Below are 88,207 nucleotides of genomic sequence, written 5' to 3'. Positions count from 1 at the left end.
GCGAATTGACTTCGCAAATGTTTTGCACCAACTATGTTGGTGACCCTACACATTTGTTAATATCGAAACGATATTCAGTTTTCAATGATCTACTTATTTGAAGAAGTTCATCCCTCAAACAACTTAAATTATATTACATGGTTTCACGTTGAAAGTCAACTACAAACATTTAATTTACAAAATTAAATTTCTGATTGCTCTTTTGCAAAAACCAACTTTATTAATATACCTGATACCAGGCAAAAGGTCAACAAAAAAACAGACACAAATTAATGTGTCTGTCTCTTTTAGTTTGTAGATGATACCGTTTCTGGAATTGTCTGTGGCGTTCCACCTAATTCAGGGGCATTTGTCACATATTCCGTGTATTTATCATCATGTTTCTTATAAACAGAAGTTGGCTTCTTGCGTTGCTTTTCAGCCAAAGATGAAAGGGTATCTTGTTTCTTGTAAGAGTAATCCTTTGCATCATCCTTCTTATAACCTGGTAACTTATGGAAACGTAACAAGTCTCCAGTCTGCACATCGTCAGAATACTCAAGACTCTTATCGACATAATCTTGATCGTGATCAATGATCGACTTAGCTCGAGGATCCTCGCTTGGCTTAATTTCAGTTCCAGACTTTGTGACGTAATAGTTTCCACCATACTTCACATAATCCTTAGAAACAAAGTTTCCATTACGGAACGGCACTACCTGACGGTTACCCTTTGAGGCTAATAAATCTTGTCCAAACTGAATATTATTTGAAGTTGAGATACCTAACAAGTGCAACAAAGTTGGCATCACATCGATTTCTCCACCATACGTATGCTTAATACCACCTTCACCTTGCAAAGCTGGTGAATGGATAATAAATGGCACCTTTTGCCAATTTGCCAAGTCATATGGTGTAACGTTCTTCTTACCTGTCAATTGTGCAATTGCCTTTGGATGATTTTCTGAAATACCATAGTGATCACCATACATCACAATCACAGTATTCTTATACAAACCAGACTTCTTTAGATATTGCTCAAACTCACCAAATGATTGGTCAAGATAGCGAGCAGTTTGTACATAACCATCAACTGTCTTATCGCCAGTATCAGTCTTTGGAATTGAAATGTTTTGCTTGTCCAAATCATAAGGATAGTGGTTCGTAACAGTAATAATCTTTGAATAGAATGGTTGTGGTAATTGATCTAAGTACTTTGCTGAGTCACGTAAGAAGATTTTATCCTTCATACCGTAACCAATGTTGTAACTATCCTTATCACTATCAGGGAAAAATGGCTTACTAAAGAAATAATCATATCCCCAATTCTTGTATGTGTTATCTCGATTCCAGAAACTTCCAACATCACCATGGAAGGCAGCCGTTGTATAGCCACGTTGATCAAGCATATCTGGAACTGCTTGGTACGTATTTGTAGAACCATAGTTAACCATGGCAGCTCCAGAAGCAGTTCCATATAATCCATTTTCTAACATATTTTCAGCATCGGCCGTCTTTCCTTGCCCAACCTGATTGTAGAAATTATCAAATGATAGTGAATCTTTACTATGATAGAAACGGTTAATATTCGGCGTAACCTCTTGTCCATTGACTTTGTAGTCAATCAAGAATTGTTGGAATGACTCCAAATGGAACATGATGACGTTCTTGCCCTTCAACTTACCGTAGTATTGCGCATTAGGCATGGTCTTATTGTCATCAACAAAGCTTTTAACTTTCTTCAAGTCTTGAGCATTCGCTTGTTTCTTCTCTTCAGCCGTTTTATGCGTCTTATAAATATTATAAACAGCATATTCATTAAGCCCAAGATACTTCACAATATAATTATTATCAAAGGTACGCGTTAATAAGCCTGAACGATCATTTTCTGCCAAACCATAATCAACAAGCATCAAAGCTGCTCCTAAGAGCGTCACCAAAGCTGCAATGCGCTTTCGAACTGCCTTTTTATCAATTTTGATACACTTAAACGCAATCAATAGCGTTAGCACAATGATGTCGGCAAAAGCTAAGAAATCCGAACCTTGAATAATACCACCTAAGGCCTTACCAAGATTATTTCCGGCAGAGCCACCAGATGACATAATATTAAGCGACAAAAAGTCTGTAAATTCGCGATAATACAAAATGTTCGCAAAGAGCCAAATGGACTGAATCAAATTGACAAATAACATTGTCCAATATGTCGCCCGGCCTCTGAAATACAATCCGATACTTAGCAAGATGATTGCGGTTGGGATTGGATTTAAGATTAACAAAAACTCCTGCATGGGTCCTTTTGCGCCAAGACTAAAATCATGCTGATACACAAAATAAGTCTTCAGCCAAACAAAAAAGACATTTAAGACGAAAAAGCCCATTGTCGTATTAAAAAGAAACGAGCTGCATTTTTTTACAGCATCATTTACACGTTGCATGTTTATATACCCCATTATATTTAATCAATCAGACTTACCATATACTTTCTATTTTAAGCCTAACTTAAGTACTATTTATCCCGCAGGCGCTGCGAAGTGGTCTTGATACTGAAAGCGAAAATTCCTGAGAACATACCGAAATAGTATGTAATTAAACGCCAAAGAATCATCGCAATTACCAATTGCGCGTGTGTTGGCAAGAACTGTGCAAACAAAACTGAGAAGCCAACTTCCGCTCCACCGGCTCCACCAGGAATTGGGAATAATGAAATCACCATCACAATTAAAACGGTGAGGGCCATAACTAGTGACACATTCACATGTTGCGCTCCTAAACCTAGCAAAATAAAGTAGGGGATTAAATAATAAACCAGTAATTGAACAAATGTCACTGCGATTGCCAAATAAACTGGCTTCAAATTTTTGCGCATCATTTCACTCTCTTGGTGAAAATTACTAATCTTTTCTTCCAAGATTGCTTGCCATTCGTTCGCCTTCTTTTCTGAAAACGGACGAACTAACTTAATCACAAAACGCACAATGGCATCGGTCGTTTTAGGCCAATACATGACCATTAACAAAACAACAATGACAACAAGATGAACCAAAAATCCTAAAATTAAAACAACTGTCCAACTGTGAATCGTATCCACTAAATATTCATACCCAATGACCAATGCCACCAAAAAGTTGATGACAATCATGCCTTGGTAAATAATAAATTTCATCGTCAGAATTGAGCCACCACGCCCCACATCGATACCAGACTGCGCTAAGGCAACTAATTGCATCGGCTGTCCCCCAGCCGAGAACGGAGTAATTCCATTACCAAGTTGTTCAACTAAGGGCACCCGCATTGCGTCACGCCAACTAATTTTTTCGTGAGCATCATCCACAAAGATTTTTACGACAACACCCTCGAGGGCTAAATAGGCCACCATTGCCAGTACGGCCATAATTAGCCAGCCCCATTTAGCATGTGCAATACTGCTTGCAAACTGGGCCCAACTAACATCACGAAACGACCACCAAAAAATGCATATCCCCACTATGAGCATTGCCACAAAGACTGCAAAATTTTTCTTTGACATTATTTCACCTCAGCTTGTTCGGTATAAAATTTTTCCCAAAGTTTAGCCACATTATCGGCAGAATAACGATCTGATGCCGCTAGAGCATCTTGTGAAAGTTTTTCTTTTAAAGCATCGTCTTCATTGATTTGTTCTAACTTAGTTTGCATTTCTTCCCGGTTCTTTGCAGGCAAATAATAACCTTCAATAATCGCTTTATACAAATCCAAATCACGTAACACAGTTGGTGTACCAGTGCTGAAGGCCTCCAACGCCGACATTGGGAACAACTCGGTATAGCTTGGTAGCAAGAACACATCTGCCACATTGTAATAGGCATTCATTTCACTTCGATCAACAATTCCTGGAAAGCTCAAATTTGCTGGTGGGTTATCAACCACTTTCTTCAAATCTTCATAACCAGCTGTCATAGCCCCAAATGAGAAACCGCCAGTCCAAACAAATTGCCATTGTGGATTTTGACGTGCTAATTCAATAAAGTCCCAAACACCTTTACGCTCTTGCACCTGACCAACACCTAAAATTACAAAAGCATCTTGATCAATCCCAAATTTTTCACGCCAAGCCCGCTTTTGATCGTTAGACATGGGATAAAAAGTATCTTTTGAAACAAAATTGGGAATATATGTTACTTTGTCCCGCTTCACACCTAAATCAACTAGCTTATCAATAAACGTCGGATTAACGACCACTAGATGATCCATCCGCTTATAAAAAGTCATGACGTACCAATAAAAAAGCCGTTTAATCGGCTTAGGTAACTTAATTGAATCTTCTAATGTTTCCGGCAAAAAATGGACGTAACCAATTTTACGTCCCCGGCCCGGCAAAAAAGTGCTCAAGAAAAACGTTGGATTGATAGTATGGTAATGACTAATATCCGTCTTGCTGTATTTATTAAACTTTAGTGGAAATTTTTCAGGAAACTTTTCTTCCAACAAATTTACTAATTCACGATAAGCTGATCCAACACCTTGACCGGGTACTGATTCAGCCGCAGAAAACATTGTTATCTTAATCATCTTGATCTCTCCTAAAAGGATGCAGGAATGAACGCACATAATTAGCGTTATTTTCCTCAGCTGCATCGTCATCTTCGTCATCATGATAGATTGAGAGCGCCTCTTTATAAAAATCCGCGATACGTTTGCCAAAGGTTACTTCATCAATTTCATGCAACAAACTTTCCCGGGCATCTGGTGTTCCCAAAGTAACGCCTGCTTTTTTTGCTTTTAAGTATTTGATGATTGGTTGGGCCATATCTTCTGGCCGATCAACTAAGCTACCAATACTTTCGTCACAAACAATACCATCCATATAATCACTCCGCATAGCAACCACTGGAGTCTCCGCAGTAATTGATTCAATAAATGTAATACCTTGTGTTTCTGAAACGGAAGCCGAGGCAAATACATCTCCTAAGCGGTAGTAACTATAGACTTCATCATGTTGAACTTCACCAACAAAGATAACACTCGCTTGAATGCCCAAATCAATTGCTTGTTGTTCAAGCGATTCTCGGGCCGGACCATCCCCAACAATGACAAATTTTGCATCAGGCACTTGTTCAAGAACTTGGGCAAACGCCGTTAGTACATCATCGATATTTTTTTCAAAGGCCACCCGGCCAATTGACACAACAATTGGATTTGATGGATCAATACCAAGTTTTTGATACAACTCTGAACTGTGATCTTCTGATGCATCATGGTGCGTTTTAACACCTGTTGGAATAATTGCAATAGGCGCCGTAATTTTATAATCTTCCAGCGTATCGTATGTTTGCTTAGATGGCGCAATAATTCCCGTCATCCCATGCAAGAAATAACGCGCAATTACTGCAACCCCACCAGGCTTAATTAACTTTCCATTTGCTAAATAGTGGAGATAATCTTCATAATTTGTATGAAATGTATGCACAATCGGGATATGCATTTGCCGAGCGACGAATTTACCAATCATGCCCAGCGAAAATTCAGTTTGTGTATGTACAATGTCTAGATTTAATTCTTTAGCAATTTGAAGCGCTTGGATACCACCTCGATATGTCATGCGGCGATCTTTAAACCACACAAAAGGAACACTTGAAAAGCGATAAATATGTGGTTCGACTGTCTCTTTGGTCACTTTAGGATCCGTTGAAGTAAAAATATAAACTTGATGCCCTTGAGCTTCAAGCTGTTCTTTAAGCGTTTTGATTGAAGTCGCGACACCTGAAACTTGCGGAAAGTAAGTATCCGTGAATAATCCAATATTCATACAAATCACCTTTCATAAAATTCATTAGTTGTTCTATTTTAACAGTAATTTTTAAAAACGTATAGACTTCTCAAAAAAAGGCGACAAATAAAAAAGGCGCTAGCCCAAAGGTCTATCGCCTAATCCGATTATGCTTGGTGTTGTTGACTCCATTGTTTGGGATCCAAGCGCCAGTCTGCTAATGCCTTCAATTCTGCTTCGCTCATAGCACCAGCTGCTTTTTCGACTTCTAACAAAGCTGAATAATTGGTCAACGACTCAAAAGGTGTATTGGCTGCTGCAAAGTTCTTATCAGCGTCTGGCAATTCATAAGAGAAAATTGCTAACACCCCTAAGACAGTGCTACCTTCTCGCCGAACTGCATCAACGGCACCTAGCACAGAACCCCCAGTCGAAATCAAATCATCAATCAAGACGACTTTGTCTTCCGGCTTTAAAGCACCTTCGATTTGCTTTCCAGCTCCATGATCCTTAGGCTTTGAACGCACATAAATCATTGGTAAATCAAGCATTTCAGCAACAAGTGCTGCATGTGGAATCCCTGCGGTAGCTACCCCACCAATGACGGTTGCATCTGGATATTTTTCACGAATTAAATCAGCCAAGCCTGATGCAATTAAGCGACGCACCTTGGGAAAACTAATCGTCTTACGATTATCAGTATAAATGGGACTCTTCAAACCAGACGCCCATGTAAAAGGCTCATTTGGTTGCAACTTCACAGCTTGAATATCAAGTAATGCTTGGGCTACTTCTTTTTTATAATCTGTCATCTTAAGCTCCTTGTGTAAATTCTTGAACAACTTGGCGGTAAGCTTGCACTGGCTCCGCTGCTTGCGTAATTGATCGTCCGACCACAATCCCATCGGCTGTCATTTGTCGTGCTCGCGCCGGTGTCACGACACGACTTTGATCACCGACTGCATCCCCTTGCAAGCGTATCCCTGGGGTAATTGAAAGAAATCCATCGCGGGTTGCGTTATGAATCATTTCTGATTCGAATGCAGATGAGATGGTTCCTGCCAAACCAGCTTCATCTGCCAATTTTGCAAGATGTGTCACTGACTCGGCCATGGTCGCCTGAACCAACTGAGTCGCTTGCATCGTCGCTTCTGAGAATGATGTCAACTGCGTAATTCCCAATAGTTTTGGCGCTGTGGCCCCAACTGCTTGTGCGCCTTGTTCAGCTCCACGTACCGCTGCTTGCATCATTTCAACCCCACCAGCAGTATGCACTGTCAAATAATCTAAATCAAGACGAGCTAAATTAGCGACAGCATGTTCAACCGTATTTGGAATATCGTAAAGTTTTAAGTCCAAGAAGACTGTAAAGCCGGCATCTTTCACGGCTTTCACGAATTCTGGACCTTCTCGGTAGAATAACTCCATCCCAATTTTCACAGCTGGACGTTCTTCAGCAGGAAACTGTTCTAAAAAGTCCCATGCGCGTTGCTTATCCGTAAAATCAAGGGCAATAAATACAGTTTGCATTTAAATCTCTCCATTCTTTTTCATTATGTATGCCGGCCCAGGCCGGCTTATTTTTACATGGCTTCAACATCGAACGAACGTGCTTCAAGCACACGCAACAATGCTGCCACAGTATCCAAATTCGTAAACAAAGGTACAGCATTTTCAATTGCCGCATTTCGAATCTTACGACCATCATTTTCGGCAACTTCGTCAGCTTGCGTTGTGTTAATTGCTAATTGCAATCGTCCATCGCGCAGTGCTGTCACTGCATTATTATCCGATTCTGAAATCTTATCAAGCACTTCCACACGCAATCCGTTGTCAGCAAAGAACTTTCCAGTTCCAGCAGTTGTAACCAACATAAAGCCTAGTTGATCAAAACGCTTAGCAAGGCCGAGTGCTTCGGTCTTATCGTTGTCAGCAACTGTGAAGAGTACTTTACCAAATTCTGGAATTTTGATATTAGCGGCTTCAAAGGCCTTATACAAAGCCTTTTCATACGTTGTATCTGATCCCATGACTTCGCCAGTTGATTTCATTTCTGGTCCAAGCAATGAATCAACCATTGGGAGTTTCGTGAATGAGAAAATTGGAGCTTTAACATGAACACCCTTTGTCTCTGGTACCACACCAGTTTCAAATCCCATATCGGCCAACTTTTCGCCTAACATCACTCGTGTTGCCAATTGGGCTAACTTCAAATCAGTAACCTTTGAAATAAATGGCACTGTTCGTGATGCCCGAGGGTTCACTTCAATCACATAGGCTTTGTTTTCATGAATAACAAATTGGACATTCATTAGACCAACTGTGTTTAAGGCCTTGGCCAATGCAATTGAGGCCTCTGCCATTTCATCTTTAACCTTTTGGCTCAAAGATTGTGATGGATAAACTGACATTGAATCTCCTGAGTGCACACCAGCGCGTTCAATATGTTCCATAATTCCAGGAATAACTACCGTCTCACCATCTGAAAGCACATCAACTTCAGCTTCTTGTCCCACTAGGTATGAGTCAATCAAAACCGGATGATCATTTGAAACTTGTACCGCACGTCCCATGTAATCAACTAATTCATCTGAATTAGCAACAATTTCCATCGCACGACCACCTAAAACGTATGATGGACGAACTAGCACTGGATACCCAATTTCTTCAGCGGCATTAATTGCCCCCTGCACTGTCGTCGCTGTTTTACCAACTGGTTGTGGTAATTGCAATTGCTTAATCACTTGGTCAAATTCTTCACGATCTTCTGCTCGATCCAAATCTTCAACACTAGTTCCTAAGATTTTTACGCCATGTTGTGCAAGCGGTGCTGCTAAATTGATTGCTGTTTGTCCACCAAATTGCACAACAACGCCCATTGGTTGTTCCAAATCGATTACGTTCATCACATCTTCTAAGGTTAGTGGTTCAAAATAAAGCTTGTCAGAAACTGAGAAATCAGTTGAAACTGTCTCAGGATTTGAATTCATAATAATCGCTTCATAGCCAGCTTGTTGAATGGCCTTAACTGCGTGAACAGTCGCATAGTCAAATTCAACCCCTTGACCAATCCGGATTGGACCAGAACCAAGCACTAACACACTCTCACGATCAGATTTTTCTGATTCATTCACTTGTTCATAAGTTGAATAGAAATATGGTGTTTGTGATTCGAATTCAGCAGCAACTGTATCAACCATCTTATAAACTGGATACAAACCATGTTGTTGACGATACTCTGTCACTTCATGCTCTGTCTTACCCCAGATTTCGGCAATCGTTTTATCAGCAAAGCCATTGCGCTTAGCTAATTCTAAGGTATCAACTTCGCCAACATTTGCTTGGAGGGCTTGTTCAATTTCAATGATGTGCAATAGCTTATCTAAGAAGAACAAGTCAATCTTTGTTCGATCATGAATTGTCTCAGGAGACACACCACGACGTAACAACTCAGCTATCATGAAGAGACGGTCATCACGAGCAGGCATTAATGCATCTAACAAATCAGCATCAGTTGTACCTTCAAAACGCATATCATTTAAACCAGTAACCCCAATTTCAAGAGAGCGAACCGCTTTATTCATTGCTTCTTCGATATTTCGCCCAATTGCCATGACTTCACCAGTTGCCTTCATTTGGGTTCCCAAGCGACGATCCGCTGAAACAAACTTATCAAATGGCCAACGTGGAATTTTTACAATCACATAATCCAATGCAGGCTCAAATTCAGCCATTGTGGTTCCGGTAACCGGATTAGTAATTTCATCTAAAGTCAAGCCAACTGCAATCTTTGCAGCCATCTTAGCAATTGGATAACCCGTGGCCTTAGAAGCTAAGGCTGAAGAACGTGAAACACGTGGGTTCACTTCAATGATGTAATACTTGTATGACGCTGGGTCCAAAGCCATTTGGATATTAACGCCACCTTCGATGTTTAAGGCCCGAATAATCTTCAAAGCTGCATCACGCATCATTTGGTATTCACGATCCGACAATGTTTGCACTGGTGCGACAACGATTGAGTCTCCAGTGTGGATACCAACGGGATCAAAATTTTCCATTGAAGCAACAATCAAAGCATTATCATCAGCATCACGCATAACTTCAAATTCAATTTCTTTAAATCCAGCAATAGAACGTTCAATCAAAACTTGAGTTACAGGTGAAAGTTCTAACCCATTTTCAGCAATTTCAACCAATTCATTATAATTATTGGCAATTCCACCACCAGTTCCACCAAGTGTGTAAGCTGGGCGTACAATCACTGGATATCCATGCTCATCGGCAAAAGCAACCGCTTCATCGACCGTTGTGGCAATCGTTGACTCTGGAACCGGTTCATCCAAACGATCCATCAACGCCTTGAATTCTTCACGATCTTCCGCTTCTTCAATGGCTGAAAGTTTCGTCCCTAATAGTTCAATGTTTAATTCATCTAAAATACCAGATTCAGACAACTCTTTAGCCATATTCAAACCAGTTTGCCCACCCAAAGTTGGCACGATTGCATCAGGACGTTCCTTACGCAAAATACGTTCCAAAAATTCTAATGTCAAAGGTTCGATATAAACTTCATCAGCAATTTCCTTGTCAGTCATGATCGTGGCTGGGTTTGAATTCACCAATACAACCTCATAACCTTCTTCTTTCAAAGACATTGCGGCTTGCGTTCCTGAATAGTCAAATTCGGCAGCTTGTCCAATCACAATTGGACCAGAACCAATTACTAAAATCTTATTAATATCTTGGCGTTTAGGCATGTGTCTGTTCCTCCTTGTGCTTAGCTGCCATGGCTAGAAATTCATCAAACAAATACTCAGCATCATGAGGACCTGGCGCGGCATCTGGATGGTACTGAACTGAGAAGGCTTGATGATTCTTCAAACGCAAGCCTTCAACTGATTCATCATTAATTTCATATTGCGTAATTTCTAAGTCAGTGCCTGGAATTGAATCACCATCCACCATGTAACCATGATTTTGGGATGTGAAATTCGTTTTTCCAGTTTGCAAGTCCTTAACTGCATGGTTAAAACCACGATGTCCGAACTTCATCTTCTTGGTCTTAGCACCATTAGCAAGTGCAAACAATTGATGTCCCAAGCAAATTCCCATCAATGGCAATTGTTCCTCTAACTCACGAATGACTTCTTGAATCCCTTCAACTGACTCTGGATCACCAGGCCCATTTGAAAGTAAAACGCCATCTGGTGCAGCATCAAGAATTGTTTTTGCGTCGACTGTAGCTGGGAACACCATTACATTCGCATTACGACGAGCCAAGGCACGCAAAATTGAATTTTTCAAACCAAAATCAATCATCGCAATTGTGACACCATCGGTTGGGTTAACGTACATATTTTTACTACCAACTTCAGCTACTTGGTTACTTGATAATGTCTGTGCCTTCAGATTGGCAACAGTATCTTCTGTCACCTCATCGACCAATGTTGCTTTCAAGACACCATAATCACGTAGTTCTTTAGTCAATGCGCGTGTATCAACACCAGTAATTCCTGGCAAATCATTACGTTCAGCCCACTCAGCAATTGACATTTGTGAACGCCAGTTTGAAGGACGTCGTGCAATTTCATGCGTCACAATCGCTGTAGCAGCGGGCTTAAATGATTCAAAATCATCACGGTTGATACCATAGTTACCCACTAGTGGATAAGTGAAAGTCAAAATTTGACCATGATATGACAAATCGGTAATTGACTCTTGATAACCAGTCATTCCCGTATTAAAAACTAATTCTCCGGTAACTGGCTTTGTTGAACCAAAACCCTCCCCGGTATAAACAGATCCATTTTCAAGAACTAGATAGCGTTTCATGTGTGCTCCTTTGATTATTCATTAACGACTGATGGTGCAGCTGTATATACAATTTCACCATCCATAAGCGTCATACTTGTTTGTCCGTAAATTGTGGCACCAATAAATGGTGAATTTACTCCCTTTGAAACAAATTCGTCGGCAGTAATGGTATGAGCATGGTCAATATCAAACAAAGCCAAATCGGCTTTTTGTCCGACCGCAACAGCTGTCGGCGCGTCCAAATTAAAGGCCTGTGCTGGATTTTTAACCATCCATTGTTCCAATTGCTCAACTGTGGCAATGCCCGAACGTACCAAATGGGTATAAAGTAATTGGAAGCTTGTTTCGATTCCTGTAATCCCAAAGGCCGCCCCCACAAATGAACGTTCCTTTTCTTCTACGGCATGTGGGGCATGGTCAGTTGCAACCATATCCAACGTCCCATCTAGCAAACCTGCTACAACCGCTGTTCGATCTTCAGATGTCCGAAGAGGTGGATTCATCTTAAATAATGCGTTATCTCCGTCGATATCATTTTCATCTAACAACAAGTGATGTGGTGATACTTCGGCTGTCACATCTACCCCTTGTTGTTTTGCAATACGTACCAATTCGACTGATTCTTTGGTTGAAATATGCGCAACATGATAATGCACGCCCGTTGCCTTGGCGATAACCAAATCACGTGCCAATTGTGCAGATTCACCTAATGGGTCCATCCCTGGTAATTCTAATTCTGCTGACCGCGCCCCCAAGTTCATGACACCACCATCAACCAAACTTTCATCTTCCACATGCGCTACTAATGGACGATTAACTTCTTTGGCAGCAGCCATAGCATCACGCATTGTTTTCGCACTTTGCACACCCTTACCATCATTTGTAAAAGCAATGGCTCCGGCTTGGGCAAGAGCCTGCATGTCGTCAACCGTCTCAGAAGTTAGGCCATCTGAAATTGCTGCATATTGTTCAACATTAATTACACCATTCGCTTGATTAAGCGCTTGGACTTGCTTAAAGGCTTCAACCGTACTTGGCACTGGATTTAAGTTTGGCATCGCTAAAACCGTTGTAAAGCCACCGCGCGCCGCCGCCTTTGATCCTGTTGCAATGGTCTCTTTATATTCGAAACCTGGTTCACGAAAATGCACATGCACATCAATTAAACCTGGCATCAATAGTTGACCGTGCGCATCAATTACCCGATCAGTTTTAACCATTAACTTAGGTGCCATTTCAGTAATTTTGCCATCACGGATAACAACATCCGTCTGTGTAAGTTCATTATCATGTTGAATAACTCGGGCATTCTTAATTTTTAAACTTGCCATTTGATATTTCCACCAATCTAGTTAATTTAACGACAATCCTTTAGGCATGCTTGATCTTACCGTTCTTGATTTGGCCAAAATAAAAAGGCCGGAAACGTAAGGTTTCCGGCCTTTGTTAATCGTCAAATTTTACATACGTAAACATCGATTAATTTCAAAACCAAACCCTTACTAGTCTCTCTGGACTATCTTTAAAAGGTATTTCATCGCTTAAATTAATATAACACTATTTTTACTTCTAGTAAACATTTAACGGTTTAATTTTAATTAGTAAAACATTTTACTAAACACTTAATTAACTGACTTTGTTTTCTACCAAAATTTGTTGGACCACTGCATCCATTTCTGGCGTCCGTGTCCACTCTTGATACTCTGGAATCGCGACTTCGGCTGGGATGTCAAAATTCTCGTTAACATATTTTTCATACTTTTGGACATTGGTTGAATGCGGAATATTCAATTTTAAAATTCGAACTTCTTGAATCATCCCCTGATCCGCTGCATATTCAGCTTGTCCGTTATGCAATAAGTTGCCAATTTCTTTATATTTTGTACCATCCAAGCGGGTTACTTCTTCGATGATATCTAAAGTTTGATATCCTGCTACTGACATTATTTTTCCTCACAACTCTATTAAAAAAACCGAGCCAAGACCCGGTTCATTTTTCTACACTTGATACTTCAACTTAATTAACACCAACAGTTTGTTCAACCACATCAACAATCCGTTGTGCAAATGATTGCGCTGATTCGTCAGTTGGTGCTTCAACCATCACCCGGAGCAAATCTTGTGTTCCAGAAGGGCGAACCAAAACGCGTCCATTTCCATTCATTTCATCTTCAACTTGCTTGATGATAGCTTGAATTTCTGGGTTCTCTAAAGCTGCCTTCTTATCTTGAACTTGTACATTGATCAAAACCTGTGGGTAACTCGTCATTTGAGCTGCCAATTCAGATAATGGCTTACCAGTTGCCTTCATAACATGTAGCAATTGAAGCGCTGTTAATAGACCATCTCCTGTGTTCGCCCAATCCAAGAATACAACGTGTCCTGATTGTTCACCACCTAGGTTATAACCTGACTTAACCATTTCTTCAACGACATACCGGTCACCGACATCTGTCTTAACCGGCTTCATATCATTGGCTTCCATTGCTTTATACATTCCGATATTTGACATCACAGTCGTAACAATTGTGTCTTGCTTCAAACGACCATTATCAGCGAGATACTTTCCCGTGATAAACATAATTTTGTCTCCGTCAACAATGTTTCCATTTTCATCCGCAGCAATTAAACGGTCTCCGTCACCATCAAAGGCCAAACCAACTTGGGCACCCTTTTCAACTGTAAATTTAGCAATCGCTTCCGGATGCGTTGAACCAACGCCTTCATTGATATTTAATCCATCAGGATTAGTTGCCATCGTGTCAAATGAAGCGCCCATATCAGCAAATAAGTTTGTAACCAAACCAGAAGTAGCACCGTTCGCAGCATCAATCGCAATGTGCATACCAGTTAAATCATCGGGAATTGTACTTTGCAAATATGATAGATACTTTCCACCACCTTCAGGGAAGTTAGAAACCGTTCCAAGCCCTTCAGCTGCTGGACGTGGCAGTTCATCAACTGGTGCATCTAATAATTGTTCGATTTCACCTTCTAATTCATCTGATAACTTAAAACCATCTGAACCAAAGAACTTAATACCGTTATCTTCAGCTGGATTATGTGATGCCGTAATTTGAATTCCAGCATCAGCCTTTTGTGCTTGCACTAAGTAAGCAACACCTGGTGTTGAAATCACACCAAGACGCAAAATTTCAATCCCAACTGATAGCAAACCTGCTACCAAAGCAGATTCAAGCATTTCACCTGAGATTCGTGTATCACGACCAACGATGACACGCGCTTGCCGGTTTTCAGCATGACGCGTTAAAACTGCACCGCCCATTCGTCCCAAGCGGAAAGCCAGTTCGGGAGTCAATTCTTTATTGGCAATGCCCCGCACGCCATCAGTTCCAAAATAATGTAAATCAACCATAATTACTTCTACTCCTTAGGTGTCACTTGAACTTCAACAGTCGTTGGTTTCACAGTGACATTTTTACCTGCATTTAGTTTAACTTTTAGGACCTGTTCGCTTTTGATATTCTTTAAATCAATGGGAACATCGATCGTTTTGACCTGGTCTACATCCTTCATTTTACCATAAACAGTGGCTTCATTGTTGTCCACGTTAATCCGGTATTGCTTAACATCACCATTCTTAGGCTTAACTTTGATTGGTACCTGACGGCTACCTTCACCGCTATGAACAGCTAATTGCACGGTTGTAACTTGTGGTGAAATTTTCACATTAACCGGTTTACCATTCGCATCTAGTGCTTGTAACGTCACATCTTGACGCAAATCACTCTTGGTATCACGTGGTACTTGCAAATTAGCAACCACACTCTGCACTGTATTCACAGCTTCAGCCGTCCCCATGACTTCAACATTCTCGACGGACGAGTTCGGCTTCCCAGCATGATAACCATCAGCAATCGCATTATGATCAAACTTAGTCTGCACTGAATAATTCGCCACTGCACGTTTGGCAATATTTACATTAATTGTGCTGGGGTTCAACTTATAAGTTAAATCTCCACTAATGCCGGATACCCGTAACTTTACTCTGTGATCACCCTCTGATAAATCCTTCAAATCAGCATAAACTTGGAAATTCTTAGTGTTTTTAGCAGAGGTCACTAAAGCAGATGATCCAGAAACAGTAATATCAACTTTTTCAGGGGCACCACTAACATAATAATTGTCAATATTGATGCCACTCAACTGCAATGGCACTGAGAAAGTGGCATTCTTTGTTGGCACTAAACCAATCGCGCGACCATCTAAACTACGTTCAGTCGATGAACGGTTTTGTGCGTTCCGCGTGATACGACTATCGTGTTGTTCATTAACATATGCAGCCAACAGGATTGCCAAGACTAAACTGATTAACAAATAACCTAATTTACTTAACTTATTATTCATCAATTAGTCCTCCTTCCCAGGCTTAACTGCATTCAAAAATCGAGTAACGATATTTTCATCAGTATTTTTAGGCTTAGGCAACAATTGACGCTCCAAGTACTTCATGTAATCTTCTCGTGAAAGATCTTGCATCAATTCAGCATTTCGCGTAATCGTTACGCCACCAGTCTCTTCAGATACAACGATTGTCAATGCATCTGTAATTTCAGAAATTCCAACAGCAGCTCGGTGCCGAGTTCCCAATTCCTTTGGAATCGTTGGATTATCTGAAAGTGGGAAATATGCAGCAGCTACGGCTAATCGCATATCCTTAATAATCACCGCCCCATCATGCAAAGGCGTATTCGGAATAAAGGATTGAATCAACAGCTGACTACTCATTTCAGCGTCAATTTTAATCCCCGTTTCCATATATTCTTCTAAACCTGTTTCCATTTCAATCGAAATCAAGGCCCCAATATGACGCTTTGACATATATTGAATGGCTTCATCCAAATCACTAATAAATTGCCGTTCATCTTGATCATTCTTGTGATTTTTAAAGAAAGCTGATCGTCCAAGGTGTTCCAACCCACGTCGAATTTCAGGTTGGAAAATCACAACTAAGGCAATCACACCCCAATTAATAATCTGATCGGTTAACCAAGAGATTGTACTTAAATCAAAGAACCAACTGACCAATTTAACGATCACAACGATGGCAACACCACGTAATAGTGTAATCGCCTTAGTTCCCCGAATTAGCATAAATAAACGGTAAATTAGCCACCAAACAATTAGCACATCAATGACTTGTGTTAATTTTATGTTCCCAATAAAGTCCAAAATTTGTGTCATAATTACCTCTACTCATGATCTTGTGCTAAAAAACTAGCTTCGTCTAAATTAATATCCTGACGAATCTTCAAAGCTATTTTATCATTGATAAAGCCCGCTTGATAGAGATGCTCTAAGGCCGTACGTTGCGCCGTATAACCTTTTAATGACAACTCTTGTTGCAAAGCATGGGGCGATTTTGAATTAACTGTTTTAACCCGCTTTTTTTGCTGATTAAGCAACGAATGGAACAATACCTTCATATGCTTGATTGCTGTTAATTCAGTGCGTCCGAGTTCATCACCATGCGCTTGTTGATAATCTTGCATTGCATCCAAACCAGCTTGGGCCAACGTCTTAGCAGATAAGGCGTATTCAGCGCGTAATTGGTCTGAGTCATTATGACTCAACCAAATGCGCAAAGCTCTAAGGCCACGTCGAATCAAATGTTCTAGATTAAAACGGCCCTTGCGTTTGGTCTGGCTCTGCAAGGTTTGACTTAAATCGTCTTCTACTCGATCCAGACGACGACTTTCACTGTCATAAACTAATTGACTGATTTGGTGTGTTTTTAATAATTCGTCTAAAGCCTTACGTTGCGCCATTAGCGCCATATCTCGAAAGCGCAATTCAGTTTGTAGAATTTTTTGTAGTTTATTGGCTTTAAGTGATTTCACTTGTAATCGTCGAATTTTAATGTAATAATTCGTCAAAATTTCATAAACAACGCTCGCGTTTGATTCTTTTAACTCACCTTCCAAATCATGCACGGCCGATTGCAACACATAAATGTGCGCGCGTGGTTCAGACATATATTTGGCCACATCAGGTTGATTAACTTTTGTCTTACCATTCTTACTTGAATTTGCAAACAATGGTAGAAAAATTACTGCTGCGAGCAACGACAACACAATCACCATCGCAGCGATAAATAACATCATACTCCGTGCTGGGAACGGTGCCCCAGAATTAACATACAAAGGTACCGATAACACTCCGGCCATCGTCACAGCACCACGAATCCCCGTTAATCCAGCCATTACCGCATTTTTAAATGATAGCGGCGTATCTTTGACGCGTCGACGTTCCCAAATTTGGTTTAAATATGACCAAACCACACGAATCGCAAACAATAAGAACCAAGTCAAAAAGGCATATAGCATTAAGGTCGTAAAGGGAACCAGATGTGTACCATCAAGATGGATATTAATTGCAACGGGTAATTCAACACCAAGCAAGATAAAGATAAAGCCATTCATCACGTAGCTAAAGACACGCCACGTAGTCTGATTTACTAAATAAAACTCGCCACCAGTCGGCCCAGTATCTTTAAGCTGCAAATTCTGAACAATCGCAGCAATAACAACGGCAATCACTCCCGATGCGTGCAAACTTTCTGCAGCAATATAAATTAAAAATGGCGTTAATATATTAGTTACCACACTCACAACTGCCGTTGTTGCCTGTTCTTTTAGCAACCATGCTTGGAGTCGATTCACCAGTGTGCCTAAGATGGCTCCTAACAGCGCGGCAACAATCGTCATGTAGAAAAAATCACCTGTGGCATGAATGAGTGAAAAAGTCCCTGACACCGTAGCAGCGATAGCAAATTTAAAAGCAACCAAACCACTGGCATCATTAATTAAACTTTCTCCTGCTACCAGATGCATCAGCGCTGGTGGTAGTTTCGTTTGTTGACTAATTGAAGCCACAGCCACTGGGTCAGTGGGCGACAAAATTGCAGCTACGGCGAACGCCACCGATAACGGCATGGCTGGTATCATTAAATAAATACCATAACCACCAATTAATGTCGTTAAAAATACCAGTAAAATGGCATTCCCAAAAATTGGGCCACGTAACTCCCACAGTTCCCTTTTAGGGAAGTTCCAAGCATCTGAATACAATAATGGTGCAACAAACAGCAACATAAACCAATGGTTGTCTAAATCAATTTTTACGCCAAAGGCCAAGGCTACAAACAACCCTAGGGCAATTTGAATTAAGCTAACTGGTACGCGAGGAATAAAATGCGAAATGACATTCGCAATCACGACTAATAATGCCAATCCGATTATCGTTTCTAAAATCAGCATTGCCGAAATCCCCCTTTTGTTTGTGCCATGTTAGTCTAAAATCCGTACTTCTGGTTCCAGTGCAATATCATATTGTGCCTTAACTTCATCTTGAACGTGATGAATTACAGCAACATAATCCGCCCCCGTAGCATCACCTTTATTCACAATAAAACCAGCATGTTTGGTTGAAACTTGGGCGCCTCCAATTTGGAACCCTTGTAAGCCAGAATCCATAATCAACTTCCCAGCAAAGTGCCCTTCAGGTCGTTTAAACACTGATCCACATGATGGATATTCTAACGGTTGCTTGCTAGCACGGCGCTCATTGAAGTCTTCCATCCGCGCATTAATTTGTGCAGGATCATCATTTTCCAAAGCAAAAGTAGCACTAATAATCACTTCACCGGTCGCTTGTACAGCTGAATGCCGATATCCAAAATCTAATTCTGCATTTGAATAATGCTTAAGCTCACCATCAGGTGTCAACACATCTGCGCCAACTAAACAATGATCAACTTGTCCACCATAGGCTCCCGCATTCATATATACAGCGCCTCCGACTGACCCTGGAATACCAGCTGCCCATTCTAGGCCACTCAAACCATGTTCGTAGGCAAATTGTGTAACATCAATAATAGCTGCCCCAGCTGCGGCAGTGACTGTTTTCGCATCTGTATCCACAGTAAGCTCTGTTAGTTCCGTTAAGAAAATCACTAAACCAGTTAACCCCTGATCAGAAATAATTAGATTAGATGCGTTTCCTAACACTGTTACCGGAATATCGGCTTGATGCGCGTAAGCGACCACTTCACGCAATTCATCATTATTTTTTGGCCAAAAAATCCAATCTGCCGGTCCACCAACCCGGGTATTGGTATAAGCTGATAACGCTTGATTTTGCTTAAACTCATAGCCTGGAAAGGCTTGAATAAAATTAGTTTCTTGCATAACTGAACCTTTCTAAATTACTTTCACTAAGGGCTTAATTTCTGATACCCCGAATTCATTTGCTTCACGCACAAGGATTTTGGCAGCGGCTACCGTATCATCCAACGCATTATGATGATGTTGTAATTGAATTTGTAGCGCATCAGCCACTGTATTTAATTTATGGTTAGGCAATTCTGGGTATAGTCGCCGTGATGTCTTAACCGTATCAAGTGATAAATAATGAGCTGGCTGCATACCATAATGTAATAGGCTTGCTTTTAAAACACTATTATCAAATGGTGCATTATGCGCAATCACTAATTGATCAGGCGTATAAAATTGCTGAACTTGTTGCCATACCGCCGGAAAATCTGGTGCATCAGCTACCATAGCAGGCGTAATCCCATGAATCCGGGTATTTCGAGCATCAAAATTAATATCCCAATCTGGTTTAATTAAACTATAAAATTCATCGACAACTTGATTATCGCGAACCACTGCAATCCCTAACGACACTGCACTGTGGCGCTTACTATTTGCCGTTTCAAAATCCATTGCAATAAAGTTCATCATTCACGATTCCTTCTTTAAATTCAATTGCATTTCAACCGTTTCGTACGGTGTTTCCTCAGGCCTTAGCACCTGACATTGCGCATCGGTCAACTCCTGAAAACCAAACTTTTCATAAATATGATAAGCAACCGCATTGCGTACTTGAACAGTTAACACCAATTGCGTCAGTTGACTATAGGTTTCGCCCCAATCTACCAAATCGGCTAATAACGCTTGTGCTAACCCATAGCCTTGATAATCTGCCAAAATAGCTAAGCCAATCTCAGCCATTCCAGGATAATCAACTAACTCTACCGCAGTTGCAATCCCATATAAATGATCTTGATTATCAGCCACCACTAACATCAAATTATTACGAGTTGCTTGCATCATTTCAATATTTTGGGCTTGGCTCAACTCATCAACTTTGGCCACATCTTGCGCAATGCAAAATGTATCGGATTCTTCTGATAAACGCTTTAATAATTCTAATATTCGTCCACTATCGGCACCAGTAGCCAGTCTAATTCCTAGTTCCATCATCAATTCCTAACTGGTCTAACACGTGCTGTGAATGAGGCCCGGTTGCTGAAAGCTCAATTTGTCTTTGTTGCTCTGTGGCATCCCCTGCAATTCGTGATAAATCAATCACTAACACATCATCAGGCAAATCATCTGTAATAAATTCTGACCACTCAACTAAGGCAACGCTATCTGGATTAAAGTATTCCGATAGCCCAAGATCTTCAGCACCACCTTCTTCACCTAGTCGATAGACGTCCAGATGATACAACATAAAAGCTGGGGTTTGATACTCACGAACTAGTGTAAATGTTGGACTCTTAACCGGGCGCTTAATGCCCAATTCCCGTGCAAAACCTTGCGTAAAAGTTGTTTTGCCCGCACCTAAATCACCATTGAGCAAAATTGTCGTTCCTGGGGTAATCACTCGTGCCAAAGCTTGGGCTAAATTTTGGGTCTCCTCGACCGAATTACTATTTATTATCATAACGTTAAGTATATCATTTTTTCGATAAATACAAAAAACTAGCGCCACCACCTAGTGATGCACTAGTTTCAAAATCAAATTAATCAAGCGCTTGTGCTGCTGTAATAATAGCAACCTTATAAACGTCTTCTTCATTGGCACCACGTGACAAGTCAGAAATTGGCTTAGCGAGTCCCTGCAAAACAGGTCCAATCGCTTCAAAGCCACCTAAACGTTGTGCAATCTTATAGCCGATATTTCCTGATTGCAAATCAGGGAAAACAAAGACGTTAGCACGCCCAGCGACTGGTGAATCAGGTGCCTTAGAGGCAGCCACTGAATCAACAAAAGCCGCATCAAATTGAAGTTCCCCATCAATCGCCAAATCTGGCGCAATTTCTTTAGCAGTTTGCGTTGCTTGAACAACCTTATCAACTTGTTCAGCTTTAGCAGAACCCTTAGTTGAAAAACTAAGCATCGCTACCTTAGGATCAATGCCAAATACCTTAGCTGTTTCAGCTGATTGAACAGCCACTTCGGCCATGGTTTGCGCATCTAAATCGATGTTAATCGCACAATCAGCGAATACATAACGTTCCTCACCGCGTTGCATGACAAATGCACCTGAAATTCGTGATGAGCCTGGCTTAGTCTTAATAATTTGTAGGGCTGGACGGACTGTATCACCCGTTGGATGTGTCGCCCCAGAAACCATCCCATCTGCTAGTCCCAAATAAACGAGCATCGTTCCAAAATAATTAACATCTTTAAGCCACTTAGCAGCAGTAATTGCATCGGTCTTACCGTTGCGGCGCTCAACTAAGGCATCAATCATTTCATCCCAAGAATCAGCATCATAGCTTTCAGGGTCAATGACACGAACTAGTTGTAAATCTACCCCGTTCTTTTGGGCAACCTCTTCGATGCTAGCTTGATCACCAAGCAAAATTGGCTCTACCAAAGCTTCTTGTGCTAGACGCGCAGCAGCACCTTGAATCCGTGGGTCATTACCTTCTGGAAAGACAATCCGCTTTCCTTGACCTTTAATTGACTGTGATAATTGTTCAAAAAGTTCCATCTTGGCCTCCAAAATGTGTTTCATCTCTTAATTCACTGATTCTATTATCTCACATTTACGATTAATTATGCCACTGCTTTTAAGATTGGTTGCCATTTACCCAATCAATTGGCTGACGACCGGCTGAAAGCAAAAACTGATTGGTTTGACTAAACGGCTTTGATCCAAAAAAGCCACGATAAGCAGACAAAGGACTAGGATGAGGTGCTTTTAAAATCAAATTATTTGGGCCTTGAATCAAGTTAGCTTTTTTCTGGGCTGGTTTACCCCAAAGCACAAACACAACTGCCTCTGATTTAGCAGCTACCAAACGAATCACTTCATCCGTAAAGGGCTCCCAAATTAGTCCGGCATGTCCATTAGATTGACCAGCCGGCACTGTCAAAACTGTGTTTAGCAGCAACACGCCTTGCTTCGCCCATGGATGTAAATCCCCATTTGCGGGATGGCCTTGCTGTAAATCATCTTGTAATTCTTGGTAAATATTTCGTAATGACGGTGGCAATGGAAAATCAGCTGGCACTGAAAAACTTAGGCCTTGTGCCTGACCAGGTTTGATGTAAGGATCTTGCCCGAGTAACACTACCTTAGTTTGCGCTAAACTCGTCTGCTCCAAGGCTGCAAAAACATGATCCCGAGATGGATAGACCGTTTCTTGTGCATAAACTTGGGTTAAAAAATTAGTAATTTGTTCAAAGTATTGATTAGGCAAAGCCCGTACTAAAGGTTCCGCCCAATCCGTATCAAAAAAGTCCGCCATTGCTAGTTCCAATCCTTCCAAAATTCCTTTTAATTACCTTTATCGTGCCGAATATCTTTATAATAGTCAAACTTAAGTTTGTAAATCATTTTTATACAAAAAAGGCTCCTTAAAGGAGCCCATTGTTAACGCTTCATCGCTCGTTGTAAATCGCGTTCTTGATCACGACGCTTGAGCGTTTCACGTTTGTCATAATTATGTTTTCCAGTTGCCACACCAATCAATACCTTCGCAAAACCGCGTTTAAGGTAAACTTTCAACGGTACAACTGTTTTACCCTTTTGAGAAACCTGAGCCTCAAGTTGGCGAATTTGTTGCTTGTGTAAGAGCAAGCGCCTTGACCGCAATGGTTCATGGTTAAATTGATTACCTTGTTCAAAAGGACTAATGTTAACATTCTCTAACCAAGCTTGTCCTTGACGCATTTGCACAAAGCCATCCGCAATGGTAATTTTACCAGCTCGAATTGATTTGATTTCGGTTCCCGTCAATTCAATGCCGGCTTCCATAGTCTCTTCAATATTGTAATCATGACGCGCTTTTCGATTAGTCGCTAAAGCATCATCTGTTACTTTTTTCTTCTTGGGCATCTTCATCCCTCCACTTTAGTAAAATTTACTTATGTTGAGAACGTTGGCCGCCTTGTCCCTGTCCACGCTTAGGTGCCCGATGGTCATTTGGCTTGGCGCCGTTTTGATGTTTTTGGCCTTGGCGCGCCCGATTATGTTGCGTATTTTTCTTATAATCTTTATTGCCACCCTTTTGGTTACCATGAGCCCCGCGGCGATCATCTGCGACCTTTATATCAGTCTTTGGTGCCGCTTCTGGGTCAACCAAAATAAAGTCAAGTGCGCTGTGTTCCTTATCAACCCGAATCAACTTCACACGAACTGGTTGACCAATTTGATAAATATGATGGAAACGTCGACCTATTAGGGCCATATGTGATTCATCATAAACATAATAATCATCCGTCAAATTAGATGTATGAATTAACCCTTCAACTGTGTTCTCAAGTGAAACGAACATACCAAACTTGAGTACACCATTAACAACGGCATCAAACTCTTGACCAACCTTGTCTTCCATGTACTCAGCCTTCTTCATGGCATCAGTATCACGTTCAGTATCAACCGCCCGACGTTCCCGAACAGACGTATCTTCGGCAATCACTGGTAAATCATCACGATACTTTGCTTGCGCATCTTCACCCAAACCAGCCTTTTCATACCACTTAATTAAACGGTGGACTGTTAAGTCTGGGTAACGCCGGATTGGAGATGTAAAGTGAGTATAGTAATCCGCACCAATTCCGAAGTGCCCCAATGGTTGATCAGAATACTTGGCTTGTTGCATTGAACGCAACATCATCGTTGAAACCATTTGTTCTTCGGGTTTACCGACAAAGTAACTATGAATTTGTTGGAAATCAGAAGGCTTAACGTGTTCAGGGTCGGCCTTAACTGGACATCCGAGCGCTTTAACAAAGTCAAAGAACTTCTCTACACGGTCCTTTTCAGGTGCTTCATGGACACGATATAAGAAAGGCACTTTGGCCAAATCATAATGCATCGCCACCGTTTCATTCGCTGCTAACATAAATGATTCAATCATTCGTTCTGATATACCACGTTCGCGTAATTCAATGTCTGTTGGCTTACCTTGAGCATCAACAATAATTTTAGCTTCAGGGGCATCAAATTCAATTGCACCACGCTCTTGCCGCTTTTCAGCCAATGCATTATGCAACAATTGCATATCTTCGAACATTGGAACTAATTCACGATAATTTTCACGTGTTTCTTCATCCCCGTCTAAAATTTCATTAACTGCTTTATAAGTCATCCGTGCATGTGAACGCATCACTGAGCGATGAAGCCGATGGTTAACGAGTTCACCCTTTGGTGTGAATTCCATTTCCGCTGACATAGCCAAACGTTCAACTCCTTCATTCAAAGAAGCAATCCCATTTGAAATATTACGTGGCAACATTGGAATCACCCGGTCAGTTAAGTAAACTGATGTACCACGCTTGTAAGCTTCTTGATCTAAAGGAGAACCTTCTGGAACATAATGCGACACATCCGCAATATGCACACCCAAATGGAAATTACCATTATCCATCCGCCAAACCGTCACCGCATCATCCAAGTCCTTTGACTCAATGGCATCGATAGTTACTAATGGTTGGTCTGTAATATCTTCACGGCCTTCACGTTCTTCGTCCAAAACATGATCTGGAATTGCTTCAGCTTGTTCCAAAACATCTTTAGGGAACACGTGTGGCACATCATGATTATAGACAATTTGTAAAATATCGACGCCTGGTTCGTCCTTATAACCAATCTTCTCAACAATGGTTCCCGTCATTTGCTTTGGCTTTTCAGGAGTTGGATATTGATCAATTGTTGCGACCACAACTTCGCCATCCGAAGCAGTTTGTCCACCTTCTTTGACCAAGAACTCGTATGTTGAAAACTTTTTATCTGTTAACACAATTTGACCAATATAGCCGGCATATTCTGAGCCAAGTTTGAATTCGCCAACCATTTGCTCACGCGCCCGGTTCATAATTTCAACAACTTGACCTTCAGGGCCACGGCTACCAGCCCCATCGCCCTTATTTAAGATTTTGACACGAACTTGGTCCCCTTGGAGCGCCAACATCGTGTTATCAGGGTTCACGAAGATATCATCTTCATTTTCGTCATAACGAATAAAACCAAAGCCACGTTCATTAGCTCTAAACTCGCCAATGCTACCTTCCTTTTGGGCATTATATTGGAATTCGCCTTGATCGTTCACACGAACTTTTTCATCGCGTTCAAGTGCTGCTAAAGCCTGTACGACTTTGGTAAACGCGTTATCGCCAGGTAAATGCAGTCCATCCGCCAAAGTTTGTGCGGAAAAAGCCTGGCTTGGATTTGCCTTTAAAAATCCATATAACTGGCTTTGTAAATTGTTTTCTGCCATCTAAAATCTCTCTTCTCTTTTAATCATTTTTGTCCATATTCGAATAAAGACCCCCCGCTACAAAACACGAGAGGTCTTTATGTTAATCGGTTTAGTGTGATGATAGGTAAACTAATGCCAAACCTAAAATAAACCAAATTGCACCCAAAATTCCAGTGATTCGTTGCATCACTGCTTCGAATCCACGTGCCTTTTGCGTTGCAAACAAATCACCTGCGCCACCAGATAGTGCTGATAAAGCATCTTGTTGCTTTGATGGTTGCATCAAAACCGCGATAATAATCAACAAACCAACAATAATCATTGCAATCAACAACATATTATACATACTTGGCGCCTCCGTTCTGAATTACTTTTATTTGATAAATATACTTTACTAGAATATCATAACTTACCTAATAACTCAAATTCGGGCCACAAAAAAAGATGATGGAAAAACGAATCCCCCATCACCTTTAATCTTATTGATTTAATTAGCCAACATAGTTGGTAACTGCTTCGCGAGCAGCCTTATCAATGTTGTAGAAGCTGTTAATTCCCTTGAATTGGGCAACATCTTCACCCAACAAATCTTCGATACGCATCAATTGGTTGTACTTAGCGATACGGTCAGTACGTGACATTGATCCAGTCTTGATTTGTCCAGCGTTGGTTGCAACAACCAAATCAGAAATTGTTGTGTCTTCAGTTTCACCTGAACGGTGTGAAACGATAGCTGTGTAACCAGCTTCCTTAGCCATTTCGATGGCGTCCATTGTTTCAGTCAAAGTACCAATTTGGTTAACCTTGATCAAAATAGCGTTGGCAGCACCCATCTCAATACCCTTCTTCAAGTATTGTGTGTTAGTTACGAAGAAGTCATCACCAACGATTTGGACACGGTTACCCAAACGGTTTGTCAACTTAACCCATGCATCCCATTCGTTTTCATCCAAAGGATCTTCAACAGAGATGATTGGGTACTTGTTAATCAAAGCTTCCAAGTAGTCGATGAATTCATCAGTTGTGTATTCCTTCTTGTCAGGTTCTCCTGCTAAGACATAAACACCACGATCTGCATCATAGAATTCTGATGAAGCAACGTCAAAGGCAATCGCAATATCCTTACCTGGCTTGTAACCAGCCTTTTCAATCGCCTTCAACAAGAATTCGAAAGGCTCTGAGTTTGACTTGAAGTCAGGAGCAAATCCACCTTCGTCACCAACAGCAGTTGAGTGACCAGCTTCCTTAAGCAAAGCTTGCAAAGCATGGAAAGTTTCTGATCCCATACGTACAGCTTCAGCAATTGACTTAGCCCCAACAGGCATAATCATAAATTCTTGGAAATCAACATCGTTGCTTGCGTGTGCACCACCATTAATAACGTTCATCATTGGTGTTGGCAAAACCTTCGCATTGAATCCACCAAGGTAGTTGTACAAAGGTGTTTCCAATTCATCAGCAGCAGCACGTGCAGCGGCAATTGAAACACCCAAGACAGCGTTAGCACCCAACTTACCCTTGTTTGGAGTACCATCCAAAGCAATCATAGCATTGTCCAAGGCAACTTGGTCAGTTACTTCCATGCCGCGTAGTTCGTTAGCAATGGTCTTGTTAACATTTTCCACAGCCTTCAAAGTTCCCTTACCACCGAAACGGTTCTTGTCACCGTCACGCAATTCAACGGCTTCGTGTTCACCAGTAGAAGCACCTGAAGGAACGATACCACGACCAAATCCACCTAGTTCAGTATAAACTTCAACTTCAACAGTAGGATTTCCACGTGAATCCAACACTTCGCGAGCGTAAATATCAGTAATTGCAGACATTGTTGTTCTCCTTGTTCTTAACGAAAATTAATTAGAACCCATTTAGTTCTGTACGTTTCTAATTGTAACATATATCACTAACTATGCACACGGCTTTTACTGGGGAACTATTTGGTTTTTTTAGCTTGATGCGCCAACTTGACCAATTCAATAAAATTATCCGGATCCAAAGCTGAATTACCAACCAAAACCCCATCAATATCTCTCTGACGCATGATGGCATATGCGTTTTCTGGCTTTACTGATCCACCATACAAAATCCGCAATTGTTCAGCAACCTTAGCGTCAAACATATCAGACACGGTCTCACGAATCATGTACAAATCTTTTTGAGCTTGTTCTGGTCCCATTGCCATACCACTACCAATCGCTTGAGTGGGTTCATATGCCAAGACGACTGACTGCATTTGATCTTTTGAGACCCCTTTTAGCGCCTCAATCACTTGGTTAACAATCCAATGCATATGCGCATTATTTGATTCCGTTTGAACGGTTTCATCTAGTGCAATAATCGGCTTCAACCCATTACGTAAAGCAGCTAAAGCTTTTAAATTCACCATTTCATCTGTTTCACGGAAATAATTGCGGCGTTCAGAATGGCCGATGATCACATATTGCACGCCCAAATTAGCCACAACTTTAGGACTAGTTTCTCCGGTATAGGCGCCCTCTTCTTTCCAGTAAACATTTTCAGCACCAATTTCGATGGTTGTATCCTCAGCTGCATCAACCATACTTTGCAACAATACATCCTGGCCAGCTAAAATCGGCTCTACATCCGGGTAACTTGCCACAGCTTTGGCAGCAGTTTGAATATATGCAATTGCTTCGTTGGGCTGTTTATTCATTTTCCAATTTGCCATGACAATTGGTCGCCGTTCCATATTTCCACCTCGTCGTTATTAATACCATTATTATAGCATTTTCAGCATCATTATTATGTACAAAAAAACTACCACGTCATCAGGCGGGTAGCTTTTTTAATTATTTTACTTCTGGTACTTCTTGCTTAACAAGCTTAACAACGTCTTCGCTTGTTTCTGCATCAATCGCCTTTTCAGCCAAACCTTCAAGATCCTTGGCATTCAAGTGGCTCATCAATGAACGTGTTGACAAGACAGACGTTGCTGACATTGAGAACTCGTCCAAGCCCATTCCCATCAAGATAGGAACCGCAATTGGGTCCCCTGCCATCTCACCACACATTGCGGCAATTTTACCGTACTTGTGTGCTGACTTAATGACAAAGTTAACCAAGCGCAAGATTGATGGATTGTATGGTTGATACAAGTATGACACCTTATCATTTCCACGATCAGCCGCCATTGAATAACCAATCAAGTCGTTGGTTCCGATTGAGAAGAAGTCAACTTCTTGTGCAAACTTATCAGCTAACACAGCTGCTGCTGGAACTTCAATCATAATACCAAGTTTGATATTATCACCAATCTTAACACCCTCATCAACCAACTTTTGCTTTTCTTCGTTGAAAATATCACGTGCAGCACGGAACTCATTCAAAGTGGCAACCATTGGGAACATAATCCAAAGGTTTCCGTATGCTGAAGCACGAATCAATGCACGAAGTTGTGTCCGGAAAATATCAGTCCGATCCAATGACAAACGCACAGCTCGGTACCCCAAGAAAGGATTCTCTTCTTCAGGTAATGGTAAGTATGGCAACTTCTTATCACCACCAATGTCCATTGTCCGAATTGTCACGTTTTCATCAGGTCCAACACCTTCAAGCACTTGCTTGTAGGCTTCGAATTGTTCTTCTTCAGATGGCAATTCTTGTGAATCCATGTAAAGGAACTCTGTCCGGTAAAGGCCAACACCTTCAGCACCGTTCTCAAGCACACCATCCAAGTCCTTAGGCGTTCCAATATTGGCTGCCAAAGTGAAGTGTTGTCCATCAGCTGAAAGTGTCTTTTCATCCTTCAACTTAGCCCACTCAGCTTTTTGGTCGGCATAATCATTCGCCTTTTGTTGGTAGGTGCTGATTTCATCATCACTAGGATTTTGAAGCACAACCCCATCAAGACCATCCAAGACCAACATATCACCATCCGCAATATCTGCTGTCGCTGTCTCAGTTCCAACGATTGCTGGAATTTCAAGCGTACGAGCCATAATTGCGGCATGGGCCGTCCGACCACCGATATCTGTGATAAAGCCCTTAACATACTTACGATCAAGTTGGGCCGTATCTGATGGTGTCATATCGTGAGCAACGATAATCACTTCTTCATCAATCAAGGCTGGGTTTGGCAAAGTCTTATTCAACAAATGACTCAAAACACGCTTTGTTACGTCACGAATGTCAGCAGCACGTTCTGCCATGTAGGCATTAGAATCTGCCATACCTTCAAACATCGTAATGTACATGTCTGACACTTGCTTCAAAGCAGTTTCAGCATTAACACTATCATTTTCAATGGCTTGTTCGATAGCTCCAGTAAATTCTGGATCAGCAAGCACCATGATGTGCGCGTTGAAAACTTCAGCCGCTTCTTCGCCCATTGTTTCAACGGCCTTATCGTGAATCTTTTCTAAATCTGCCTTTGACGCTGAAAAGGCCGCCTCAAGACGGCCTTTTTCAGCTTGAACATCATCAATTGTTCGTGTATCAAATGACAAATCAGGATCCTCTAGCTTATATGCTTTTGCAATGGCAACACCATTTGATGCTGCAATTCCCTTGATTTCCTTTGTCATGTCCATTTCCCTTTTTGAGTTCAACTAATTGGTTCTGTTAGGTGTACCGTTACCACTTTTGACTAAAAAATTACTTAGTCAAACCTTCAGCTTCCATTGTTTCTGAAATTGCATCAAGTGCAGCACTTGCATCGTCACCTTCGGCTGAAATTGTAACATCAGCACCTTGACCAACACCTAGTGACATAACACCCATGATTGACTTCAAGTTAACATCCTTACCTTGGTAAGAAAGTGTAATGTCTGAAGTGAACTTTGATGCAGTTTGAACCAACAAAGTTGCTGGACGTGCGTGGATACCTGCTTCGGCTACAATGTGAAATTCGCGTGATTCCATGATTAAATATCTCCTCTTAATTCAAATAATTACTTTTTTAGCTAAGCACCGTGGCTTTTACCCTAGCGCTTTACAAATTTTATTTTATCAGCTTGCAAACTCAATGGCAAGCGCTTACATAATAAAACTACATTTCTGATTCAGGACGCTTACGATACACCACTTCACCACCGTGATGTGCCTCCCCAACAATCGCATTTTGATATGGATAATCGCGCCATGTTTCAAAAAATTGTGGAAAATCTTTGGCTTGGAGCACAAATTCTTCTCGCTCACCTTGTCGCAATTCTTCTAAAATCTGATTATAATCAACTTCACTATTCGGCATGATCTTTCAAACTTTCATTGTATGCATAAGCGTTTTGTCCGGCAATTGCGGCATCACCAACAGCTGTCGTGATTTGTCGCAATTGCTTTTGACGTACATCACCAACGGCAAACAAGCCAGGTTGGCTAGTTTCCATTTGTTCGTTAGTCTTAATCCAGCCCAAATCATCAGTAACCCCTAAATCGGCTACTGCATCAGACACTGGCAATAAACCAATATAGATAAATACTCCAGCGGTCGCATGTTCAGTCGTTTCACCTGTTTGGGTATTTTTTAGCGTAACTGATTCGACCTTAGTACCGTCTCCGTTAATGCTTTCAACTTCGTTGTCCCAAATAAAATCAATATTATCAGTTGCAAAGGCTCGCTTTTGTAGAATTGGTTGTGCCTTCAATTGGTCATGCCGGTGAACCACCGTAACATGATCCACAATTCCAGCTAAGTAAACAGCTTCTTCGATGGCAGAATCTCCACCACCAACAACCACCACTTCTTGATTTTTAAAGAAAGCCCCATCACATACTGCACAGTATGAAACACCACGGCCAGCATAATCTAGCTCGCCTGGTGCGCCCAACTTCTTATACTCTGAACCAGTTGCGACAATCACTGAATTTGCTTGATAATCATTCATATCTGTAACGACATGCCATGTTTCATCAGCATTTCTCTCAATGTGCTGTACAGTACCAAATTGATATTCAGCGCCAAATTGAGTAGAAGAAGCATACATTTTTTCCGATAAATCAGCTCCCAAAATTGAATTATAACCAGGATAATTTTCAACTTCGGCCGTATTGTTCATCTGACCACCGTAAATACCACGGTCTAACATAACAACTGAAAGATTAGCACGTGAGGCATATGTTGCAGCCGTCATCCCACCAGGACCAGCCCCGATAATTACAACATCAAATTGTTCAGTCATTTACTTTCCTCCTCGTTCTAAGGTGTTTTCACTATCTTACCACTAAATCATAAACGCGCCTATGCTTACTAGCGGTTTATCTACTTACTAATTGTAAGACATATTTGTTGTTTTGACAAATAAAAAAAGCACCCTACGGTGCCTTTTTTATCTTAGTCTAATCCCTTAGCCAAGTCTTTAATATATGCTTTCAAAGCTGCCCCAGTTTGAGGGTGCTTCAAACCAAATTCAATGTTGGTTTCCAAGAAACCAATCTTTGACCCAACATCATAACGATTACCCTTAAATTCATGGGCATCAACTTTTTGACGTTGATTCAAACTATCAATCGCATCAGTCAATTGAATTTCGTTACCCTTACCAGGTTGTGTTTGCTCTAGTTCTTCAAAAATTTCAGGCGTTAGCAAATAACGTCCAATAATCGCAAGATCAGAAGGTGCTTCGTCTGGATTTGGCTTTTCAACGAAGTTTGAAACGCGGTACAAACCGTCTGAAACTTCCTTCTCAGGATTGATGACACCATATTCAGAAACATTTTCATGCGGTACCTTCATCACAGCTAATGTTGAATCGCCAGTTTCTTCATAACGATCAATTAGTTGCTTTGTCAAAGGCACTTCATCTTGCATTAGGTCATCACCCAACAATACGACGAATGGTTCATCACCAATAAATGCCTTACCAGTCAAGACCGCGTCACCAAGGCCACGTGGATGTGACTGACGAATGAAATACAAATTAATATCAGTCGTCTCTTCAACTAACTTAAGCAAGTCATCCTTACCCTTTTCGCGTAAGTTATTTTCTAATTCAGGATTTGAATCAAAATGATCTTCAATTGAACGCTTTGACTTTCCATCAACAATCAAGATTTCTTCGATACCAGAAGCCAAAGCCTCCTCGATGATAAACTGAATAGTTGGCTTATCAACAATTGGTAACATTTCCTTTGCTAATGCCTTAGTTGCTGGCAAAAAGCGTGTTCCTAACCCCGCCGCTGGAATAATGGCCTTACGTACTTTTTTCGTCATCACTTCTATTTCCCTTCTTGCTTTACTGGTCGACTCATCAAATCATGAATAGCCGCCTTAATATCCAACCCATCATATATTACATGATAAATTGCTTCTGTAATAGGTATTGTAACATTTTTTTGCTGTGCAATCTCGTATGCAACCTTAGTTGTTGAAATTCCTTCAATCACCATCCCCATGTTTTGGACGACTTCTTCTAAGGTTTTCCCTTCACCCAATTGCTTTCCTGCTCGGAAGTTTCGTGAATGAATCGAAGTTGCTGTAACAAACAAATCTCCAACCCCCGACAAGCCCATAAATGTTAAGGGGTTGGCTCCAAAGGCTTGTCCCAAACGACTAATTTCTGCCAAGCCACGTGTGAACAACGCCGCTTTGGCATTAGCATCATAACCCAAACCATCTAGAGCACCAGCAGCAATAGCAATCACATTTTTCAAAGCTGCTCCAACTTCTGCTCCGACCACATCTGAACCCGTATAAACACGGAAATCATCATTGGTAAAGGCTGCTTGCACTTTTTCCGCGACAGCCAAATTTTCACTGACAGCCGTAACTAAAGTTGGATCATGCTTAACCACGCCTTCCGCATGTGAAGGACCCGCAATCACTGCAAGGCCTTCTAGATATTGGTCTGGTACTTCTTCATCTAACATCTCAGAAACACGCTTATAGGTCCCTGGCTCCAGACCCTTAGTAGCACCAACCAAAATAATTTTTTGATTATCAAAATCGGCCAATGTTTCAGCCAATTGCTTAGCGACAATTCGCGTTGCCTGTGTTGGTACAACGCTCAACACGATTTGTGCATCCTTGACCGCATCTGCCATATCTCCAGTTGCGACAATGCCTTCTGGCAGTGGGTTATCACCTAAATATTTTTGGTTTAAATGGGTTGCATTAATTTCTTCAGCTTGCGCTGGCTTATGCGTCCATAGTGCTACTTCATGCTGATTATCAGCCGCCACTGTCGCAAGTGCGGTTCCCCATGAACCAGCCCCTAATACTGCAATTTTCATTGGTTTATTTCCCCATTCTTAATTGTTTTCATGTTCAGAATTTTCTTCAATCAGATGATTTAGATTATTATTAAAGGTTTCCGTTGCATCAAAGCCCATCTTCTTAGCTCGGAAATTCTTAGCTGCTGTTTCAATCAGCACGGCTAAGTTTCGACCAGTCTGAACAGGCAAGACAAAACGCGGTAAATCAACACCTTGAATCCGTGTTACTTCTTCGCCATTGCCCAAACGATCAACCTTTTGGTCATCTTGCCACTTGGCCAAATGTAGGTTAAAAGCAATTGTGGCATGTGAACGCACTGCTCCGGCTCCAAATAAATTCAAAACATCAATAATGCCGACACCACGTAGCTCCATTAAATTACGTAAGATAACAGGTGGTTCCCCCACTAAGCGTTCTTCATCTTGGGCATACACATCAACACGATCATCAGCAATCAAGCGGTGTCCCCGTTGAACTAATTCTAACGCTGTTTCGGACTTTCCAACCCCAGAATCACCAGTGATAAGCACCCCTAGCCCATAAATATCAACCAAAACACCATGAACTGATTGACGTTCAGCTAATTGACCACTCAAAAAGTAGGTCATATTCGACAAAATCTTTGAAGATGTTAATTCTGTTGACAAAACTGGAATTTTTTCTTCCTTGGCAACCTGCATAAATTCTGGAGGTAATTGTCGCCCTGTTGATACAACAAAAACTGGTGTCTCTGGTCGCATCATTTTACGGGCAACCATCATCAGTTCATCATGTGACATGCGTGAAGCAAATGATGTCTCCGTAATTCCCATCAACTGGATTCGCTCGGGTGCATAATAATTAAAATAGCCGGTCATTTCTAAACCGGGGCGAGAAATATCTTCAGTTACGATTGGGCGATCGAGATAATCGCCACCACTCACAACTTCTAGATGTGTATTGTTCAGCAAATCCTGAACAGTGATTTTTTTGCCCATTTTGTGTCCCTCAATTTGTGATCTAATTAGGTCGATTGAAATAATTTGAAATAATCACATTTACCAATGACATAATAATTGAAACTAACAGCGTCCAACCAAAGCCATAGAAATGAAAGCCACTGCCGATAATACTTGACGTCAACCAAAGCACGGCGGCATTCACCACAAATCCAAACAATCCAAACGTTAGAATCGTTAGTGGTAATGCCAACAATTGCAAAACTGGTCGCACCAAAGCATTCAGACAACCAAGAATCAAAGCCGCCAATAGCGCCGTCCAGACTGAGCTGACATACATCCCTTGTGGCAATAAACCAGCCAAGGCTAAAAATGTGACCGTATTAATCAACAAGCGTTGAAAAAAGCCGAATTCATGCATAGTATAAACTTTCATGCATAACCCTCCAGTTCTCTTTCTCTATTATACCAAGCTTTTATAACTAAGCAAAAAATATACTCTAGCTATACAAAAAACGCCGATCACATGATCGACGTTTTCCGTTTGGCAATGTTAGGAAAGACCTGTCCTAACGCAGGTGATGGTTACCCATCAGTCAACGTACACCAGTTATTACTAACCGTTAGTCATGTGCAGATCAACGCGTTCCACAACACGTATAATCACCTACCAGCAATGCGGCTGTTAACGTAGGCCGTTTGTAAAAATCTTCCAAATGAAGATTCTCTCGACTCATCGCATAAAATTATTGTATCACAAACCCATCCTAGAAACAAACAACATTTTTCAAGCTCATTTAAATTTTAAGTGAGCCCTGTTACTTTTCAAAAAAGATGTTATTATAGTTATTAATGATGTTTTATTAAATACAAATGAGACTTTTGTTAATCAAAAACTAAGCGAGGTCAGGCATATGAAAATTATTGGTAACACCTTGGAAAACATCCACAAATTCCGCCATGAGAACATCCGTGATAAGCGCTCCGGTTTACTTCCTACGAAAAAGGCATTAGTTAAAAATCCCTACGCTAGGTTGAGCTTACTATACTTAGACACCAACGACACTTACTATTTAGTAGATGCCTCAAGTGCGATTGCCAATTCTTTGCGTTACCAAGATGGTGCCGTTGAAATTAGCGCGTGGACCGCAACCGATATCGTCGGACTCAAACAAAGTTATGCCCAATCTGGTTTTGACAACTATTTTCAAATGCTAGTCCAAAATACAGCGGAAGCTTACGATAATGAAAAACACCAGGATCAATAATAAAAAAAGGCTTCGGTAAACTTACCGAAACCTTTTTTATTATTATCTAATTCGACATTTTAAATTCTAAGAAATAATCATTATAACGCTCTGTTAAGTTAGGACCTAAATTCTCGTAAGGTTCCAAACGATTAAGTGTTTTTTGGTCTGGGTACCAAGCTCGGTCTTGCGTGATATGCTTAGGCAAACGCGCTTTGGCTTGTTTATTAGGCGTTGCATATCCGACATATTCAGCATTTTTTGCAGCAATATCAGGCCGGCTCATGTAATTAATAAAAGCATACGCTGCCTGCTCATTTTTTACGGTTTTCGGAATCACCAAATTATCAAACCAAATATTTCCACCATCATTTGGTACAACATAATGCAAATGCTTATTTTGATCCAACATTTCGGCCGCATCTCCAGAATAATCTACTGCCAAAGCAGCTTCATTTTGGGCCATATACGTTTTAATTTCATCCGCAACAATTGCTTTCACATTTGGCATCAAAGTAATGAGCTTTCCCCGGGCTGCGGCCAGCGAAGGTTCATCAGTTGTATTAACTGATTTTCCCATCGAAGCTAATGTCATCCCCATGATATCTCGTGCTGAGTCGATTAGCATAATTTGTTGCTTATACTTTGGATTCCACAAATCATTCCAACTCTTTATCGACCCTGGTTTAACATACAAATCATTGTAAACAATCCCCAGCGTGCCCCAAAAATAAGGTACTGAATAACGATTATGTGGGTCGAATGGCTCATTTAAGAAGCGCTGATCATAGTTTTTAAAACCAGTTAACTTCTGGTGATCCAATGGTTTTAATAAATGCTCTTGGCGCATTTTTTGCACCATGTAATCTGAAGGCACCGCTAAATCATAGTGGGTCCCACCTTGCTTAATTTTGGTGTACATCGCTTCATTTGAATCAAAGGTTTCATAATCCACTTGATACCCAGTGTCTTTTTGAAAACTTTTAATGATACTTGGATCGATGTAATCCCCCCAATTATAGATGGTAAGTTTTTTTTGTTTACCAGCCGTCGGCTTAGCTGCTACTGACTGTTTTTCAAGATGCTCACACCATGTCTTAAAGCCAAAGAGTAATAACACTGCACATAAGATACTAAGGGTTAGTTTCATTAATTTTCGCATATCACTTCCCCCCCTTAGAACTTCCAACTTGCTTTTGCTTGATTTGGCGCATCGTTAACACATAATACACTAAGACCAACGCCAAAGAAATCAAAAACATCACTGTTGAGAGCGCATTAATTGACAAATCAATCCCTTGTCGTGCTCGCGAATAAATTTCAACAGACAAAGTTGAAAAGCCATTTCCAGTCACGAAAAAGGTTACCGCAAAATCATCTAATGAATATGTGATTGCCATGAAAAAACCAGCCAAGACGCCCGGCCAAATATAAGGCAAAACAACACGACTTAATACTTGACGTTGATTAGCACCCAAATCACGGGCTGCATCTACCAAGGCGGGATTCATTTCGTTCAAGCGTGGTAACACCATTAACACCACAATCGGAATTGAAAAAGCAATGTGCGCCAGCAAAACTGACATAAAGCCTAGTCGCAGACCGACAATTGTAAATAGAATCAAAAAACTAGCCCCGATAATGACATCCGGCGAAACAATTAAAATATTGTTCAACGAAAGCACCATATTTTTCAAGCCTTTATGTTTAAGGCCATGAATCCCAATCGCACCAAATGTTCCAACCAACGTTGCCACTAATGATGACAGCAAGGCAATAATAAATGTATTGGCTAGAATCTCAAGAATGCGGTAATCACTAAATAAATCTTGATAGTGCCGCAATGAAAAACCAGAGAAGTGATTCATATAATCACCCGCATTAAATGAATAAAACACCAAATATAAAATAGGTAAGTACATCAATAAAAAGACCACAGCTAGGTAGACGTAAGATAATTTAAAATGCTTCATCTCACTTACCTCCTTGCTTGCGATCGCGGGTTAGATACATCGTAATAACCATGGCGACAATTAGCACAATGCCAATTGTCGCCCCCATTCCCCAATTTTGGGTCACTAAGAAGTGCTCTTCAATGGCTGTTCCCAAAGTAATCACTCGGTTTCCACCAATCAAACGGGTAATCATGAATAATGACAACGTTGGAATAAATACTGCTTGAATTCCTGCTCGGACCCCATTCATCGACAATGGAATAACAACTTTGCGCATTGTTTGCGCTTGAGTGGCCCCCAAATCGCGCGCTGCGTTAATTAAACTTTGATCGATTTCCACCAATGAATTAAAAATTGGCATAATCATAAACGGAATTTCGATATAGGCGGCTACGGTAATAAAGGCCGTATTGGTAAACATCAATTGTTGTGGCCCAATGCCAATAAAAGTCAAAAAGTCATTAACCGTACCTTGCTTAGCAAACAAACCAATAAAGGCATACGCCTTTAGTAACAAATTTACCCAGGTTGGCAAAATAACCAACAACAGCCAAAATTGTGCATGCTTTAAGCGACTCATAATAAAAGCCATTGGATAACTAATGAGTAACGTAATCAAGGTGACCACAATGGCGAAAAAAACTGAATTGAATGTCATTCTTAAATACGTTCCAGATTCAAAGAAACTGCGATAATTTCCCAATGTAAATTGCCCATTAATGTTTTTAAATGACTCAAACAATAACAATAGCACCGGTAAAATGACAAACAAAATGATCCAAGCATAATAAAGTACCGTAAAGGCATTTGTATTTTGTTTACGCATCCTTTAACTCTCCTCATCGTATTGCTCTAAACGGGCGTCAAAGGCAGCTTCGCTCTCATTAAGCCGCATGATATGAATATCCTCAGGATCAAAATACATTCCATAACGCTTGCCAATTTCAGCTTGATTGGTCGCCTGAATTTGCCAATGGTTGTTATCATCATCATGCGCAGTAATTTCATAATAATCCCCACGGAAGGACTCTGTATCAATTGTCACAACCAGTTTACCCTCATCAATTGGAACCAAATCCAAGTCTTCTGGTCGCAAAACAACTTCTACTGGCTCATTTGGCCGCATCCCACCATCAACATTTTCAAAATCTTTGCCCGCAAAAGAAACCAAGTAGTCTTTACGCATCACGCCCGGAACAATATTTGACTCACCAATAAATTCGGCGACAAAATGATTAATCGGCTCATCATAAATATCTACCGGCGTGCCATTTTGCAAAATCTTGCCATCATTCATCACAAAAATCCAGTCAGACATCGCCAACGCTTCTTCTTGATCATGCGTCACAAAAACAAACGTAATCCCTAACCGTTGCTGAATGGCTCGAAGTTCATACTGCATTGTTTTACGTAGTTTATAATCTAAAGCTGATAAAGGCTCATCTAACAACAGTACTTCAGGTTCATTCGCCAAAGCACGCGCAATCGCCACACGTTGCTGTTGCCCTCCTGATAGCTCTGAAATTTCACGGTCTTCATAACCAGATAATTTAACTAAATCAAGCATTTCGGCTACTTTTGCTTTCATTTCAGTTTTACTTTTCCCTTTTAGAGCCATCCCAAAGGATACATTCTCCGCAACATTCATATTAGGAAATAGTGCGTAATTTTGGAAAACAGTATTAATTCGTCGACGCTCTGGAGGTACATCATTGATGCGTTCACCATTAAATAATATATCGCCACCTGTTGGTGTTAAAAAGCCCGCCATCAAACGTAAAATCGTGGTTTTCCCTGACCCAGATGACCCCAGTAACGTATAAAATTTACCTTGTTCGATTTCTAAATCAATCGACTTCAATACTTCAGTTTCCCCGTATTGCATTGCCACATTTTTAAATTCAATAATTGGTTGTGCCATGCTGCCCTACCCCTCGCTTTCTTTTCACGGATTAAATTATACAAAAAATAAAATGGGATAGATATGCTTAGCTGGTCCGTGAAATATAATTTTTAAAATTCCGAAACAATGGCACAATAAAACCCCTGCTAGCAGTTAAGCCAACAGGGGTTTTATTAAGAATTAGTAATTAATGATTAGTCTTCACTATCATTCCTACCGTACTTCTTGATGATCTCTTCTTGCACGTTCTTAGGAACAGCTTCGTAGTGATCGAATTGCATTTGGAAAGTACCACGACCTTGTGTTGATGAACGCAAAGTTGTAGCGTATCCAAACATTTCTGACAATGGAACCTTGGCGTGGATCATCATTGAGTTTCCACGTTGTTCTTGACCTTCAAGCATTCCACGACGGGCAGAAACGTGACCCATTACATCACCCAAATTGTCTTCAGGAACAGTAATATCAACACTCATGATAGGCTCCAAGATAACCGCACCAGCAGTCTTAGCAGCTTCACGCAAAGCTAATGAAGCAGCAATCTTAAAGGCAGCTTCAGATGAGTCGACATCGTGGTATGATCCGTCATACAACTTGGCCTTCAAGTCAACCAATGGGAATCCAGCAAGTGGACCATTGTTCATTGATTCGCGCAAACCAGCTTCAACAGAAGGAATGTATTCACGAGGAACAGCACCACCAACGATGGCATCTTCGAATTCGAATCCAGCACCCTCTTCGTTAGGTGAGAACTCAATCCAAACATCACCATATTGTCCCTTACCACCTGATTGACGCTTGAAGAATCCACGAGCGTTAACAGTCTTAGTAAAGGCTTCACGGTAAGCAACTTGTGGGGCACCAACATTAGCTTCAACACCGAATTCACGCTTCAAACGATCAACGATGATATCCAAGTGAAGCTCACCCATACCAGAAATCAAAGTGTCACCAGTCTCTTCGTTTGTTTCCGCACGGAATGACGGATCTTCTTCAGCCAACTTTTGCAAAGCATTTGACATCTTGTCTTGGTCAGCCTTAGTAGCAGGCTCGATAGCCAATTGGATAACTGGGTCAGGGAATTCCATTGATTCAAGAACCAAAGGACGGTCCGTTGAAGTCAATGAGTCACCAGTCGTAGTTGCCTTCAAACCAATAGCAGCGGCGATATCACCTGAGAATACTTCAGGGATTTCTGTACGGCTAGTTGCGTGCATTTGTAGCAAACGACCAACACGTTCACGCTTGTCGCGAGTTGTGTTCATAACGTATGAACCTGATTCCAAACTACCTGTGTAAACACGTAGGAAAGTCAAACGTCCAACGAATGGGTCAGTCATAACCTTAAAGGCCAAAGCGGCGAATGGATCGTCATCGTTGGCAACCAAGTCAACTTCTTCACCTGTTTCAGGATCAGTTGCAACATAAGGCTTAACTTCCAATGGTGATGGCAAGTAGTCAACAACACCGTCAAGAAGCATTTGAACACCTTTATCCTTATAAGCTGATCCAGCAAAGACAGGATAGAAGTCCAAATTCAAAGTGGCACGACGAATAGCAGCCTTCAAGTCATCGTTAGAGATTTCTTCTCCACCAAGGTACTTTTCCATGATGTCATCATCAACATCAGCGATGGCTTCAACTAATTCGTTGTACTTTTCTTCAACAAGGTCAGCATATTCGGCAGGGATTTCACGTGCTTCCCATTCTTCACCAAGTTCTGTAGTTGGGTACCAAGCTTCCTTAGTAATCAAGTCAATGATTCCTGCGAAGTCATCTTCGGCACCAATTGGCCATTGAACAGCCTTGGCATTAGCACCAAGACGCTCACCGATTGAGTCAACTGACATACCAAAGTCAGCACCCATCTTGTCCATCTTGTTAACGAAGACGATACGTGGAACGTTATAACTTTCAGCTTGACGCCAAACAGTTTCAGTTTGTGGTTCAACACCAGCAGCCCCGTCCAAAACAGCAACGGCACCGTCTAGCACACGCAATGAACGTTCAACTTCGATAGTGAAGTCCACGTGTCCTGGTGTGTCAATGATGTTAACACGGAATGGGTCGTTCTTATATTGGTCATGGAAACCATGCCAAACAGCTGTCGTAGCGGCAGATTGGATCGTGATTCCACGTTCCTTTTCTTGGTCCATGAAGTCCATTTGTGAAGCACCATCATGTGTTTCACCGATCTTATGAATCTTACCAGTATAGTACAAAATACGCTCAGTTGTAGTCGTCTTACCGGCATCGATGTGTGCCATGATTCCGATATTACGAGTACGGTTAAGTGGGAATTCACGCTTATTAGCCATGAGTACAAATATCTCCTTAAATTTAACAATGGTTATATAGTCTATATAACCTATCTGTTGTTCATTATACCGCAAAATACACAAAAATGGCTATAGCCTTTTAACGGGCTGTAGCCAAATTTGTTAATATTACCAACGGTAATGTGCAAAGGCACGGTTGGCTTCAGCCATCTTGTGCGTGTCTTCACGCTTTTTAACAGATGCACCAGTGTTGTTAGCAGCATCCATAATTTCCTTAGCTAGTCGTTCGTCCATTGTGTGTTCTCCACGTGAACGAGCGTATTGAACCAACCAACGAAGACCAAGCGTTACACGACGCTCAGGACGTACTTCGATTGGCACTTGGTAGTTTGATCCACCAATACGACGAGCTTTAACTTCCAAAACAGGCATGATGTTGTTCATAGCCTCTTCGAAAACTGACAATGGTTCTTCCCCAGTTTCTTGCTTGATGCGGTCAAAAGCATCGTACAAAATTGTTGAAGCAGTTCCACGCTTACCATCAATCATCAAACGGTTGATCAAACGTGATACAAGCTTTGAATTATAAATTGGATCAGGCAAAACTTCAGCCTGTTTAGTATAACTCTTACGTGGCATTATTTATGTCCTCCCCTTACTTCTTTGGACGCTTAGTTCCATACTTAGAACGTGATGTCATACGTCCTTCAACTCCGGCAGTGTCTAGAGCACCACGGATAATGTGGTAACGAACTCCAGGCAAGTCCTTAACACGGCCTCCACGAATCAAAACAACTGAGTGTTCTTGAAGATTGTGACCGATACCAGGAATATATGCAGTAACTTCAATCAAGTTTGATAGACGCACACGTGCATACTTACGCAAAGCTGAGTTAGGCTTCTTAGGTGTCATTGTACCAACACGGGTTGCAACCCCACGCTTTTGTGGAGAAGAAACACGAGTGGCCTTCTTTAGTTGTGAGTTATAACCGAAGTTCAAAGCTGGTGACTTTGACTTCGTGCTCTGTGACTTACGAGACTTACGAACCAATTGGTTAATAGTAGGCATGTCCTAGAGTCCCCTTTCAAAAATAATCTTTATAGTGTCTATAGTCCACATTACCAGGCGTGTCACTTAATGACACGAGGCAATGGTTTCAATGGTACTTTTCGTTTAAGAGTTCAGCACGTCACGTTGAACACGTAAACACCCTTGCTCACTTAAAGCACAATGAATAATATACCATCTCTACTCTCAGGATGCAAGAAGTTTTTAGATAAATAATCCCATTCTATAGGCATTCATTTTGCAAACAATACCGGGCGTATCATAATTGTAAAATCCCGCTAACTTACCGTCATTTCACCCAAAGGAGAGTACCTTATGTTGATTATTCATTTGATTTTTTCTTTAACTTTACTGTTGCTAGCCTGCCAAGATTTAAAAACAAAGACAATCAATGGCTACTATTTAATCCCAGTTTACTTTAGCTACATCCTTTTAAATCTGAAAACGTTTTGGTTAGCTAGCTTTTGTTATGGCTTATGGTTGATTTTTCATTATTTCTTAGCAAATACTTGGATTGGTGCTGGTGATATAGATATCCTCTTTTGTGGATTCTGTCTTACATCACCCATAAACTGGCTTATTTGGTTAAACATGGCATGCTACTTACAAATACTTATTCACTACCTACAGCATCGTCATGGCCCAACACCTTTCGTACCAAGCTTAACGCTTAGTTGGTTTGGTTTATTTTTTCTGGCATAAAAAAAGATTGCGTGACAATCACACAATCTTTTTTTATTATACCAATTCCAACAATTCAGCCTTCTTAGCTGAAGCAGGGAAATCGATCTTGTTTGCAGTCAAATATTCTTTGATTTCAGCAACAGTGTTCTTATCAGTTGGCTTTGGCATTTCTGACTTAGCAGCCTTTGGTGCCTTAGCATTGATAGTAACAGTCTTTTCAGTTGTTGCTGGTGTCTTTGAAGCAACATGCTTACCTTCTGAAGCCAAAGCCTTCTTAGCATCTTCAGCCAAAGCAGCAAAAGCTTCAGAATCAGAGATAGCTAAGTCAGCAAGCATCTTACGGTTAACAGTTGTACCCATCAATGACAAACCGTGCATGAAGTTTGAGTATGACAAACCGTTGATACGGGCTGCAGCGTTGATACGTGCAATCCATAGCTTACGGAAGTTACGCTTTGTTTGCTTACGATCACGGAACGCATAGTTCCAGCTCTTCCAAACACGTTCCTTGGCAACCTTATAATTGATATGACGTTGGCCACGGTAACCCTTGGCCAACTTGATCATCTTCTTACGACGCGCACGTGTAACAGTTCCACCTTTAACTCGCATGGATAATTCCTCCAGTATTTAATATAAATCAGTTTAGTTTCTATATTTAAGTGTTAAGTAGATTAACGACCCAACATGTGGACGTAGTTCTTAACAGTCGTGTTGTTCATCATTGATGTTCCACGCAATTGGCGACGTTGCTTCTTTGTCTTACCGTGGAAACGGTGTGATGTGAAAGCGTGAGCTCCCTTTAGGCCACCATTGGCAGTCTTCTTAAAACGCTTTGCTGAAGCGCGGTGTGTCTTAAACTTAGGCATAGTATTTTCCTCCAAACTGGTTTAGTTACTTAGTTTCCTTAGGTGCAAGCACCATAGACATGCTGCGCCCTTCCATCTTTGCTCTTGCTTCAACTTTGGCAATATCTTGTAAGTCTTCAGCAAGACGGTTCATTACTTCTCGTCCGATTTCCTTGTGCGTGATGGCACGCCCACGGAAACGAATTGAAACCTTAACTTTATTACCCTTTTCCAAAAACTTAACAGCAGCTTTTTTCTTAGTATTAAAGTCGTTGTCATCAATTGTTGGACTTAAACGAATCTCTTTTACGCTAACAGTTTTTTGATTTTTACGTTGTTCACGTTGCTTCTTTTGTGAATCAAACTTGAACTTTCCGTAATCCATAATCTTAGCAACTGGTGGCTTAGCATTTGCCTGCACCAATACTAAGTCAAGTTCAGCATCATCGGCCATCTTTTGTGCTTGGCTTGTTGGCATAACACCTTGATCACCATCATCGGTAATCAAGCGTACTTCTTGAGCACGGATACGGTCGTTAATCAAATCTTTTTGCTGTTGTGGTTGACGTGCGTTTGCTATGGTCTCTACCTCCAATAAAACTTGCTTGAAATAAATGTATAATAAAAGCGGTTCACCGTATTTGCATACGATGACCCGCCGTAAATTCAAACTAATAATTAGTTCTCACTGATTTACCCGTCAAGCTGACTCAACTAGGTGAACGGCGGGTCGCCGTTACTTTATTTCCTAACGATGTTTAATTATAGCCAATTACTTGTTTTCCGTCAAGGCTTTATTCAAAACCCCATTAATGAATTTACGTGACTCATCATCCGTAAATTCATGGGCGAGTTGCAAAGCTTCATCAATGGCAACTTTTGCTGGCACTGCATCTGTTTGCGCTTCATATAGCGCAAGCCGCATCAAACTTAAGTCAACCGGGTTTAGTCGATCAATCGTCCACCGATCAGTCAGATAGTTAGAAATTTGCAAATCCAACTTATTCTGATTTGCAACAACTTCATTGACTAAGTCGATGACATCTTGGGGTAGTTCCCCTGTCCATTCGATTTCAGGATCACCGGTTAGCACTTGGCGGACAATGTCCTCCACTTGTGCGTCAGGATTCATGGCCAAACCATATAAAGTTTGGAAGGCAACCTGCCGTGCTTGATGTCGATTTAATTTCGTCATAGCGTTAAGCATCCTCCGCTACATCTTTTTCACCAAACAAATTGTTTGGATCAAATTGTGAAGCAAACTTAGGTGAAATCATTCCTTCAACGTGTACATTCACTTCTGAAACCGCTAATTCAGTCATAGCTGCAATTTGCAATGTCACACGTTCTTGAATTTCAGCTGCAAGCTTGGGTACGTTGACGCCATAGTTTAAATAAACATAGACATCAATAATTAAACCATTTTCAGATTGAACGAGCTCAACACCTTTACCACGAACTTGACGACCAAATACTTCTTGGGCACGATCTGATAATGAACCACGCAAACTAGCAACACCTTCAACTTCTTGAGTTGCTAGAGCTGCAATGATGTCTAATACACGTACATTCACACGTGTGGCACCTTGTGTGTCAGCAGGTTGATCTAATAAAATTGTTTCTTCAGCCATGGATTTCCTCCTTAAACATAAAAGTGCCGGCCGGCGGCCGGTCGGCACGATTATATACTTGCATCTTTATTTACTGGTGGTTCAACCGCCCTAAATAAAAATTAAGCACGTGATGAATATGATCCACCATCATCAGTATTAATAATTAGCTTATCACCTGCGTTAACGAAATCAGGAACTGTCACAACAAGACCTGTTTCCATAGTTGCTGGCTTACCACCACCATTAGCAGTAGCACCCTTAATACCTGGTTGTGTTTCAGTAACAGTCAATTCAACTGTCTTTGGTACTTCAACGTCCAAGATTTCACCATCATACGTTGTAACACGTACGACCATGTTTTCAAGCAAGAACTTCAAAGCATCTTGAATCTTGTCATCAGGAATTGAAATTTGTTCATATGTTTCAGTATCCATGAAGACATGAGAATCACCTTCTGCATACAAATATTGCATATCTGCAGAGTTGATGTTTGCAGTTTCAAACTTATCTCCGGGACGGAAAGTCACTTCGTTCACTGCTCCTGTACGCAAGTTCTTCAACTTTGAACGCACAAACGCTGCACCCTTACCAGGCTTAACGTGTTGGAACTCCAACACGCGCCAGATTGACTGGTTATACAAGATTGTTAGACCAGTCTTTAAATCATTCATACCAATAGTTGCCATGATTGAATCTCCTAAAATTTTATCTTTCGATTAATATTACCATAACTAAGCGCCAGTTTAAACAAGCAAATTATCGCAAGGCGACAAAAAAGCCCGTCCGCAAACACGGAACGAGGCTTTTTGACATTTTTTATTACAAGCGTGAACGCAACTCAGCGGTCTTGTCTTCGTATCCTGGCTTACCAAGCAAAGCAAACATATTTGTCTTGTATGCTTCAACACCTGGTTGGTTAAATGGATTGATACCATTCAAGTAACCTGAGATACCAACAGCCAATTCAAAGAAGTAAATCATGTAGCCTAGCGCAAATTCGTTTTGTTGATCCAACTCAACGACCATGTTAGGCACACCGCCGTCAACGTGAGCTAACAAAGTACCATCTGAAGCAGTCTTGTTAACGTATGACATTGTTTCACCTTCAAGGTAGCCCAAGCCATCGTCAGCACCTGAAGCAGGAATTGTAACATCTGAAAGCGGTGTATCAACACGTACTAACGTCTCAAACAAGTTACGACGACCATCTTGGATGTATTGTCCAAATGAATGCAAGTCTGTTGAGAAGTTACCAGTAGCTGGGAAGATTCCCATGCCATCCTTACCTTCTGATTCACCTTGCAATTGCTTCCACCATTCACCAAATTGTTGCAATGTTGGTTCGTAGTTGACAAGCAATTCTGTTGTGTAACCCTTACGGTACAAAATGTTACGGTAAGCTGCATAGGCATACGCATCATTCTTTTTAACATCTGTATCAGTGTAGTCAGCACGGGCTTGGGCAGCACCAGCCATCAATTGATCAATATCATGACCAGCAGCGGCGATTGGCAACAAACCAACAGCTGTCAAAACTGAGAAACGACCACCAACACTGTCAGGCACAACAAATTCTTCGTAACCTTCTTCATCAGCAGTTTGCTTCAATGAACCCTTATGCGCATCAGTAGTAGCATAGATTCGCTTACGTGCTTCTTCCTTGCCATACTTCTTTTCTAGCAATTCCTTAAAGACACGGAAAGCAATGGCTGGTTCTGTCGTTGTTCCTGACTTTGAAATCACATTAATTGAGAAGTCACGGTCCCCAATTAACTTAATTAATGAGTTAACGTATTGTGGTGAAATTGAGTTTCCAGCAAAAACAATTTGTGGCATCTTACGTTGGTCAGCCGGATAAGCTGAATCAAAGTAATCATTCAAAAAGTCATTTGCTGCTCGGGCCCCCAAATATGATCCACCGATTCCGATAACAACCAAAACTTCTGAGTCACTTTGGATTTTCTTTGCAGCTTCCTTGATACGTGCAAATTCATCCTTATCGTAATCAACTGGCAAGTCTAACCAACCAAGGAAGTCAGAACCAGCACCAGTGCCTTGGTGCAATAACTCGTCGGCCTTATCAACCATTGGTTGAATCAAATCTAGTTCTTCATCATTTACAAATGAAGCTAACTTAGACGTATCAAAATTAAGTGTTGTCATAATAAGAAGTACCCCTTTATTTCTTTTGAATGGTATATACCGATTATAGCACGACTTGTTTTATATGAAAACGGTTTCTAATAAAAAAAACAAATTTTTTCAATAAAAAAAGTCCTTGTAAATTAACAAGGACTTTTAAATCATGCTTTATTAGCCGGCAAGTGAGCCAAGGTTGGCAATCACAACCGCACCTACTACGACAAGAACCGTTCCTAAGATGATGTACTTCATCTGATAAGGCGTCTTCTTTTCGTGCAAGATGTAAATACCACCGAATGTTCCAACGATGATACCCAATTGTGACAATGTCGTCGCAGTTGCTTGACCAATTTGTGGGTTAGCAGCTGAGATGAACATCGCAATGTTACCAATTCCCCAAATCAAACCAGTTAGGATATTACGGAAAGTAGCTGGCTTCCACATTGTCTTACCTTCGTGCATAACAAAGATAACAATTAGCAAAGCACCAATAACTTGACCGATTGATTGTGGTCCCACAATCGCAGTCATATAGTGCAAACCACTACCATCAGGCGCATTGTGCAATGAGTTTGAGATGTAACCCACCTTGTTCAACAAGTTAGGGAACACAAAGTACATCATGAAACCAAGTGATGAAATTGTAATCGCGATTAAGCCACCCTTAGGATCATGTTCAGGGTTAACATCCGCCTTAGCATTCTTATCAGGAAGTGATGTGAAAATTGCTCCAGCAACAACAGCTGCAATCGCAATCAAACCGTACAACCACATCTTACCCGTTGTCCATTCACCTAACACTGAAGCAGCCATCAAGGCGTTCAAGGCAATTTGACTAGCTGTTGAAAGTGGGTTACCGACTGAAACACCCAACTTCTTGAAGGCAACGAATTGTCCGGCAGTACCAACCGCCCAGAACAAACCAGAAACAAATCCAACTAACCAGATACGTGGGTTAAAGGCATAATCAGCTCCAGCAGCAGGAATAACATAGAACAACATTGTTGCAAGCCCGAAAATCAACGCTCCCAAAGTCATTCCGATTGTTCCTTGCGCCGCAGTACCACCCATCTTAGTTGTGACGATACCAACTGAGCCCCAAGCAAGCGCTGGGATCAATGCTACAAGCATTAACATAAATAATTTCTCCTTAAAATCTAATTTTATAATTGAACAAGATGTAATCTTATCACAAAGAGAAACCGCTTGCAAACGTTTACAGAAATTTTAATTTGAAATAGATTTAGACAAATTGATCAAAATTTGTAGTCCGAGGCGCCGGTTTTTGTTCCACTAAAATTTCGCCATTTCGAATTGAATAGCGCATATTAGCGCGTTCATTCAATGCGTCATACCAATTATCAGCATCAAACATCAATAAATTAGCAGGCTTCCCTTCAGCTATACCATATTCATCTTCAACTTGCATCACACGTGCTCCGTTATGGGTGATAAATCGGTATGAATTTAGAATTTCAGTATATCCCATCATTTGCGTGGCATGGAGGCCTAAGTGTAGAACATCCAACATATTTCCATTACCCATTGGATACCATGGATCTTTGATATCATCTTCCCCAAAGGCCACGTTCAAACCAGCCGCATCTAATTCCTTTACGCGAGTTAAGCCACGTCGCTTAGGATAAGTATCAAAACGCCCCCCCAGATACATATTGATTAATGGATTTGAAACAAAGTTTAAGTCCGCCATCTGCAATAGCCGCATTAACTTATAAACATAGGCATCATTATATGAACCCATTGCAGTCGTGTGTGAAGCCGTGACCTTTTCCTTTAGTCCAGTTTCGTATGCGACGGTGGCCAACGTTTCTAAGCCGCGTGAAGCCGGATCATCAATTTCATCACAATGAGCATCAATCATCAAACCGTACTTTTGTGCTAAATCACCCACGAAACGAATCGATTCAGCCCCATAGGCTTGTGTAAATTCATAATGCGGAATCGCTCCAAGCGCATCGACCCCCAACTTGGCGGCATTTTCCATTAAGGCCTTACCATTTGGAAACGACAAAATCCCCTCTTGAGGAAAAGCAACCAACTGCAAAGTCATCCAAGGGGCCACATCTTTTCGAACATCTAGCAAAGCGCGCAATGCCACTAAATCAGGATCAGTAACATCCACGTGTGAACGGACAAATTGTAGCCCATGGGATGCTTGTAACTTCAACGCCTCGGTTGCGCGTTGATAAACATCATCATAAGACAATTTTTGCTTCCGTTCGGACCAAATTCGAATCCCATCAAAAAGAGTCCCACTCTCGTTCCATTCCGGATCACCTGCCGTCATTGTTGAGTCCAAATGTACATGTGGATCAACAAATGGTGGGATTACCAAAGCCCCGTTACCTTCAATCACAGTATCATTGTCACTTGGTTGTATATCAGGCGCGATTTGCTTAATCCGTCCATCCTCAATCAAAATATCCTGTAAAGTTTCTGCGTTTTCAATTCTTACCGCTTTAATTAACATCATTTTCCTCACTTCACTAATTTAAATCCGACGTATTCATTACCACGATAGGTCCGCTTACCAAGTCGTCCTTTTGCTGTGAAAGGCTTCTTTTGCTTTGTCGTTGTCTCAAAAGTAATCGTCTTTCCCGCTAACAAGTCGGTAATTTCCTGTTCAGTAAAAGTATGTTCACCCCACGTTTTGGCAAAATGAACCGCTTCACCGTTAAAAGTTCCGGTCACTTGCGGAGCTTTGGGCTTTGCTTTTACCTTGCGCGTTTTAGGGGCCGCTCCTAACTTGGGTACTAACGCTTCTGCATTATGTTGCATCTGTGGCAGATCATGCTCAATCACTTGGGTGACTGATTGCAATAATTGCGACATAGGCATTTGAAAATTTCCAACCTCGTCCATCATGGCAAACAGTCGTCGGGTAATTTTTGGTGATGCAATCCAAGTATTTTCGACCATAATTGCTGAAACATCCCCAGTCTTTGTCGGAGTCAATTTCCCCTTACTTTCAGCCAACATCGCTTTGGCTCCTTGGCTCATTTCGGACAAGGTTGATACCCGAGTAGCACCGGTACCAACTTCTTGCTTTTCCAAATAAGCCATAATCCACTTGGTCGTCGGGGTTTGTGGCTTTGGATTGACACCTTCGGCCAAAAAAGGTTCAGCCATTGGGCCAAGGGGGCCAGCGATTCCAGTCTCTTCATCTTTTTGCGGATTAAAAATTGCTTTAAAATTCAATTGAATTGGTAAATTATAGCTTGTTTTAAAATCAGGATAATCAGCTAACTCAGCTGTCACATGATCATAAATATAATCTTCCGCTAACATCGCTAAGTAATTTTTGGCCAAGGTTCGATAAATTGCTTGTGCTCCAGGTCCAAACTTATCTAACTGTGCTAAATCATTGGGCACTTTAACCCCAGGACGATTTGCTCCGTGACTACCTTGATTTTTCACATGGGTCTTGCGCGGCTCCCGATGCGTTAACAAATGTGCATCAACTCCAACGACGGCCGCGATTTTATCAATCACTGGCAACAATTCATTAAATTGTTCTGGTGTGACATTCCGATCTTCGGTCCTCGGATATGACACATACTGTGCTTCATACATTTTTTGATAAGTACTCAACACTTGTTTTGATGATAAGCCTTGTGGTGCCAACAAAGCAGCCAAACCCGCCAAATCTAATAGTCGTGGTGGCGCCATCCGTTTAGTTGTGTGTTGTTCGTTAACAATCTGACTAGGCTGATAGCTCGCTAAATCTTGTTGCCCCAGCCCTTGCTGTTCAAAACGCCAAGGTACATCGGTTTGTTCCCGTGCCGGTTTACGCAAAAAAACATGTCCAGCTGGATCTTTAAATTTCACTTCATAAAACGTTTTGGGTACGTACGCTTTAATTTTTTGCCATTGTTCATAGATTTTCCAAATAATGACTGACTTTAAGCGCCCTTCGCGCGCCACAACCTTAAAGCCTTTTTCCTTCGCCAACGTTGTCGCAATTCGCGTTAATTGCATCGAGGCAAAATCCCAACGACTGCGACTTTCACCCTTTAAATATGGACCAAATTGCCATTTATCAGCAATTGGTTGCAGTTGTTTCAATGCTTTTTGAATTGATGGTGCAGTTTCATCCATAAAATTGGCTCGATAAACTGCACCACGCCACTTAATCGCATCCAGCGCTTCAAACGCAAGTAAATCCCCTTCACCAGAAGGGTCATTATCAGTCGCAATGACCACCCCATCATAGCCGTTCTGCAGTTCAGCCTTTATTTGATCCAACAGTTGCTTACTCGTTTGCCCCTTACCACGCTGCTTAACATAAGTCCGTTGCCAATTTAAATCACTTAATTGCCATGGCATATCCTTTAGTTTCCAAGATTTATACTGTTTGGCTAACTCTGGTGCTACCATGGCGTCAGGTTCTTTGAAATTCAACAAATGACCACGCAAATTCATAATACGATAGTCAAAATCAGCAAAATGTCCACTCGCACCATGCAAGGCTGTCGCAAAGTTTTTAGCCGCAGATGGCTTCTCGGTCAAAATCAAATATTTAGTCATGCGGCCACCTTAATCACGCAATCGCTCATAAATTGGTAGCAAAGCTGTAATGGTCTGCAAAAGCACATCATCTAATTTTGTCGTACCCATTAAAGTATCATCTCGCATCACATTTAACCCAACTGAAAATTCTGTATGCTTCTTAGCTGCATAGTTTTCAATTGTTTCGGTACTATTGGCCGCATTTAATGGCATCACTGGCTTTTCCATATGATTCGGACTAATAACAAAGTTGTCGGGTAGCCGACGTAGCTCCGGTTGAATCGCTGCTAGTCGCTCTGCCCACATGCTCGTTGCCGCAGCATCTTTCTTTAAGTTCTCCAAACAACTCAAATACAAATAAAGCCGATCATCCCAAAAGCCCAATTCAAAATGTGGCAACATCTTATAGCCACGCTTATTTGGGGCCAAAGCTACCCAGGTATTTTCAGGTGGATAGACTGTACGTCGTAAATGCTTGGCAACATGCGCATACCAAGTTTGTCCATCTTGTTCTAAAACCGGTAAAGCCTGCTGGGCAAAAGTCTCAAATTTAGGATCTAGCTCATTTCGAATCGCCGTCATCCTACCCTCGAGAGTTGGTTCATTGAACACGTCAAAGTCTTTTTCTTCAAACATCCTAACCCTCCGTCATGCTTGCAGTTTGTACTAAATCAACATCTAACGCCGCTGTTTGATCAAGCACTAATAAATTCACTGTTAACTTCGTCTGGTTTTGGTCAGACTGTCCTTGCTTACTCAATGGACCACCAACTTGCAGATGGCATCCTTTTTGGGAGATATCTAAAAAATTAACCTGTTGTTGGTCATCAACAAATAAACCACTCTCTTTTAATGCTTGGTTTAACCGCTGACGCAATTGCTCAATTTGATTCTTAGTCGTTTTAACATCTAAGTAATAATCTAATTGGATTTGGGGATGATTTAATTGTGACACATTCGTAATTGGTTCGTTTGCTAAAGTTGAATTAGGTACAACCTGTAAAGTGCCTGTGGCCGTGCGTAACTTGGTCGAACGGAAGGTAATGTCTTCAACCGTTCCTTGAATGGAAGGTGATTCAACCTTATCACCAATACCAAATGAACGTTCACCAATGATGACTACGCCCCCTAAGAAGTTGCGAATTTGATCTTGAGCTGCCATCGAAATTGCGACCCCAGTTAATCCAGCACCCGCTAAAATACCATTAACGTTAATGTGCCACACTGCCAAAATCACAATTAGCACACAGGCCCACATGACTACTTGCAAAATCGTCGTTAAGAAAGACCTGATAATGGCATTATTTTTAAAAATATTATCTTTTCCAACTTTACTAACACTCATCATAAGGGCCGGAATTAGATGATAAAGTGCCAATCCCACACTAATCGCTAGCGCACTCACTAATAACTCTGCCGCAAAAATAATAAACGGTTGCGGGGCACCTAAGTAACTCAATAATTCGATTCCGCCCCAGGTATAAATGGCCATACCAATTGGCTTCACTAGGTTCGTCAAAATTAATTTAACGTTTTCACTAAAATGTTGCACCTTTAATAGTAAGTGAATGACTAATTTCACCCCAAAATGCGCAATAATCCATAAACCCACTAGCACTGCTACCGTAATACCAACCGTTTGCCAATTGAAGGTATTTTCTAGCCATAAAATTAAATCTTTCGTTTTCATGTGTTTTTCCCCAGCATTTTCGTATTTGTCTTCTCAATTATAGTCAGGATAACCAAAGATTGCCAATTTTAATTGGCCGTGCTAAACTTTGAATCATTAAAGTTAAATCAAACGCCACCGGGCGTATTTGCAAAAATGTCATGATGATACCGTTAGGTCACAGAAGGTATCATAAGTTGGCATTTTTTTATTTGGAGGTTATATTTATGGCATGGTTTGAATTAATTGTCGCAGGATTATTTGAGGTCACTTGGGCCACTGCAATGAAGTTGAGTGATGGCTTTACGAAGTGGCCTTATGTCGCACTTACGATTGTGGGAATGGCTTTGAGCGTATTCTTCTTAGGAATTGCAAGTAAGAGCCTACCACTCAGCACTGCTTACCCTGTTTGGACAGGAATTGGCGCCATTGGCTCAATCATCGCTGGAGTCATTATCTTCGGCGACCGTCTCTCACCCATCACTTGGGTCTTCGTAGTCATGTTATTGATTAGTCTAATCGGTATTAACATCACCCACAGTCACTAACATCACGTTAAGGATTAACGCTGAAGCTTAAAGCTGAAAGGAGCTCCCTATGAATGAACAGAGCATTTTCGATGCGATTAAAGCTGATCCACAAAATGCCAGTTATACCGCTCTCGGTATTGATCCATTGTATTCAGTGCATCCCGAAGCAAAATTATTAATCGTTGGACAGGCCCCAGGGACACGAGCCGAAAAATCGGGCGTTTTCTGGGATGATCCGAGTGGTGATCGTTTACGCGACTGGATGGGCATTTCACGCGAAACATTCTACAATAGCCCCGAAATCGCAATTTTGCCTTTGGATTTTTATTTTCCTGGCAAAGGTAAAAGTGGTGACTTAGCGCCTCGAAAAGGCTTTGCTGATAAATGGCATCCCCAGTTATTAGAACAAATGCCACATTTGGAAACTACCTTATTAATTGGTAGTTATGCTCAAAAGTATTATCTAAAAGATCGACGGTACGCGAACCTAACCGAAACGGTACAGCATTACCAAGAATACTTACCACAATACTTTCCCTTGGTGCATCCGTCACCCCGTAACCAAATTTGGATGAAAAAGAATCCATGGTTTTCAAATGATGTCATTCCTGAGTTAAAAGAAATTGTGCATGCGTTAATTTAATAAAAAAGCTAGTGTCAGCCGACGCTAGCTTTTTTTATGATTCAGATAATAACTTATCTATTTCTTGATCAATTTTTTTAGGACTCGTAATAGGTGCGTAACGGTGTACTAACTCGCCATCACGGTTAATCAAAAACTTAGTATAATTCCACTTAATAGCACCATGGCCACTTAACGCCTTTAAATACTTTAAGACGGGCGTGGTCTCAGGGCCATTCACAGCAACACGCTGCGTCATCGGAAATGTCACCCCATAATGCAACTGACAATAATTTGCGGTTTGCGAATCAGTAGCTAATTCATTTTTAAACTGATTGGAAGGCAAACCAATCACAACCAGGCCCTTTGCGTGATATTTTTCATAAAGCGCTTCTAAATCATTTAATTGTCCTGCTAAACCACATTTACTAGCCGTGTTAACAATTAACAAGACCTTACCACGTAGCTTGTCTAAATCTAAAACTGAGCCATCTAATTCATTGAGTTGATAATCATAAATTGTTGCCACAGTACTACCTCCTGGCTAGCAAACTTTTATGTTGAGATGCACCTGCTAAATATAAGCATTTATCTTAAGTTTGTTTACCACTTGATTATACTGCTTGCCGTATAAAAATAAGCTTAAACGTTTAAAATGATTAACTCATTTATCAATTTTTTTAAAATTTAAAAGGATTAGTGCTTTAATACGAGCTTGAACATGTCCATTAATACCTCACGGTTAATCATAATCAGCATCAATAACAACACAGCTTCCAATAGCTCTAAATAGATAATCCCAAACTGGCTGAATAGTAACCCAATCATCATAAAAATAATAACATGATTAACGATAAAGCTAGCTTTATCTACCAAGATAGGCATAAACCGCTTGGTGTCAAACAACCGAACTACTAACACGATGAAAAATGAGATAGCGCCAGCCAATGAAGCTCCTTGTAACCCCCAGATAGGCACACAAAGGAAACCAAATAGAATGTTCGCTGCTGCCCCAACAATGGTCGTGAGCAACACCCCGGAGGTATTTTTGGCTGCTAAATAAGTTGTCCCTAAAAAACCAGATAAGCTTGAGTAGACCACGGCTAACATCAAGAATGGAATGTAACGCCAAGCCACATAAAATTCTGCAGACACTAAAATATGCATTAATGGTTTTAGAATAAACAAAATTCCGGCCACACAAATAAATTGAAATTTCATAAAGGCATTAAAAGTTTGCGAATAAAACTCCGACGCATCTTCACTTTCATATTCTTCAACCGCTGACATTTGCCAAGCTTGAAAGAAAATTTGGTTAACTACGTTCAACACAGTTGGAAGCTTGCTTGCTACTGCGTACAACCCATTCGCGGCTGCCCCAACATATAACAAAATAAAGTAGCGATCGGCTGAACTGTTGATCCACCAAGAAAAAGCATTGGGAATTAACGGAATGCTATACATTAATAGCTCTCTAATGAGGTGTTTATTCACATAACGGCGTTTAATACGTTGCCAAGCTTGCGTCGCCATTATTAAATAACCACAAACTAAAACATTTGACAAAAAAATTGACACTAAATAACCATCAACGCCTTGTCTCAATACCACCAATAACAAAATATTTGAAGCAGCCGTAATAAATGTCCCCAAAATTCCGGCCATCGCAAACACCTTCACTTTTCCAATCGCTCGAGAAAAATTGGATAAGAGACTCAAAAAAGCACCTGACACCATTAAAGCATAGATATATCCTGAATATTCAATATGGAAGTATGACAATAGCGGTATGATTAAAAGGCCAATTAATGAGCCGAGACAAGTCACTAATACCCCATTTGTAAATATTTGATTTGGATTTTCATCTCGATCCATCACAAAACGGAAAACAGCATCAAAAATACTCAAACTGACGATTGGCAAAAGCAAACTTACAGTCGTTGTAATTAAATCAACTGTCCCAAACTGGGTCCTCGACAAGACATACGTATAGAAGGGAACAAGTAAAAAGCTAATCAGTTTACTACCTAAACTTCCAATTGCAAATATTGCCGAATTCCCTAATAATTTTTTATATCTATTCATTTTCTCAGCCTCGGTACTCTAAACTTCACCTAGTAGAGCTTTTTTTAACCCTAGATAACTTTGTTCGTCAATCTTAGGCGCCGGCTCACCCATGTAATTTTCTAACTGGCTATAATGCTTCAGAATTCCAACTAGTTCTTCAAATGAATAATCATCAGCCAAATAAATATACTCAGTATCTTGTAACCAATCTTGATAAGAGGCTTTCACCTTATGATTTGAATTATCAAAGACAATTGCTGGGGTTCCAGTAATGTAAGCAAAAATCATACCATGCAAACGATCCGTAATCACTAGCTTGGCAGAACTAAATTCGGCCCATTTTTCATTTAAAAGTCGCGCCCGCATCTTATCAGATAGAATATGCACATTGTAATTAATGACCGTATCACTCTGCTTAATATTCAATATATGTTCCTGAAGGTAACCAATCAGAGCATCTTTTTCATTATTCTGAACAACTTCTTTGTCACTTCTTAACACAGTTAAAATTTGATTTCTATTAATATCTGTGCGCCTTTTATCTAAACTCATAACAATATCTGGCACAAGTTCAACACCATGTTTTAGATTAAAATTGTCTTGCATCTTTTTTTGAGAAAGGGTCTCTCTAGCAAGCATATATAAATTATGTGCACCTGAATATATTTTATTCGCAATTTCTTTTCGTTGGTTACCTTCTGAAGTCGCTGTAAAATTATACGACTGTGGAAACGAAATCATCCTATTTTCAACATTTCCAAAAGCCTCAACAATTTGTTCACGATCAATTTCATAATCCAACCATACATCACCCATATTGCCACCGCCATTGATTGCAATAATATCGTCAGAATTAATCTCTTCCTTTACTGCATTAATCGCAGATTTTTGCATTCCTTCAAAAATCTTCACAACTTCATAATCAGGCAATTCTTTTGAAATAAAATCAAGCTCAGCATATGTAATCGCTTGATCGCCTAAATTATTATGTGTAGGCACATCAAATAAATATACACGTGGTTTTGATGACGGCTTTAAATTAAAATGCTTTTTTTGAGAATTAAGCCCAATCTCTTGAACACGCCGATAATAGTTACTGGGTTTGAAATATTTACTAATCATCACTACCTCTACCTATCATTTTCTTTGCAAACTTAACGCATTTTGAATACAAATCATATATATTAAACTTAAATAATAAATATTCGAATTTATATTTATTACGTAAAACATGTAAATCATTTGCTAAAATATGCTGTGTTACGTATTCTTTTATACGTTTCTTTTCTAATTTTGGCAACTTGATTGCCATGTAATACGCTCCAACCAAATTTTTATGAACAAAATTTTGCTTATTTTCATCCGAAAAGGACAAATTTTCTTTTTTTTGAAATTCGTCAACCGCTCTAAGCATATCATCAATATTTTTTTGAGAATGTGTATTAGTTATAGAACCAGATCGATTTCGATAAAAATAACCCACATTATCAATTACCGTAATTTGACCAACCGCATTAACTAACTGATAGGTTGTCGCAATATCTTCATAGTTTCGATTCAACGGGAAAGTTATCTGATTATCGACATAAACAGATTTTTTAACAATATGATCCCATGCATAATTTTCATACTGCATGTTTCTAAAATCATTTAAGCGTTCTAACCATTCATCACTGCTAACACGCTCCACATGTTCAACATTTGCATTTGCTGGATCAAATTGAATATCTTGTGGTTGGTCAAAACGTTCATATCTAAATTGCAAAAAATCAATTTTATTTTCAGTAATTAAGTTAATTTCATTTTTTACGAGATACGGATCAATCAAATCGTCCCCATCAACAAACCACAAATATTCACCACGACTCAATATAATTCCATGATTTCGCACACCGCTCAAACCACTATTTTCCAAATGTAACACCTGAAAATTATCACTTTGACGCAATTGATCTAAAACTATTGGCGTATTGTCCTTTGAACCATCATCCAATAATAGAATTTCTACCTCAGGTAATTTCCGTACTTCCTCTAATTGTTTTAAAAGATCTTTTATCTCATGTTCAATATTATAAATTGCAACGATAATTGAAAGTTTAAATTTATAATTTTCAGACATACTCCCCCCTTATCCTCAAATCACTCACGTAGTCAAATTAACTACAAGTGGTTTTCAATGAGCTTCAAATAGCTATCGGACATCTTTTCAGCAGTAAAATACTGATCAAAGGATGCTTCAATCTTTGGTTTTAATTGAGTAATTGCCTCAGGATGTTGTTGCCAGTAACGCATACTGTCAGCCAATCCCGCTTCAGTCTCAAAAAATTGGACCGCCCCTTGTGGTAAGAACTCGCCAATAAAACGATGGGCTGGTATATCACTTAAAATCAAAGGCTTTCCAGCACTGATCGCTTCGAGCACACTTAACGGCATACCTTCACTCTCTGAAGCACTAATCAACATTTTAAAACTACTAAAAATACGTGACTTATCAGTCGTAAAGCCAGGGAAAGTAGCTGTTAGTCCTTCTGCTTGTTGTTCTACTTGTTTTCGATCTGGACCGTCACCCCAAAAAACAATGGGAGCACCCTCCACCTGGTGTTGCGCCTTAGCAATTGCTACCTGGTGTTTACGATGATTAAACGTGGCTACAACGCCAAACAAATTTTCAGGCTCGATGTCTGTCGTTTGAATTGGCTCAACACCGTTCAAGATTGTGGCCACTTTCTTTTTCCCAACAAATTTACGATGCAATTTTTCCAAAGCTGGATTTAAAGTCACCACAAAATCTAAGTGTCGAAAAGCCCACATTTGTAATAGTGCTAAAATCGTGCCTTTTAACTTACCGTATCCACTTAAATAATCTTCGAAAGGATTATTATGTGAGGTAGAAAGTTTAAAGACTTGACGCTTAGGCTTTAACCGGGTGTTTAATAGGTCCGCCTTAAGCGTATGCGAGAAGATAACATCAACCCGCTCATCTTCAATAAATTGCGTTAAAGCTTGCCTTTGTTGTGAACTGGTTTTGCCTGCTCTCGCATGAATCGGTAACACCTTGACGTCATCCGAAAATGCAAGTTTCTCACCATCAGTATCAAATAAATAACTCACCGTTACTGAATGATGCTTAATCATTTCATCTGCCAACGACCGAACAACAAATCCTGGGCCAGTTGGTTCCAGACTACTTAATAAAAACATGATATGCATAAATTTATGCGATCCCTTCAATCCTCGATTTTATTCTAAATAATGCTGGTAAACCTGTTTCATTGTCTGATCAACTGATTGTTTATCAAATTGCAATAACAACTCTTGATGTGCAGATAACTTCGGTACACGTCCTGTTTGATACGCTTCATTAATTGCCCGTGTAATCTGTTCAACATTCGTGGCATCCACCAATTGACCTAAATCTTCGTCCACCAAGTAGTCCGCCATTCCAGTTCCAGCAGATCCAATCACGTAATTACCATCAACTAAGGATTCTAAGCCAGCAAGACCAAGACCTTCACGTAATGAAGGAAACACGTTCAAGTTTGCTGCATAATGAATATCCGTTAAATCTGTTCGATAACCTAAAAATTGAACCTGATGTTCAATTTTTAATTGCCGAGCTAACTGTTGCAGCATATCAGCATTTGGGCCAATTCCTGCAATCAACAACTTCATTTTAGGGTTAGCTAAACGCGCTAACGCCTCCAAAACTACTTTTTGATTTTTATTATCATTTAACTCACCAATTGTGGTGAGAACATAATCATCCGGTGAAATCCCTAATTCAGCTCGCTTTTGCAAACCACGCGTCTGCTTTTCAGCATCCGAAACTTCTAAAGCATGCCGGACGTCAACGCCAACTCCTGAAATATGTTCAAAATGCTTCGCTTTAAAGTGTTTTTCGGCCAAAGTTGTATCTTTGGAATTGATCGTAATCAAAGTATCCGTCCAGTAACTAAAAAGTTTTTCAACGGGATAAAAGACCCAATTTTTGATTGGACCACCTTTAAAAAATTGAAATCCGTGTGCTGTATAAATCGCTGGAACATGTTGCTGGTGTGCAGAAATACGTCCAAGAATCCCCCCTAACGGTGAGTGTACGTGTACAAAAGCCCACTCTTCTGGATGAATTAAAATTTGGTTCAGTGCTTGAACTGCCGCCCGGTTATCATGATAGTTACCAATACCACGTTCAAAATGGACTTGATGTCTTACTACCCCTTGTTCATCAAGCCAGTTTTCCAATTTTTTAGTTTCATACTGATCCATTGATCCCGCATCAATAAAATCACTTGCCACGTGTACTTCCAAGCCCAAAGCTAGACATATTAAAATATTTCGATGGTTAAATTGCTGTAACATATTAGCTTTCGCGGTTATAAATAACGCTTTTTTCATCTAAATGCCCCCTCGCATTTATTACTTAATGCAACACATATGGGATGATATTTCCATTGTTTCGAGTTAATTGATACGTATATTGCACAAATGACATCCCGAACAAAGCAGCAAAAACAATTATTCTTGCCGGCACCTTTTGCACAACAAAGCGAGCTAATAATGCTGGTAACTCTGAAAAAATAACCACACCAAAAATCATAAAGTACACCATGCTTCTTTGTAGTAAGATAACATTTCCATTAACAATTCCAACAATCGTACCAATTAAAAAAAGAACACTAACTGATATTTGGAAATGTGTCATCTCTTGATTTGTATAATAAAATGCACAAAAATAGATTACTAAGATTAGGAAAAGTAAGATGTTAAAAATGATAATCATCCCACTACCCTGGCTAGCTTGATTCAAATTAGTATCTGCGCCTGATTCACTGCCAGAAGCATAAATATTAAAACCCGGTATAACCTTAATCAATACATTCGAAATCTGTATATATAATGCAGCCACAATCGCCGTTACAACTGAAAGAATCGTAACTCGCACTTTAGTCCATCTCACCTTAGCGACCAATAAATAGACTAAGCCCAATAACGCAGTGGAATGAAATCCTGTCCCTAATAGAATCATAACCAGATACCAAAATGTTCTCTTGTGCATCAGCAACAAGAAACCATTGATAACAAATCCCAACGCAATAAACTGACGTGCCGTGTTCAAACTTGGTAAATAAAAATTCAAACTAATTAAGAAAAAAGTAGCATATAACGGATTAACTGGTAACCAATAGACAAACAACCCCAATAACAAGGCAATCAGTAAGGAATTGGCCACCGTAATCGCATGCGGATCTTGACTAATTAAACGAATCACATCCGAGAAAATATCATAAAGTGGCGATTTTTCAGCGATAATTCTATCAGCCTGCATAAATAGCATTTCATAAGTATGGGTATCTGTACCCACAGTAGTTGCACGCAAAGCCGAAAACAGACCCAAAAAGGCAAAACTTAAGAAGACAAATAATTTTCGACTTTTAAACATTTGATTATTTGTTGCAAGATAAAACAACCCAATCACTGGGAAAAACATAAAATATATTGCCATCTTTGTCTCCTACCAACTAATTACGTGACTTTTTCATTTGACCAATCTGCTTGAAAGGTCTTGCTCCCAAGTATGACAGCCACCCTGCTAATAAAGTTTTCATCCGAATGTGACGATTAAAAATAAAGTGTGAACGATACTTCTGCATCAGTTGCCACAGCTTTTTTTCTTCTTGTTGATATGTTTGGTTGGGTACTGGCATCTGCAAATACAAACTAGAAACAGTACTAAAAGCCCTTGCATATGCATAGCTCAGAGCGTCTGGCCGATACTTTTTTACATATGCGATCATTTCTTCACTCAACTCTGCGCCATCCATTTTTTTTGGCATAAATTGACCAGCACTAATACTATTCTCACGAACCCGATAAGCATAATCTTGATTATCAATAAAGGCTACTTTGTCCGCATGATCAATCAACTTGGTCGTTGTTAAAAAGTCTTCATATAACTTTCCGAATGGATATTGGATATGTTCAAAGAGATTAAAATTATATAGCTTAGCCCAAGCACTTACTTCAAAGCGTTTCTGCGCTAAAATCGTTTTTAATGAATCATCGGCTGATTCAATAACTAGGTTTGACTCATTTTCCGGCCAAGTTACCTCATCAATGTGCTTATTTTCAGCTAAGTTGAAAAAACGTGCGACAACAATGTCTGCATTTGTCGCTTCTTTTGCCGCTATTAAATGGGCTAAATAATCCGGGGTAACTTCATCGTCCCCATCAATAAAATTAATCCATTTACTGGTAACAAATTGCATCCCGTAGTTGCGCGCATCTGCAAGGCCCCCATTAGCCTTATAGTGATAATGCACACGCGAATCATATGTTGCATATTTTTTCGCTAGTTCACCTGAAGCATCAGTTGAACCATCGTCAATCAATAGCAATTCAAAATCTGTATACGTTTGCTGCAAAATTGACTGAATTACTTTATCTATGTATTGTTCTACGTTATAGATCGGAACAACAATCGAAACATGTGCCATTCTAATTCCCCATACATCCTATTTTAACTAATTTTATTATCTTAGATTGCCACTTTTTCACGAAATAAGGTAGCCATTCGGCTCGCCTCTGCCATTAAAAAACACCCCACTCTTCTAATAGCAATACTATAGTTAACTATACCAAACCGCCTACACTTTGCCAAACGTTAATCTTTAATCTCTATACAAAAAAACAGCAGGAACCCCTAATAAATGGGCCTGCTGTTTTAATATTTTTCTTAGTTAAATCTTACCACCAACCGTTAGCTTGACGGAAGGCAACGGCATTTGAAACTGAACCGTAACGTGAGTTAGCGTAGTTAACCATACCTTGTGTTTGTTGAGCAACTGATCCAGTTCCCCAGCTTTCCTTAGTTTGGCCTAATCCACGGTATCCGTTAGCTGATACGGCGTTAGCATTTCCACCTGATTCAGGCATAACAACGGCTTGCCACAAAGCAGCTGATCCACCGTTAGCGATGAATTGGGCATAAGTTGACCCACCAGCGTTTGTTGCTTGCGCTGTATTAGTAGTAGTTGCTTGTTGTGCTGGCGCAGCTTGTTGTTGAACTGGTGCAGTAGTAGTTGTTTGCGCAGCTTGTTGCTTTGGCGCAGCAACTTGGGCTGTTTGTGTTGATGCAACTTGTTGTGTTGCTGCGGGAGCGGCAACAGCGGTGGTTGCTTGAGCTGAACCTTCAGTTTCGATTGTTTCACCAGCATAAATCATGTCTGGGTTTTCGATATTGTTAATTTCTGCCAACTTATCAGTAGTTGTGTTGTAGTTTTGTGCGATAGATGCAAGAGTATCACCTGACTTGATTGTTACTTGATCAGCAGATGCGATTCCAGTTGCACCCAAAAGCCCGGCAGCAGTTGCAGTTGTCATCAAAATAGCTTGTTTAATATTCATGTGATATATCTCCTCTATAAATGTACTTTTTAGAATGTTTATTTTTTATATTTATTAGGTTGCCTTAACAACAATGAATACTATACGGGAATCTAACCTCACTTACATATCAAGGCCATAACGCTTTATGACATTTTTTACAACGACGTAACTTTAAAACGTTTTAAAGCGCTCCTTCACCTGATATATAGCCTTTTTTCTTGTCATAAAAAAAGCGGATTTTTGTTTAAAAAATTTGAATATCGTATAAATTATTTTAAAATATGATATTTTTGCGTTTTATAAGCGCTTTCATTTCAAAAAACGACAAACGTTAAAGTGAACAAAGATATATTTAATTAACTTTCATATAACACTTTTGCCAAATGTGTTCAAAACTTATAAATTTACGTCTTAATTAACCAAAGTTATCCACAAACAGATCGTTAAAATCTCTGATTTTTTCCAATAAAGTAGAGAATTCTTGAAAATATAGACGAAACGCACGAGAATTGTTGCAAATTTACCTCACTTTTTTAAACAACGACACCAAAACTCTTGTTTCGATCGATTAGTCCCCTTTTATTTATCGCTACTCCAAAATGCAATAGGTCCCTTCGATGACTATTTCATCGTTTATATAGTAGAAAACGTGTTTCAAAAACAATAAAAAAACGCTGCCTTATTAGTGTAAGACAACGCTTTTCAGCAATTATTTAGTTATTTGAAGAAAGCTTGGAACAATTCAACATACATATCAATAAATTTGAGGTACATATCCTTTTCCACATATTCATTCGTTTGATGGGCAAGCGTTGGATCACCAGGTCCAAAGGTAACTGAATTGAACCCGGTTGGGTGTTGCTTTAAGAACTTTGAAGCATCTGTTCCACCTGGTACACCAATCATTGGAATATCCTTACCAAGATCTTTCTTCGTAATTTGCTTAATCAAATCAATAATCTTAGCATCTGGGTTACCATCAATGGCAATCACTTGCATCCCTACTTCATCGGAAATCTTTCCCTCAGCTTGCTTATTAAAGTCGGCAATCGTTTGGTCAATGATTTCAAGAACCTTATCATTATCAAATTCTGGAACTGTTCGAACATTCAACAATGCTTCTAACTTATCGGGAATCGTATTTGCTTGCGTACCACCCTTAATCACATCAACATTGTAAACCGCATGTCCCAAAACCTTATTTTCAGCAGTCTTATTGTAATCATCTAAGTTTTGCTTCAATTCTGACCAGAAATCAATAAACTGTTGAATGGCATTGATTCCCATTTTAGGCATTGAACTATGGGCAGCCTTACCTTCAGAGGTAAAGGTAATGTTTAGCTCACCTTTACTTGAGTAGGAATATAAGTAACCACTTGGTTCAGCAATCAACAAAGTATCGACATCATCCATATAACCTTGCTTTTCAAGCTCTTCTGAACCTTGCATCCCAACTTCTTCACCAGCCGTAGCAAGCAAACGGATGGTTCCATTCAATTCAACGTTGGCTTCCTTTAATTCAATCATGGCAATTGCGAGCGCCGCAAGACCACTCTTCATATCTGTTGCACCACGACCATACAACTTACCATCCTTGTCTGTTAGCTCAAATGGATCAGAATCCCAGGCATCTTTATCCACATCAACTGTGTCCATGTGTCCAGAAACTGCAAGCACAGGCTTTCCAGATCCAATCTCAGCTACCAAGTTAGCACGTGTATCGTCATCTGATAGTGGAATAATCTTTGATTCAATATCGTGTTGTTTCAATAAATCCTGTACATATTCAGCAACAGTTTTTTCGTTCCCATTAACTGAATCGATATGTACTAAATCTTGCAAGACCTTCATTTTTTCGTTTTGATCCATGATTATATCCTCCATATGTTCGACTAGATGTATATATTATAGCATATATTGGAATTGCATTATAATTCTGTGGTAAGGCTTTAATGAACTACCGTATTCTATTCCTCAATTGTCTCCGCTCTTTCTAAATTAATAAAAAGAGTAGCGAAATTCTCGCTACTCTTCAAAGCATCTATTCATCATGCGTTTTTGCATACTCCTGCATTTTATAAACTTGTTCTAAATGCATATTCTTTTTATCTGGAGTACCCCTGACGTAGTCTGAACCTACTGTATTAACCACATAGTAATTGACACAATCTAAATCGTCAAACCCGATTTTTAACCAATCAAAATAGTCAAAATTAATATTTACATCAACATCATCCGTTACAGTATAAGTAATTAACATATTTTGAAAAGAACGCATATCATTTTCTGAAAATAATTCCGACATAGAACGTACTTCACCAGATAATTGATCAAAATAATTGGCTAGGTCATTTGAGGCAAAGATATACTGCTCGTTAGCATCAATAAACCAAAATTCAGCTCTAGCAAATTCTCCTGAGACTTGTCCCCAAAAATAAAGCGTCTGATATTCATGACCTTGGGATGCCTTCGATGCAAGTTCATAAATGCTGTCAACATAATCAGTCAATTGTTCATTAAAGTCTTCTAACTCCGCCGGTAGTTGTTCAACCTGGTATTCGTCCTCATTATAGTCAGAACTTGATTCCACTTCACCATTCTCAGCAGCATTTGCTTGCTTAACTTGTTGCCACAATTGTAAATAATTCTGCTTTACCGCTGCAAAGTTGCGCTTTTTCATATCTGAATATGAAGCTCGCCCTAATTGATAAAATTTTGCAGCTAGTGGTTCCCCGTCTTCAATACGATCATCAGCACGCTCTACAAAGGCCTCGGCTTGATCATCTGAATAATCAAAAAATTCTACCAAGCCCACAGCAACCTCATCGTCACGCGAATCCTCATCGATTTCTAAATCATCTGCTAGAAAATCGATTAGCCCAATATAAAAAGCACCTAGGGCTATGCGTTCTTCATAACTATTTGCAAACGAATGCAATTTTAATTCATTCCGAATAGGCTTCCAAAGCTGTTGGTTGTTAATTTTTTCAAAGCGCGCTTCATCAAGATGCCATTGACTGTCACTATAGAACACAACAACGTCATCATATTCCATTAATTCATCCATCAAAGCTTGATAATCACTTTTTACAGGCTCATAATCACGAGCCTGCATTTTTTCAAGAGCTGCATATCCATGCTCGTATATCTTCATATTCATTGGAAAACGATCATCTGAGATATAATCATCAATGTTATCTGCAAATGACGTACTATACGAAAATGAATAGTCAAAATCTTCATACATATTCAGCCGTTCCCAAAACTCATTATATAGAATCTTGTAAGCGGCCCCTTCTTGATCTGCTAAATGTTGGAGCATGCCATAATAATAACCAGCTAATGCTTCTAGACCTTCAGTATCCAAATTGATTTCGTCCAATTTCATAATTTTAAAAATTGGCCGTAGAATAATCCGTTCATCCGCCTCCGCTAAAGCTTTCTTCTGTTTTCTTTTCTCAAACACCATATTCTACCTCCAGCCTTGCCGATTAAAATACCGGCTCTTTAACAATACATTTAAACTAACCGGTTCACCAACTAGTTCGTATAAATACCAAACCGACCATGTGGATATTCACCATGCCACGCCGTGTACAAATATCCATCTAACAAGATTGAGCATAATTCATCATAATAAGGATATTCTTTCAAATCAAAATACGCATCAGTTAAACAAATCATTGCAATCTCTGGAACAACTCGTTGAATCAATTCTTCAGCCAGATCAGGATGCTCATCGGTTAAAGTACCCATTCCAATAGTCAGTGCATTCCCAATTCGTTGCAAATAATCCGTATCTAATTCATCAACCAAGGCATTCCAAGATCCATCTGCCGCATCCATTACTGCACGTCTTTCATTTGTATCAAGGGTTTTAAAGTCAGGCATATCCCATTGCTCAATTAACTTTTGCAACTCAAACATATCAAAATGGGCATATTGGCTAAACCAATCATTATGAATAAATTCGTCTAACAAGTTTTGGTTGAGTTCAGGAACCGCCAAACTATCAGTTTCTTGATTAGACACGAATAATTTTTCGACTGACATATCAATTTTGTCATTATCGTCAGTGTCCTGTGTTGAGTTATCTGCTGTGGCTTTTAGATCTACAACCAGTTGCTTAAAATCCTGTAAGACGGCGTTCATTTGATCTTCTTCGAGATTCTCATACTGGTCATAACCATGATTATAAATATATTCAACTTGATTATTAGTAGTCTCAATAATTTTATTTGCTAAGTTTTCAGCATCTTCCTTTGAATAATCAAATACTTCAACCAAACGCGCTTTAAATTCGCTATTTTTAATGCCATCATTAATCATTTCATTATCGGCTAATGCAGATAATAAACCATAATAATAATTTGCTAAGACTTCCCGACCAAATTCATCAAATGACACCTGATCTAATTCCAATTCATTAAAGATTGGCATCAAAACTTTAAATTCATCCTGCATGGCAAATTTTTGTTGGTCAATTGATTCAGATGTTACTTCAGGCGTTTGTGTTTCATCAACCTGGATGTTTACGGGCTGTTTCTCTTCTTCCTGAACCCTTGGTACATCATCCGATTTGGTCTGTGTTCTTGGAAAAGCTTGTTTTGAATTTTCATTTGAAACAACAGTACTGCGATTAATCGAATCACTATCTGTGGCTGGCTCAATCCGTTGAGCAAAAGTCTTATCAGCATAGTCAAAATTCGAAGGTCGCGCCTCCTCATTGGCAAAATAATCATCTGAATAATCCTTCTCCGTCCAATCATATTCATCATCATAAACACTTGGGAAACAATGCATCACCAAGACTGACAAACGTACAACTGGTACAAATTTCAATAAAATCCACCATGGATTCAATCCAGCATCACGTAATCGCCGTACCCCAGCCGCTAAATTAGCCAACAAGTAAACAACATAACCTAAACCAAAAATAACGATGAAAACTACTGTGATAACTAAATCAGACTGATTTTCATCCTCAACTATATTTAAGGCAATCATTAACAATACAAATGTAACCACAGACGCAGCAAATAATACTAAGATAGCATTAACAATTGATCCTAACCAAAAGTCTTTTCGTCTGGTTCTGTCTGTATAATCAAACATCTTTTGCCAAAATTCAATAACCGCTTCCATACTAAACTCCATTTCCTAAACTATCGTGCATGTTTGCCTTCACGCGAATAAATCTTATCATATGTGCCTGCAATTTTTTCCATTTGCCGCGTCTCCATCCAAACTTGTGCTCGTTCATCTAACGTCATGTTTAAATACTCGAGTCCAACTGTCGTTGCAATATAATAATTCCTTTGTTCCTCATCATCATATCCACGCTCGTCCCAGTCAATATAATCAAAATCCGTATATGGCAAAACCGGATTTCCTTTTTCGAAGCGGATAATCATTTGATTAAATAACGGCGTACCATATGCTTCAAAAATTTCCTTTACTTTTGCAACTTGTCCTATTAATTGTGTACTTAAGGCCTGATCATCACTATCGATAATCTCTAAGTGGCCATCTGCACGATACCAAATAGAGATGTCTATGTACTCTGATGTCAATTTTTCAATCAGCCATACTTCTTGATACTCTCCAGCTGGATTCATTTTTTCCAAAATATCATAAATACCATAAGCATTGTCAACGAGAGATTCAACCAGGTTCTTCGCTTCACCGTCTTTATCATGGCTCTCCTTAACCACAAGATTCTCTGGCGTGTTTGTAACTTTGCGATCCCCATTGACGTTCAAAACAGTCTTGAAATCAGTTAGAGGAGATTTTTGATGAAATTTTTCATCAGAAGGACTCTCTTCAAGAGCATCATTTCGTCCTACATGCGTTTTATCTCCATCAAACTTCACTTTCGATTGAAAATTTTCACTTTGATAAGGCTTCCGCAATCGCGATACCTGTTGATTAGCATCACTAAGCTGATTGTTTTTTCGGGTTTCCTCTACTTTATTTACCTTGCTGGTATTTTTAGGAATGTCTGGGTCTGCTGTGAGGTTTACTTGTTGATTATCAGTTTTCTTTGTTGGGAAAAATAACATGATAAAAACAATAAGTTGCAAGATTGGAAATATCGTTAATAAAACCCACAGAGGATGAAATCCAGCATCACGTAATCGGCGCACTTTAAGCGCAAATGTAGGAATCACAAACATTAATGTGCAAGTCAGCCAGGAAAATATAAGCCAAATTACATAATAACCAGCGCTCCAAAAAAGTTCATTTGATCCATCAATTAAGTAAGGTAACACCCCACACAAAAAAGAAAGTATCAGATAAAGAATGACACTTAATATCGGTCGAATAATATAATAATTACCAATATAGCCAATCCAAAAAGGCGCTCGCTCCGTCTTATCTTCGAAATCAAACGCTTTGTTCCAATAGCTCCATAAAGCTTGCTTCCACATGACAACTCCCCATTTTCTTTTTCAGTCAACTTAGTTTATTAGGTCTGATAACCTGAAAGCAATAGTAAAATCCATATTCTAACCATCTTGTAAGATAGTTTATTCCATTAAATCTTATGTAATGATTCTTAACCCTGAATTGTGACACAAACAACTTCAAGAGATTGCTAGATCACCCAATATATTCGAAATCATAGTTCATTGAAAATCCATCTATCAATCAATTAAATAACAAAAATAAAACTGGTTAAGCTTTATTACGTTGCTCAACCAGTTTCAGGATATTAAAAAATAACGGCAACAATTGCACCAACAGCCATCCCTGATGGAACAGCAATCAACAATGCTTTTTTACCATCTACATTTTTTGACTTCTCTACTACTAACACGACCCCACTGGCCACTTTTGCAACTAAGGCAGGAATCATCGCTTTCTCCTTTAAATTAACATCTCGCATTAACTTTAATTGTACTTAATCAGTATTTGTATATATTGTCCCATATCAACAACTATAGACACAATCTTTATTTTTAATAAGGAACTATACCTTATTATCGATTCCTGTACTTTTATTCCCAACTATCATATCTAACGGCTTATTAAGCTCAACATTGCCTATGGCTCAGTTAAAAACGACCAAAAAAAAACGTCACTCTATAACAGAATGACGTTTTTATATTATGGAGCCGAGGGGAGTCGAACCCCTGTCCTAGCATCTTGCCACTAATACCTCTACGCTCATAGTCATGCGATTTAAAATTCGCAAGCTGCACGCCGCATCACAAGGCGATCAACTTGCTAGATTGATTATCCTTTTCCTGACATCCCCAATCGTAGAACATCAGGCGCAGATTGTTAAATTATAGAACCATCAGCTAACCGACAATCACAGTTAAAGATGATCACGCGTGCTGTTTTTTAGGCAGCGACTGCGTAGTTATTTGAATTTTTTGCAGTTAATTCATCTGAGTGGTTTTAAGGGACACAACCCCTAAGCGCCATACTAGCTCAAACAACACCAGTCGATTCCGTAACGACCCCGTTTAATATCATTCTATTATAGCAGACTTCGGATTTATTAGCATGTTTTGTTAAAATTGTTTGGATAAAAAGATTAAAAACGATTGTTATTTTAATTTAGTTCGTTTATAATCTTTTATTGGTTGCTAAAGCAACTACTAAATAACTAAAACACGAACATTAACGAGGTGTCTCATGCCAGAAGCAAATCTATTCGATTATGAAGATATTCAACTCATTCCCAAAAAATGTGTCTTAAAGAGCCGTAGTGAAGCAAACACTGAAATCACTTTCGGTCCTAAGACCTTTAAATTACCGGTCGTTCCCGCCAATATGCAAACAGTGATTAACGAACCTTTAGCAATTGCACTTGGGCAACAAGGTTATTTTTACGTGATGCACCGTTTTGAACCAGCAATGCGGGCCCAATTTATCCGAGATGCCCATGAAGCTGGTACTTTTGCTTCAATTTCTGTTGGTGTGAAGGATGATGAATATACTTTCATTGATGAATTAGCTGCTGAAGGATTAAATCCTGAATATGTCACAATTGATATCGCCCATGGCTACAGCGATTCTGTAATTGACATGATTCAATATTTGAAATCAAAATTGCCTGATACATTCGTCATTGCCGGTAATGTTGCTACTCCCGATGCCGTGCAAGCCCTTGAATCAGCTGGTGCTGATGCTACCAAAGTTGGCGTTGGTCCTGGAATGGCCTGCATCACAAAACTAAAGACTGGTTTTGGAACTGCTGGTTGGCAATTGGCCGCCATTCAACAATGTGCCGAAGTTGCTACTAAACCGATCGTCGCTGATGGTGGTATTCGTTACAACGGTGACATTGCCAAATCAATTGCTTTCGGGGCTAGCATGGTAATGATTGGCTCACTCTTCGCTGGACATGAAGAAGGTCCTGGGGATGTTATTGAAATGGATGGCGCTAAATATAAAACATACTTTGGCTCAGCCTCACAATTCCAAAAGGGTGAATATCGTAACGTTGAAGGTAAAAAATTAATGGTGCCACTTCGTGGTAGCATCTATGACACCCTTCGTGAAATGCAAGAAGACTTACAATCAGCCATCTCTTACGGTGGTGGCCGTGAATTGCACGATTTGACCAAGGTTGAATCAGTTATCGTTCGTAACACTGTGACGAACGGTGATAATCGTTAATAGCTAAAAAGGATAGAGCAATTGGCTCTATCCTTTTTTATTTAATATATTGTCCAATGGCATCTAAACGCCGACGCAAAGTCTTTCGGTGAACATTTAATCGTTCACTTCGTTTCTGTAACGTCATCTCTGGAAAATCTAAAACATGCTGAAAAATTGGCTGCAATGTTGGATCCAACTGATATTTAATTTGTTCCCATATTTGGGGATGATCATCCTCATAAACCATGTTTTCAATTTCATTCATATCAGCCCACCGATTCTGATGTCGCCAATCACATCGTTGCAAGTCTTTTAAACGCCATAGTAATAAGCGAAACAACTTATTGTTTTTATGTGCTTCTAATTCTGATGTCTCAAGTAAACGATGCCACACAAGCACCCATAGCTCTTGAAAATAATCATCATAGCGCGCATCACTGTACGTCACACCGCCTGCCTTCAAAACTCCACCAATCATTGGTTTAAATTCAATTAAGTCCAAGGAAAATTCCTCCATAGTGCACAAAAAAAGACCTCCAGCGCGAATGGAGGCCTTTTTAAATGCAGATGTCTCAAATAAAATTTTTTATCATTAACTCTACAACATTTTGAATATCTCTATTATAGCCCAATTCAGCTTTAAAAAAAATACCTGATCCATTTTAGCAAGCTTTTATCTTACGCCAAATCCACTGTGATTGTTGGATTGATTGTTTCAGTAATATATTCAGCCTTAATTTGAATAAATTTTGTGCACAAGGGCTCACCGTTACTATAAGCGAGGCAATTAAGCTTTGCCAATTGTCTTAGAGCATCACGCACATCATCACTTGGCAAACCTTCATTAACTTGTTGCAGTTTTAAACTAGCTGTCTTTTTCTGTTCATTCACCAGTGTAATTTTTAAATATGTCATTATTTTGCCTCCCACGCTACGTCTTTCTTAGTTGTCACAATTTGCTTGATCCTTGTCTCAGCCCCTAAGCGCACCCAAACATCACCTAATAACTTTAACTTTTCTAATGAAGTTTCTGGCAACACATAGATTTGTCGCACAATATCTTTACTACCATCTTCTTTACCACCAGTAAAAGTTACTTTAGTCACTGTTTTTGATTCATTCTGCTTTGCCCCAGCTACCTTCATTATCATGTACCATCCTTTTTAGTTTTTCGTACGCGTACACTCTATATACGGATTCCAAATGAAAAATGGGACAAAAAAAAGACACATCTACTTGGATGTGCCTTTTAATTAACTTTTATTTCGCATATTCTGTCGAACGTGACTCACGAATAACTGTTACCTTAATGTGTCCTGGGTAATCAAGTTCTTTTTCAATTTCTTGAGCAATATCATGTGACAAGACTGTTGCTTCCAAATCAGAAATAACTGCTGGTTCAACAATGACTCGCACCTCACGTCCAGCTTGAATGGCAAATGACTTTTCAACACCATTGAAACTGTTAGCAATATCTTCCAATTGCTTTAAGCGTTGTACGTAATTCTCAAGTGATTCAGAACGGGCTCCTGGACGTGCCGCAGAAATTGAATCTGCCGCAGCAACAAGTTCCGCAATCACACTTTCTGGTTCAACATCACCGTGATGTGAAGCAATTGCATTAATTACTTCGGGACGTTCGTGGTACTTCGTTGCGATTTCAACTCCCAACTCCACGTGTGAACCATCAACATCATGATCGACAGCTTTACCAATATCGTGTAGTAATCCTGCGCGCTTAGCAAGCGTAACATCTTCACCTAACTCAGCCGCCAACAGACCAGTTAGTTTTGCAACCTCAATTGAATGGACAAGAACGTTTTGACCGTAACTCGTACGATAATTTAGACGACCAACTGTTTTGACAAGGTCTGGATGCATATTGTGAAGACCAAGGTCGAAGACAGCCTGTTCCCCAACTTCACGAATATGTTCGTCCATTTCCTTACGTGACTTCTCGACCATCTCTTCAATCCGAGCAGGATGAATTCGGCCGTCAGCAATCAACTTCTCCAAAGCATTCTTAGCGATTTCACGACGAATTGGGTCGTAACCACTTAGTACAACTGCTTCTGGCGTATCATCAATAATCACATCAATTCCAGTCACTGTTTCAAGAGCACGGATATTACGACCTTCACGGCCAATAATCCGTCCCTTCATATCATCATTTGGTAAGTTAACCACTGACACTGTTGATTCAGCAACCATATCGGCCGCTGAACGCTGAATCGCATCAACCACCAAACTCTTGGCGCGCTTATCAGCTTCAGCAGATGCTTGGGCATCACTTTCCTTGATCATCACTGCCCGTTCGGCAGTCAAATCATCCTTAGTTTCTGCCAAGATTTGATTCTTAGCATCTTCACGAGAAAGTTGAGCAACTTCAACCAGCTTATCTTCACGAGCATCTAATAAATTATCTGCTCGCTGCATCTTATCATTAACGCTTTGACGTTGCTGATCCAGCTTCTTTTCTTTCTCTGAAATGACTTCTTCACGCTTTTGCAAAGAAGCGTCCTTACGATCCAATACAGATTCACGACTTACCAAACGATCTTCTTGACTCTTAACTTCAGACCGACGGTCTTGGAGTTCTGATTCAATGCGATCTTGGTAACGTTGGCTTTCATCACGAGCTTCAACTAATGCAGACTTTTTAGCTTGTTCTGCATCAACCTTAGCTTGATTCGTAATATCTGTTGCATTTTGGTGTGCTTGGTCCAAACGCTGATTGATTTTCTTATCAGCTAATTTATAACCAACGACAGCACCAATTACGATTGCGACAAGCGACACAAGCATTATTAAAATAATGTTCATCTCATATCTCCCGTCTATTTCACAGGAAGTCCTGATCATAGTTTATTATTGTGCATTGCGCACAACTATTATTCTAGACTTTTCCACAGCTTATGTCAATCTTAAGCAAGCGCGTAAAACACTGAAACTACCTGCTTTCATCGCAATTAAGCTTGATTAAATTTCACAATATAATGAGTCAACATTGTAAGTACCGTCCGGACAAACACAGCCAAAATCGGCACGAAAAGTAATAGCGAGTTTGACAAGTTGATAAAGACTTCTAAACCAGCTGCTAACAAAATGAAAATCAATAAAATGACTTGCCAAATCCAAAGTGTACGATGATCGATTTGACGTAATTTCTTAGACGTTTGGAAAATTTGCTGAATATCGCCTAACTTACCAATTACCAAATCTGTCTGAGGTGAATCATCAATAAAACTAACAATTACATCAGCAGTATAATCTTCTGGATACGCTTGATTGGTAATAAACATTGTTGACTTGTTATTGGCCCAATCTTGTTGCAGGGTTTCTTTATCATCAACCGCCAAGCCACCGTGCACCTCGCCTAAGCTTTGCATAGTTTCTTGCACGCGCATCAATGAACCTTTGGTATCGGCACTAGCAATATTAACTGTGAGCTTTTGTTTAGCGAAGAATTCATCTGTTTCCATTAATGAGCGAATCAGTGGGGCCCCAAATGATACCACACCAACAGCTTTACCTTGGCATACTAATAAACTGACTGAATTCCCTAAAGCAATCAAATCCTTTAACCATTGTCGATTATATTCATAATGGTGATGTAGAGCGTAACTAGCTGAAACTAACTCATACGTCTCTTCATTAATCGTACCACGCACACCCACCGAAGGAATTGTTTCCAAATCTTGTGCTTGAATTGGATAAACCCCATTTTGATGACTATAACTCAGCAAAGCTTCCGCATATAATCCCCAGGCTTCTTGCTCAAGCCCAGCCATAATCGCCAAAATATCTTGATCACTATAATCATCATCTAAGCTATCCACATTATAAACAGTCACGTGGCGACTTGTTAGCACCCCAGTCTTTTCCATCACAACATCTTGCAATTGTCCGACACGGTCCAAGGCTGCTGGATGATGGACTTTCACACGTGTTTCTTCTAATTGCTCAATCGCTTGCGCACGTTTACGAGCCGCAAAAATCAAAGGCCAACGCGGATCAATAATCAATAGCGATGCAGTCGCAACAGCTAATGCAATTTGCCAATCCCACATCATACCAAAGAAAATAAAGCCATAACTTGCAAATAATACACTTAACCATGATAGACGTCGAGTTGAGCGCACCATTGCCGCAGAAGCAGGCGCTTTATGTTCAGCCGTTTGCGCCCAATTCATCGTTAACATCAACAAACCAATCCCCAACATTGTAATTGGTAAAGTGACTGTTTTTAATGAATCAGCATGCATGGGCATGATATAACACCAAATGGTCAGAATAAACCAAGTTGTTTGCCCTAATAATGGAATCCATAGACTAGAATGTCCAGCGGCTCTTTGATGACGCCAAGCTAACCAACCGATTAACCCATCAGCCACAATAATATAGACGCCAGCAGCCGCTAAAAGATACAAAATTAGATTTGCTTGGGCTAAAGCAATCGCAACATCCCAGCCCCAAAGAATTGGCATAAATAAGCCTGAGATAATTGCTAATATAAAGGCAACTGCTGCCAACCATCGATAATGAATTTGTCGCATCTTGCTGACTCCATTTTCTTAATTTATAAAAATAACCGTACCCCACGGTTATGGGATACGGTTATCACTTAAGGAGAATGTGGGATTCGAACCCACGCGCCGGTTTCCCGACCTGACGGTTTTCAAGACCGTTCCCTTCAGCCAGACTTGGGTAATTCTCCATGAATTGCGGGTGCAGGATTTGAACCTACGACCTTCGGGTTATGGGCCCGACGAGCTACCAGACTGCTCCAACCCGCGATAATATAAAAAAGGAGGATGTGGGATTCGAACCCACGCGCCGGTTTCCCGACCTGACGGTTTTCAAGACCGTTCCCTTCAGCCAGACTTGGGTAATCCTCCATAACAGATATTATATTACACGAAGCTTGCTTAATTGTCAAACAATTTATCCCTACTCATATCCTAAACCCTATTCTAACACGTTTTTACGCCATAAAAAAAGCTAGACCAAACTAGTCTAGCTTTTCTTTTCAATTAAATTTTTAAGGTCATTGCATTGATAGCAACAATAATCGTTGACAGTGACATCAAAATAGCCCCGACCATTGGATCTAACTGGAAGCCCCATGGAATTAAGATACCAGCCGCTAGTGGTAAGGCGATGACGTTATAGCCAGCACCCCACCATAGATTTTCAATCATCTTACGGCGTGTATTGCGGGCAAGCTTAATTAAGTTAAGGATATCGCTTGGCTTTGAATTTACTAAGATAACATCAGCTGCGCTAATTGCAACATCTGTTCCTGCGCCAATCGCAACCCCAATCGTGGCTTGTGCAAGGGCTGGAGAATCATTCACACCATCACCAACCATCATGGCACCCGCCTTTTCTTGATAATCCTTTACATACTTAATCTTGTCCTCTGGCTTCATCTCAGCATGCACCTTATTAATGCCTAATTGCTTGGCAACCTTTTGTGCAGCTTGCTGATTATCTCCCGTTAGCATGACTGGTTCAAAGCCCATCTGTTGCAAACTTTGAATGAATTCAGCTGTACCGGCCTTGATGGCATCCCCTTCGGCAAGCATGGCCAATACATTGTCATCATCCAAAACGAAACTAACACTGTAGCCTGCTTCTGCTTGCGCTGTATATGCTGTTTGATCAAAGCGAATTTCGTGTTCATCCAAATACTTGGCATTCACAACCGCAACTGAATGTCCATTAATCTTACCAGTTACACCTGTACCAGGAATATTTTCAAAATCCTCGACCTCTGGAAAATCACTAATTCCAGCATTTTGTGCTGCTTCGACGATACCTAGAGCTAATGGATGCGTACTACCTTTTTCCAAAGCACCAGCCAAACGTAATACATCGTTTTCGGTAACTTGATCATCCAATACCTTAACGTTCTGTACTTTGAAATGGCCTTCCGTCAAGGTACCAGTCTTATCCATTAAGATATATTTCACTTGATTGATTGACTCTAACGCATTTCGATTTTGAATCAATAGCCCATGCTTAGCAGCTAAACCGGTCATTCGCGAGGCAACCAATGGAATTGCCAATCCGAGAGCGTGTGGACAAGCAATAATTAAAACCGTTACCACAATTGGCAAAGCGAAGGTAAAGCCTCGCGCAATTGTCCAGACCACCAAAGCAATGAAAGCAATCCCAGTTGCCGCATAGAACAACCAACCGGCCACCTTATCGGCAAGATTTTCAGCATCTGATTTATGACTTTGCGCATTTGAAACTAAAGCCTGTACTTGTGAAAGATAACCGGAATCGCCAGCCTTTGTCACCTTCATGGTAAAAGATTGATTTTGGTTTTGTGATCCCCCAACGACTTCATCATCTACTTGCTTAGTAACACCTTTTGATTCGCCTGTTAGCAGTGATTCATCTAGTACTGGTGAGCCAGAAAGGATTTTCCCATCTGCAGGAACACGTTCATTTTCCTTAACTAAAACAACATCCCCAGGCTTTAAATCCTTTGGATCAACATCACGAGTTTGCCCATCTTGTTCTTGAATATGCGCTTGCTTAGGTACTAATTGCGCCAAAGCATCTACGGATGAACCAGCTTTCATAACTGTGTTCATTTCAACAATGTGACCAATCAACATGATATCAATTAATGATGCCAGCTCCCAGAAGAAGTCCATCACGTGGGCACTCGGATGAACAGCATTCATAATTGTCGCATATACACTGTAAAAATACGCAACACTGATTCCCAAAGTAATCAGCATCATCATCGCTGGCTTCTTAGCTTCTAATTCTCCCTTAGCTCCGCTAAAGAATGGCTGCCCACCATAAAAGAACAGAATCGTCCCCAAGATGAGCACTAACCAATTTTGTCCGGGCACACCAGTCACCGTAAATGGTAAGTTCATCCCCATCATCGGCGAGAAGATAATAATTGGAATCGTCAGAATAAGGGATACCCAAAGCTTACGCTTCATATTCCCCATATGCATCATATGACCACCGTGCATCATCATATCATCATGATTCATGTGACTCATATCCATGCCACCCATATCCATGTTCATATGATTGTGGTGCATTTGGCTCATATCCATATCCGCATGCTTTTGAGATTGCCCATCCATATGCTCATGATTCATCCCACTCATGTTCATATCATTGTGAGCATCATGCGCCATGCTGTGATGACGCACTGTCCTATTTTCGTGAGACATATCATCGCTCATATCCATATTTTCAGAGTGCATATGCTGCATAGGTTCATCATTTGACTGAGCATCTTCATGAGCCATCTGCATATTCTCGTGCTTCATGCGGCTTGATTCATGCCCATTTTCCATATTCATATCATGAGACATATTTTCATGATCCATGTGTTGTGTATCATCAGCGGGCATGTTCATGTCATCATGCATATGTTGTTTTTCTTCTGCTTTTGTCATTTTGTTTACTCCTTTAAAAATAATTTTGCGTCTCAAAAGTCATCAAAATTATTTACGGAGGCTTATCAGAGGGAGCGCTGCTACTCTCATCAGCAATAGCGACTTCTTCTGCTTCCGTTTCCGGAATGCACGTCACTGTAATTGTCACACACACATTTGACGGTGCTAATGTCTGCGTTGTTCCAGAACAACATCCACATTGACAATTTGTTTGATTTTCCAACACAATGCCCCCTCTCTGATATCTTTATCGCTTTCAATTTACATATTTTAACACATTTCTGACAAAACAAAAAAAGAGGCTATTCAGACGAATAACCTCTTCAATGATGCGGTCGGCGGGAATCGAACCCGCACGGTATTACCTACCACAGGATCCTTAATCCTGCGCGTCTACCAATTCCGCCACGACCGCAACTCATGTCGAAAACTCAACATGAATTATCATAGCAAAATTGATGCTGTTACGCAAGATAACCGACCAGATTTAATTACTTAGTTAGCTTATGTGGCATCAATACTTCAACCGCAACCGGCTTCTTATTTAGCTTGTCAGCTGGCATAAGATCTTCAACAACGGCCTTGCTAGCAACACCCTTGCGCTTTGAATCAACCTTAGTTGCCACTTGCTTACCAAGACCAGTTGCCTTTTGTGAAACAGTTTGTGCTGTATCAACAACAGTGTTTTTTACAGTACCGGCTGTTTGTTTTGTCTTGTCTTTAATTTCATCTTTAGCTTCAGGTTGAGTAAGGTATTCTCCACCTTCTTGCAACTTGCTACCGGCCCAATTGATAATATCACCAGTACCTGCAACGATTTTACCTAATCCTTCTAACAATGACATACCTTTTCCACCTTTCTTCTATCAAATTAGTGTTATTATACCTTAGATTTATAAAAAAAGCTTATGCTTCTTTATCTTCTTGAGGGGCAATCATCGAAAGTTCAATGCGTTGGCGTTGCTTATCAACGCTAACAACCCAAACATCGACAATATCTCCCACCGCAACAACTTGATGTGGATCCCGAATACGACGTTTTGCCAGACGTGAAATATGGACAAGCCCATCTTCATGCACCCCAATATCAACAAAGGCTCCAAAGTCAACTACGTTACGTACTGTTCCCTGTAATTGCATCCCCACCTTTAAATCATCCAAAGTGAGTACATCTGAACGCAGAATGGCACCCGGTTCAGCATCACGTAAATCACGTCCAGGATGCTCAAGTGATTCAACAACATCTTCAAGTGTAGGTAGACCAACATCTAATTGTTGTGCCGTTTGCTTTAGATTCAATTGGTCTAACTTTGATTTAGCCGCTACCCCAGGCTTTGTATTCGTCATTTCCAAAACTGTTTTAGCTAGCTTGTACGACTCTGGATGTACATCTGTATTGTCCAAAATATTCTTGCCATCTGGAATTCTCAAGAATCCAGCCGACTGTTCGAAAGCCTTATTACCTAACTTAGGCACCTTTTTCAACTCAGTTCGACTTGAAAATGGTCCATTTTCATCTCGATAAGTCACAATGTTATGCGCAATTGTATTGTTCAATCCAGCTACATGCACCAACAATTGTGGTGATGCTGTATTCAAATTAACACCAACTTGGTTAACGGCCGTTTCCAGAACCGCGTCCACTTCTTGATTCATTTCTTTTTCTGGCAAATCATGTTGATATTGTCCAACACCAACCGCTTGCGGATCAATTTTAATCAACTCTGCCATTGGGTCTTGAAGACGACGGGCAATCGAAATTGCAGACCGTTGCTCAACCTGTAAGTCAGGAAATTCTTCTCGTGCCAAATCACTCGCCGAATAGACTGAAGCACCAGCTTCATTGACAACAACATACTTTAAGTCAGGTAAATCATTTTTGATAATATCAGCGATAAATTGTTGAGATTCACGACTTGCAGTACCATTTCCAATCGCAACAATTGATACATGATACTTTTTAACTAAATCAATCACCGTCTTCTTAGCACCAACAGGATCATACTTTGATGCTTTATGCGGATAGATAACACTCTTTTCTAAGAACTTACCATTTTCATCCACAACTGCTAGTTTTGATCCGGTACGAATTCCTGGATCGAAACCAAGCACTACGTTTCCCTTCAAAGGAGCTGCCATCAACAAATGATACAAATTTTCTCCGAACACTTTAATGGCTTCACCAGCCGCACGTTCAAAAAGGTTCTTTTTTAGCTCACGCTCAATAGCAGGTCCAATAAAGCGCTTATATGCATCATTAGCAGCTGCAGTCAAAATATCTGCAGCTTCACCAGTATGTTGTCCAACCAACCTGAACTTCAAATAACGTTCAATGGCGTCTTGATCAACACTAATCGCTAAACTTAAGACACCTTCTTTTTCACCACGATGCATCGCTAAGATTTGGTGATTCGCAACTTGTTGAAGTGGTCCATCAAATTCATAATATAACTTATAAACTTGCTGTGGGTCCTTTTCATCAGTACCTCGCTTCAACTTAGCTGTCAAATGGCCGTTCTTTTCTGTATACTTACGAACCCAGTCACGAATTCCTGCATTTTCTCCAATGACTTCGGCAAAAATTTCATGGACACCATCACGTACGTCCTTTTCATTAGTTAACCCTTTTTCAGGATTAATGAATGTTGTAATTTTATCTGAAAGCCCATCAGCTGGGAACATTTGTACGATTTTAGCCAGTGGCATTAAGCCAGCTTCTTTAGCAATTGTTGCCTTGGTCCGGCGCTTTTGCTTATATGGTAAATAAATATCTTCTACAGCTTGTAAATTTTCAGCTGAAGCAAGTGCCTTTTCAAGCGTAGGTGTCCAAGCGTTTTGTTCTTTGATTGCCTTTTCAACTGTAGCTTTTCGCGCATTCAAATCTTCAAATTTTTTAGCCATGGTTTGGATATCGCGAATTTGTACTTCATCCAAGTTACCTGTAGCTTCTTTACGATAACGTGCAATAAATGGGACTGTATTACCGTCTGCTAAAAGTTCTTGAACTGCATCCACTTTTTTCTGCGGAATATCCAATGTTTGTGCGACCTTACTGTTTAATTCGTTTGTCATTTTTACTGCCTTATCCAAACTACATTGCTGACATCATCACACGACGAATTTGAGCACCAAATTTTGTAATCAAATCATTTTGCTTTTCTTCTGAATCACGGAAAGCATCTAAATCAACGGCTTGCTTATCAACATCAAGTGAGTCAGCCATTTCTTTTGTTGCATCCGCATAATCTTGATAGATTTGTGCCAAAGTCTTGTGCATCCCCAAGATACGAGCTGGCGCCTTCAATTCATGTAACTTTTTAGCAGCATCTTGATAAACGTCAACGGCATCCTCAAAGGCTGCTGCAATATCTTGAAATTCTGCCTTATCTAAGTCAGATAATTTTTCAGCCTTTAATGCCTCATCGAGTTTTTCGAAAAAAGGAGAAGTCTTTTCACCGGTTTCTTCAGTTAATTGTGCAATATCCCCAATCATCATTGCATATTGTTGTGGGCTTACAAATGATTTTTTCATGATTAATACTCCTTTTAGATCTTTTCATTATTATACCTTACTTAACTTCGCTTATGCTGACCTAAATAAAGACAAAATTTTCCAAACAAAATACAAATAAAGAGGCATCTTCAATTTTTAAAGATGCCCCTTTACTAAAATAGATATTTAATTATCAGTGTCCAACAAAGCGTATTGCCCATCCTTACGCTTGTACACTACTGCTGGTAATTCATTTTCAGCATTCAAGAAAATGAAGAAATCATGTCCCAAAAGCTCCATCTGCAAGACTGCCTCTTGTGGGTCCATTGGTTTCAACTCAACTGTCTTCTTACGAACAATTGGTAGTTCATCAGTATTTTCAGCCTGATCGACATCGCTCTCGACTTCATTCAAGTCTGGAATACCTTGCTTACGTAATTTACGATTGATTTTAGTCTTATACTTCTTAATCTGGCGCTCTAACTTGTCAACAACCATATCAATAGCTGCATATAAATCATCTTCAGTATCTTCGGCACGAAGCACCAACTCTGGTAGCTGGACTGTTACCTCAGCTTGGTAAGTTCGATCACTTTTATGACCACCTAACTTTACGCGTACCGGATAGCTTTCAGCATCATCCAAATACTTTTCAAGTCGTGCCATTCGCTTTTCAACATATGCTTGAATGGCCTCGGTCACGTCAAAATTTAAACCACGAATCTGATAATCTAACATAGTGTCGCTCCAATCTATACCCGTAGGTATGACAAAGTTTAAACTCAACCAAATTATATTTGGTATGTTTATTTTACCATGTTTACCAGTTTTATTAAACTTCCCTCATAAAACCTGAACGAGCTAGCGTCACCGAATTGAGCTGCGTAAATCCCACCTGTCGTAGCGTATTATATGCATGTCTCAACGTTCTTCCCGTCGTATAGACGTCATCCACTAAACAAATTTTTGTTTCCAAACTGACTGATACTTGTGAATCAATCCTAAACGGGTTACTGGTATCCAGTCTCTCTAGTTTCGTCTTTTTACTTTGCGGTTCTGCAAAAATTGCCTTGGTTAGAAGGCGCGTAAAATTAGTCCCAAGGATGCCTTCAACTTGGTTATATCCCCTCTGTTGGTACGTAATTTCATGAACAGGAATTGGTACAACAATCTCTGCCTTCTGTTGATAAATTTTATGCCAAATTGCTCTTCGAAAAAGCTTTGATAAATGGTAGCCACCTTGAAATTTATATCGTGTTAAATAATTTTGCATTATCTCGTTATACATAAAAACAGCAATATTATTAGTTCTAAAGCCAAGATATTTTTGCCATGTTAAACACTCCAAACATGTTCGTTGTGCCTTTGCAACTTTTCCACCACAATCACTACAGCAAAGTTGTTTAAATGTCTTAAACTGTCGCATACACTTTTCACAAACAATTCGATTTTGAAATATTAGTTGACCTTTAAATATTTCACTAAATGGTATTTCTTCATCACATAGTTGACAAAAATCTATTCCTATTAATGTCATCGATCGTTTTTACAATCCTTTGCATTTGCTTTGTAAGTTCTTGACAATAAATGATTAAGTTTCCATCTGGGTATTGTGGATCTCTACCACTTCTGCCCGCTATTTGTAACAGGGTCTCATCCGTATACTTTCCATCTTCAACACCTAAAATGCACACCTGGACATTAGGTATAGTCAAACCTCTTTCCAAAATAATGGTGGTACATACAACATCAATTGTCCCTACTTTAAAAGCTTCAACTAATTTTCTCCTCTGCCCATGCTTAGATGAGATAATAACGATGTTCAATCCCAGCTTCCAATGTTCTAATAGTTCTTTTAAACGTGCTAAGTCAGTAATAACCGGTACAAATATCAGCCAGGGAGCCTTTTTCTGTGATAATTTATGTTTTAAATCTAAAGGAAGTCTTTTTTTCCAATGAAGCAATATTAAATTCAATTTGAAATTTGGTAAATCTTGTCCATGAAATCGCTTCAATACCGTGTGAACTTGCAACTGCTTTCGTTCCATCAATTTTTTTAAATCTTGGCTCAAGGTCGCCGTCATGTATATCATCACACTTTGATCACTTCTGGCTTGAGCTAGTGCATACCACAATGATGAATCACCAGATAAGGGAAACGCATCTGCCTCATCAACTACTATTAAATCAAACGCATGATAAAATTTATACATTTGATGCACGGAAGCGAAGGTTATCTGTTGATACTGAAAAGTATCCTTAATTTCGCCATGTAACATCGTAAAACTAACATCATAATATTTCATAATGCGTGCTGCAATTTCTTGCACAACATCGATTCTTGGTGAAAGATATGCGATGCGAAATTTTTTATTAATACAGTATGTCAAACTTGAATATAGCATTTCTGTTTTACCAGCGCCTGTTACTGCAAATATTAATTGATCTTGTTTAGCTTTGATGCCCTCTAATAAGTCCTCTGATAGTTTTGATTGTTCAGTAGTAAGTTTACCTGACCAAGTACATTGAACCTGCTCAGCGTCAAATTTATGCGGTTCAGATACTCCATATAAATAATGCTGTTCTGTTAGTCTGCCATATTTAGCACAATGCCAACAGTAGCTTAGACCACTTGGTAAACGCCAGCTATCTTTAATGTTAACTGCACACCTTTGGCAAAAACCATTTCTAATGGCAGGCATTGCCACACCAGTGATACTATTGTTATCTAATGTTGCTTCTAAACGTCCATATTTTTCCAAATTGATGGTTCCTTTAGATATAGACGTCAAATTTATTTTAAGACACAAAAAAAGCCGTCATTACTGACGACTTTCTAGTTCGCATTGCGACGTCCTATCCTCGCAGGAAGAGATCCTCCAACTACTTTCGGCGCTATTGAGCTTAACTTCTGTGTTCGGTATGGGAACAGGTGTG

Annotated in this window: 83 protein-coding genes, 4 tRNA genes, 1 rRNA gene, 1 other RNA gene and 1 pseudogene; 5 read left to right on the top strand and 85 right to left on the bottom strand. The window is 40.1% G+C overall.

What is annotated here, in order from left to right:
- Nucleotides 1-287: 287 nt before the first annotated feature.
- The 33 genes from JOC36_RS07970 to JOC36_RS07810 form a co-directional block, all read right to left on the bottom strand.
- On the bottom strand, nucleotides 288-2,417 hold the full coding sequence (locus JOC36_RS07970; protein ID WP_205145962.1) for an LTA synthase family protein: 2,130 nt from the start codon (nucleotides 2,415-2,417) through the stop codon (nucleotides 288-290).
- Nucleotides 2,418-2,488: 71 nt separating this feature from the next.
- The gene (locus tag JOC36_RS07965; RefSeq protein ID WP_205145961.1) at nucleotides 2,489-3,508 is read right to left on the bottom strand and encodes a lysylphosphatidylglycerol synthase transmembrane domain-containing protein; all 1,020 of its coding nucleotides are present in this window, start codon (nucleotides 3,506-3,508) and stop codon (nucleotides 2,489-2,491) included.
- Nucleotides 3,508-4,530: a glycosyltransferase family 4 protein gene (locus tag JOC36_RS07960; RefSeq protein WP_205145960.1), complete on the bottom strand. Its 1,023-nt coding sequence runs from the start codon at nucleotides 4,528-4,530 to the stop codon at nucleotides 3,508-3,510. The genes JOC36_RS07965 and JOC36_RS07960 overlap by 1 nt, the downstream gene beginning before the upstream one ends.
- Nucleotides 4,523-5,767 carry a glycosyltransferase family 4 protein gene (locus tag JOC36_RS07955; protein ID WP_205145959.1) on the bottom strand — a complete coding sequence of 415 codons (1,245 nt, stop codon included), beginning with the start codon at nucleotides 5,765-5,767 and terminating at the stop codon, nucleotides 4,523-4,525. The genes JOC36_RS07960 and JOC36_RS07955 overlap by 8 nt, the downstream gene beginning before the upstream one ends.
- 128 nt (nucleotides 5,768-5,895) lie before the next feature.
- A complete protein-coding gene (pyrE, locus tag JOC36_RS07950) occupies nucleotides 5,896-6,540 on the bottom strand; it encodes an orotate phosphoribosyltransferase (RefSeq protein ID WP_205145958.1) in 645 nt (214 codons plus the stop codon).
- A 1-nt stretch (nucleotide 6,541) separates the two neighbouring features.
- Nucleotides 6,542-7,258 carry an orotidine-5'-phosphate decarboxylase gene (pyrF, locus tag JOC36_RS07945; protein WP_205145957.1) on the bottom strand — a complete coding sequence of 239 codons (717 nt, stop codon included), beginning with the start codon at nucleotides 7,256-7,258 and terminating at the stop codon, nucleotides 6,542-6,544.
- Nucleotides 7,259-7,311: 53 nt separating this feature from the next.
- Nucleotides 7,312-10,488, bottom strand: coding sequence for a carbamoyl-phosphate synthase large subunit (carB, locus tag JOC36_RS07940; protein WP_205145956.1), 3,177 nt, complete (start codon nucleotides 10,486-10,488; stop codon nucleotides 7,312-7,314).
- The gene (locus JOC36_RS07935; protein WP_205145955.1) at nucleotides 10,481-11,563 is read right to left on the bottom strand and encodes a carbamoyl phosphate synthase small subunit; all 1,083 of its coding nucleotides are present in this window, start codon (nucleotides 11,561-11,563) and stop codon (nucleotides 10,481-10,483) included. Before JOC36_RS07935 ends, carB begins: the two co-directional genes overlap by 8 nt.
- A 14-nt stretch (nucleotides 11,564-11,577) precedes the next feature.
- Nucleotides 11,578-12,876 (bottom strand): dihydroorotase, encoded by a 1,299-nt coding sequence (locus JOC36_RS07930; protein WP_205145954.1) that lies wholly within the window; start codon nucleotides 12,874-12,876, stop codon nucleotides 11,578-11,580.
- 295 nt (nucleotides 12,877-13,171) lie between these two features.
- On the bottom strand, nucleotides 13,172-13,489 hold the full coding sequence (locus tag JOC36_RS07925; RefSeq protein ID WP_205145953.1) for a hypothetical protein: 318 nt from the start codon (nucleotides 13,487-13,489) through the stop codon (nucleotides 13,172-13,174).
- A 73-nt stretch (nucleotides 13,490-13,562) separates the two neighbouring features.
- A complete protein-coding gene (gene glmM / locus JOC36_RS07920; RefSeq protein ID WP_205145952.1) occupies nucleotides 13,563-14,921 on the bottom strand; it encodes a phosphoglucosamine mutase in 1,359 nt (452 codons plus the stop codon).
- 8 nt (nucleotides 14,922-14,929) lie between these two features.
- Nucleotides 14,930-15,913, bottom strand: a complete 984-nt coding sequence (locus JOC36_RS07915) for a CdaR family protein (RefSeq protein ID WP_205145951.1) — start codon at nucleotides 15,911-15,913, stop codon at nucleotides 14,930-14,932.
- A gap of 3 nt (nucleotides 15,914-15,916) precedes the next feature.
- Complete coding sequence (gene cdaA / locus JOC36_RS07910; protein ID WP_205145950.1) at nucleotides 15,917-16,750, bottom strand: diadenylate cyclase CdaA; 834 nt, start codon at nucleotides 16,748-16,750, stop codon at nucleotides 15,917-15,919.
- A gap of 8 nt (nucleotides 16,751-16,758) precedes the next feature.
- Nucleotides 16,759-18,825, bottom strand: coding sequence for a Na+/H+ antiporter (locus JOC36_RS07905; protein WP_205145949.1), 2,067 nt, complete (start codon nucleotides 18,823-18,825; stop codon nucleotides 16,759-16,761).
- Nucleotides 18,826-18,855: 30 nt separating this feature from the next.
- Nucleotides 18,856-19,755: a UDP-N-acetylmuramate dehydrogenase gene (gene murB, locus JOC36_RS07900; RefSeq protein WP_205145948.1), complete on the bottom strand. Its 900-nt coding sequence runs from the start codon at nucleotides 19,753-19,755 to the stop codon at nucleotides 18,856-18,858.
- Between the two features lie 12 nt (nucleotides 19,756-19,767).
- Nucleotides 19,768-20,307: a 3'-5' exonuclease gene (locus JOC36_RS07895; RefSeq protein WP_205145966.1), complete on the bottom strand. Its 540-nt coding sequence runs from the start codon at nucleotides 20,305-20,307 to the stop codon at nucleotides 19,768-19,770.
- A 3-nt stretch (nucleotides 20,308-20,310) separates the two neighbouring features.
- On the bottom strand, nucleotides 20,311-20,829 hold the full coding sequence (locus tag JOC36_RS07890; protein ID WP_205145947.1) for a GNAT family N-acetyltransferase: 519 nt from the start codon (nucleotides 20,827-20,829) through the stop codon (nucleotides 20,311-20,313).
- Nucleotides 20,813-21,298 carry a tRNA (adenosine(37)-N6)-threonylcarbamoyltransferase complex ATPase subunit type 1 TsaE gene (tsaE, locus tag JOC36_RS07885; RefSeq protein WP_205145946.1) on the bottom strand — a complete coding sequence of 162 codons (486 nt, stop codon included), beginning with the start codon at nucleotides 21,296-21,298 and terminating at the stop codon, nucleotides 20,813-20,815. The genes JOC36_RS07890 and tsaE overlap by 17 nt, the downstream gene beginning before the upstream one ends.
- Before the next feature lie 79 nt (nucleotides 21,299-21,377).
- The gene (gene pta / locus JOC36_RS07880; RefSeq protein WP_205145945.1) at nucleotides 21,378-22,355 is read right to left on the bottom strand and encodes a phosphate acetyltransferase; all 978 of its coding nucleotides are present in this window, start codon (nucleotides 22,353-22,355) and stop codon (nucleotides 21,378-21,380) included.
- Between the two features lie 79 nt (nucleotides 22,356-22,434).
- Nucleotides 22,435-23,115, bottom strand: coding sequence for a uracil-DNA glycosylase (locus tag JOC36_RS07875; protein ID WP_205145944.1), 681 nt, complete (start codon nucleotides 23,113-23,115; stop codon nucleotides 22,435-22,437).
- Nucleotides 23,116-23,240: 125 nt separating this feature from the next.
- A complete protein-coding gene (gene smpB, locus JOC36_RS07870; RefSeq protein ID WP_205145943.1) occupies nucleotides 23,241-23,705 on the bottom strand; it encodes an SsrA-binding protein SmpB in 465 nt (154 codons plus the stop codon).
- 25 nt (nucleotides 23,706-23,730) lie between these two features.
- Nucleotides 23,731-26,088, bottom strand: coding sequence for a ribonuclease R (gene rnr, locus JOC36_RS07865; protein ID WP_205145942.1), 2,358 nt, complete (start codon nucleotides 26,086-26,088; stop codon nucleotides 23,731-23,733).
- 91 nt (nucleotides 26,089-26,179) lie between these two features.
- The gene (secG, locus tag JOC36_RS07860) at nucleotides 26,180-26,416 is read right to left on the bottom strand and encodes a preprotein translocase subunit SecG (RefSeq protein ID WP_205145941.1); all 237 of its coding nucleotides are present in this window, start codon (nucleotides 26,414-26,416) and stop codon (nucleotides 26,180-26,182) included.
- Between the two features lie 145 nt (nucleotides 26,417-26,561).
- Nucleotides 26,562-27,896 (bottom strand): phosphopyruvate hydratase, encoded by a 1,335-nt coding sequence (gene eno / locus JOC36_RS07855; RefSeq protein WP_205145940.1) that lies wholly within the window; start codon nucleotides 27,894-27,896, stop codon nucleotides 26,562-26,564.
- A 107-nt stretch (nucleotides 27,897-28,003) separates the two neighbouring features.
- Nucleotides 28,004-28,780: a triose-phosphate isomerase gene (gene tpiA, locus JOC36_RS07850; protein WP_205145939.1), complete on the bottom strand. Its 777-nt coding sequence runs from the start codon at nucleotides 28,778-28,780 to the stop codon at nucleotides 28,004-28,006.
- 100 nt (nucleotides 28,781-28,880) lie between these two features.
- Nucleotides 28,881-30,614 carry a phosphoenolpyruvate--protein phosphotransferase gene (gene ptsP, locus JOC36_RS07845; RefSeq protein ID WP_205145938.1) on the bottom strand — a complete coding sequence of 578 codons (1,734 nt, stop codon included), beginning with the start codon at nucleotides 30,612-30,614 and terminating at the stop codon, nucleotides 28,881-28,883.
- A gap of 70 nt (nucleotides 30,615-30,684) precedes the next feature.
- Nucleotides 30,685-30,951 carry a phosphocarrier protein HPr gene (locus tag JOC36_RS07840; protein WP_205145937.1) on the bottom strand — a complete coding sequence of 89 codons (267 nt, stop codon included), beginning with the start codon at nucleotides 30,949-30,951 and terminating at the stop codon, nucleotides 30,685-30,687.
- 127 nt (nucleotides 30,952-31,078) lie between these two features.
- Nucleotides 31,079-31,279 (bottom strand): hypothetical protein, encoded by a 201-nt coding sequence (locus tag JOC36_RS07835; RefSeq protein ID WP_205145936.1) that lies wholly within the window; start codon nucleotides 31,277-31,279, stop codon nucleotides 31,079-31,081.
- A complete protein-coding gene (gene trxB / locus JOC36_RS07830) occupies nucleotides 31,269-32,207 on the bottom strand; it encodes a thioredoxin-disulfide reductase (protein ID WP_205145935.1) in 939 nt (312 codons plus the stop codon). Before trxB ends, JOC36_RS07835 begins: the two co-directional genes overlap by 11 nt.
- 152 nt (nucleotides 32,208-32,359) lie before the next feature.
- On the bottom strand, nucleotides 32,360-33,238 hold the full coding sequence (galU, locus tag JOC36_RS07825; protein WP_205145934.1) for a UTP--glucose-1-phosphate uridylyltransferase GalU: 879 nt from the start codon (nucleotides 33,236-33,238) through the stop codon (nucleotides 32,360-32,362).
- A gap of 5 nt (nucleotides 33,239-33,243) precedes the next feature.
- The gene (locus JOC36_RS07820; protein WP_205145933.1) at nucleotides 33,244-34,257 is read right to left on the bottom strand and encodes an NAD(P)H-dependent glycerol-3-phosphate dehydrogenase; all 1,014 of its coding nucleotides are present in this window, start codon (nucleotides 34,255-34,257) and stop codon (nucleotides 33,244-33,246) included.
- Between the two features lie 18 nt (nucleotides 34,258-34,275).
- Nucleotides 34,276-35,217, bottom strand: a complete 942-nt coding sequence (gene hprK / locus JOC36_RS07815) for an HPr(Ser) kinase/phosphatase (protein WP_205145932.1) — start codon at nucleotides 35,215-35,217, stop codon at nucleotides 34,276-34,278.
- Nucleotides 35,218-35,239: 22 nt separating this feature from the next.
- Nucleotides 35,240-35,614, bottom strand: coding sequence for a phage holin family protein (locus JOC36_RS07810; RefSeq protein ID WP_205145931.1), 375 nt, complete (start codon nucleotides 35,612-35,614; stop codon nucleotides 35,240-35,242).
- Nucleotides 35,615-36,092: 478 nt separating this feature from the next.
- On the opposite strand from JOC36_RS07810, the gene JOC36_RS07805 reads away from it, so the two are divergent.
- Nucleotides 36,093-36,446 carry a hypothetical protein gene (locus JOC36_RS07805; RefSeq protein WP_205145930.1) on the top strand — a complete coding sequence of 118 codons (354 nt, stop codon included), beginning with the start codon at nucleotides 36,093-36,095 and terminating at the stop codon, nucleotides 36,444-36,446.
- Between the two features lie 46 nt (nucleotides 36,447-36,492).
- Here JOC36_RS07805 and JOC36_RS07800 read toward each other — a convergent pair whose 3' ends face one another.
- The 7 genes from JOC36_RS07800 to rpsL all read right to left on the bottom strand — a co-directional run bounded on the left by JOC36_RS07800 (nucleotide 36,493) and on the right by rpsL (nucleotide 43,631).
- A complete protein-coding gene (locus JOC36_RS07800) occupies nucleotides 36,493-37,587 on the bottom strand; it encodes an ABC transporter substrate-binding protein (RefSeq protein WP_205145929.1) in 1,095 nt (364 codons plus the stop codon).
- A 1-nt stretch (nucleotide 37,588) separates the two neighbouring features.
- Nucleotides 37,589-38,398, bottom strand: a complete 810-nt coding sequence (locus JOC36_RS07795) for an ABC transporter permease (protein WP_205145928.1) — start codon at nucleotides 38,396-38,398, stop codon at nucleotides 37,589-37,591.
- Between the two features lies 1 nt (nucleotide 38,399).
- A complete protein-coding gene (locus JOC36_RS07790) occupies nucleotides 38,400-39,206 on the bottom strand; it encodes an ABC transporter permease (RefSeq protein WP_205145927.1) in 807 nt (268 codons plus the stop codon).
- 3 nt (nucleotides 39,207-39,209) lie between these two features.
- A complete protein-coding gene (locus tag JOC36_RS07785) occupies nucleotides 39,210-40,301 on the bottom strand; it encodes an ABC transporter ATP-binding protein (protein ID WP_205145926.1) in 1,092 nt (363 codons plus the stop codon).
- Nucleotides 40,302-40,477: 176 nt separating this feature from the next.
- Entirely contained in the window at nucleotides 40,478-42,601 is a 2,124-nt protein-coding gene (fusA, locus tag JOC36_RS07780) for an elongation factor G (protein ID WP_205145925.1), read from the bottom strand.
- A 129-nt stretch (nucleotides 42,602-42,730) separates the two neighbouring features.
- Entirely contained in the window at nucleotides 42,731-43,201 is a 471-nt protein-coding gene (rpsG, locus tag JOC36_RS07775) for a 30S ribosomal protein S7 (protein ID WP_205145924.1), read from the bottom strand.
- Nucleotides 43,202-43,217: 16 nt separating this feature from the next.
- Entirely contained in the window at nucleotides 43,218-43,631 is a 414-nt protein-coding gene (gene rpsL, locus JOC36_RS07770) for a 30S ribosomal protein S12 (protein ID WP_057747000.1), read from the bottom strand.
- Between the two features lie 315 nt (nucleotides 43,632-43,946).
- Between rpsL and JOC36_RS07765 the strand changes: the two genes are divergently transcribed.
- Nucleotides 43,947-44,333: a hypothetical protein gene (locus JOC36_RS07765; protein WP_205145923.1), complete on the top strand. Its 387-nt coding sequence runs from the start codon at nucleotides 43,947-43,949 to the stop codon at nucleotides 44,331-44,333.
- 36 nt (nucleotides 44,334-44,369) lie between these two features.
- Here the strand turns inward: JOC36_RS07765 and JOC36_RS08755 are convergent, their stop codons facing one another.
- The 13 genes and pseudogenes from JOC36_RS08755 to JOC36_RS07705 all read right to left on the bottom strand — a co-directional run bounded on the left by JOC36_RS08755 (nucleotide 44,370) and on the right by JOC36_RS07705 (nucleotide 55,138).
- Nucleotides 44,370-44,483: a HeH/LEM domain-containing protein gene (locus tag JOC36_RS08755; RefSeq protein ID WP_239517570.1), complete on the bottom strand. Its 114-nt coding sequence runs from the start codon at nucleotides 44,481-44,483 to the stop codon at nucleotides 44,370-44,372.
- A 30-nt stretch (nucleotides 44,484-44,513) separates the two neighbouring features.
- Nucleotides 44,514-44,927, bottom strand: a pseudogene (gene rplT / locus JOC36_RS08750) (50S ribosomal protein L20); the annotation flags it as partial.
- Nucleotides 44,928-44,989: 62 nt separating this feature from the next.
- Nucleotides 44,990-45,184 carry a 50S ribosomal protein L35 gene (rpmI, locus tag JOC36_RS07755; protein ID WP_205145921.1) on the bottom strand — a complete coding sequence of 65 codons (195 nt, stop codon included), beginning with the start codon at nucleotides 45,182-45,184 and terminating at the stop codon, nucleotides 44,990-44,992.
- A gap of 25 nt (nucleotides 45,185-45,209) precedes the next feature.
- Entirely contained in the window at nucleotides 45,210-45,779 is a 570-nt protein-coding gene (gene infC / locus JOC36_RS07750) for a translation initiation factor IF-3 (RefSeq protein WP_205145965.1), read from the bottom strand.
- 156 nt (nucleotides 45,780-45,935) lie between these two features.
- Nucleotides 45,936-46,358, bottom strand: a complete 423-nt coding sequence (gene nusB, locus JOC36_RS07745) for a transcription antitermination factor NusB (RefSeq protein ID WP_205145920.1) — start codon at nucleotides 46,356-46,358, stop codon at nucleotides 45,936-45,938.
- Nucleotides 46,359-46,362: 4 nt separating this feature from the next.
- Nucleotides 46,363-46,794, bottom strand: coding sequence for an Asp23/Gls24 family envelope stress response protein (locus tag JOC36_RS07740; RefSeq protein WP_205145919.1), 432 nt, complete (start codon nucleotides 46,792-46,794; stop codon nucleotides 46,363-46,365).
- A 101-nt stretch (nucleotides 46,795-46,895) separates the two neighbouring features.
- Nucleotides 46,896-47,462: an elongation factor P gene (efp, locus tag JOC36_RS07735; protein WP_205145918.1), complete on the bottom strand. Its 567-nt coding sequence runs from the start codon at nucleotides 47,460-47,462 to the stop codon at nucleotides 46,896-46,898.
- 133 nt (nucleotides 47,463-47,595) lie between these two features.
- Nucleotides 47,596-48,939 (bottom strand): glucose-6-phosphate isomerase, encoded by a 1,344-nt coding sequence (locus JOC36_RS07730; protein ID WP_205145917.1) that lies wholly within the window; start codon nucleotides 48,937-48,939, stop codon nucleotides 47,596-47,598.
- Nucleotides 48,940-49,089: 150 nt separating this feature from the next.
- The gene (locus tag JOC36_RS07725; protein WP_205145916.1) at nucleotides 49,090-50,055 is read right to left on the bottom strand and encodes a GRP family sugar transporter; all 966 of its coding nucleotides are present in this window, start codon (nucleotides 50,053-50,055) and stop codon (nucleotides 49,090-49,092) included.
- 106 nt (nucleotides 50,056-50,161) lie between these two features.
- Nucleotides 50,162-51,409, bottom strand: a complete 1,248-nt coding sequence (gene codA, locus JOC36_RS07720) for a cytosine deaminase (RefSeq protein ID WP_205145915.1) — start codon at nucleotides 51,407-51,409, stop codon at nucleotides 50,162-50,164.
- 8 nt (nucleotides 51,410-51,417) lie between these two features.
- Nucleotides 51,418-53,466 carry a DNA topoisomerase gene (locus JOC36_RS07715; RefSeq protein WP_205145914.1) on the bottom strand — a complete coding sequence of 683 codons (2,049 nt, stop codon included), beginning with the start codon at nucleotides 53,464-53,466 and terminating at the stop codon, nucleotides 51,418-51,420.
- Between the two features lie 9 nt (nucleotides 53,467-53,475).
- On the bottom strand, nucleotides 53,476-54,084 hold the full coding sequence (locus JOC36_RS07710) for a DUF1054 family protein (protein WP_205145913.1): 609 nt from the start codon (nucleotides 54,082-54,084) through the stop codon (nucleotides 53,476-53,478).
- Between the two features lies 1 nt (nucleotide 54,085).
- A complete protein-coding gene (locus tag JOC36_RS07705) occupies nucleotides 54,086-55,138 on the bottom strand; it encodes a mechanosensitive ion channel family protein (protein WP_205145912.1) in 1,053 nt (350 codons plus the stop codon).
- A 206-nt stretch (nucleotides 55,139-55,344) separates the two neighbouring features.
- Between JOC36_RS07705 and JOC36_RS07700 the strand changes: the two genes are divergently transcribed.
- Together JOC36_RS07700 and JOC36_RS07695 are read left to right on the top strand one after the other, a co-directional pair.
- Complete coding sequence (locus JOC36_RS07700; protein WP_205145911.1) at nucleotides 55,345-55,665, top strand: DMT family transporter; 321 nt, start codon at nucleotides 55,345-55,347, stop codon at nucleotides 55,663-55,665.
- Nucleotides 55,666-55,714: 49 nt separating this feature from the next.
- The gene (locus JOC36_RS07695; RefSeq protein WP_205145910.1) at nucleotides 55,715-56,290 is read left to right on the top strand and encodes a uracil-DNA glycosylase family protein; all 576 of its coding nucleotides are present in this window, start codon (nucleotides 55,715-55,717) and stop codon (nucleotides 56,288-56,290) included.
- A 34-nt stretch (nucleotides 56,291-56,324) separates the two neighbouring features.
- Here the strand turns inward: JOC36_RS07695 and JOC36_RS07690 are convergent, their stop codons facing one another.
- The 15 genes from JOC36_RS07690 to ssrA all read right to left on the bottom strand — a co-directional run bounded on the left by JOC36_RS07690 (nucleotide 56,325) and on the right by ssrA (nucleotide 73,195).
- Nucleotides 56,325-56,798, bottom strand: a complete 474-nt coding sequence (locus JOC36_RS07690; protein ID WP_205145909.1) for a glutathione peroxidase — start codon at nucleotides 56,796-56,798, stop codon at nucleotides 56,325-56,327.
- Between the two features lie 167 nt (nucleotides 56,799-56,965).
- Nucleotides 56,966-58,354, bottom strand: coding sequence for a lipopolysaccharide biosynthesis protein (locus JOC36_RS07685; RefSeq protein WP_205145908.1), 1,389 nt, complete (start codon nucleotides 58,352-58,354; stop codon nucleotides 56,966-56,968).
- 18 nt (nucleotides 58,355-58,372) lie between these two features.
- Complete coding sequence (locus tag JOC36_RS07680; RefSeq protein ID WP_205145907.1) at nucleotides 58,373-59,458, bottom strand: polysaccharide pyruvyl transferase family protein; 1,086 nt, start codon at nucleotides 59,456-59,458, stop codon at nucleotides 58,373-58,375.
- A complete protein-coding gene (locus JOC36_RS07675; protein WP_205145906.1) occupies nucleotides 59,451-60,455 on the bottom strand; it encodes a glycosyltransferase in 1,005 nt (334 codons plus the stop codon). Before JOC36_RS07675 ends, JOC36_RS07680 begins: the two co-directional genes overlap by 8 nt.
- A gap of 41 nt (nucleotides 60,456-60,496) precedes the next feature.
- Nucleotides 60,497-61,537 carry a glycosyltransferase family 4 protein gene (locus tag JOC36_RS07670; RefSeq protein ID WP_205145905.1) on the bottom strand — a complete coding sequence of 347 codons (1,041 nt, stop codon included), beginning with the start codon at nucleotides 61,535-61,537 and terminating at the stop codon, nucleotides 60,497-60,499.
- A gap of 39 nt (nucleotides 61,538-61,576) precedes the next feature.
- The gene (locus JOC36_RS07665; protein ID WP_205145904.1) at nucleotides 61,577-62,731 is read right to left on the bottom strand and encodes a glycosyltransferase; all 1,155 of its coding nucleotides are present in this window, start codon (nucleotides 62,729-62,731) and stop codon (nucleotides 61,577-61,579) included.
- A gap of 25 nt (nucleotides 62,732-62,756) precedes the next feature.
- Nucleotides 62,757-63,839 carry an EpsG family protein gene (locus JOC36_RS07660; RefSeq protein WP_205145903.1) on the bottom strand — a complete coding sequence of 361 codons (1,083 nt, stop codon included), beginning with the start codon at nucleotides 63,837-63,839 and terminating at the stop codon, nucleotides 62,757-62,759.
- A 16-nt stretch (nucleotides 63,840-63,855) separates the two neighbouring features.
- Nucleotides 63,856-64,830, bottom strand: a complete 975-nt coding sequence (locus tag JOC36_RS07655; protein ID WP_205145902.1) for a glycosyltransferase family 2 protein — start codon at nucleotides 64,828-64,830, stop codon at nucleotides 63,856-63,858.
- 250 nt (nucleotides 64,831-65,080) lie between these two features.
- Nucleotides 65,081-65,740 carry a LysM peptidoglycan-binding domain-containing protein gene (locus JOC36_RS07650; RefSeq protein ID WP_205145901.1) on the bottom strand — a complete coding sequence of 220 codons (660 nt, stop codon included), beginning with the start codon at nucleotides 65,738-65,740 and terminating at the stop codon, nucleotides 65,081-65,083.
- A 699-nt stretch (nucleotides 65,741-66,439) separates the two neighbouring features.
- Nucleotides 66,440-67,591: an ArgE/DapE family deacylase gene (locus tag JOC36_RS07645; RefSeq protein WP_239517568.1), complete on the bottom strand. Its 1,152-nt coding sequence runs from the start codon at nucleotides 67,589-67,591 to the stop codon at nucleotides 66,440-66,442.
- A gap of 172 nt (nucleotides 67,592-67,763) precedes the next feature.
- Complete coding sequence (locus JOC36_RS07640; protein WP_205145900.1) at nucleotides 67,764-69,191, bottom strand: hypothetical protein; 1,428 nt, start codon at nucleotides 69,189-69,191, stop codon at nucleotides 67,764-67,766.
- 71 nt (nucleotides 69,192-69,262) lie between these two features.
- Nucleotides 69,263-70,867, bottom strand: coding sequence for a DUF805 domain-containing protein (locus JOC36_RS07635; protein WP_205145899.1), 1,605 nt, complete (start codon nucleotides 70,865-70,867; stop codon nucleotides 69,263-69,265).
- A gap of 20 nt (nucleotides 70,868-70,887) precedes the next feature.
- Complete coding sequence (locus tag JOC36_RS07630; RefSeq protein WP_205145898.1) at nucleotides 70,888-72,153, bottom strand: DUF805 domain-containing protein; 1,266 nt, start codon at nucleotides 72,151-72,153, stop codon at nucleotides 70,888-70,890.
- Between the two features lie 284 nt (nucleotides 72,154-72,437).
- Nucleotides 72,438-72,611 (bottom strand): hypothetical protein, encoded by a 174-nt coding sequence (locus tag JOC36_RS07625; protein WP_205145897.1) that lies wholly within the window; start codon nucleotides 72,609-72,611, stop codon nucleotides 72,438-72,440.
- Nucleotides 72,612-72,832: 221 nt separating this feature from the next.
- Nucleotides 72,833-73,195: a transfer-messenger RNA gene (ssrA, locus tag JOC36_RS07620) on the bottom strand.
- Nucleotides 73,196-73,369: 174 nt separating this feature from the next.
- Between ssrA and JOC36_RS07615 the strand changes: the two genes are divergently transcribed.
- Nucleotides 73,370-74,356, top strand: coding sequence for a GMP reductase (locus JOC36_RS07615; RefSeq protein WP_205145896.1), 987 nt, complete (start codon nucleotides 73,370-73,372; stop codon nucleotides 74,354-74,356).
- A gap of 37 nt (nucleotides 74,357-74,393) precedes the next feature.
- Here JOC36_RS07615 and JOC36_RS07610 read toward each other — a convergent pair whose 3' ends face one another.
- From JOC36_RS07610 to rrf, 17 genes are all read right to left on the bottom strand, one after another.
- On the bottom strand, nucleotides 74,394-74,840 hold the full coding sequence (locus JOC36_RS07610) for a hypothetical protein (protein ID WP_205145895.1): 447 nt from the start codon (nucleotides 74,838-74,840) through the stop codon (nucleotides 74,394-74,396).
- Nucleotides 74,841-75,016: 176 nt separating this feature from the next.
- Complete coding sequence (locus JOC36_RS07605; RefSeq protein WP_205145894.1) at nucleotides 75,017-75,253, bottom strand: DUF2922 family protein; 237 nt, start codon at nucleotides 75,251-75,253, stop codon at nucleotides 75,017-75,019.
- Entirely contained in the window at nucleotides 75,253-75,489 is a 237-nt protein-coding gene (locus tag JOC36_RS07600) for a hypothetical protein (RefSeq protein ID WP_205145893.1), read from the bottom strand. The genes JOC36_RS07605 and JOC36_RS07600 overlap by 1 nt, the downstream gene beginning before the upstream one ends.
- Nucleotides 75,490-75,598: 109 nt before the next feature.
- On the bottom strand, nucleotides 75,599-77,161 hold the full coding sequence (rny, locus tag JOC36_RS07595; protein WP_205145892.1) for a ribonuclease Y: 1,563 nt from the start codon (nucleotides 77,159-77,161) through the stop codon (nucleotides 75,599-75,601).
- 146 nt (nucleotides 77,162-77,307) lie between these two features.
- A complete protein-coding gene (locus JOC36_RS07590) occupies nucleotides 77,308-78,894 on the bottom strand; it encodes an HAD family hydrolase (RefSeq protein WP_205145891.1) in 1,587 nt (528 codons plus the stop codon).
- A gap of 71 nt (nucleotides 78,895-78,965) precedes the next feature.
- Nucleotides 78,966-79,055: transfer RNA gene (locus tag JOC36_RS07585), tRNA-Ser, on the bottom strand.
- 5 nt (nucleotides 79,056-79,060) lie between these two features.
- A tRNA-Met gene (locus tag JOC36_RS07580) sits at nucleotides 79,061-79,134 on the bottom strand.
- A 12-nt stretch (nucleotides 79,135-79,146) separates the two neighbouring features.
- Nucleotides 79,147-79,236 (bottom strand) — tRNA-Ser (locus JOC36_RS07575).
- A gap of 135 nt (nucleotides 79,237-79,371) precedes the next feature.
- Nucleotides 79,372-81,627, bottom strand: a complete 2,256-nt coding sequence (locus JOC36_RS07570) for a heavy metal translocating P-type ATPase (protein WP_420825623.1) — start codon at nucleotides 81,625-81,627, stop codon at nucleotides 79,372-79,374.
- Between the two features lie 480 nt (nucleotides 81,628-82,107).
- Nucleotides 82,108-82,192 (bottom strand) — tRNA-Leu (locus JOC36_RS07565).
- A gap of 76 nt (nucleotides 82,193-82,268) precedes the next feature.
- Entirely contained in the window at nucleotides 82,269-82,622 is a 354-nt protein-coding gene (locus tag JOC36_RS07560; RefSeq protein ID WP_205145890.1) for a hypothetical protein, read from the bottom strand.
- Nucleotides 82,623-82,683: 61 nt separating this feature from the next.
- Entirely contained in the window at nucleotides 82,684-84,849 is a 2,166-nt protein-coding gene (locus JOC36_RS07555) for a Tex family protein (protein ID WP_205145889.1), read from the bottom strand.
- Nucleotides 84,850-84,868: 19 nt separating this feature from the next.
- Complete coding sequence (locus tag JOC36_RS07550) at nucleotides 84,869-85,309, bottom strand: hypothetical protein (protein WP_205145888.1); 441 nt, start codon at nucleotides 85,307-85,309, stop codon at nucleotides 84,869-84,871.
- A gap of 147 nt (nucleotides 85,310-85,456) precedes the next feature.
- Nucleotides 85,457-86,008 carry a ribosome hibernation-promoting factor, HPF/YfiA family gene (hpf, locus tag JOC36_RS07545; RefSeq protein ID WP_205145887.1) on the bottom strand — a complete coding sequence of 184 codons (552 nt, stop codon included), beginning with the start codon at nucleotides 86,006-86,008 and terminating at the stop codon, nucleotides 85,457-85,459.
- 94 nt (nucleotides 86,009-86,102) lie between these two features.
- Complete coding sequence (locus JOC36_RS07540; RefSeq protein WP_205145886.1) at nucleotides 86,103-86,807, bottom strand: ComF family protein; 705 nt, start codon at nucleotides 86,805-86,807, stop codon at nucleotides 86,103-86,105.
- Complete coding sequence (locus JOC36_RS07535) at nucleotides 86,770-88,032, bottom strand: helicase-related protein (RefSeq protein WP_205145885.1); 1,263 nt, start codon at nucleotides 88,030-88,032, stop codon at nucleotides 86,770-86,772. Before JOC36_RS07535 ends, JOC36_RS07540 begins: the two co-directional genes overlap by 38 nt.
- Before the next feature lie 81 nt (nucleotides 88,033-88,113).
- A 5S ribosomal RNA gene (gene rrf, locus JOC36_RS07530) occupies nucleotides 88,114-88,207 on the bottom strand; the annotation flags it as partial.

Origin of the sequence: Weissella uvarum (genome assembly GCF_016908785.1) — a bacterium.
Lineage (GTDB): Bacteria > Bacillota > Bacilli > Lactobacillales > Lactobacillaceae > Weissella > Weissella uvarum.
The sequence above is the reverse complement of the archived record's forward strand: the minus strand, read 5'-3'. Positions and strand labels throughout refer to the sequence as shown.

Bases quoted from the DNA above. Each gene is read 5' to 3' on its own strand.
- JOC36_RS07805 (WP_205145930.1), top strand. From the start codon at position 36,093: ATGAAAATTATTGGTAACACCTTGGAAAACATCCACAAATTCCGCCAT.
- JOC36_RS07680 (WP_205145907.1), bottom strand. From the start codon at position 59,458: ATGATTAGTAAATATTTCAAACCCAGTAACTATTATCGGCGTGTTCAA.
- murB (WP_205145948.1), bottom strand. From the start codon at position 19,755: ATGCAAGAAACTAATTTTATTCAAGCCTTTCCAGGCTATGAGTTTAAG.
- ptsP (WP_205145938.1), bottom strand. From the start codon at position 30,614: ATGACAAAGGAAATCAAGGGAATTGCAGCATCAAATGGTGTTGCCATT.
- JOC36_RS07930 (WP_205145954.1), bottom strand. From the start codon at position 12,876: ATGGCAAGTTTAAAAATTAAGAATGCCCGAGTTATTCAACATGATAAT.
- efp (WP_205145918.1), bottom strand. From the start codon at position 47,462: ATGGCAACTATTGGTATGAATGATTTAAAGACTGGTCTAACAATCTTG.
- JOC36_RS07600 (WP_205145893.1), bottom strand. From the start codon at position 75,489: ATGATAATGAAGGTAGCTGGGGCAAAGCAGAATGAATCAAAAACAGTG.
- JOC36_RS07685 (WP_205145908.1), bottom strand. From the start codon at position 58,354: ATGAATAGATATAAAAAATTATTAGGGAATTCGGCAATATTTGCAATT.
- JOC36_RS07725 (WP_205145916.1), bottom strand. From the start codon at position 50,055: ATGTTAATGCTTGTAGCATTGATCCCAGCGCTTGCTTGGGGCTCAGTT.
- JOC36_RS07665 (WP_205145904.1), bottom strand. From the start codon at position 62,731: ATGAAAAAAGCGTTATTTATAACCGCGAAAGCTAATATGTTACAGCAA.
- nusB (WP_205145920.1), bottom strand. From the start codon at position 46,358: ATGACGAAATTAAATCGACATCAAGCACGGCAGGTTGCCTTCCAAACT.
- JOC36_RS07730 (WP_205145917.1), bottom strand. From the start codon at position 48,939: ATGACAACACTTAATTTTGATACGTCTAAGTTAGCTTCATTTGTAAAT.
- JOC36_RS07695 (WP_205145910.1), top strand. From the start codon at position 55,715: ATGAATGAACAGAGCATTTTCGATGCGATTAAAGCTGATCCACAAAAT.
- JOC36_RS07660 (WP_205145903.1), bottom strand. From the start codon at position 63,839: ATGGCAATATATTTTATGTTTTTCCCAGTGATTGGGTTGTTTTATCTT.
- rpsL (WP_057747000.1), bottom strand. From the start codon at position 43,631: ATGCCTACTATTAACCAATTGGTTCGTAAGTCTCGTAAGTCACAGAGC.
- JOC36_RS07650 (WP_205145901.1), bottom strand. From the start codon at position 65,740: ATGAATATTAAACAAGCTATTTTGATGACAACTGCAACTGCTGCCGGG.
- pta (WP_205145945.1), bottom strand. From the start codon at position 22,355: ATGGAACTTTTTGAACAATTATCACAGTCAATTAAAGGTCAAGGAAAG.
- JOC36_RS07645 (WP_239517568.1), bottom strand. From the start codon at position 67,591: ATGGATCAAAACGAAAAAATGAAGGTCTTGCAAGATTTAGTACATATC.
- JOC36_RS07605 (WP_205145894.1), bottom strand. From the start codon at position 75,253: ATGACATATTTAAAAATTACACTGGTGAATGAACAGAAAAAGACAGCT.
- JOC36_RS07765 (WP_205145923.1), top strand. From the start codon at position 43,947: ATGTTGATTATTCATTTGATTTTTTCTTTAACTTTACTGTTGCTAGCC.
- JOC36_RS07965 (WP_205145961.1), bottom strand. From the start codon at position 3,508: ATGTCAAAGAAAAATTTTGCAGTCTTTGTGGCAATGCTCATAGTGGGG.
- JOC36_RS07715 (WP_205145914.1), bottom strand. From the start codon at position 53,466: ATGACTAAATATTTGATTTTGACCGAGAAGCCATCTGCGGCTAAAAAC.
- JOC36_RS07800 (WP_205145929.1), bottom strand. From the start codon at position 37,587: ATGCGAAAATTAATGAAACTAACCCTTAGTATCTTATGTGCAGTGTTA.
- carB (WP_205145956.1), bottom strand. From the start codon at position 10,488: ATGCCTAAACGCCAAGATATTAATAAGATTTTAGTAATTGGTTCTGGT.
- JOC36_RS07820 (WP_205145933.1), bottom strand. From the start codon at position 34,257: ATGAAAATTGCAGTATTAGGGGCTGGTTCATGGGGAACCGCACTTGCG.
- glmM (WP_205145952.1), bottom strand. From the start codon at position 14,921: ATGGTTGATTTACATTATTTTGGAACTGATGGCGTGCGGGGCATTGCC.
- tsaE (WP_205145946.1), bottom strand. From the start codon at position 21,298: ATGATAATAAATAGTAATTCGGTCGAGGAGACCCAAAATTTAGCCCAA.
- JOC36_RS07560 (WP_205145890.1), bottom strand. From the start codon at position 82,622: ATGTCATTGTTAGAAGGATTAGGTAAAATCGTTGCAGGTACTGGTGAT.
- codA (WP_205145915.1), bottom strand. From the start codon at position 51,409: ATGTTAATTAAAGCGGTAAGAATTGAAAACGCAGAAACTTTACAGGAT.
- cdaA (WP_205145950.1), bottom strand. From the start codon at position 16,750: ATGACACAAATTTTGGACTTTATTGGGAACATAAAATTAACACAAGTC.
- tpiA (WP_205145939.1), bottom strand. From the start codon at position 28,780: ATGGAACGGCGACCAATTGTCATGGCAAATTGGAAAATGAATAAACAG.
- pyrF (WP_205145957.1), bottom strand. From the start codon at position 7,258: ATGCAAACTGTATTTATTGCCCTTGATTTTACGGATAAGCAACGCGCA.
- JOC36_RS07555 (WP_205145889.1), bottom strand. From the start codon at position 84,849: ATGACAAACGAATTAAACAGTAAGGTCGCACAAACATTGGATATTCCG.
- rnr (WP_205145942.1), bottom strand. From the start codon at position 26,088: ATGGCAGAAAACAATTTACAAAGCCAGTTATATGGATTTTTAAAGGCA.
- JOC36_RS07915 (WP_205145951.1), bottom strand. From the start codon at position 15,913: ATGAATAATAAGTTAAGTAAATTAGGTTATTTGTTAATCAGTTTAGTC.
- JOC36_RS07835 (WP_205145936.1), bottom strand. From the start codon at position 31,279: ATGCCGAATAGTGAAGTTGATTATAATCAGATTTTAGAAGAATTGCGA.
- JOC36_RS07540 (WP_205145886.1), bottom strand. From the start codon at position 86,807: ATGACATTAATAGGAATAGATTTTTGTCAACTATGTGATGAAGAAATA.
- JOC36_RS07875 (WP_205145944.1), bottom strand. From the start codon at position 23,115: ATGGCGGACTTTTTTGATACGGATTGGGCGGAACCTTTAGTACGGGCT.
- smpB (WP_205145943.1), bottom strand. From the start codon at position 23,705: ATGCCCAAGAAGAAAAAAGTAACAGATGATGCTTTAGCGACTAATCGA.
- JOC36_RS07640 (WP_205145900.1), bottom strand. From the start codon at position 69,191: ATGGTGTTTGAGAAAAGAAAACAGAAGAAAGCTTTAGCGGAGGCGGAT.
- JOC36_RS07710 (WP_205145913.1), bottom strand. From the start codon at position 54,084: ATGTTTGAAGAAAAAGACTTTGACGTGTTCAATGAACCAACTCTCGAG.
- JOC36_RS07670 (WP_205145905.1), bottom strand. From the start codon at position 61,537: ATGTTTTTATTAAGTAGTCTGGAACCAACTGGCCCAGGATTTGTTGTT.
- trxB (WP_205145935.1), bottom strand. From the start codon at position 32,207: ATGACTGAACAATTTGATGTTGTAATTATCGGGGCTGGTCCTGGTGGG.
- JOC36_RS07970 (WP_205145962.1), bottom strand. From the start codon at position 2,417: ATGCAACGTGTAAATGATGCTGTAAAAAAATGCAGCTCGTTTCTTTTT.
- JOC36_RS07625 (WP_205145897.1), bottom strand. From the start codon at position 72,611: ATGCGAGATGTTAATTTAAAGGAGAAAGCGATGATTCCTGCCTTAGTT.
- JOC36_RS07570 (WP_420825623.1), bottom strand. From the start codon at position 81,627: ATGGCTCATGAAGATGCTCAGTCAAATGATGAACCTATGCAGCATATG.
- JOC36_RS07810 (WP_205145931.1), bottom strand. From the start codon at position 35,614: ATGAAAGTTTATACTATGCATGAATTCGGCTTTTTTCAACGCTTGTTG.
- JOC36_RS07705 (WP_205145912.1), bottom strand. From the start codon at position 55,138: ATGAAAACGAAAGATTTAATTTTATGGCTAGAAAATACCTTCAATTGG.
- JOC36_RS07785 (WP_205145926.1), bottom strand. From the start codon at position 40,301: ATGGCACAACCAATTATTGAATTTAAAAATGTGGCAATGCAATACGGG.
- JOC36_RS07740 (WP_205145919.1), bottom strand. From the start codon at position 46,794: ATGGCTGAAGAAACAATTTTATTAGATCAACCTGCTGACACACAAGGT.
- JOC36_RS07635 (WP_205145899.1), bottom strand. From the start codon at position 70,867: ATGGAAGCGGTTATTGAATTTTGGCAAAAGATGTTTGATTATACAGAC.
- JOC36_RS08755 (WP_239517570.1), bottom strand. From the start codon at position 44,483: ATGCCAAAGCCAACTGATAAGAACACTGTTGCTGAAATCAAAGAATAT.
- JOC36_RS07905 (WP_205145949.1), bottom strand. From the start codon at position 18,825: ATGCTGATTTTAGAAACGATAATCGGATTGGCATTATTAGTCGTGATT.
- rpsG (WP_205145924.1), bottom strand. From the start codon at position 43,201: ATGCCACGTAAGAGTTATACTAAACAGGCTGAAGTTTTGCCTGATCCA.
- JOC36_RS07630 (WP_205145898.1), bottom strand. From the start codon at position 72,153: ATGTGGAAGCAAGCTTTATGGAGCTATTGGAACAAAGCGTTTGATTTC.
- JOC36_RS07615 (WP_205145896.1), top strand. From the start codon at position 73,370: ATGCCAGAAGCAAATCTATTCGATTATGAAGATATTCAACTCATTCCC.
- rpmI (WP_205145921.1), bottom strand. From the start codon at position 45,184: ATGCCTAAGTTTAAGACACACCGCGCTTCAGCAAAGCGTTTTAAGAAG.
- JOC36_RS07795 (WP_205145928.1), bottom strand. From the start codon at position 38,398: ATGAAGCATTTTAAATTATCTTACGTCTACCTAGCTGTGGTCTTTTTA.
- JOC36_RS07890 (WP_205145947.1), bottom strand. From the start codon at position 20,829: ATGGAACTAGGAATTAGACTGGCTACTGGTGCCGATAGTGGACGAATA.
- JOC36_RS07960 (WP_205145960.1), bottom strand. From the start codon at position 4,530: ATGATTAAGATAACAATGTTTTCTGCGGCTGAATCAGTACCCGGTCAA.
- rny (WP_205145892.1), bottom strand. From the start codon at position 77,161: ATGAACATTATTTTAATAATGCTTGTGTCGCTTGTCGCAATCGTAATT.
- JOC36_RS07655 (WP_205145902.1), bottom strand. From the start codon at position 64,830: ATGGCACATGTTTCGATTGTTGTTCCGATCTATAACGTAGAACAATAC.
- JOC36_RS07590 (WP_205145891.1), bottom strand. From the start codon at position 78,894: ATGCGACAAATTCATTATCGATGGTTGGCAGCAGTTGCCTTTATATTA.
- JOC36_RS07840 (WP_205145937.1), bottom strand. From the start codon at position 30,951: ATGGAATCACGCGAATTTCACATTGTAGCCGAAGCAGGTATCCACGCA.
- galU (WP_205145934.1), bottom strand. From the start codon at position 33,238: ATGACGAAAAAAGTACGTAAGGCCATTATTCCAGCGGCGGGGTTAGGA.
- hpf (WP_205145887.1), bottom strand. From the start codon at position 86,008: ATGTTAGATTATCAGATTCGTGGTTTAAATTTTGACGTGACCGAGGCC.
- JOC36_RS07925 (WP_205145953.1), bottom strand. From the start codon at position 13,489: ATGTCAGTAGCAGGATATCAAACTTTAGATATCATCGAAGAAGTAACC.
- hprK (WP_205145932.1), bottom strand. From the start codon at position 35,217: ATGGGCAAAAAAATCACTGTTCAGGATTTGCTGAACAATACACATCTA.
- JOC36_RS07700 (WP_205145911.1), top strand. From the start codon at position 55,345: ATGGCATGGTTTGAATTAATTGTCGCAGGATTATTTGAGGTCACTTGG.
- JOC36_RS07675 (WP_205145906.1), bottom strand. From the start codon at position 60,455: ATGTCTGAAAATTATAAATTTAAACTTTCAATTATCGTTGCAATTTAT.
- pyrE (WP_205145958.1), bottom strand. From the start codon at position 6,540: ATGACAGATTATAAAAAAGAAGTAGCCCAAGCATTACTTGATATTCAA.
- fusA (WP_205145925.1), bottom strand. From the start codon at position 42,601: ATGGCTAATAAGCGTGAATTCCCACTTAACCGTACTCGTAATATCGGA.
- JOC36_RS07550 (WP_205145888.1), bottom strand. From the start codon at position 85,309: ATGAAAAAATCATTTGTAAGCCCACAACAATATGCAATGATGATTGGG.
- JOC36_RS07955 (WP_205145959.1), bottom strand. From the start codon at position 5,767: ATGAATATTGGATTATTCACGGATACTTACTTTCCGCAAGTTTCAGGT.
- eno (WP_205145940.1), bottom strand. From the start codon at position 27,896: ATGTCTGCAATTACTGATATTTACGCTCGCGAAGTGTTGGATTCACGT.
- JOC36_RS07935 (WP_205145955.1), bottom strand. From the start codon at position 11,563: ATGAAACGCTATCTAGTTCTTGAAAATGGATCTGTTTATACCGGGGAG.
- JOC36_RS07895 (WP_205145966.1), bottom strand. From the start codon at position 20,307: ATGAACTTTATTGCAATGGATTTTGAAACGGCAAATAGTAAGCGCCAC.
- secG (WP_205145941.1), bottom strand. From the start codon at position 26,416: ATGTATAATATGTTGTTGATTGCAATGATTATTGTTGGTTTGTTGATT.
- JOC36_RS07790 (WP_205145927.1), bottom strand. From the start codon at position 39,206: ATGCGTAAACAAAATACAAATGCCTTTACGGTACTTTATTATGCTTGG.